The 115,343-nt window shown below is 33.8% G+C and carries 103 protein-coding genes, 1 pseudogene, 1 riboswitch and 1 other annotated feature (1 of these 106 only partly in view); of the genes and pseudogenes, 80 read left to right on the top strand and 24 right to left on the bottom strand.

Annotation, left to right across the window (positions count from 1 at the left end):
- Positions 1–8: 8 nt before the first annotated feature.
- On the top strand, positions 9–452 hold the full coding sequence (gene mscL, locus G7082_RS06745; RefSeq protein WP_166036035.1) for a large conductance mechanosensitive channel protein MscL: 444 nt from the start codon (positions 9–11) through the stop codon (positions 450–452).
- Positions 453–528: 76 nt separating this feature from the next.
- On the top strand, positions 529–615 hold the full coding sequence (locus tag G7082_RS06750) for a type I toxin-antitoxin system Fst family toxin (RefSeq protein WP_166036036.1): 87 nt from the start codon (positions 529–531) through the stop codon (positions 613–615).
- Positions 616–829: 214 nt separating this feature from the next.
- Here G7082_RS06750 and G7082_RS06755 read toward each other — a convergent pair whose 3' ends face one another.
- The 6 genes from G7082_RS06755 to G7082_RS06780 form a co-directional block, all read right to left on the bottom strand.
- On the bottom strand, positions 830–1,798 hold the full coding sequence (locus G7082_RS06755; RefSeq protein WP_166034356.1) for a ribose-phosphate diphosphokinase: 969 nt from the start codon (positions 1,796–1,798) through the stop codon (positions 830–832).
- Positions 1,799–1,892: 94 nt separating this feature from the next.
- On the bottom strand, positions 1,893–3,266 hold the full coding sequence (gene glmU, locus G7082_RS06760; RefSeq protein ID WP_166034357.1) for a bifunctional UDP-N-acetylglucosamine diphosphorylase/glucosamine-1-phosphate N-acetyltransferase GlmU: 1,374 nt from the start codon (positions 3,264–3,266) through the stop codon (positions 1,893–1,895).
- 111 nt (positions 3,267–3,377) lie between these two features.
- Complete coding sequence (gene purR / locus G7082_RS06765) at positions 3,378–4,208, bottom strand: pur operon repressor (protein ID WP_166034358.1); 831 nt, start codon at positions 4,206–4,208, stop codon at positions 3,378–3,380.
- Positions 4,209–4,391: 183 nt separating this feature from the next.
- Entirely contained in the window at positions 4,392–5,678 is a 1,287-nt protein-coding gene (locus G7082_RS06770; protein ID WP_166034359.1) for an anaerobic C4-dicarboxylate transporter family protein, read from the bottom strand.
- A 256-nt stretch (positions 5,679–5,934) separates the two neighbouring features.
- A complete protein-coding gene (locus tag G7082_RS06775; RefSeq protein WP_166034360.1) occupies positions 5,935–6,753 on the bottom strand; it encodes a metal ABC transporter permease in 819 nt (272 codons plus the stop codon).
- Positions 6,726–7,406 carry a metal ABC transporter ATP-binding protein gene (locus G7082_RS06780; protein ID WP_166034361.1) on the bottom strand — a complete coding sequence of 227 codons (681 nt, stop codon included), beginning with the start codon at positions 7,404–7,406 and terminating at the stop codon, positions 6,726–6,728. The genes G7082_RS06775 and G7082_RS06780 overlap by 28 nt, the downstream gene beginning before the upstream one ends.
- Before the next feature lie 418 nt (positions 7,407–7,824).
- Between G7082_RS06780 and G7082_RS06785 the strand changes: the two genes are divergently transcribed.
- From G7082_RS06785 to G7082_RS06865, 17 genes are all read left to right on the top strand, one after another.
- Positions 7,825–11,268, top strand: coding sequence for a pectate lyase-like adhesive domain-containing protein (locus G7082_RS06785; protein WP_166034362.1), 3,444 nt, complete (start codon positions 7,825–7,827; stop codon positions 11,266–11,268).
- Between the two features lie 20 nt (positions 11,269–11,288).
- Positions 11,289–11,621, top strand: coding sequence for an LPXTG cell wall anchor domain-containing protein (locus G7082_RS06790; RefSeq protein ID WP_166034363.1), 333 nt, complete (start codon positions 11,289–11,291; stop codon positions 11,619–11,621).
- Positions 11,614–12,426, top strand: a complete 813-nt coding sequence (locus tag G7082_RS06795; RefSeq protein WP_238842698.1) for a WxL domain-containing protein — start codon at positions 11,614–11,616, stop codon at positions 12,424–12,426. The genes G7082_RS06790 and G7082_RS06795 overlap by 8 nt, the downstream gene beginning before the upstream one ends.
- A gap of 26 nt (positions 12,427–12,452) precedes the next feature.
- Positions 12,453–13,265: a WxL domain-containing protein gene (locus G7082_RS06800; protein WP_166034364.1), complete on the top strand. Its 813-nt coding sequence runs from the start codon at positions 12,453–12,455 to the stop codon at positions 13,263–13,265.
- A 145-nt stretch (positions 13,266–13,410) separates the two neighbouring features.
- A complete protein-coding gene (locus tag G7082_RS06805; RefSeq protein ID WP_166034365.1) occupies positions 13,411–14,469 on the top strand; it encodes a WxLIP family cell surface protein in 1,059 nt (352 codons plus the stop codon).
- Between the two features lie 19 nt (positions 14,470–14,488).
- Positions 14,489–15,154 (top strand): hypothetical protein, encoded by a 666-nt coding sequence (locus G7082_RS06810; protein ID WP_166034366.1) that lies wholly within the window; start codon positions 14,489–14,491, stop codon positions 15,152–15,154.
- 18 nt (positions 15,155–15,172) lie between these two features.
- Positions 15,173–15,862, top strand: a complete 690-nt coding sequence (lepB, locus tag G7082_RS06815) for a signal peptidase I (RefSeq protein ID WP_166034367.1) — start codon at positions 15,173–15,175, stop codon at positions 15,860–15,862.
- A gap of 22 nt (positions 15,863–15,884) precedes the next feature.
- A complete protein-coding gene (locus G7082_RS06820; protein ID WP_166034368.1) occupies positions 15,885–16,898 on the top strand; it encodes a DUF916 domain-containing protein in 1,014 nt (337 codons plus the stop codon).
- An 849-nt stretch (positions 16,899–17,747) separates the two neighbouring features.
- Positions 17,748–20,651, top strand: coding sequence for a MucBP domain-containing protein (locus tag G7082_RS06825; protein WP_166034369.1), 2,904 nt, complete (start codon positions 17,748–17,750; stop codon positions 20,649–20,651).
- A gap of 92 nt (positions 20,652–20,743) precedes the next feature.
- A complete protein-coding gene (locus tag G7082_RS06830; RefSeq protein WP_166034370.1) occupies positions 20,744–21,076 on the top strand; it encodes an LPXTG cell wall anchor domain-containing protein in 333 nt (110 codons plus the stop codon).
- Positions 21,073–21,861: a WxL domain-containing protein gene (locus G7082_RS06835; protein ID WP_166034371.1), complete on the top strand. Its 789-nt coding sequence runs from the start codon at positions 21,073–21,075 to the stop codon at positions 21,859–21,861. Before G7082_RS06830 ends, G7082_RS06835 begins: the two co-directional genes overlap by 4 nt.
- A gap of 77 nt (positions 21,862–21,938) precedes the next feature.
- Positions 21,939–22,820 carry a WxL domain-containing protein gene (locus G7082_RS06840; protein WP_166034372.1) on the top strand — a complete coding sequence of 294 codons (882 nt, stop codon included), beginning with the start codon at positions 21,939–21,941 and terminating at the stop codon, positions 22,818–22,820.
- Between the two features lie 158 nt (positions 22,821–22,978).
- Complete coding sequence (locus G7082_RS06845) at positions 22,979–24,061, top strand: WxLIP family cell surface protein (protein WP_166034373.1); 1,083 nt, start codon at positions 22,979–22,981, stop codon at positions 24,059–24,061.
- 31 nt (positions 24,062–24,092) lie between these two features.
- The gene (locus G7082_RS06850) at positions 24,093–24,758 is read left to right on the top strand and encodes a hypothetical protein (RefSeq protein ID WP_166034374.1); all 666 of its coding nucleotides are present in this window, start codon (positions 24,093–24,095) and stop codon (positions 24,756–24,758) included.
- 16 nt (positions 24,759–24,774) lie between these two features.
- Complete coding sequence (gene lepB, locus G7082_RS06855) at positions 24,775–25,410, top strand: signal peptidase I (protein WP_166034375.1); 636 nt, start codon at positions 24,775–24,777, stop codon at positions 25,408–25,410.
- 222 nt (positions 25,411–25,632) lie between these two features.
- Positions 25,633–28,473: a carboxypeptidase-like regulatory domain-containing protein gene (locus G7082_RS06860; protein ID WP_166034376.1), complete on the top strand. Its 2,841-nt coding sequence runs from the start codon at positions 25,633–25,635 to the stop codon at positions 28,471–28,473.
- A gap of 252 nt (positions 28,474–28,725) precedes the next feature.
- A complete protein-coding gene (locus tag G7082_RS06865; protein ID WP_166034377.1) occupies positions 28,726–31,569 on the top strand; it encodes a hypothetical protein in 2,844 nt (947 codons plus the stop codon).
- A gap of 144 nt (positions 31,570–31,713) precedes the next feature.
- On the opposite strand, the gene G7082_RS06870 is transcribed toward G7082_RS06865, so the two are convergent.
- A complete protein-coding gene (locus G7082_RS06870; RefSeq protein WP_166034378.1) occupies positions 31,714–32,817 on the bottom strand; it encodes a WxLIP family cell surface protein in 1,104 nt (367 codons plus the stop codon).
- 234 nt (positions 32,818–33,051) lie between these two features.
- Between G7082_RS06870 and G7082_RS06875 the strand changes: the two genes are divergently transcribed.
- The 8 genes from G7082_RS06875 (at position 33,052) to G7082_RS06910 (ending at position 40,315) form a co-directional block, all read left to right on the top strand.
- The gene (locus G7082_RS06875) at positions 33,052–33,663 is read left to right on the top strand and encodes a WxL domain-containing protein (RefSeq protein ID WP_166034379.1); all 612 of its coding nucleotides are present in this window, start codon (positions 33,052–33,054) and stop codon (positions 33,661–33,663) included.
- Positions 33,664–33,770: 107 nt separating this feature from the next.
- Positions 33,771–34,424 (top strand): hypothetical protein, encoded by a 654-nt coding sequence (locus G7082_RS06880; protein ID WP_166034380.1) that lies wholly within the window; start codon positions 33,771–33,773, stop codon positions 34,422–34,424.
- Positions 34,411–35,472 (top strand): WxLIP family cell surface protein, encoded by a 1,062-nt coding sequence (locus G7082_RS06885; RefSeq protein ID WP_166034381.1) that lies wholly within the window; start codon positions 34,411–34,413, stop codon positions 35,470–35,472. The genes G7082_RS06880 and G7082_RS06885 overlap by 14 nt, the downstream gene beginning before the upstream one ends.
- Positions 35,473–35,496: 24 nt before the next feature.
- Positions 35,497–35,820: a hypothetical protein gene (locus tag G7082_RS06890; protein ID WP_166034382.1), complete on the top strand. Its 324-nt coding sequence runs from the start codon at positions 35,497–35,499 to the stop codon at positions 35,818–35,820.
- Positions 35,821–35,823: 3 nt separating this feature from the next.
- Entirely contained in the window at positions 35,824–36,054 is a 231-nt protein-coding gene (locus G7082_RS06895) for a hypothetical protein (protein WP_166034383.1), read from the top strand.
- Positions 36,055–36,573: 519 nt separating this feature from the next.
- Entirely contained in the window at positions 36,574–37,293 is a 720-nt protein-coding gene (locus tag G7082_RS06900) for a WxL domain-containing protein (RefSeq protein WP_166034384.1), read from the top strand.
- Between the two features lie 173 nt (positions 37,294–37,466).
- Positions 37,467–38,552 carry a hypothetical protein gene (locus G7082_RS06905; RefSeq protein WP_166034385.1) on the top strand — a complete coding sequence of 362 codons (1,086 nt, stop codon included), beginning with the start codon at positions 37,467–37,469 and terminating at the stop codon, positions 38,550–38,552.
- The gene (locus G7082_RS06910; protein ID WP_166034386.1) at positions 38,549–40,315 is read left to right on the top strand and encodes a carboxypeptidase-like regulatory domain-containing protein; all 1,767 of its coding nucleotides are present in this window, start codon (positions 38,549–38,551) and stop codon (positions 40,313–40,315) included. The genes G7082_RS06905 and G7082_RS06910 overlap by 4 nt, the downstream gene beginning before the upstream one ends.
- Before the next feature lie 41 nt (positions 40,316–40,356).
- Here the strand turns inward: G7082_RS06910 and ispE are convergent, their stop codons facing one another.
- From ispE to G7082_RS06940, 6 genes are all read right to left on the bottom strand, one after another.
- Complete coding sequence (gene ispE / locus G7082_RS06915; protein WP_166034387.1) at positions 40,357–41,214, bottom strand: 4-(cytidine 5'-diphospho)-2-C-methyl-D-erythritol kinase; 858 nt, start codon at positions 41,212–41,214, stop codon at positions 40,357–40,359.
- 366 nt (positions 41,215–41,580) lie between these two features.
- A complete protein-coding gene (locus G7082_RS06920; protein ID WP_166034388.1) occupies positions 41,581–42,654 on the bottom strand; it encodes an ABC transporter substrate-binding protein in 1,074 nt (357 codons plus the stop codon).
- An 11-nt stretch (positions 42,655–42,665) separates the two neighbouring features.
- Complete coding sequence (locus tag G7082_RS06925) at positions 42,666–43,487, bottom strand: ABC transporter permease (protein ID WP_166034389.1); 822 nt, start codon at positions 43,485–43,487, stop codon at positions 42,666–42,668.
- Positions 43,484–44,296: an ABC transporter permease gene (locus G7082_RS06930; protein WP_166034390.1), complete on the bottom strand. Its 813-nt coding sequence runs from the start codon at positions 44,294–44,296 to the stop codon at positions 43,484–43,486. The genes G7082_RS06925 and G7082_RS06930 overlap by 4 nt, the downstream gene beginning before the upstream one ends.
- Positions 44,297–44,309: 13 nt before the next feature.
- The gene (locus tag G7082_RS06935) at positions 44,310–45,398 is read right to left on the bottom strand and encodes an ABC transporter ATP-binding protein (protein WP_166034391.1); all 1,089 of its coding nucleotides are present in this window, start codon (positions 45,396–45,398) and stop codon (positions 44,310–44,312) included.
- A 13-nt stretch (positions 45,399–45,411) separates the two neighbouring features.
- Positions 45,412–45,954, bottom strand: a complete 543-nt coding sequence (locus G7082_RS06940) for a helix-turn-helix domain-containing protein (protein ID WP_166034392.1) — start codon at positions 45,952–45,954, stop codon at positions 45,412–45,414.
- 193 nt (positions 45,955–46,147) lie between these two features.
- Between G7082_RS06940 and G7082_RS06945 the strand changes: the two genes are divergently transcribed.
- From G7082_RS06945 to G7082_RS06955, 3 genes are all read left to right on the top strand, one after another.
- A complete protein-coding gene (locus G7082_RS06945) occupies positions 46,148–47,146 on the top strand; it encodes an acrylyl-CoA reductase family protein (RefSeq protein WP_166034393.1) in 999 nt (332 codons plus the stop codon).
- A gap of 112 nt (positions 47,147–47,258) precedes the next feature.
- Complete coding sequence (locus tag G7082_RS06950) at positions 47,259–47,462, top strand: hypothetical protein (protein ID WP_166034394.1); 204 nt, start codon at positions 47,259–47,261, stop codon at positions 47,460–47,462.
- Positions 47,459–49,075, top strand: coding sequence for a collagen-binding domain-containing protein (locus G7082_RS06955; protein ID WP_166034395.1), 1,617 nt, complete (start codon positions 47,459–47,461; stop codon positions 49,073–49,075). Before G7082_RS06950 ends, G7082_RS06955 begins: the two co-directional genes overlap by 4 nt.
- 219 nt (positions 49,076–49,294) lie before the next feature.
- Here the strand turns inward: G7082_RS06955 and G7082_RS06960 are convergent, their stop codons facing one another.
- A complete protein-coding gene (locus G7082_RS06960) occupies positions 49,295–50,737 on the bottom strand; it encodes a M20 family metallopeptidase (RefSeq protein WP_202983138.1) in 1,443 nt (480 codons plus the stop codon).
- A 24-nt stretch (positions 50,738–50,761) separates the two neighbouring features.
- Positions 50,762–52,048, bottom strand: coding sequence for an anaerobic C4-dicarboxylate transporter family protein (locus G7082_RS06965; RefSeq protein WP_166034396.1), 1,287 nt, complete (start codon positions 52,046–52,048; stop codon positions 50,762–50,764).
- 456 nt (positions 52,049–52,504) lie between these two features.
- Here G7082_RS06965 and G7082_RS06970 point away from each other — a divergent pair, with 456 nt between their 5' ends.
- On the top strand, positions 52,505–53,527 hold the full coding sequence (locus G7082_RS06970) for an NAD(P)/FAD-dependent oxidoreductase (protein ID WP_166034397.1): 1,023 nt from the start codon (positions 52,505–52,507) through the stop codon (positions 53,525–53,527).
- A 15-nt stretch (positions 53,528–53,542) separates the two neighbouring features.
- Positions 53,543–53,618, top strand: a riboswitch (Fluoride riboswitch).
- A gap of 46 nt (positions 53,619–53,664) precedes the next feature.
- Entirely contained in the window at positions 53,665–54,867 is a 1,203-nt protein-coding gene (locus G7082_RS06975) for a chloride channel protein (protein WP_166034398.1), read from the top strand.
- A gap of 26 nt (positions 54,868–54,893) precedes the next feature.
- Here G7082_RS06975 and murB read toward each other — a convergent pair whose 3' ends face one another.
- The gene (murB, locus tag G7082_RS06980; protein ID WP_166034399.1) at positions 54,894–55,796 is read right to left on the bottom strand and encodes a UDP-N-acetylmuramate dehydrogenase; all 903 of its coding nucleotides are present in this window, start codon (positions 55,794–55,796) and stop codon (positions 54,894–54,896) included.
- A 190-nt stretch (positions 55,797–55,986) separates the two neighbouring features.
- On the opposite strand from murB, the gene G7082_RS06985 reads away from it, so the two are divergent.
- From G7082_RS06985 to G7082_RS06995, 3 genes are read left to right on the top strand one after another with little or no spacing between them, the layout of a single operon-like run.
- Positions 55,987–56,742, top strand: a complete 756-nt coding sequence (locus tag G7082_RS06985; protein ID WP_166034400.1) for an exodeoxyribonuclease III — start codon at positions 55,987–55,989, stop codon at positions 56,740–56,742.
- Positions 56,743–56,755: 13 nt separating this feature from the next.
- On the top strand, positions 56,756–57,718 hold the full coding sequence (locus G7082_RS06990) for an Ig-like domain-containing protein (RefSeq protein ID WP_166034401.1): 963 nt from the start codon (positions 56,756–56,758) through the stop codon (positions 57,716–57,718).
- A 12-nt stretch (positions 57,719–57,730) separates the two neighbouring features.
- The gene (locus tag G7082_RS06995) at positions 57,731–58,264 is read left to right on the top strand and encodes a 3'-5' exonuclease (RefSeq protein ID WP_166034402.1); all 534 of its coding nucleotides are present in this window, start codon (positions 57,731–57,733) and stop codon (positions 58,262–58,264) included.
- Positions 58,265–58,306: 42 nt separating this feature from the next.
- On the opposite strand, the gene G7082_RS07000 is transcribed toward G7082_RS06995, so the two are convergent.
- The 4 genes from G7082_RS07000 to G7082_RS07015 form a co-directional block, all read right to left on the bottom strand.
- Positions 58,307–58,825 carry a GNAT family N-acetyltransferase gene (locus G7082_RS07000; RefSeq protein WP_166034403.1) on the bottom strand — a complete coding sequence of 173 codons (519 nt, stop codon included), beginning with the start codon at positions 58,823–58,825 and terminating at the stop codon, positions 58,307–58,309.
- Positions 58,822–59,304 (bottom strand): tRNA (adenosine(37)-N6)-threonylcarbamoyltransferase complex ATPase subunit type 1 TsaE, encoded by a 483-nt coding sequence (gene tsaE / locus G7082_RS07005; protein ID WP_166034404.1) that lies wholly within the window; start codon positions 59,302–59,304, stop codon positions 58,822–58,824. The genes G7082_RS07000 and tsaE overlap by 4 nt, the downstream gene beginning before the upstream one ends.
- A gap of 73 nt (positions 59,305–59,377) precedes the next feature.
- Positions 59,378–60,361 carry a phosphate acetyltransferase gene (gene pta / locus G7082_RS07010; RefSeq protein ID WP_166034405.1) on the bottom strand — a complete coding sequence of 328 codons (984 nt, stop codon included), beginning with the start codon at positions 60,359–60,361 and terminating at the stop codon, positions 59,378–59,380.
- 177 nt (positions 60,362–60,538) lie between these two features.
- Positions 60,539–61,222: a uracil-DNA glycosylase gene (locus tag G7082_RS07015; RefSeq protein WP_166034406.1), complete on the bottom strand. Its 684-nt coding sequence runs from the start codon at positions 61,220–61,222 to the stop codon at positions 60,539–60,541.
- Positions 61,223–61,321: 99 nt separating this feature from the next.
- Between G7082_RS07015 and G7082_RS07020 the strand changes: the two genes are divergently transcribed.
- The 19 genes from G7082_RS07020 to G7082_RS07105 all read left to right on the top strand — a co-directional run bounded on the left by G7082_RS07020 (position 61,322) and on the right by G7082_RS07105 (position 76,741).
- Positions 61,322–62,191: a Cof-type HAD-IIB family hydrolase gene (locus tag G7082_RS07020; protein WP_166034407.1), complete on the top strand. Its 870-nt coding sequence runs from the start codon at positions 61,322–61,324 to the stop codon at positions 62,189–62,191.
- A gap of 25 nt (positions 62,192–62,216) precedes the next feature.
- Positions 62,217–62,738, top strand: coding sequence for an LURP-one-related/scramblase family protein (locus tag G7082_RS07025; RefSeq protein ID WP_166034408.1), 522 nt, complete (start codon positions 62,217–62,219; stop codon positions 62,736–62,738).
- Between the two features lie 76 nt (positions 62,739–62,814).
- Positions 62,815–64,764, top strand: a complete 1,950-nt coding sequence (locus G7082_RS07030; RefSeq protein WP_166034409.1) for a cation:proton antiporter — start codon at positions 62,815–62,817, stop codon at positions 64,762–64,764.
- 129 nt (positions 64,765–64,893) lie between these two features.
- Positions 64,894–65,229: a hypothetical protein gene (locus G7082_RS07035; protein WP_166034410.1), complete on the top strand. Its 336-nt coding sequence runs from the start codon at positions 64,894–64,896 to the stop codon at positions 65,227–65,229.
- 148 nt (positions 65,230–65,377) lie between these two features.
- Positions 65,378–65,770 carry a hypothetical protein gene (locus tag G7082_RS07040; RefSeq protein ID WP_166034411.1) on the top strand — a complete coding sequence of 131 codons (393 nt, stop codon included), beginning with the start codon at positions 65,378–65,380 and terminating at the stop codon, positions 65,768–65,770.
- A 144-nt stretch (positions 65,771–65,914) separates the two neighbouring features.
- Complete coding sequence (locus G7082_RS07045) at positions 65,915–66,739, top strand: hypothetical protein (protein WP_166034412.1); 825 nt, start codon at positions 65,915–65,917, stop codon at positions 66,737–66,739.
- Positions 66,726–67,490 carry a hypothetical protein gene (locus G7082_RS07050; protein WP_166034413.1) on the top strand — a complete coding sequence of 255 codons (765 nt, stop codon included), beginning with the start codon at positions 66,726–66,728 and terminating at the stop codon, positions 67,488–67,490. The genes G7082_RS07045 and G7082_RS07050 overlap by 14 nt, the downstream gene beginning before the upstream one ends.
- Positions 67,483–68,109, top strand: a complete 627-nt coding sequence (locus G7082_RS07055) for an ATP-binding cassette domain-containing protein (protein WP_166034414.1) — start codon at positions 67,483–67,485, stop codon at positions 68,107–68,109. Before G7082_RS07050 ends, G7082_RS07055 begins: the two co-directional genes overlap by 8 nt.
- The gene (locus G7082_RS07060; protein WP_166034415.1) at positions 68,102–68,707 is read left to right on the top strand and encodes a hypothetical protein; all 606 of its coding nucleotides are present in this window, start codon (positions 68,102–68,104) and stop codon (positions 68,705–68,707) included. The genes G7082_RS07055 and G7082_RS07060 overlap by 8 nt, the downstream gene beginning before the upstream one ends.
- A 210-nt stretch (positions 68,708–68,917) precedes the next feature.
- Positions 68,918–69,622: a response regulator transcription factor gene (locus G7082_RS07065; protein WP_166034416.1), complete on the top strand. Its 705-nt coding sequence runs from the start codon at positions 68,918–68,920 to the stop codon at positions 69,620–69,622.
- A gap of 46 nt (positions 69,623–69,668) precedes the next feature.
- Entirely contained in the window at positions 69,669–69,857 is a 189-nt protein-coding gene (locus G7082_RS07070; RefSeq protein WP_166034417.1) for a hypothetical protein, read from the top strand.
- Positions 69,842–71,764: a histidine kinase dimerization/phospho-acceptor domain-containing protein gene (locus G7082_RS07075; protein ID WP_166034418.1), complete on the top strand. Its 1,923-nt coding sequence runs from the start codon at positions 69,842–69,844 to the stop codon at positions 71,762–71,764. The genes G7082_RS07070 and G7082_RS07075 overlap by 16 nt, the downstream gene beginning before the upstream one ends.
- Positions 71,765–72,071: 307 nt before the next feature.
- Positions 72,072–72,512, top strand: coding sequence for a LytTR family DNA-binding domain-containing protein (locus G7082_RS07080; RefSeq protein ID WP_166034419.1), 441 nt, complete (start codon positions 72,072–72,074; stop codon positions 72,510–72,512).
- A complete protein-coding gene (locus tag G7082_RS07085; protein ID WP_166034420.1) occupies positions 72,509–72,961 on the top strand; it encodes a DUF3021 domain-containing protein in 453 nt (150 codons plus the stop codon). Before G7082_RS07080 ends, G7082_RS07085 begins: the two co-directional genes overlap by 4 nt.
- A 5-nt stretch (positions 72,962–72,966) precedes the next feature.
- Positions 72,967–73,863, top strand: a complete 897-nt coding sequence (locus G7082_RS07090; protein WP_166034421.1) for an ABC transporter ATP-binding protein — start codon at positions 72,967–72,969, stop codon at positions 73,861–73,863.
- Positions 73,864–74,601 (top strand): ABC transporter permease, encoded by a 738-nt coding sequence (locus G7082_RS07095; protein ID WP_166034422.1) that lies wholly within the window; start codon positions 73,864–73,866, stop codon positions 74,599–74,601.
- Positions 74,602–74,667: 66 nt separating this feature from the next.
- A complete protein-coding gene (locus tag G7082_RS07100; protein WP_238842699.1) occupies positions 74,668–75,291 on the top strand; it encodes a Gfo/Idh/MocA family protein in 624 nt (207 codons plus the stop codon).
- 2 nt (positions 75,292–75,293) lie between these two features.
- Complete coding sequence (locus tag G7082_RS15010; RefSeq protein WP_238842700.1) at positions 75,294–75,566, top strand: hypothetical protein; 273 nt, start codon at positions 75,294–75,296, stop codon at positions 75,564–75,566.
- A gap of 125 nt (positions 75,567–75,691) precedes the next feature.
- Positions 75,692–76,741, top strand: coding sequence for an LPXTG cell wall anchor domain-containing protein (locus G7082_RS07105; RefSeq protein WP_166034423.1), 1,050 nt, complete (start codon positions 75,692–75,694; stop codon positions 76,739–76,741).
- Positions 76,742–76,802: 61 nt separating this feature from the next.
- On the opposite strand, the gene G7082_RS07110 is transcribed toward G7082_RS07105, so the two are convergent.
- Entirely contained in the window at positions 76,803–77,729 is a 927-nt protein-coding gene (locus G7082_RS07110; protein ID WP_166034424.1) for a helix-turn-helix transcriptional regulator, read from the bottom strand.
- An 84-nt stretch (positions 77,730–77,813) separates the two neighbouring features.
- Here G7082_RS07110 and G7082_RS07115 point away from each other — a divergent pair, with 84 nt between their 5' ends.
- The 3 genes and pseudogenes from G7082_RS07115 to G7082_RS07125 all read left to right on the top strand — a co-directional run bounded on the left by G7082_RS07115 (position 77,814) and on the right by G7082_RS07125 (position 80,355).
- The gene (locus G7082_RS07115) at positions 77,814–78,209 is read left to right on the top strand and encodes a GyrI-like domain-containing protein (protein WP_166034425.1); all 396 of its coding nucleotides are present in this window, start codon (positions 77,814–77,816) and stop codon (positions 78,207–78,209) included.
- A gap of 58 nt (positions 78,210–78,267) precedes the next feature.
- Positions 78,268–78,517 (top strand) — a binding site (T-box leader).
- Between the two features lie 50 nt (positions 78,518–78,567).
- Positions 78,568–79,757, top strand: a pseudogene (locus G7082_RS07120) (M20 family metallopeptidase).
- A gap of 256 nt (positions 79,758–80,013) precedes the next feature.
- Positions 80,014–80,355: a nucleotide pyrophosphohydrolase gene (locus G7082_RS07125; RefSeq protein ID WP_238842701.1), complete on the top strand. Its 342-nt coding sequence runs from the start codon at positions 80,014–80,016 to the stop codon at positions 80,353–80,355.
- A gap of 157 nt (positions 80,356–80,512) precedes the next feature.
- Here G7082_RS07125 and G7082_RS07130 read toward each other — a convergent pair whose 3' ends face one another.
- The gene (locus G7082_RS07130) at positions 80,513–81,151 is read right to left on the bottom strand and encodes a hypothetical protein (RefSeq protein ID WP_166034426.1); all 639 of its coding nucleotides are present in this window, start codon (positions 81,149–81,151) and stop codon (positions 80,513–80,515) included.
- A gap of 125 nt (positions 81,152–81,276) precedes the next feature.
- On the opposite strand from G7082_RS07130, the gene G7082_RS07135 reads away from it, so the two are divergent.
- From G7082_RS07135 to G7082_RS07145, 3 genes are all read left to right on the top strand, one after another.
- Positions 81,277–81,660: a GntR family transcriptional regulator gene (locus G7082_RS07135; RefSeq protein ID WP_166034427.1), complete on the top strand. Its 384-nt coding sequence runs from the start codon at positions 81,277–81,279 to the stop codon at positions 81,658–81,660.
- Complete coding sequence (locus G7082_RS07140) at positions 81,653–82,780, top strand: DUF1648 domain-containing protein (RefSeq protein WP_166034428.1); 1,128 nt, start codon at positions 81,653–81,655, stop codon at positions 82,778–82,780. Before G7082_RS07135 ends, G7082_RS07140 begins: the two co-directional genes overlap by 8 nt.
- A 158-nt stretch (positions 82,781–82,938) precedes the next feature.
- On the top strand, positions 82,939–84,465 hold the full coding sequence (locus tag G7082_RS07145; protein WP_166034429.1) for a BCCT family transporter: 1,527 nt from the start codon (positions 82,939–82,941) through the stop codon (positions 84,463–84,465).
- 124 nt (positions 84,466–84,589) lie between these two features.
- Here G7082_RS07145 and asnA read toward each other — a convergent pair whose 3' ends face one another.
- The gene (asnA, locus tag G7082_RS07150) at positions 84,590–85,594 is read right to left on the bottom strand and encodes an aspartate--ammonia ligase (protein WP_166034430.1); all 1,005 of its coding nucleotides are present in this window, start codon (positions 85,592–85,594) and stop codon (positions 84,590–84,592) included.
- 211 nt (positions 85,595–85,805) lie between these two features.
- Between asnA and G7082_RS07155 the strand changes: the two genes are divergently transcribed.
- From G7082_RS07155 to G7082_RS07185, 7 genes are read left to right on the top strand one after another with little or no spacing between them, the layout of a single operon-like run.
- Entirely contained in the window at positions 85,806–86,732 is a 927-nt protein-coding gene (locus G7082_RS07155; RefSeq protein ID WP_202983139.1) for an ABC transporter substrate-binding protein, read from the top strand.
- 59 nt (positions 86,733–86,791) lie between these two features.
- Entirely contained in the window at positions 86,792–87,808 is a 1,017-nt protein-coding gene (locus tag G7082_RS07160; protein ID WP_166034431.1) for a FecCD family ABC transporter permease, read from the top strand.
- Positions 87,808–88,806 (top strand): FecCD family ABC transporter permease, encoded by a 999-nt coding sequence (locus G7082_RS07165; RefSeq protein WP_166034432.1) that lies wholly within the window; start codon positions 87,808–87,810, stop codon positions 88,804–88,806. Before G7082_RS07160 ends, G7082_RS07165 begins: the two co-directional genes overlap by 1 nt.
- 9 nt (positions 88,807–88,815) lie before the next feature.
- A complete protein-coding gene (locus G7082_RS07170) occupies positions 88,816–89,604 on the top strand; it encodes an ABC transporter ATP-binding protein (RefSeq protein WP_166034433.1) in 789 nt (262 codons plus the stop codon).
- A 33-nt stretch (positions 89,605–89,637) separates the two neighbouring features.
- Positions 89,638–90,216 (top strand): NUDIX hydrolase, encoded by a 579-nt coding sequence (locus G7082_RS07175; RefSeq protein ID WP_166034434.1) that lies wholly within the window; start codon positions 89,638–89,640, stop codon positions 90,214–90,216.
- A gap of 27 nt (positions 90,217–90,243) precedes the next feature.
- Positions 90,244–91,437 carry an MFS transporter gene (locus G7082_RS07180; RefSeq protein WP_166034435.1) on the top strand — a complete coding sequence of 398 codons (1,194 nt, stop codon included), beginning with the start codon at positions 90,244–90,246 and terminating at the stop codon, positions 91,435–91,437.
- Between the two features lie 15 nt (positions 91,438–91,452).
- Positions 91,453–92,355 (top strand): cation diffusion facilitator family transporter, encoded by a 903-nt coding sequence (locus G7082_RS07185; RefSeq protein WP_166034436.1) that lies wholly within the window; start codon positions 91,453–91,455, stop codon positions 92,353–92,355.
- Positions 92,356–92,680: 325 nt separating this feature from the next.
- Here the strand turns inward: G7082_RS07185 and G7082_RS07190 are convergent, their stop codons facing one another.
- The gene (locus tag G7082_RS07190; RefSeq protein ID WP_104859673.1) at positions 92,681–93,850 is read right to left on the bottom strand and encodes an IS256 family transposase; all 1,170 of its coding nucleotides are present in this window, start codon (positions 93,848–93,850) and stop codon (positions 92,681–92,683) included.
- 282 nt (positions 93,851–94,132) lie between these two features.
- On the opposite strand from G7082_RS07190, the gene G7082_RS07195 reads away from it, so the two are divergent.
- From G7082_RS07195 to G7082_RS07260, 13 genes are all read left to right on the top strand, one after another.
- Positions 94,133–96,706: a DUF1542 domain-containing protein gene (locus tag G7082_RS07195; RefSeq protein ID WP_166034437.1), complete on the top strand. Its 2,574-nt coding sequence runs from the start codon at positions 94,133–94,135 to the stop codon at positions 96,704–96,706.
- Between the two features lie 182 nt (positions 96,707–96,888).
- On the top strand, positions 96,889–101,295 hold the full coding sequence (locus tag G7082_RS07205) for a DUF1542 domain-containing protein (RefSeq protein WP_166034438.1): 4,407 nt from the start codon (positions 96,889–96,891) through the stop codon (positions 101,293–101,295).
- A 283-nt stretch (positions 101,296–101,578) separates the two neighbouring features.
- The gene (gene gnd, locus G7082_RS07210) at positions 101,579–102,478 is read left to right on the top strand and encodes a phosphogluconate dehydrogenase (NAD(+)-dependent, decarboxylating) (protein ID WP_166034439.1); all 900 of its coding nucleotides are present in this window, start codon (positions 101,579–101,581) and stop codon (positions 102,476–102,478) included.
- 684 nt (positions 102,479–103,162) lie between these two features.
- Positions 103,163–103,468 (top strand): LPXTG cell wall anchor domain-containing protein, encoded by a 306-nt coding sequence (locus G7082_RS07215; protein WP_166034440.1) that lies wholly within the window; start codon positions 103,163–103,165, stop codon positions 103,466–103,468.
- Between the two features lie 41 nt (positions 103,469–103,509).
- A complete protein-coding gene (locus tag G7082_RS07220; RefSeq protein WP_166034441.1) occupies positions 103,510–104,328 on the top strand; it encodes a hypothetical protein in 819 nt (272 codons plus the stop codon).
- Between the two features lie 125 nt (positions 104,329–104,453).
- Positions 104,454–105,056, top strand: a complete 603-nt coding sequence (locus tag G7082_RS07225; protein WP_166034442.1) for a hypothetical protein — start codon at positions 104,454–104,456, stop codon at positions 105,054–105,056.
- A complete protein-coding gene (locus G7082_RS07230; RefSeq protein ID WP_166034443.1) occupies positions 105,046–106,104 on the top strand; it encodes a WxLIP family cell surface protein in 1,059 nt (352 codons plus the stop codon). The genes G7082_RS07225 and G7082_RS07230 overlap by 11 nt, the downstream gene beginning before the upstream one ends.
- A gap of 243 nt (positions 106,105–106,347) precedes the next feature.
- Positions 106,348–106,881, top strand: a complete 534-nt coding sequence (locus G7082_RS07235) for a hypothetical protein (protein WP_166034444.1) — start codon at positions 106,348–106,350, stop codon at positions 106,879–106,881.
- Entirely contained in the window at positions 106,882–111,249 is a 4,368-nt protein-coding gene (locus tag G7082_RS07240; RefSeq protein ID WP_166034445.1) for a lectin-like domain-containing protein, read from the top strand. It begins immediately after the preceding gene.
- 29 nt (positions 111,250–111,278) lie between these two features.
- Positions 111,279–112,640 (top strand): lytic polysaccharide monooxygenase, encoded by a 1,362-nt coding sequence (locus G7082_RS07245; protein WP_166034446.1) that lies wholly within the window; start codon positions 111,279–111,281, stop codon positions 112,638–112,640.
- A gap of 64 nt (positions 112,641–112,704) precedes the next feature.
- Positions 112,705–113,748: a DUF916 domain-containing protein gene (locus tag G7082_RS07250; RefSeq protein WP_166034447.1), complete on the top strand. Its 1,044-nt coding sequence runs from the start codon at positions 112,705–112,707 to the stop codon at positions 113,746–113,748.
- Positions 113,749–114,099: 351 nt separating this feature from the next.
- Positions 114,100–115,053, top strand: a complete 954-nt coding sequence (rsgA, locus tag G7082_RS07255; RefSeq protein ID WP_166034448.1) for a ribosome small subunit-dependent GTPase A — start codon at positions 114,100–114,102, stop codon at positions 115,051–115,053.
- A gap of 142 nt (positions 115,054–115,195) precedes the next feature.
- On the top strand, positions 115,196–115,343 hold the 5' portion of the coding sequence (locus G7082_RS07260) for an MgtC/SapB family protein (protein ID WP_166034449.1). 500 nt of this gene lie beyond the right edge of the window; only the first 148 of its 648 coding nucleotides appear in the window; its start codon is at positions 115,196–115,198; its stop codon lies beyond the right edge, outside the window.

The raw sequence follows: 115,343 nt of genomic DNA on the forward strand, positions 1-115,343 counted from the left end.
TGATGCGTATGTTAAAAGAGTTTAAAGAATTTATTTCACGAGGAAGTGTTCTAGATTTAGCAGTCGGGGTAATTATTGGGGGAGCGTTTACGAGTATCGTAACAGCGTTAACTGCCAATATAATTACACCTTTGATTAATTTAGTAATCAAATGGATTACTAAATCGAAGGATATGAAAGATGCAACAAAAGGTATGATTTTAGATGTTAACGGAGTAAAATTTGATTACGGTTCAGTGATTTCAGCAGTGATTACTTTCTTGATTACCGCATTTGTTTTATTTTTAATCATTAAAGCAGTGAACAAAGCTAACAAGATTGTTCCGAAAAAAGAAGAAGAGGTTGAAGAGGAAGAAGTGGAACCAGAAACGTCTGAAGCTATTCTAAATGATATTCGTGACTTATTAAAAGCTCAACAAGAAAACAACAACAAAAATACGCCAGACAAATAGTCTGACGTATTTTTTTAATGATATAATAAGGTTGTCGCCCATCCTATAGTTTTTGCGACTGAGGGAGGTGCTATAAATGTACGAATATCTAATCTGCCCCCTTCTTGTAGGTTTAATTGTGACTTTATTTGATTATTGGCTAAATAGTCTAAACAAGAAGTAAAGAAAATAGTGGCGACATTAGCCCACAAAAAATCCCCAAGAGAATCCTACCTCTCTTGGGGATTAGTGCTATAAATGTACTCTATCTGCAAATTCATTATATCATATTATCAATCATATGACTATTTGGAGTTAGCTAGTCATTAAAGAGTAGCGTCTCAAAAGAAAATAAAAAAATCACGAAAATTAAATAAATAATTTTCGTGACGTCATACTTATTTTTTTGATTCGAAAAGTGGACTTACTGGTTTGTTTTCGTGGATGCGTTTGATGGCATCTCCCATTAATTCACCAACACTTACGATTTCAATTTTATCTGATTTTTTATCTTCAGGTAAAAGAATTGAATCTGTGATGATTAATTTTTCGATTGAAGAATTATCAATTCGGTCAATCGCAGGACCTGAAAGGACAGGGTGAGTACAACATGCAACAACTTCAGTTGCGCCTTTTTCTTTTAATGCTTCGGCAGCAAGCGTAATTGTTCCAGCAGTATCAATCATGTCGTCAATCAAGACACATTTTTTACCTTTTACTTCCCCGATGATGTTCATTACTTCAGCAACATTTGCTTTTGGACGGCGTTTATCAATAATAGCAATCGGTGATTTCAAGCTTTCTGCTAATTTACGAGCGCGAGTTACTCCACCGTGATCAGGAGAAACAACAACAACGTCATCGCCTTCATAACCATGATCTTTAAAGTAATCAGCAAGTAATGGAGCAGCCATTAAGTGATCCACTGGGATATCAAAGAAACCTTGGATTTGAGACGCATGTAAATCAAGAGTTAACATACGAGTCGCTCCAGCTTTTTCTAGCATATTAGCTACTAATTTAGCTGTGATTGGTTCACGAGAACGAGCTTTACGATCTTGGCGTGCGTAACCGTAATACGGCATAACAACGTTGATTGTTTCAGCACTCGCGCGTTTAAGAGCATCAATCATAATTAGTAACTCCATTAAATGGTCATTTACTGGGTTGCTTGTTGATTGGATTAAGTACACGTGACCACCACGGATACTTTGTTCGATATTGATTTGAATCTCACCGTCGCTGAATTGTTTCACTTCAGACTTTCCTAATTCTACTCCAACCGCGTCTGCAATTTTAGCTGCAAGTGGTTTATTTGAGTTTAATGAAAATATTTTTAGTCTTGGATCAAAGTAATGATTAGACATGAGGACCTCCGCTTTCTATTTCTATAACTGTGATTATTCTTCCACCTAAATAGTAGTCATTTTTTACGAATAAATCAAGTGATTTCCTATCTTTTTATTCGTTATATGGCATTTTTTTAGAATAACCATCTAAATTTGATTGACGACTACGAGCAATTCCAAGGGCGTCATCAGGGACATCTTCAGTAATGGTCGAGCCGGCTGCAGTCGCGCTGTTAGTACCGATTGTGACTGGTCCAATTAAATTGGTACCACTGCCAATAAAGCTGTGATCGCCAATCGTTGTATGGAATTTATTTTTTCCGTCATAGTTAACAAAAACAGTGCCACAACCCACATTAATATCTTTTCCTAACGTCGCATCTCCCACATAAGTTAAATGTCCGACTTTAGAGCCTTCACCAACCGTTGCCTTTTTAATTTCTACAAAGTTCCCAATATGAGCATTTTCAGAAATAATCGCTTCTGGACGTAAGTGAGCATAAGGGCCCACGTCAGCGCCGTCTTTAACGATGGCATTTTTAAGCGTTGAAGAATAAATTTTAACGTTGTTGCCAAGGGTTGAATTTGAAATATCTGAGTTGGCACTAACAAGACAGTTATCACCAATGACCGTTTGACCGCGTAATACCACACCAGGTTCGATTAGAGTATCTTGTCCAATTACAACATCACTTTCGATATAAGTCGTACTTGGGTCAATAAACGTTACTCCATTGCGCATATGATCTTCGTTAATACGAGCCGTCATAATTTGGTTGGCTTTAGCAAGTGCTACACGGTCGTTGATTCCCATAGACTCATCTTCTGAATCCATCACGAAAGCTGTCACGATTTCACCTTGATTTTTCAAGATACTGATCACGTCAGGTAAGTAGTACTCGCCTTGAGCGTTGTCATTGCCAACATTATTTAAAGCTTCGAATAAAAATTCATTATCAAAACAATAAGTTCCCGTGTTAAATTCGTTAACTAACAATTCAGCTTCAGAAGCGTCTTTGTGCTCAACGATTTTCTCAACTAAGTTTTTATCGTTACGAATAATACGACCATAACCAGACGCATCTTTTGCTACAGCAGAAAGAATCGTTGCTTTAGCTTTTGTTTCTTCGTGATGTTGAACCAATTTGCTTAATGTATCAGAAGTTAAAAGAGGTGTGTCACCACAAATGACAAGGGTAGTTCCTTTTTTATCTTTTAATAAATCAGCCGTTGCAAGAACAGCGTGTCCTGTCCCTAATTGTTCTTTTTGTAAAGCGTATTCTGAACGGTTACCCACATGCTCTTTCACCATTTCAGCACCAAATCCGACAATAGTGACAATTTCATCTACGTTAATTGCTTCTACTTGCTCAATAACGTGCTCAACCATTGGTTTTCCTGCAACTGGATGAAGAACTTTATATAAAGAAGACTTCATACGTGACCCTTTACCAGCTGCTAAAATAATTGCATAACGATTTTCCACTTATTTAACACTCCTTATTTTCATTCAGACTAAACTAAAGTTTTCAGTTCATTGTACCAAAAAAAGAGCTTGAAAGACAAGCTCTTTGTGTATTTCTAGGACTAGACCAATTTATTTGTTGTCAGCCTCTTCAAAATAATTACCAGGAACAACTGTAATATTCTTCGTTCTAGTATCCACATCTTTCACACATAATAGTGATGTGTAATCTTCAATCATGCGACGACCGCTGAAAGTTGATTCAGCAAAAACAGTGATACCCACAAGTTCAGCTTCGAATTCTTCAATCAAAGCAGTCATTCCGTTAACTGTTCCGCCACCTTTCATGAAATCGTCCACTACAAGAACACGTGAACCACGTTTTAAGCTACGTTTTGATAATTCCATTTTTTCGATGCGCTCAGAACTACCTGAGACATAGTTGACACTAACGGTTGAGCCTTCCGTAATTTTAGAATCGCGACGTACGATAACGAAAGGAACATTTAAGTAATGTGACACAGCTTGCGCAATTGGTACACCTTTTGTCGCTACTGTCATAACAGCATCAATTTCTTTTCCTACATATTGAGAGGCAATAATTTGACCAATTTGTTTTAATAATTGTGGTTCACCAAGTAAATCAGAAAGATAAACATACCCACCAGGTAATAAACGATCTTGTTCTGATAAACGCTCACATAAACCATCCACCATTTCACGGGCAGTGTCAAAAGGAATTTCAGGGGTGAAAATAACCCCACCAGCAGCACCTGCCACTGTTTCTAGGGTTCCAAAACCACGGTCTTTAAAGGTTTTTTTAATAATTGTTAAGTCTTCACTAATAGATGATTTGGCTGACTCATATTTTTTTACAAAAAAAGTTAAAGGAGTCAGAGTGTGCGGGTGGCTTAAAATATAAGCGGTCATATCGATCAATCGTTCACTTCGTTTTATCTTCATAGTACAACTCCTTCATTAGATTAAGTATTATTAACCATTATAGTATGTTTGAAGTAAAAAACAAAGTATTTTTGAAAAATAAAAGAAAATGTTCGGTAAATAAAACAAAAATAAGGATGACCTTATCTTTTATTTTAGAAAAAGAGTAAGGCAATCCTTATTTATGTTTATTGTAATGGAGCGTTAAATAAACAATGTGAGTCCGTAAGATAGGATAATGGAGAAGGCAGTAATCGCGAAACCTGGAATAATGAAGCTAAATGGTTTCGTTCGTCCTGTTTTATCTAGCTCGCAGGCTAAAAGCAAGGTTGGTTGTGCTGGAATGATGAAATTAATATTCAAACATTGAACAATAATGATTAATGTAATCGGCGAGATATTTAAACTTAAAGCTAGTGGGAAAACAATTGCTGCAACAGCAGTTTGAGCTCCGACAATCATAGCGACAAACCCACAAATCAAAATAATTACCCAAGGGTTACTTGCTAAAATCTGACCAATCGTTGTTTGAAGAACGACTTGATTACCAGGAGAGCCAAAGACCGTTGCGCCGACCCAACCAAGACCAAGAACAATCAAAGCGGCACCGAGAGCGTTTCTAACTGCAGAGGTTGCTAAAATGGTTTTTGATTTCACACTGAAAACTAGAATATTAATCGCAGCAGATAGGTACATAAACATTTGAACTAAATCAGAAGCGGCAATTTTAACGACTTTATCATCTACTTTGTATTGAGGCAGTAAATCCGGCATTAAACCAAAGAGGATAATACAGAACACACAGCCAAGAAAAACAAAAGTAGAGTATTTTGCTGATTTAGAGTGAGATGTGGCAATCGTTGACGCTTCGTATTCGTCTAGGACACTTTCGTCGAAAGGCGTTTTTTTCTCTAATGCCATAAGAATCAGACTTAAAATAACAATTGCAGCTAAAGTCGAAGGTAAAACGATACCTAAGTAAGTCACAAGAGAAACACCAAACGGCATTAAAAGCATGATGACAAAAGCAGTAGAAGAAGAGGCCGGGCTACATAATAGCGCCATGTTGGAAGCTAAAACGGAACTGATTAGAGCACCTTTTGGATTTACTTTTGATTTTGTGGCAGTTTCAGCAATGATCGGCTCTAAAGATAAACTAATCATGGCAGTTCCCATACCAAAAACGAAAATAAAACAAACAAGAGGAGCGACTAAGGTGATAATTTTTGGAAATCGGCGAATAATTTTGGTGGCAATGGATATCATGTAATCCATTCCCCCAGAAGCTTGAAGCGCCCCACTAGCGATACCAATGGAGATAATGATGAGGACAGCCGTTACAGGGGGTGCTGAGGGTGGTAAATGGAAAACAAATAACATAATAAAAAGTGCAACAACAGAAGCTACCCCAGAACCAAGCGTTCCTCCTTTAACCAGACCTAAAATAATTGTACAGGACATAATCAATATTTCGATTAATAATAAAACCATAAAAATTCCTCCTTTTTATAATTAATTACTAGTCAATAATATTAGATATATGTCCTGTTACCAGAATGATAGGATGATATAAATAACAGAACATCATCTAATATAGTTAAACTTTAACACACTTAAAAGCGTTATCAAATAACAATAAGTATAATTAAATGAACGAAAACATAGACAACAGAAACCTGAATATATGTATAAAAAAACCTCTATGCGAGTTTTGGGTCGCATAGAGGTAATCTGTTAAAAAAGATATTTATTTTTTGGTGGATTTCTTTTTCAAAATTTCCATCACATTAACAAGAATGAAGATAAAAATAAAGACTAACGTAATCGTCGCCCCAGGTGGTGTATCCAGTTGATAAGAACCAATCAATCCGGAAATCATCCCAATAAAGCCAACAATAATACTAATAATAATCACCCAGTTAAATGTTCGACCAAGTTTCATAGAAATCGTCCCTGGTAAAATCATAATTGCGGAAACCAGTAAAGCACCAGCAATCGGAATCATTACCGTAATCGCGACACCTGTAATCACATTAAACAATGTCGAAAGTAAGCTAACAGGTAAACCGTCCACGTGTGCAGTATCTTCATCAAAGGTTAAAACGTACATTGGACGCTTTAAGAAGGTGAAGAGTACAAGGACAACCACCATTAAAATGCCTAATATCTTCACTTGATCCCAATTAATCGTAATGATCGAACCAAATAAATATTGTTGGATATTCATTTGAGACTCACCTTTGTTTAAATTCATTAAAACAAGAGCAACAGCCAAGCCACCAGACATTAAAACAGCAGTGGAAACTTCTGAATAAGAGCTATACAGCTTGCGAATATATTCTAACGCCAACGCCGAGATTACCACTACAATTAAAGTGGTGATGGTAGGGTTCATATTAATGAAGAAACCTAAAGCAATCCCTGCTAAGGAAACGTGAGACAAGGTATCTGCTAAAAGTGACTGACGACGAAGAACGAGAAAGACACCTAAAAGTGGGGCAATCACTGCCATGAATGAAGCGGCAATGAGGGCACGTATCATGAATTCATATGAAAACATCTCCATTCTGTGTCCTCCTTTCTAACTAACTGGATATGACGATCCATGTATTCTTTAATATCTTCGTGATCATGAGTAATCATTAAAATCGCTTTTTGATGCACATGAGAACTGTGACGCAGTAATTTATAGAAAGAGCGACGTGACGCCTCATCCATCCCAGTCGTTGGTTCATCTAAAATAAATAAATCCGGGTCAGATGCAAAAATCCGTGCTAAACAAATACGTTGTTTTTGTCCACCGGATAATTCGCCAATTCGTTTATGGCGCATCTCCCACATATTCACAGACTTTAAGGCTTTCTCCACATGCTCATGATCTGTTTGGTTCAAACGCTTGAACCACTTGCCACGACTAAAGCGACCAGACTCAACCATTTCTAAAACTGTACTGGGAAAACCAGCATTAAATGAGGCAATTTGTTGGGGGCTATAGCCAATTTTTAGTTTGTTTCCTTCTATATTAGTAGAAGAAATCGTAATATCACCTTTAGCAGGTGTTAAAAGGCCTAAAGTATTTCGAATCAAGGTGGATTTCGCCGCGCCGTTCTCACCAGTTAAGATGACAAACTCACCAGCATTCACATGATAAGAAATATCCTGAAGGACAGGTTCTTCACCGTAGTAAAAAGTTAATCCTTTAACATCAATATATTTCATAGGAAGATTCCTTTCTTTTTTAAATCGTAACCGTTACATTTTGAGGCAAGAGAAATTGTAACATGATATGGGGGAAAGGGCAAGAAGTTGATAATATTTCACAAAAAAATAAATCGACTTATATTTATTAGCTTTAAAAATTAAGTGATTTTTTCTAATCATAAAAGTTTAACAATGTGTAATTGTTTATTTTTTTCATATAAAGATCTTTTAATGTAAAAATAAAGAAGAAGAAAGTGGGTTTATGAAACAATCTATTGAAATATGTTTTTTTTGATGTAAAATGTATTTGTAAGTGACTATTAAAGATGGATGTAACTATTTGTAAAATAAAAATAAGTTATTATGTATATTTAAATAAAAAATGAATTCTAAAAGTAAAGTAAGAAGATAAAAAGGGAAAAGGAGATGTGGAGTAATGCGACAGTTTCTTAATAAAAAAAACGGTATATGTCTATTAGTAGTTTTAGGTATATTGTGGATACTACCTTTATCTGCTAAAGCAGAAAAGGTAGAAAGAATAGCTGGATCAATGACAAAAATTCAGTATCAATCTAAATATGATGACTTAAATAAGCAACAGAATGAGGCTTGGAATAATAAATATAATTTTAAACCAGAGACGAATGCGGTAACGGTTACCACATGGGATCAATTTAAAAATGCGTTTTCTAGTAATAACATCTCAAAAATAAGAATGAAAAATGATATTACAGCCCCAAGTGGTCAGCATTTATCTAGAACTGAGTCAATAGAGATAGACGGACAGGGAAACAAACTAACAATGTTACAAGGAACTTTAAATACAGAAGGTTTAGCTACTATGAATCAATTCACTAAAAATTTCTCAGATACTCCTTTATTTCACATACATGATATTGAAGTAGTCAATGGAGCAGATGGTGCTACATATGGAGGTAATTATTGGGCATTTATAAACGGAAATTCTGGATTAGAAGGCACAGGCGGACGTTTTAGTGGACGAAGAGGCATATGGCGGTACCGAATTGGAAATTTGATTACTCCAAAGGGAAGTAAAGGAGGAACGCAAGTCGGCGGTAGACTAATCAATGGTTGTTTAGCAGAAACAAGTATGTGGGGATATAATTATATCGTTACTGGAGCTGAGAATTTTTACACAGGTGGAATTACAATAGAACCTTATTCATATTATAGAGGTGAAAATACAATTAATAATTTCTCAACTGTATGGTTTAGAATTGGTCCTGACGGTGTGTCTAATTCTAATGCAAATAAAGCGTATTTGACAGGTACTCAAAATTTTGATATTGGGGAAGGTTCGTTTGTATATTTAAATAATACTAGAGATACAAGTAAAACGTTTCCAGCTGTTTTTGAATGGTATAAGGAATTAAGAGTAGGTAAAAATGCAACATATAATGCTAATATTCCAGGAACTGCAGTATCTTTTAATCTTGAGGGTGCAAAATTTATTGGCGAAACTGGCTCTAAAGTCAACCTTCTTTCGCGATCATCAGGAGAACCTACAGTGTCAATGAGTAATTCAGCCAATGTAACAGCCGGAAATTCACCTAAGAATACAAGTTTCCAAATGGCTAAAGGATCAGAGTTGTACGTTGTAGGAACTAATAGCAAAGCAAGTGGAAATGTAGATTATGGTAATAATCTTAATGGAACGTTTACTTTAGATAATCCAGATGCTTTTGATATTCGAAATCTGGTTAATAGTCCTTTCTTAGGGCAAGCGACTGGGACTAATGGATTTAACATCGTTAATTCAGATATATCTCTTTGGAAAAACGCAACACAAATTGATGGCATTCCAGATATAGATACGAATAATGTTACGCTGTTTTCTGTAGTACCTGTAGGAGCAAATGGACAAGTAACTAGTTCAGATCCCAAATTGAGCAATGGATACGTTCGAAATCAATTCAAGCGAATTTCTGGTTTTAATTCTGAACCTGAATTATTGTGGGAACCAGTGACAGATGCAGATGCTAGTCAAAAAGCTCGAATTTTATTAGGGTATGTCCCATTAGGAGGGTCAGATCCGTTTGATGAGAATGGAGATGCAAAAGTAATACCAGTGTATGCGGATGGAAATAGAATTGCAAAAGCTGATTTTACTGATACATTAGGTAATAAATATACAGCTAAAAGTGAAGCCGATAGTTATTTATATTGGACTGGTGCTAATCACGATAAAAAAGGTTTCCAAATAGCTGGACAAGAAGTATCGGGAGTTCCTTTTAGAGTAGATAGCAACAATCAACGATATAGAGACGGTGAAAAAGCATCAACAAAAGTTGTAGATGCAACGCCTCCTGAACCAGCAAAAGTAGATAATTCTGTGACAACAGTATCTAAAAATTTAACAGGTACAGGAGAACCAGGTAGTAAATTAACAGTTACAATTAATGATGTGAAACAAAATGATATCGCAACAACTGTTGGTGCCGATGGAAAGTGGTCTGTTTCTATTCCTGATAAACGATTGAAGAAAAACGATAAAGTACAAATATTCTTACAAGATAATGCACCGCAAATTGTATCAGATAAGAAACTTGCTGAAGAGAAAAATTTAGCGTACTTACCAGCAAATAGAATTCCAGCGACTAACTCTGCTACAGGAAATATTAATCCTAAAGATGATTCTAATTATAGTGATGCTAAATTCAAAGCGGCTACAATATTAGTTGTTAAAGAAGTAGAACCACCAATGCCTAAAATAAACAAAGTGGCAAGAGCATTAACAAAAGATGATAAAGGGAATCAAATCCCACAAAGTGATGGATCACCAATCACGCAAGCAGATTGGAAAGGTAAAATAACTAAAGTAAATAATACGTTATCTTATCGCGTTGCTGTGCAGATTCCTGGGAAATCAGGGGAAGAGTTAGAACGGATTTTATACAATGCTAAAATTACTGATAAAATACCAGATTATTTAACATTTAAAAAAGAAGATGTGAAAGTTTGGAAGTACACAACAGGTGATGCTCAAGGATGGCCACAGAGATATCCGGATAATATAGTAGGTAGTGATGGCAAGTTCACAGCAAACATGGGTGATATTGATTTAAGTAAATCTGGAGGAACACCTATCCAAAATCCGATAGTTGAATACGATCAGAATTCAAGACTCTTAACAGTAGGTGTCGGTGATAGAAGTAAAAATGATACTGAAAATAAATATAATAAATTTGGTTATGAAGGAAGTAATAAGTATGGATACGTACTTCCAGGAGACAAAGTTGTGATTGAATTCCCAACGAAAGTTACACCAGAGTCTGTAAAAAATACAATTAAAAACACCGGTAAAATTTCAGGATACAGTGCTGAACAAGATTCATCTAAACCAGGCGAATATTTAGAAGTTTCTGCTACATCAAATGAAGCTCTAAGTCCGGGTGGAGATGTCATCGGTGAACTATTAATCTCATCAGCACCTGAAAAAATCACCTTCTCTAACACTAAATTAATTGATTATCAGAAAACAATTGGTGTAGATGGTGGGGATAAGACAAGCATTGACAAACCGTTAATCGTTAAAGACACATTAAAAGATAAAAAATGGCAAGTGAATGTGACTCTAACAGAAGATATGACCTTCCGAAAAAATGGTAGAGCATACACATTACCAAACTCATTGAATATGAGATATCAAGATACAGATCATATTTTAAAAGTTGGGCAACCGGAAGTAGCTTATAAATCAAATGATAGTGATTTAGTTTCTCTTGATGAAGAGTTCAACATTTCAGATGGTTGGGAAAAAGCTGAAAATAAAGATGGTCTTAAAATGAAAGCTTCTAAAATTCCTCAAACAGGGACATATGTTGGTTCGGTTAGATGGAGCTTGGAAAATACGCAATAAAAGGTAGGAGAGTAAATAAAATGAGAAATAAAAAATTATTATGGAAATCCTGCCTACTATTGGTAATGTTGGTTGGATTAGTAGGAGTATCAACGAAAGCTTTTGCAGATAAAAAAGCAAATGAAGGTCAAAATACTGCTGATATTGAGTTTTATGAACCGACACCTGAAAAAGTTAAACCAGTTCTTCCAGAAACAAAAAAACCTGAAATCAAACCAACAGGCATCAAGCGTTTATTGCCTAAGACAGGAGAAACAACGTCTAATTTTAGTTATCTTTTAGGTTTGAGTATTCTTAGTTTGGTGTTTGTGGTAGGAGTTAAACGAAGAAAAGTAGGTGATGTGGATGAGTAAAAATAAAAAAATAGCAACAATCATCTCACTATCGTTACTAGGTATATCATTAACACCGTTCTACCAATCATTAGCAGCAGAAGATGCAAAAAACTTAACTGGGAAAGGCAATATCACCTATGAAACATCAGATATTGAAACACCGCCAGTTGATCCAGAACATCCAGAAAAAGTGGTTGATCCAGGGACAGAGTATACAAAAACAACTGGTTTACTAAGATTTGATATGATTCCTGCGTTCCACTTTGGAGCACAAGAAATATCTAAAAAAGATATGGTGTACAGTGTTAACGCCCAGCTATTTATGGATGATACACCAGCAAGACCTAATTACATTCAAATAACAGATAATCGAGGGACTTTGGATGGTTGGGAAGTGTCTGTGAAACAAGACACGCCTTTTGAAAGTCAAAAGGACAAAACGAAGATTTTAAAGGGTGCAGTATTATCCTTTGATAAACAGTGGTTAAATTCAACGATGCCAAAAGACACGCAGCCAACAGTTATGAAAGATGCCATTAAGATGGATGAAGTTGGCGCAAGTTACCCAATTGCCAAAGCCGAACAAGGCAAAGGTGCTGGAACGTGGGTAATTCCTTTTGGATCAACAGGGGAGGTGGAAGGTCAAGAAAAGACTCTAAGCCCATTATTGAATGCAGACGGTAAACCGGTCACTGATGCTTCATTCAATAATAAACCCATTTATAAAAATTCAGGGATACAATTATTTGTACCTGGAGCAATACAAAAGGACCCGGTAAAATATAAAACCGTGCTAACTTGGACGTTGTCTGAGCTATCATAGATAAAAAAATAGGAGGAAATAGTATAATGAAATCGACAAAATTAGTAACAACAGCAGCAGTAGCAACATTAGGTTTAACTTTATTAGCTCCATCTGTATTAGCAGCAGGAGTAGAAGAAGCAAAAGAATTAAATGGAAAAGGTACAATTGAATATGTGGAAGATAACGGCCCAGTAGATCCGATTGACCCTGAAATTGTTACTCCAATCGTTGACCCACCAGGTGAAAAAAATGATAAAGCTGGATCTTTACGTGTTGACTTTATTTCACAATTAAACTTTAAAGGCGATGGCGCAGACGGTAAAGCTAAAATCACTACAAATCAAGGTAAGTACAATGCGGCTGAAGCAACATACAAAAAAGATATTAATGGTGTAAGCACTGATGTAAAACGTGGTAACTGGGTACAAGTAACTGATAAACGTACTCTTAACGACGAAGGTATTGCAGCTGGTTGGACATTATCTGCTAAATTATCTAAACAATTTACAACAGGTAAATCAACATTAAATGGCGCTACAATCGCTTATAACAATCCTTACGTAAGTATGAAAACAGCAACTGGTATGGTTGAAAGTGATCAAGTAAAAACAGTAGCTGGTAACGTTTTAAAATTAGATGAATCAAAAGTAATGGCTAATGCTGAAAAAGGTAAAGGTTTTGGTACTTACACTGTTGAGTATGGTCGTCCTGCAGCGGATGCTGAAAATGCTAATGGTTTCACAGAAGATACTAAAACTTCTCACAAATCAGTAGAATTAACTGTACCTGCTAACACTCCATTACAAGCTGGTAAAAAGTATGAAGCTGAAATTACTTGGACAATGGCTGAACTTTAAGAAATAAATAAACGAACGAATTATAGAGAAAAGTGCTAAATAATCCTTTAGTACTTTTCTTTTTATATTGCAAGGTTTCTTTTAGTCAATTATAATGAGGATGTAGGATTTTTCAACATTATATAAAGAATAGCGGGGATTTTAAGTGAGAAAAATAGAGAAATTTAGTTTGTTTATTGGTTTTATCGCATTATTTATTAGTTATCCGATATTTGCTTCTGCTGATGCTGGAGGCTTCACCAAAAAAGTACAGCATCCGGAGAATCAAATAACATCTGGAGAACCATTAAATTTAATGATGAAACCAGGTCAAAAGCAAAAAGTAAACGTTGTTTTAGAAAATCTAGGCGAAAAAGAAACGACAATCGAAGTTAAACTATCAGGGGCAAGAACAAATGGTAGTGGTGGTTTAGAATATGGACCAAATACTTTTAAAAAAGATAAAAGTATGAAATATGATTTAGCTGACCTAGTAAAAGTACCAGCTGAAGTTAAGATTCCGGGAAAAAGTAAAGAAAATCTTGTCCTAGATATTACTATGCCAGAAACTAGTTACGACGGGGTTGTGACTGGTGGTATTCAGTTAATGGAAAAAGGAAAAGACATGGGGAAAACAGAAGAAAATGGCGCACTTGTTACGAATAAATTTGCTTTTTTATTCGGAGTGACATTACATATGACGGATAAAGAAGTGAAACCTGATTTTGATTTAAGAAGTGCTAAAGCAGGATTAGCCAATTATCGTAATGCTGTATTTTTAGATATTGGGAGTACACAAGCCTTTTTAGCTAAGGGGATGACTCTTAATGCTGAAATTACTGAAAAAGGAAAAAAAGAAGTCTTGTATCAAAAGAAAAGTGCCGATGTTTCTATCGCACCTAATTCATTATTATCGTTCCCAGTAACTATGGACGGAGACAGAATGAAGCCAGGTGATTTTACGGCTAATGTAGTTTTAAAAGGATATGACAAAGAGTGGAAGTGGAGCAAAAACTTCACGATTACCAAAGAAGAAGCTGACAAATTTAATCAACAAGATCCTTATCTAGTCCAAGAAAGAGGATTGAATTGGAAAATGATCGCTTTAATTGTCGGTGGCGTTATCTTATTAGTTGTGATTGTTGTGGTTATCTTAAAAGTGACGAAAAAGAAAACACCCCAAAAAGGAAAAAAAGCTAAGAAAAAATCATCAAAAGGAAAGTAATGAGAAAGTAGGAGAGTAGATGGATAAGTTTGAAATTATATTAATAGCGGGTATTGCCATTTCTATCTTACTTTTTATTTTGATGATTACTTCTATTATTCAATTTATTTTAGTAAAAAAAGAACTAAAAACCTTAGAGATTAATAAGCCAAAAGATCGCAAGAAAAGAAGAAGTTGGAAAAAACAGCGTCGCTTGCTTGAAAATAATAAATCTAAAAAGATGAGATATATCTTATTTAGTTTGTTGGGAACACTTATTATTGGTGGGGCTACAGGCTATGCCAAATACTACCAGTCAACAACAATTAGTGAGCAAGACACGGATAATATTGTTTATGGTTATTATTTACTTGAACAATTAGAACAACAAATTAAAAATATTGGTAAAGAAGACGACAAGAAAGTATCAGATAACATCCATACGCTAGCTGTTTCAACCTCTTCATTTGCTTCAAAAAGAGGTAGTGATAGAAGTGTTGAGGAAGCACAGATTCTTCTAAATCAATACTACGCTCGGATTGGACAATTAGGTGTTAATGTAAGTTCTCAGAATTTTTCGGAATTGAAAAAAGATAAAAAGAAACAAGATGAGTATTTAGACGACATTAAAACCGTTAGAAACGCACAGAAAAAAGTAATTACTTACTATAAAATTGACGAAGCCTCTTTGAAAGAGAAAAAATAGTGATAAGGATGACTAACTATGAGTGAACATCATAAAAAAAGTCATAAAAGAAAAACGAATAGTAGTTCTAAAAAATCAAAAAAAAAGCATCCACAGATTAAAAAAGTAAAAAAGAAAACAAAAAGTCATAGCACTAAAAAGCATAGAAACAGTAAAAAAAGAAAAATAAAGCAAAGAAAGAGTAAGGCCATAAAAATTGTATTAGCTATATTTTGTTCTGTTTTAATTTATATTACTGCCTTTTCTGTGTTTTTTACGCTTGGGAAAATGGATGGCTATTCGATGATATCTACATTGAATAACAAGGATGTAGTGGCGGTTAGTAGAAGGCAAAAAATAAGTAGATTTGATTTAGTCTATATGAAAAGTCCAACTAATGGTAAAGACAACTCTATTAGAAGAGTAATAGGTGTACCAGGAGATGTCATCGAGTTTAAAGGCGATGAACTATTCATTAATGGGGAAGGAAAAGCTGAAAAGTACCTTGCCTCAAAGAAAAAGATGATGAAATCTATGGTCTTAACAGATGACTTTACACTAGAGGATATCGCAGGTAAAAAAGAAGTACCAAAAGACACTTATTTTGTCTTAGGAGATAACAGGAAAAGTGCTACAGACAGTAGGTATTATGGCTTTGTCTCAAAAAAAAATGTTATAGGTAAAGTTCAATTTCGGATTTTTCCTATTGCAAAATTTAAGGTCTTTTAATAATTTTTAAGGATACGAGAGAATGGAAAATAAAAAAAATGTAAGATTCAGTTTGATATTATTTACCCTATGTAGCTTCTTTTTTGCAGTGACAGCTAATGAAGTTTCTGCTGAATCGAGTAAGGGATTAAACTTTTCGTATGAAAATGTTATTCCGAAAAATCAAATTAGTGACAATTCTTATTTTGAATTAAAAGTTAAACCAGGTGACAAGCAAACATTGGTGACTAAGCTAACTAATGAGTCTGATAAAGAAGTGGTTGTCCAAGTTAGCGTGAGTAATGCGACAACAAGTTCTTCTGGAATTATCAATTACGGAGCGAATAAAGAAAAGTTAGTAGGGAAAAACAACCTATCAATTAATGATATGATTGAGTTTCCAACACAAGTGAAGCTGAAAGCTCATGAGACGAAAGATTTGAAGTTTAAACTGAATATTCCCAAAAAAGAATTTGAAGGACTTATTCTAGGTGGGATTGAATTAAAAGAATTAGAAAAATCAGATGATAAAAAGGCAGAAACAGGTGCTTCACTGAAGAATGAATATTCGTATGTTTACTCAGTGTCCTTAAAAGAAAATGAAGAGGTAGTAACACCGGAATTTACGTCTTCTGGCACTGACTATGAACAAGGTGCTTTTACAACAATCAACAATGAAAAATCTTTGATTGCTTCAAAGGTTAAAATAGAAACAACATTGATGGGAAAAGAAACGGATAAGGTGATTAATACATTCAAAGTAGAAGATTACCGCTTCGCACCGAATAGTACGTTGGTGTTGCCCTTAAACGGCACAGAGGAACTTCCGATTGGTGATTATAGAACTAAGACTACTCTAACTATGAACGATCAAAATTGGACCTTTGAGGGTGCTTTTAAAGTGAGTAAGGAGAATCAAAAGAAAAAAGATGTATTCATTGATGAAACGCCAGAAGAAAAGAAGGTTAATTGGTTAATTATTGTATTGGTTGTGACATCATTCATTGGTTTAACCGTAGGAATATTTTATTTATTAAATAGGAAGAAAAGAGACTGATATTTTGTCAGTCTCTTATTTTTTTGAAAAAGTGCAAGGAAAATAGAGACGCAATGGAAACGAAAACACTGTTCGTTTCTTAGCGAAAAATTATAAAACAAAAAAGTTTTTTTCATCTTTTTTATTTCCATATAAAAAATGAAAAACAGAAATAAGATAACAAGGTAAAAATTAGAGAAAATTAAGAATATTGCTTTTTAAATAAATCAATTAGTATATTTTTTTATTACAAAAGTTATTTAATAATCTAATATATATATGTGTGTATCTTTAGTTGGTTTAAATTTAATTTATGTTTAAAGAACGAATAATATGTGTTTTGATATATTTTTTGTTATCTTATCATTAAAAAATAATAATAAAACTAAATAATAACTAAAAATAATATTTTTGTATAAAAATAGCCACAATTCCGCCTGCTGACTATTTTGTTCATAAAAGAACCGTTTATGTATCAATTTTAAAAAACGGGTTGAAAAAAATAACCTGTATAATATAATGGGATTTGTAAAGGAAATGTAAATTAGTGTCACAGTAATGACTAATAAGTATTTCCTTAATCTACTTAGTAACTTTTTTAGAAACTCTATGGATATATCATGTTAATCATGTGAATAGGGTAACTTTCTTGTAAATAAAAGTTTCTAAAGTAGATAGAACTATGAATAAATGTACGACAGTTTCTATATGGATCAAGTATAGGAAGTATCTCTTTTTTCACAAAAGAGATGTTTTTTATAAAGGTTAACTAGCTACAAAAGGAGTTAATCAGTCTAAAATGGTTCAACGTTCAACTAATGAATTAATGAGCAATTTAGATGATAAAAACTAGAGGAAAGGAGGATATAAATGAGAAAGAAAACAATAGCAAGAATAGGTTCGTTATTGCTGTTCTTTAGTGTAGCGGTTGTTGGAGTTAAGGCGGAGGCGGAGCCGTGGTTAAGAGATTATCCTGGAATTAATACTGTGAATAATGATACTGGTCTGACGACTGACGGAAAGCCAATTCCCGGAGAGTATTCTACGCTGTTAAGGTTAACAGATGATATGTATTATACCTTTAAAGGAACTACTAGCGATGAAAGAAATAATAGTCGATACAGACAAGCTACTGGGAAACCAACTGTAACTTTTAATAAAGATTATATGAAAAGTACACCAGAGGAAAGTAGTTCTGTTAGATTGAATAAAATTGCGATTTTTCAAGGAGAGTATATTGATTTACGAGTGAGCCTTGGGTCAGCAGATAGAAGTGGTAGCGTAGATTTATTTGTTCCTTCTTATAAAGGTAATAAAAAGGAACAAAAAGAATTTTTGTATTTTAGTAACAAAGGTGGAGGGAAAAACACAGACGTATTGTTTAAATATGAATTTCTCTATCATGGAACTGAACAAAAAGTGAAAAATTATAAAGGAACTTGGAATTACAAAAGGATCAATAGTTTTAAATCTATAACGCTAGATGTAGAAGATTCTAAAGCGATGTATGTTTATGATGATTCAACAATTCAATATAAAACTAATAGTAATATTAAGCAAATAGTGCCATTTGGGACTGTAAATTCAGAACCGTATACAACTAACCTTACGAACCTATTAGATTTAAAAAATGGTGAATTTAAGACAACGATGACTACTTTGAAGGGATCTGCAGCTTATCTGAAATATGAACTAAACCCTATTACAAAAATGGAGTTACCTTATCCTGAAGTGATGGGACTTACTACAGAAGATGGTGATTCTAGAAATATTGAATATATTGTTATTCAGGATATGCCTGAGCAATTGAAAACAGAATTTTATCCTAGATACTATAATTTGACAGTTCAATTTGATAATGAAGTAGATGTGAATACAGTCGGAATGAATGTTAAGGACGTTAATGGTGAAGATGCTACTTCTAATTTTAGAATTTCTCAAAGAATTCCAGAAAGTAACCAAATTAAGATTAGTGTGGATAGTTCAACTCTTTCTAGAGAATCATTTGTAGATAATTCATACAGAATAAAACTAAATGCCAAGCTAAAACCATCTTTCGAGGATACTAAAGGTAACTACTACGATAAAGCAACTGGCTACTATAAAGTACCTGCTAGTGCGTACTATCAAACTAATGACAACACATCAGCAGTTGCTAAAGCTGATGCAAAATTAAAAGCTGGTATATCCGCTACCCCAATCACCCAAACTGTAGCCAGAGGTTCTAACACTGACGGTTGGGATAAAAAAGCAATCACTGATTATTTCAACAACATCAAAGGGGCATACCCAGAGGATGTGCTGAAAATCAAATCAGTGGAAAACAAAGTCTTTAACCCAAGCGGTAATTCAGACACAGTGAAGATTACCTTAGTTGGAACAAAAACAGGCATTGAAAAAACATTTACAGTACCTGTCGTAGTTCTGAACGAACGTAAAGCCAATCTTCACTACGTTGATCAAAATGGCGTGAAAATTTCTGATCCTGAGTTGAGAAAAGGGTTTGAAACCAAAGCTTATGACTTTACAGAGGAGAAGAAACAAATTCCTAATTACAAATTTGTGAAGATGGATGATTCTGGTAAGTACGATCCGGTCAAAGGAACGTTCCCATCAACGGATAAAGAATTAAACATCTACTTCGTTTACGAATTAGATCAACATCCTGTGACGATTCAATACTTAGATATTAAAAATGCGAATCGCTCAATTTTAGACAACAAAACAGAAGAAGTTAAAGTTGGGGATAAACATAAAGTCAAAGTGGAGAAAGTCCCAGGTTACAAACTCGTTAATGTAACAGTTGACGGCAAAGAAGTCCCTGTTGTTAAAGACGAGATTGAGTTTGAAATGCCAACGAAACCAGCTGTGGTGAAATTCAACTACGAACCAAACCACATGGATGTCAGCATTAAAGCGGCTCAAAGTACAGCCACTCAAACAGACCCAGTCAACATCACAGCAAAAATTAATAGTTTAATGTCTTATGGCACGAATCAAAAAGTGAATGACTATTCAAGTGATTTCTTGATTACTATTCATACTAAAGATGCCAATCAGCATGCTGAAAAGCCTAAAAATATCAAACTCGTCACAGATGATAAAAAAGACGTGACAGGTGATGTTTCCGAATACTCTGATTTCTTTACAGTGAAACTGAAAAGTGGCACGAAACTAGCTGATACAGAAAACCTAACCCTGACTTTTGATACAAAAGTGAAGGCAGACGCAGTAACAGATAGTGAAATCAAGTACGGCACAGAAGTTAAAAATACTTACAAGCTCAATACAAGTAAGGCAAATGATTCTTACGAAAGTATTGTCAAAGCGAAAAAAGATAGTTTAACCAAAGTGACAGGTAGTTTGAGAATTGTAGAAGGACCAACTGAAATTGATTTTGGTAAAGTGGATTACTTAGCTAAAAATCAACGAGTGGAAGATCCTAAAATCAAAGGAAAACTAGAAGTAGCAGATACAAGACATGGTGCTAAAAAATGGACACTTCAAGCAACTTTAGAAGAACCATTAAAAGACGGCACAAAAGTATTACCATCTGAAGTTAAGTACAAAACAGATACAGACGATATTACTTTATCTTCAGCAGCTAAACCAATTTACGAAAATACCCAGCAAACTAACAATGTCGTGGTTTCAGATTCTTGGGGAACTAAACCAGGAAGTAACGGAATCAAACTAAACGTCAAATCGACAGATAAGTTAAGCAAAGGAACATACGTTGGGAAAATTCGTTGGACAGTGCTAGAAGCAGAGTAGCGTTTCTGTCATTGTAATTAAATGTGCAAAAGGTGTTGGAATGATGACAAAGACATGATTCATCCTTGTTGTATGTAGGTGGGAGGTAAATAGTGAGAGTGAAAAGAAAAATGGCGATTGTTGGTACGATATTATTAAGTTGTTTGATGATTTTTACCCTAAATAGCAAGCAAGTTTTTGCTAGCGACAATGGTGGTGGCAGTATCACAACACCAGGGAAAATCACCTTCGAAGTAGAAAAAACTGAACCATCTAAAGAAAAAGAGAAGGATGAACCAAAAATATTGCCGAAAACATTCGCAAAAATGTTACCTAAAACGGGAGAAAGTACTTCTCCTCTAGGTAGTTTGATGGGTGTCATGTTGATAGGTGGAAGTTTAGTCTATCTTGCTAAAAAAAGAAAACAGGGCGGTGAGCAATCGTGAAAAAAAAGGTAATGATTGTCCCACTTGCTATGCTTCTGTCACTAGGAGTAACTGCAACATCTGTTTCTGCTGATGGTGGAACAGACGCAGTAACTGATGGTCGAGTAACAGTGGAAGATTCTGGAAAAACGGGAATCGTTGATCCGGAGAATCCTGATAAGTTAGTTGATCCTGGGGAACTGAGAGCGACAGAAGGTTCTTTAAGATTTGATTATGTTTCAGCTCTTGATTTTGGAAAAGTGAAGATTGGACCGAAAAATCGTGAATTCGATAGCTTGGCTCAAAACTTCATGAATAAAGAAACAGATGCGAGAGGATTCTTTCTTCAAATATCTGATTTCAGAGAGAAAAAAAGTGGTTGGACATTACAAGTCAAACAAGAAGAACAATTCAAAACACCTGAATATGATGAGTTAACGGGTGGTGTACTATCCTTTGATAATGGTTGGGCAAACAACCAATCTAAAAAAGGCACACCAACGGTAACAAGAAACACCATCAAAATCAACAACATTGGGGAGAGTTACGACGTTGCCAGTGCAGCAACAGGTGAGGGAACAGGTATCTGGTCCATTGCCTTTGGTGCATCTGATAAAAATAGCAACAATCAGAAAGCAACGTTAAAAGCTGAAAAGGATGACAAAGGAAAACCGCTGATGGATGCGACGTATAATAAGCCGGTCTATCGTAACAGCGCAGTATCACTATCCATCCCCGAATCAACAAATGTTTTACCCAAGGAATACCAAACGAAAATCACTTGGATTCTTGGCGAATTACCATAAACCTGTTTTAACAATCTGACTCGAAAAGTTTAGATTTTAAAAAATAAAAAGAACATATTTATAGGAGGAAGAAAATAATGAAATTATCAACAAAAAGCGCAGCAGCATTAATCGCATTATTAGCAGCATCAACAGTTGGAGGAGTTTACGTATCAGCTGACGAGGCATCAGAAGCGGCAGAAGCAGAAGCAGCAAAAACAATCAAATCAGACGGAAGAGTAGAAATTGGTAATGCAAAAGATACTGGTGATGACCTTAAAAAAACTCTTGACCCTGAAACTAGTGGTTACTTAGTACAACCAGGAAAAACTAATGGATTAGATCAAATGGTTGTTAATACTAAAAAAGGTCCAATGAAAATTGAACGTGTACCAAACTTTGATTTTGGAAAAATTGAACCACAAGCCAATGATGTTTTCCAATATGCAAAAGATTATGATTACAAAAAAAATGTAGCAGCTAAAGATCAACCAGAAGATCTTAAAGATGTAAAACGTGGCGCTATTATCCAATTTGCAGACGTACGTAATGATCAATTTGGTTATACAGTTAAAGCAAGCATGTCAGAACAATTTAAAAATGCTGAAAACAAAATGTTAGCTGGATCTACAATCTTACTTAATCATGGTATTATGAAAGCAGAAGATACTAATGAAAATAAAGTACCTACAACCTTCAAAACTGGTGATTTAAAATTAGTTGAAGGTACAGATGGATTAAATGGTGCAGCAGTTGAAGTTGTGACTGCAGCAGCTACTGAAGGTAAAGGTCGTTTTGTAGTTGAATACGGACAAAGTGGAACGTTTGATAAAACTGATAAATTTGCAGGGATTGGTGCTGATGAAAAAGATTCAGCAGATAAATCTGTCCAATTAATGATTCCTAACAAAACAGCTTCAAACATGGCTAAAGGTAACTACACAGCTAAAATCACTTGGACTATTGGAGCAACTGAATAATATTTAATTATTCAACCGAGAGTAATTAAAATTAGTAAGTTATGTCGTTATTTATAACGCATAACTTACTAATTTGTTTTTATAAAGGTATATTTTCTGTGAAAAATATACGGATAACTTATGTTATAATAGTAAGAAAGACTTGAAGAGGTAGAAAAATGATCAATAAACCAAAAAAATCCATCGTAGTAATGATAGTTTCATTTTTGTTATGTGTGTTTTTTATCAGTAGTCCCAAACAAGCCTTCGCACAAGGAAAAACGGGATTTACTTATAACGTAGAATTTCCAGAGAATCAAATGCGTAAAGATGTGGGGTTCTTTCATTTAAAAATGAAACCTAGTCAAAAACAAACTTTAGTTATCAAAATGGGAAATGTGAGTACAGAAAAAACGACGGTCAATATTTCCTTAAATGGAGCTAAAACCAATACAAACGGGGTTATCGAATACGGTAACAACAGTATTAAAAATGATAAATCTTTAAAGTATGATTTTAAAGATGTGGTCAAAGGTCCTGATAAAGTTGAATTAAAACCAGGTGAAGAAAAAAACGTTGAGTTTAAAATAGCTATGCCTGAAACAAGTTATGAAGGTGTTATCTCTGGTGGGATTCAAATGATTGAAGCCGGTCAAGGTGAAGATCAGAAAAAAGCCGGCGGTTCAGTTGTTATTAACGAATATGCCTATGTGGTTGGGTTACAACTTCAAGAAGAAGATAAAGTGGTTGTCCCTGAGTTAAAACTAAATAGTGTGAAACCAGGACAATCTAACTTTAAAAACACGATTTTTGTAAACTATTCAAACGTCAAAGCGGCCTACTTGAATAATATGACCACAGAAGTTCAAATTGCTGAAAAAGGCAAAGACACAGTTATCTTTGAAAAGAAACAAGCTAAAATGCGTATGGCACCGAATACCATGATTGATTTTCCAATTGACATGAACGGGGAAGCCATGAAAGCGGGCGATTACACCGCCAAAATTTTAGTCACAGCAGATAATGATATCAGAGAAGAATGGACCAAAGATTTCAAAATCACACAAGAAGACGCAGATAAATTTAACGAGCGTGATGTCGGTTTAGTTCAAGAAAAAGGATTGAACTGGAAGATGATTATCCTCATCGTTGTTGGCTTCTTTGTAGTTGTTGTTCTAATCTTTATTGCAGTGCATCTTCTTAGAAAAAATAATAAGAAATCAAAATCAAGTAAGAAAAAATCAAAAAGTAAAAAGAAGTAACTAGATAGAGTATGTGATAGGGGTAAATAGAATGACAAATTTAGAATGGATCTTTTTAATAACTTTCATTGGTGCGCTGATAACTTTATTATCATCGGTGACATTTCTTGCTTTGTTTGTGGTATATAAGAAAAAGTATAAACACCTTGCATCAGAAAAAGTAAAAAGTAAATCCAAGAAAAGAGCAAGAAGAAAAGAATTAAAGCAGTTAGCAAAAGTGAAGAAAAGAAGTTTGATTGCTTTTATCACGTTCTTTATCCTAGCTTTAGGATTAGGCTCAGCGTCAGGCTATACCTCTTATTACCAAGCGGTCAATCTAAGTGATAAAGATAGTAAATCAGTGGTTTCTGCCTATTATTTATTAGAAGATTTTGATAAAGAACTTCAAAAGGCAGAAAAAGCAGAGAATAAAGAAAAAAGTGTTGATAATATTAGAAGTTTATCTGGTAAAATGGCGAGTTACGGTGTCTTAAAAGCCAGTCACCTTAACAAAGAAGAGGGACAAATCGTTCTTAACCGCTACTATAATGTGGTGAAAGAGTTAGGTGTCAATGGTAGCTCTCAAGCAAGTGAAATCGTTGAAAATAAAGAGATGTTGGAAACTTTCAGAAAAGATATTAAGAAGGCTAAAACCTATCAGGCGGAAGTCTTTAAATTCTACAAAGTGGACGAAAAATCTTTAGCCAAGGAAGTCTAACAGTAGGGTTGATCCTATGAAAAAAAAGAAGAAACAAAACCAGAAAAAGAAGAGCCATAAAAGAGTAGTCCATTCTAAAGGAAAGAAACGTAAAAAACGCAAGAAAAAGAATTCACGTGTGACTCTGGTGATAAAAGAATTGGCAATTTCTTTAATCGTAGGGACGCTTATTGGAGCCATGATATTCTTTTATGTTTATTCCTTCCAACGGATGACAGGAAACGGAATGGCACCAGTGATTGAGAAGAATGACATGCTTCTAGTGAATAAACGATTCAAAGAACTCAATCGATTTGATGTTGTCTTTTTAGAAGGTAGTAACAAAGACGGTGCTGTTCGTGTGATTGGCTTACCTGGTGAGAGTGTTCGCTATAAGGAAGATTATCTTTATGTGAACGAACAACCAGTGGACGAAAAATTTTTAATCAAGACAATCAATACATATAATAAAGATGGAAAAACATTTACTGAAGGAGAATCAAGTGATCAGCTCCTTCAAGTGGATAAGATACCAAAAGGCTATTATTTTGTCTTAGGGGATAATCGTCCTCATGCGACAGATAGTCGGTATTATGGATTGGTGAGTAAGGATGATATCAAAGGAAAAGTTCCGATGACCTTACTGCCGATTAAGAGAATTGATCATTATTAAGAGAGAATCATGTTAACGAAATTTGTTAACATGATTTTTTTGTTTTTTTAACGTTCATATACTCCTCTTATTAAAATACAAAAAGCTATAATTCATTGAATTAAACTTATATTTTGTATATACTTAACTGATAAGCAAAATCAGTATATATAGTACTGTGTTGTACTAAAATATATATGTTAAAAATGATAATTGCATTAAAAATATAAGGAGAAGATGAGAATGAAGAAACAACCAACTTTTTTATTGGTTCTGATTGCCCTATTTTCCATACTTATAATCACGATTAAGCCAGAGTGTACAGAAGCAGCGAATTATACAGCCTACTCTGAATCTGATTTGAAAAGGTATTTAGAATTACCCACTAGCGATACAGTTACATTAGGTGGACCAATTAGTTTAAATAGTAGAATTACGGTGAAATCAAATAAAGTATTGGATTTGAATAAGCAGGTGCTTACTGCAAATGAATCGTCATTTAGTAGGTCAGGCGGCTTTAATTTAACAAATACAACAGGTTTTACTAATTTTACAATCAAAAATGGACTTGTTACAGGAGGTCCAACTGAAGGTTTAGATGCAAAATTACAAGGGTTAATTTTTGCGGATGCTAGTGCGTATAATCTAACGGTTACGGCAGAAAATATGAAACATGATGGACCAGGATTTTTCTATGGTCGAAGCAGCGATATAGTCTTTAAAGGAAAAATAGATTTGCAGAACGAAGTGTTCAATGCACGGGCCTTAAATATGACAATGTATGGTAACCCACTTAATCCTAATGACGCCAATAACACTGATTTTTATGGTTATGTGGATGCTCCAGGTAGTGCTAATCCAGGTGCAACGGGAAAAGGAGGAGTAAATCTTTCTTTTGATGGATACAAAATTAATTCTGCTAGAAGCATAGGTAAGCCTACTAAAAATTTATATGTTTCTAAAAATGCAAAAGTTGAGTTAAAAAATGATAAACCAGATAAAGACTTAATTTATAGAAATAATGTAGGGAACTTTGCTGAGATGCGCATAGATGGAGAATTTATTGCTGAAGCGCAAGGGTCGTCTTTGAGAACAACCTCAGCATTTGATAGAAATGAAGTAGGGACTAAATCAGATCAATCAGAGATTAACGTAAATCCTGGTTCGATTTTTAAGATTTCAACAGTTAATGAGAAAAATACCCATGGAGTTGTTTATACTTATAATGTGGATATCAATGTAAATAATGCAGAAGTATTTGATATTCGAAATTTTGGTAGTGGCGTTTTTTTTCATGGGTGGAATAATAGACCGTACAATAATTTTAGGATATACAATAGCGATATAGGCGTTTGGACAGAGAGTTCTAAAGGAATTGGTAATCCGTTATATTTATGGCAAGATGTAAAATTTACAACTATTCTTGATTTTCACTATAAAATGAAAGGGAATAAGTTAACTGACAAAGTATCCTCAAGTAATCCAGATATTCCAGATAAATTTAACATCAATGAATTCAGCCGTATCTCAAACGATGTTGCCTTACCTCGTATCATTCCTGATAAAAAAACAGTAGGAAACAACGAGAAAAGTATTAGTGGTGGCACCAAATATGTTTTACCAGATGGACGAGTGATTGATAAACCAGCTGCCAATGCTAAAGTTACTTTAAAGATTGATGGTGGCGGAATATATAATACAACAACGGATGCTAATGGAAAGTGGTCACTTAATAATTTAGATTTAACAAGTGTTAAAGGCGGTTCTACTGGAACCTTTACAATGGTTGATGCCGATCAAAGGTACGGAGATGCTGCTTATATTACAATTGAAGATAGAATTCCTCCAAAAGTAGTACCTAAGCTAGTTAAAGAAAAGTTAAATATTTTTGATAATTTAAAAACAGTAACCAATGCATTAGCTTCATATTCAGACGAAACCAGTACTAAGTTTGATATCCAATTTCTGACTAGTCAAAAAGAACGTGAAGAGATGGTTAAAGCAGTCGGTAAATACGATGTAAAAGTTAAAGTGACAGATGAAGCAGGCAATTCAACAACTGTAACTGCGCCTGTTATTGTATATGAACCGACCAATCCACCAACGACAAATGGTTTTGCATCTGGAAAAGACTTCGAAGTTGACTATGATAAATGGACGAAGGGAACAGACGCTGAGAAACGTCAAATTATGATTGATGAAAAGTATGGTGCTACGAAAGGATATGAAATTTCTGGTGATAAAGTCACTGAAGTAACGGATAATCCAGATAAAATGACTATCGATTTTTCTGGTCATAAGTGGGAACCTAAGAAAACATATCCGATTACAGTGAAAGTAGGGACATTTAAAACAACAATTAATGTGAAGCTTGTTCCAGCTGCTGTAAAGATGAATGTAAAACAAGTGTATAAGGGAACGGATAAACCAATCTTTACTAATCTATCCGAGGATAAGCCGATTGATAATTCAAAAGAAATTGAAGTTAAAATTGGAGACTCGTTAGAAACAATTGTTGATGAGATGATCAAATCTGGGAAATTTCAATTGAATTATTCAGGATACAATAAAGTGAAAATAAAAGATTATAAAGTGAAAATTAATAATCAACTAATTGAAACAGATAAAGTTCCTGATCAAGGGTTTCAATTAATTTATGAATATGAAGGTCAAATGAAATTTGCTAAGGCTCCTACTCTTGACTTTGGTAACGTCGAAATCAGTAGTAAAGATAAAATAAGTAAGTTATCGAGTGAATCTCAGGATGAAGTGTCAATTATTAACACATTTTTAGATTATGGTTGGACACTGAAGGCATCTTTACCTAAAGGGATTACTAATAAACAAACAGGTGAAGAGTTCTTAGGGCAACTTCTCTATTTTGATAATGACGGAGAGAAACATGCGATTACTGATTCGGGTGCTAATTTGACTTCTCAGAAGAAGACCGATAAATCATTAAGTACCATTGATATTCGAGGGAATCAAAATTCAGGTATGCGTTTAGAACAGCATATAGGTAATACCAAGGATGAGTATAGTGGTGAACTTATTTGGAGTCTAGAAGATGGACCAAAAGAGTAATTTAATAAGTAAAAGTCATGAAACATTTACGTTTTGTGGCTTTTTTTGTTCTTTATTTTTGTTAAATAACAACAAAAGGAACTTCACCTAATGAATTTAAAAAATAAATAAAAAATATTTGTTTATTAAATGAGGAGTTTTAATTTTAATGAGTCATATTTGTTGTATGTGGAGAGTAAACGTTATATAATGAGTAATAAAAATTAAAAAGTTGAATGATAAAAATAAATAACCTAAGGAAGGGGAGTTAGAATGCGTATAAATGCTAAACGTGGCTTTATATTGTGTGCTTTTTTTTCTTTACTAATTATTATAGGGCTTCCAACAAGTACAAAAGCTGCCAATTATACAGCTTACAATGAGACTCAGTTAAAACAGTATTTAGAGTTACCAAGCAGTGACACAGTCACATTAGGTAGTACGATAATTTTAAACAGTCGAATTACGATAAAAGCAAATAAGGTTCTAGATTTGAATAATCAAATTCTTCTGGCAAAAACAGGAGCTTTCGCTAGCTCAGGAGGATTTAATTTAACAAACACACAAAATTTCACAGATTTTACGATTAAAAATGGTTCTATTCAAGGAGGACCAACGAATGGCTTAGGCGCTGATTCTAGCAATGCCGGTGTCATTTTTGCTGAAGATAAAGCCTATAATTTAAAAGTAACTGCGGAAAATATCCGGCATGATGGTGATGGCTTTTTTAAAGGTCATAGTACAGATTTAATTTTTAAGGGAAAGATGTATCTTCAAAATACTAAATTTAATGCAAGGGCTCTAAATATAACAATGTTTGGGAATCCTTTTAATGAAAATGATCCTGGAAATGTTGATTTTTATGGATATGTAGACTTTGAAGGTACAACAGATCCTTGGGCAATTGGGCAAGGTGGAGTCAACTTAAGTTTTGATGGTTATGACCATAATAACGCTACAGCAATAGGCAAAACAACTAAAAATTTAGAAGTTCCAAAGAATGCTAAAGTAAAGTTAGTTAATAAACAAAAAAAGTATAATTTGGAGTACTCTAATAATGTTGGTAATTTTGCTCAAATTAACGTAGATGGTGAATTTATAGCAGAAGCAGAAGGAACACCACTTAGAACAACAGCGGCTAGATATAACAATCAAGTGGGAACACCAAGCGATCAATCTGAAGTAAATGTTAAACCAGGTTCAATTTTTAAAATTTCTTCTTTTGATGTGAATTCTACTTATGGAACGATTTACACATATTCAGTGGATATTAATGTTAATAATCCAAAAATTTTTGATATTCGAGCTTTTGGTAATGGTCGTTTTTTCCATGGTTGGCCTGAGCGAAATAAAAATAATTTTAGGATTTACAATTCAGATGTAGGTGTTTGGGCTAAAAAAGAAAAAGGAATTGGAAACCCACTCTATTTATGGCAAAATGTAAAATTAATAGAAATTCTAAAATTTGATAATGGTGATAGTCAAGCAAGTTTACTAAAAAAAACAACAACTAACCCAGCAGAAATCGCGCCTAAGTTCTATATCAACGATTTCAGCCGTATCTCAAACGACGTTGCCCTACCTCAAATCGTTCCGGATAAAAAGGTAGTGGGAAACAACGAAACGAGTATCAGCGGTCGAACTGAGTATGTGTTACCTGATGGGACAGTAGTCGATAAAGTTGCAGCAGGAGCAAAAATGACCATGATTGTTGGTGGTAAAGACTACACAACAACAGCAGATCAGAACGGTAAATGGAGCTTTAATAATTTACCTCTCTCAACAGTTAGTGGTGGCTCAACGGCTACAATTACCTTAGTTGATGCAGATAAACGTTACGGTAATCCAGCCTATGTGGTGTTAGAAGATAAAACGCCGCCTAAAGCTGAACCAAAATTAATTAAAGCTAAGCTAAATGATATGAACAATTTAAATGATCCAAAGTTATCACTTGTTGATTATTCAGATGAAACGACAGCAAAAAGTCTCTTGAAAGTTGAGTATGTCACAACCTTAGAAGAACGCCAAAAAATGCTTAAAGAAGTTGGGAAATATGATGTAAAAATTAAGGTGACGGATGCTGCAGGGAACTTCACGATTGTTGATGCTCCTGTCATTGTCCATAACCCAACAGAAGTCATTACAAATGGCTTTGCATCTGCTAAGGATTTTGAAATAGATTATGATAAATGGGTATCAGCAACAGACGCTCAGAAACGCAGCATTATGTTGTCAGAAGAATACGGGAACTTAAAAGGGTATGAAATTCAAGGAAACACAGTAACGGATGTCTCAAATATCTTAGCAAAAATGACCATCGATTTTTCTGGTCGCACATGGGAACCTAAGAAAACTTATCCGATTCAAGTAAAAGTCATGTCATATACAAAAACAGTGAATGTCACGCTAATTCCTGCAGCTGTGAAAATGAACGTTAAGCAGATTTACTCAGGAACAGACAAACCAATTTATCAAGATTTATCTGCTAATCAACCAGTGGACAATGGGAAAGAATACGAAGTGAAAATTGGTGATTCTCTAGAAGAGGTTGTGAATAATCTAATTGCAACCGGAAAAATTAAATTAAATTATGCAGGTTATAATCAAGTGAGCGTGAAAGACTTTGTTGTTAAAGTGAATAATAATGTGGTTGCGACAACGAAAGTACCAGATCAAGCCTTTCAATTGATTTATCAATATCAAGGTCAGATGAAATTTGATAAAGCACCAGATCTTAATTTTGGTAAAATTGAAGTGAGTAAAGATGATCAAATTAGCAAGTTAGCAACGACGTCTCAAGATCAAGTGTCCATCATTAATACCTTCTTAGATTATGGTTGGACCCTAAAAGCGTCACTACCAAAAGGAATTACGAACAAACAATCTGGGGAAGAGTTCTTAGGTGAGTTACTTTATATCGACAGTGCGGGTGTCAGACATTCGATTAATAAGTCGGGTGCTGAATTAATTTCTCAAAAATCAACGGACAAATCTTTAAGTACGATTGATATTAGAGGAAACCAAACCTCAGGAATGCGCTTAGAACAACACATAGGGAACACAAGAAACGACTACAGCGGAGAATTAGTCTGGACATTAGAAGACGGTCCAAAATAAGGTTGTTACAAAAGCGTTTAGATTTATTTCCGAAGAAGCTGCTTTTGTAACACTGTTAATAAAGCGTGAGATAAAAGTCGTTATGCTTCAATAAAAAAGATAACCTGAAACGTCAATCAGCAAAATGACGTTTCAGGTTATCTTTTATTTTTTCTTTTTCTTAGATCCAGATTTTTTCTTACTTGAAGACTTTTTTGAAGAGCTACTTTTCTTTTTTTTCTTCTTCTTCGTTTTTTCTCTAACAATCACAAAGACTAAAATTAAAATAATAAGGACAAAGGCACCAGATAACACATACCAAAGAGTGTTATCTTTAGGCTCTTCTTTTAAATCCACTGCTTTATTATTAATATTATAGCTATCTTCTTTTGAAATAGTAAAATCTTCTTCAAATTTAAAGTCCTTTTTATTGGCAGTCACCGTCATTTTTAGGGTGTACTTACCAGCTTCAAGTGGTGTGTTGTCCCACATAATTGGAAAGTTGAAATTTGAATTAGGCGCAAATTCAACGTTATCTCGTTTTTCAGATTTTAAGACGTCTGTTGAACCCTTTTTAGTAATTTGTGCGTCTACATTGACTTTGCCTAAGAGAATAGGTGTTGTATTTTGAAGGTTAGCCACAACTGCTGTTCGGTAAGTGACAAGTGCTGGTTTGACATCATTAATTTTTAATACAGGTTCCACTTCTTTTTCAGAGCTTCTAAGAACCACTGCTTTGACTAATTGAAATTTATTAACAAAACTAATATTTTCTTCTTTTTTCTCTGTTTTACCTTCATCGTCCAAATCAGCAACAAAACCACCTAAGATAATCCCGTCAAAGCTTTCAGCTGGGGCTTCAAAATCAAAAATTAGGGTTTCTGTTTTACCAGGCTTCACTGTAATGCTTTGAGGGTTTGAAACCAATGAAGTGAATTGTATTTTTAGTGATTCATCGTATTTATAATCTTTCTTTTGCTTAGAATAATCTACCAATCCATTAGCGTTGGTAATGGCGTTAGTAGGGGTTACTCGGATTTTCTTTTCCGTTTTCCCGGTGTTACTAACATTCACTTCTAATTTCTGCTTTTCAGAAGGTTTGACCATCATATCAAAATAAGTCACATCTTTTTTGAACTGATTAGCTGGTGGTGTAACACTTATGGAAAAATTCATATTTTCTGAATCGGCGGAGACAGTTGTTGAGTGAAATTGTAATGTGATAAACATTAAAAGAGCAACGAGTATTATTTTTCTTAATTTACACATGTCTAGTCCTTTCTTGGTTCAGGAATGGTAATATACCTCTATAATATAGGACTGCTAGGTGAATATCAATGATTTAAAAAAGATAAGTTTTAGCTATAATAACTCAAATAGGTGCAATAAAAAAACAAGTAGAACTTAATGAGTCAAAGATGCCTAAAAATGGATGCTTCTTTTCAAAAATGAGACTTAATGATATAATGAATAGTGAATAAATATATAGTAAGGGGGAGTAAAATGAAAAAAGTAACATTTTTGATTGGAATGTTAAGTTTTTTAACCATTAGCGGTATGAGTGTTGATGCGGCACAACAAGATTCCAGCCAGAAAAAAGCTGAATTTCAAATAACAGAAAATGAAAATGGAACGATTAAAGTGGAAGCAGAACTTCTTAGATTTGGTGATCATACCCTACTACCATCCGATATCAATGCTAAAACTAAAGAGGATACAAGAGTCAAAGTGACCGAATTTAGTGGAAACCGCCCAGGATGGACCTTAAAAGTAAAATTAGACAAATTTAAATCTGGTACTGATGAAGCTAACGGAACCCGTTTGTTTTATCCGATTGTGACACCGACAACGACAACAGGTGGAGATGCGAGCACAAAGGCACCTGTGACAGTAGGAGCACAAGATTCATTCTTAGATGATTTAAAAGGGACGATTGTTAATGATGATAACGTTCCAACAAAAATTGCGGTAGCTGAAAAAGGTAAAGGCTACGGTGAATGGACGATGTCTTACTCAGGTAACAACCGTATCCAATTAAATGTACCTGCAGGACAAAAAGTTGGCGCCTATAGCGCGGAACTGATTTATATGATAGAAGATGCACCAACACCATAATAAAATGATTGAGGAGAAAAAATAGAAATAAGTGTTTTTCTGTTTTTTCTTTTTCTCATTAATTAAGTATTGTGGACTTTACTAAGAAGGGAAGCCGTGATTTTATTTTGAAAATAAAAAAAATAGGAAAAGAACTTGCGATAATAGTTGTTTTAGCTGTTATCTGGGGTGTGTACTACTATCAAGCTTATCCAATTTTTGCGGAAGTTACTGATTTAATAACACCAGGTAGTTCTTATATCGTGAAAATTTTAGAGTTTACAAATTACAGAGCAGAGCAATTATCCTTTATATTAATTGAATTCTTCTTATTAACATCAATTAGTAGTATTTTATCTCTATATATTTATAAAACAATAGAGTATACTAAAAATAAAGTGTTATTGGGTCTTATTGTCATTAATATTGTGTTTGTCGGGATCATCTGTGTGATAGCTAATATATTTTGGTCTGTTTATTTGATACTAACAGTTTTATCTTTACTCATTATTGCAGCGTCAGTTTATGTATCCAGTGTTCTTTTTGGATCAGCTGTAAAATTTGATGAAGGTGAAGTTGTTTATACGAGTAAAGCTTTTGAAACAGAAGATCTTGCTCAAGACAGTTTAAATAACCGAATAAATCAGTTAGATAAGAAAGCTAAGTCGAAGTTGGACGGTGAGGTTTTCGAAGATAATAAACAATATTTTTTTGAAATATATGCCAATGACAGAATAATTCTAGATAATAAAGGAGAATTTAACTTTCATGAAAAAATTTAATTATTTAATTAAACTATTTTTTGCGTTAGCTGTCATTTTTTCATTTTCAGTGACAAGTCAAGCAGCAGAAAAAGGGATTGGTTATGAGGTTCGACCGATTTTCCCAAGTACTCAAATTGAGCAAAATCGAGGCTACTACTACTTACAAACCGAACCAGGTGTGAAGCAGAAGTTAGAGATGTCACTTTTAAATACCAGTGACAAACCAGTGACTCTTGAGTTAGTCATTGAGAATGCTATTTCAACAACGAATGGTAATATTGACTATACGGATGATATCAAAAAAATCCATGAGTCTTTAGTTAATCCGATGACAGAAATACTACAACCAAAAACTAAAGAAGTTAAAGTGAAAGCTGGGGAAGAAAAAATTGTTAATTTTGAGTTAACACCGCCAGAAAAATCTTATGATGGATTAAAAATGGGTCGTATTCTTGTTAAGAAGAAAAAAGAAAAAGATGCCAAGGGGATTAACCAAGAGTATCAATATGCCGTGGGTGTCATTACTGCTGAGTCAGGAAAACCTTTTAATGACGGAGATAAATTAGAGTTAAACGGTGAAATCGAACCAAACGTGGTTAACGGAAGTAAGTTAGTTCAAGGTGAGATTGTTAATCCAACACCTAAAACCATTGAAAATTTAAAAGTTAGATCTTATGTGACTAAAAAGGGTGATAAGAAAAGAATTAAAGAAAAAAATATCGATAACTTTTCTTTTGCACCAAACTCTAAAGTAATGTATACCATTCCTTGGGGCTTGAGTAATTTTGAAACAGGCGAGTACACCTTCTACTTTACTGGAAGTAATGACTTTGAGAGTTTTGAGCTTAAAAAAGATTTTAAAATCCGTGGGGAAGATGCTAAGAAATTAAATAATGAAGCAGCCTTTTCTGTAGGAACACCAACTAAAATGATTATTTTAATCGTGGTATTAAATGCATTATTACTTGTTTTATGTGGTACTATTTTTGTCAGAAATAAAAAATGGGTTGAAGAACTAAAAACAAATAAAAAACGTAAAAGTAGAAAGAAAGTGAAAACAAAATAAAAAAAGAATAGGAGGTAGTGTTGTATGAAGCTTTTTAAGCTAAGTTGCCTTGTCCTTTTATTTATTTCCTTAAGTCTAGCAGTACCTAGTCTAGTATCTGCTAATGATGATCACAAAACTCAAGCAGAAGTTATCTTGAAGAAGACCAAAGACTCAGAACCAAAACCAACTAAGCCGAAAGAATCAATTTATACCCCTGAAAAAGCAAAACCAGTTAGATTTCTCCCTCAAACAGGAGAAATAGTAGCGTCGTTCATGTATATTATTATTGGCTTATGCTTTTTGATTTTTATACTAGGGATGTTGATGAATCGAGCGACTAAAATTGATGTTAGGTGGGATTATTAAGAAATGAAAGATTATTTATGGATTATTGTCGCAGGAACGTTTGCTTTAGTTGCTTTTATCTACTTTATTATGACAATTGCAACAAGTTCGACGTTAATTAAAAAATTAAAGAAGAAAAAAGCACATATTTTACTCAATGTGGCGGTCTTAATTATTGGATTAGCTAATATAGGTATTGGCTTTTATTTACTCCAAGATATCAGACATCAGATTGAAGTATTTAGTAAGTTATAAAAACAAAGTAGTCTAAAGCTAGAAATGAGGGGTTCAATTCATTTTTAGCTTTTTTTGTTATTTTAATTTTGATTAATGTAGTGTTAATGAATATAAAGATTAAAAAATGTGTTATTAATCAAAATGATGAAATTATGACTTTTATACTGTTAAAACAAAAGAAGGTAGGGTTTTTTATGCTTAGAATGTCTTTTTGTGTACAAAAAATAACAATTAATATGATTAATTAATATGTGAAAAAATTAAGCTAGTTATTTTAAAAAAAAGGATATTATATGAATTATTTTAACAAATATTATTAAAAAAATTAGATTTTAATACGAGAGTATGTTAATATGTATTTGTAGAGATTAGTACATACGTTTATCATGGGATTTGTAGTGATATAGTTATTATGTATTGGATCTCTAATGTTTTCTATTTAATTACAGTAGCTTGTTTGTATAAAACAACAGTTATGTACGGACTACTGGTTACTTTGGTTAAAAATAAATAATAAAAAAGAAGGGAAGTTTTAAAATGAAAAAAAATATTTTAGCCGCAGCTCTTTTATCAGGTTTAGTACTTTCAATCGCAGCACCAACAGCTTTAGCAGTAGAGGATAAAGATGGTAAATCAGTAGAAACTTCAAAAGTGGAAGTTAAATTAAATAAAGATGATGGTCACGAACCAGGAACAGGTCCTTTTAAAGATAAACTTGCAATTGTTCACAAACCAACAATCTTTAAGTTTGAAGGGGACACAACAACAGGTTCTTTAAACTTAAAAAACAAACACCCAGAAAAAGCAAAACAATTTATCTCAGTTAACGATGATCGTAAAAATGATAAAAAAGAAGCTATTTCTAGTCCATGGACTTTAACAGGTCAATTATCTGAAGTTAAAGAAGGAACTAAAACTTTAGCTGGAACAATGGATTTTAAAACATCTGAATTACAACAATATGATATTGGTGAATTAGTAACAAAACCTAATGGGGTTCAAGATTACGCTCCTGCTGCAATTAAAGCAGATGCAGCTAAAGCAGACGCAACTAAATATACATTACAACCAAAATTCTCTTTAGATGCAGCTGGAACAGCGGTTAAATTCTTAGAATCAACAAATACTGATGTAACAGATCCACATGGTGTATTCACTAATTTAGGTGATGTTGACTTTAACGTAGCTTCAGGTAACGCTAGCGAAGCTGGAACATACGATGGTACTATCACTTGGACTTTAGCAGCTCAAAAATAAGTTCGTTTATGAACGGTAAAACGTTCAAGTAGTTATGATGTCTAGTTAGTATAAAAGGTCTAGAAAACAACTTTTCTAGACCTTTTTCTATTTCTTTTTGTTCGTAAAAGGTGTATAATTAATATAACGAGAGGTTAAAAAATACTAATTTAAGTAGAGAGAGGTGTGGAACTATGAAAAGAGTCTTATATCCTTTAACTTTGTTGATTGGGTTCATTTTTTTAATGACAGCAACGTCAATCGATACTGACGCAGCTTCATGGGTAAGCACTAAAAATGATTTAGTCACAGCATTAACGAAAACGGCCGATGATGAAGTAATTCTTTCTAATGATATCTATTTAGATCAAAGAATTGATGTTGTTGGAAATAAAGAGTTGAATTTAAATGGTAAGAATTTAATGCTTGGAACAGGTGCAAGTGATTCAGGAAATGTAGGTAAATTTTACTTGAATCGTTCAGATAATCTACGTTTTGGGCTTAAAAATGGTGTCATCACCGGTGGAGATACGAGAGGGTTAGGTTCTCACGGTAGTATTATTGGTGTCATATCTGTTAATAATAGTGCCAATACTAATTTAGTCACAACGGTTCAGGATATATCTCATACCAGTCAGGGTGGCTTTTATAAAGGGAAACAAAGTAAAGTCGTTTTTAAAGGGAAAGTAACGTTGAATAACGATCAGTTTAACGTGAGAGCCAAAAACATGGATTTTTATGGAAACCCTTTAAATGAAGAGGACCCAGAAAATACTGATTTTTATGGCTACACCTCAGCCAATGGGGAACCGAATGATTGGAGTCAAGGAAATGGAGGGTTAAACCTCAGCTTTGATGGTTATGAGAATTTTAGAGGTCCAGGGCAACGGATACTAAATATAAATAAAAATGCCAAAGTAAAACTAAAAAATGATAACAATACAACCTCTAATAGTCGTGCTTACGCTAATAACATTGCAAACTTTGCTGTGATTAATTTGGATGGTAGTTTAGATACTGAGGCTATCGGAACAACTCTTAGAACGACAGCTTCAAGGTATGATTATGGGGCAGGAACAGCAAGTGGGCAAGCCGAAATTAATATTCGACCAGGTTCGACGTTTAAAACACTATCCACAGCGATAACTAATACGAATTACGGAACAATTTTTACGTATTCTTTAGATATTAATGTAGATAATCCCAAAATATTTGATATTCGCTTCTTTGGAACAGGTCAATTTTTCTATAGTTGGGCCAATCGTGGGGAAGTAATTTGAACATTAAGAATTCTAATATTGCGGTTTGGGATAAAAGTCGTAAGGGAATTGGAAACCCAAATGACATTTGGCAAGATGTGGATTGGATGATGATTCGAGGGTTTACCAATTCAGGGAATCCTAAAGCGATGTCTAGTAATAATGATTTAGCGAATCGTTTTACAATTAATAACTACAGTCGGATTTCTAATGATATAAAATTACCGATTATTATTCCAGATGAAGAGTTTCAGGTTGGAAATACGGTAGTTTTAAAAAATAATGCCACAAGTTTTTACGGGAGCACCGATTATTATTTACCAGATGGCTCTTTAGTTGGTCAAGCAGCACCAGGCGCGGCCGTTTTATTTGAATTAGCGGGTCGAAAATATACAACAGTAACAGACAGTAATGGTAATTGGCGATTTAATAATTTAGATATCACTTCAGTCAGTGGTGGTACATATGGGCAGTTGAGCATGATAGATCAGGATAAACGGATTAGTAAAATAGTTCCTGTCTTGATTGAAGACAAAGTTCCGCCAACAGGTGATCCTCGGTTGATTAAAGCTAAAAAAGGGGACATGACTAATTTAACTGATCCTAAGTATGCGGTTCTTAACTCTAAAGATGAAACCACACCGACCAATCAATTAATCTATGAATATGTGACAAGTTTAGAAGATCGTCAGAAAATGGTGTCAGAAGTGGGAACTTATGAAGTCGAAGTGAAACTTTCAGACTTAGCAGGTAACTACACCATTATTAAAGCACCAGTCATTGTTCATGAACCACCCGAAGTAATTACAGACGGTTTCATTACAGGGAAAGATTTTGAAATTGATTTTGATACCTGGGTTTCTGCGAATGATGCAGGAAAACGTCAATTAATGATTTCTGAGGAATATGGTAATTTGAGAGGTTTTGAGATTACAGGACAAAATTTAATCGATATCACGAATATTCCTTCTAAATTAGGAATTAATTTTTCAGGACATAACTGGGAACCTAAGAAGACCTATCCAATAACAGTTAAAGTGAAATCTTATACGAAAGTTATTCGTGTTACTTTAGTGCCAGCAGAAGTTGAGATGAATCCAAATCAAGTTTATAGTGGGACAATCACACCTATTTATATTGATTTAACGAATAATGCTAAAGTAGATAATTCGAAAATCGAAAAAGTTAAAATTGGTGATGATCTAGAAACGATTGTGAATCAGATGATAACGGATAAAAAAATGACGCTTAACTATACTGGATACGGGGAAGTAAAAGTAAAAGATTATAAGGTAATTGTGAATGGAAATGAGCTTAAGACCTCTGTCGTTCCTGATCAAAATTTTCAATTAGTCTATAATTACACGGGACAAATGAAATTTGCGAGTGCTCCGAATCTTGATTTTGGAAAAATTGAAACGAGTCAAAAACAAGAGTCTTACAAGTTAGTAAGTACTTCAGAATCAGACGTTTCAGTGATTAATACTCTTCTTAATGACAACTGGAATTTACAGGTTTCTTTACCACAAGGAATTAAAAACAAGAAGACTCAAGAAGAATTTATTGGGCAATTGGTTTACTTTGATTCAGCAGGAAAAGAAACAGTGATTGATAAGTATGGAAAAAAAATCATGGAACAAAAACCGGAGATGATGTCTTTAAGTAAAGTGGATGTTAGAGGGTCTGGTAAGAGTGGGATGACACTTAAACAAGAAATTGGTAATAGTAATGGTGATTACGAGGGTGAACTCATTTGGAGTTTAGAAGATAGTCCGAAGCCATAAAAAAATAGACTGTGATTTCATTTAGGAATCACAGTCTATTTCTATTTATTTAACGTTCTCACAACATAAACTTCCTGACAAAATCCTTTGAGGGAGTTTGCCACATGAAGAGCACGCGTTTTTTTGTCACATAAACCAATCACAGTTGGTCCACTTCCACTCATTACTGCAGCATCTGCACCAAATTGAATCATCTTGTCTTTAATATGTTGTACCACAGGAAATTTTCTAGTTGTATAATCTTCTAGAGAGTTACCTAAATGTTGTGTCATCGATTGATAATCGCCCATTTCAATGCTTGATTTGAGTGATGAAATATCTGGGTGGCTTAAAGAATCAACCTCAATTTTTGAGAAAACACGAGGAGTTGAGACGCTTATTTTAGGTTTAACTAGAACAACCCAACATTGTGGAATCGGGTTTTTTAAGGGTGTGACAATTTCGCCTAGACCTGTAACAAGGGCAGTTTCACCTTGTAAGCAAAAAGGGATATCAGTGCCGATTGGAATTGCTAGACGAGTTAAATCATCTAGATTGGCATTTAAATCGAATAAACGATTAACTCCTCTAAAAGTAGCAGCAGCATCACTACTACCACCACCTAAACCTGCGGCAACTGGAATGTTTTTTTGTAGAATAGCGTGAACGCCACCGTCGAATTGATACGTTTTTTGCATCGCTTCAATGGCTTGAAAAATATTGTTTTTACGGTCTGTTGGTAAAAAACCACTATTTGTTTCAATAATAATTTCGTTTTTTGGAAGTCGTTTAAAGGTTAAACGATCTGATAAATCGATACTGGCCATGACCATTTCAAGTTCGTGGTAACCATCGTCTCGTTTGTATAAAACATCTAAGCCGAGGTTGATTTTTGCAGGTGCTTTTTCGATGATTTCCATAGCGTCATCTCCTTATCTACGTAAATGAATAGTTACTCTAATTATACATTAAAAAAAAAGACTTTTAAATCATTGTTAACAAAAAGAAGAGACGAACACTAATTAAAATGTCTGTCTCTCTTTTTTAGTGTAGATAAGTGGGGTAAAAAAGGTAACTTCAGAAAGTAAAATTAATTCGAAAAGCGTGAATTATTTTTAAGTTCCTCCAGTTACTTGGAGCAGAAGGCCTTTTTTATCACCTATTGTAGTCGGGATAAAAAAGGCAGCTCTTTCGGTAACTTCACAACTTAAAATTAATTCGAAAAGCGTGAATTATTTTTAAGTTCCTCCAGTTACTCAGAGCTAAACGCCTTTTTTATCATCCTTTTATTTCCTATACATTTTAAATTCTAAAAAGCGGTCGTTGTAGATTTCTAGGTATTTTGAGCCTAGGTCTTCGTAGACTTCTAGGTTTTTCATTGTTTCTTCGTCAGGGTAGAACTGTTTATCTTCTGTTAATTCTTTTGGTAATATTTCTTTGGCTTTTTTGTTTGGTGTTGAGTAGCCGATGTATTCTGAGTTGGCGGCTGCGTTTTCGGGTTCTAGCATGAAGTTGATAAAATCGTAGGCGCCGTCTACATTTTTGGCGGTTTTTGGAATCACAATATTATCAAACCATAAATTAGAGCCTTCTTCTGGGATAACGTAGTGCAGATGCTCATTATTATCTAGCATTTCACGAGCTTCACCAGAAAAAGTAACGGCAGCAGCACTTTCTTCATTAATCATATACATTTTAATTTCATCTGCGACAATGGCTTTGACGTTGCCTGTTAAGGTAGTTAATTTTTTTGAAGTTTCTTCTAATTCAGCGTCTTTTTTACTGTTTAGAGAATGTCCGTTACTATTGAGAGAAAGTCCAATCACTTCACGAGCTCCATCAATTAACATGACATTGTTTTTTAGCTCAGGGCGCCATAAGTCATCCCAATGCTGCATATCTTCTTTTTTGACAAATTTATCGTTGTAGATAATTCCTAAAGTTCCCCAAAAATAGGGGATTGAATAGTGGTTTTTTTCATCAAACTCAAGATCTAAAAATTGTGAATCTATGTTATCCAATCCTTTAATTTTTGAATGATCTAGTTTAAGTAAGAGATTTTGTTTCATCATTTTTTGAATCATGTACTCACTAGGAATCGCAATGTCATAGGCGGTTCCACCTTGTTCAACTTTAGTAATCATGGCCTCATTCGAATCAAAGGTTTCATAAATCACTTTATAACCATACTCTTTTTCAAATTTCTTTAAAAGATCAGGGTCAATGTAATCGCCCCAGTTATAAATCGTTAAAACTTTTGCTCCAGATTTTCCAGATTTTTTTTCTAAATTAAAGGCTGTCAAAGCAAGGCAAGCAATGATTAAAATGATACCAATAACAAGTGAATTTAATTTTTTCATAACTAGCCTCCTTAATGTGTGGTTTTCTTACGATTTTTTTTCGGTGTATTTTCTTTACTAATAAAGTAATAACCAATGACTAAAATCATCGAGAATAGGAAGAGTAGAGTACTTAAGGCATTGATTTCTAAACTAATTCCTTGTCTTGCTCGGGAGTAAATCTCAAGAGAAAGAGTGCTGAAGCCATTTCCTGTGACAAAGAAGGTAACCGCAAAATCATCTAATGAATAGGTGAAAGCCATAAAATAACCAGCGATAATACCTGGTGTGATATAAGGTAAGATTACTTGGCGCAAGACTTGCCAACTATTAGCTCCTAAATCACGAGCGGCGTCAATTAAAGATTCATTCATCTCTTGAATTTTAGGTAACACCATCAGAACAACAATTGGAATACTAAAAGCGATATGTGAAAGTAAAACAGACATAAAGCCTAATTTAAAGCCAAACCACGTGCCTAAAAATGTGAAGAGAATCAAGAAACTTGCTCCGATAATTACATCAGGTGAAACCATTAAAATAGTATTCAAACTTAAAATCATGTTTCGCATGCCACGTTTTTTCGTGTAGTGAATCCCCATAGCTCCTAGTGTTCCAATGGTTGTGGCAATTAAAGCAGATAAGAAGGCAAGTAAAAACGTATTAACCACAATACCAATTAGACGGATATCCTCAAAGACAGCTTGATAATGTTCCAAGGTGAAGCCTGTAAATTTAGTCATGTTTCCACCAGCATTAAAAGAATAATAAATTAGATAGAAAATTGGGATATAAAGAAGGATAAAGACCGCCACTAAATAGAGATGTGACCATTTAAATTTATTGTTTGTCATTTTTTCTTTTTACCTCCTTTTTTCTTTTCTCCTGTTAAGAACATGATGATAAACATCGTAATAATCAAGATAACCCCAATCGTTGACCCCATGCCCCAGTTTTGAGTGACTAAGAAATGTTGCTCAATGGCAGTTCCTAGCGTAATTACGCGATTTCCACCAATTAAGCGAGTTAACATGAACAAACTTAAAGAGGGAATAAAGACCGCTTGAACCCCACTTTTTACCCCGTTAAGAGACAGTGGGAAAATGACACGTCTGAAGGTTTCAAACCCATTTGCCCCTAGATCTCGACTTGCTGAAAGAAGAGAAGGATTGATTTCTTCTAAGGCATTAAAAATAGGCATAATCATAAAAGGAATCTCAATATAAGTTGCCACAAAAATAAAACTAAAATCAGTAAACAGGATTTGTTTGGAACCAATCCCAATCATTTCTAAAAAGTGATTAATATTGCCATTAATACTGAAAATTCCAATAAAGGCATAAGCTTTCAGCAATAAATTAATCCATGTTGGTAAAATAATTAGCATTAGCCAAAGTTGTTTATGTTTCGTTTGATTTAATAAATAAGCCGTTGGATAACTAATTAAAAGGGTAAAGAACGTAATAATAAAAGCATAAAAAACCGAATTAAAGGTCATTCTTAAATAAGTGCCACTGGTTAAATATTGTTTGTAGTTACCTAATGTAAAGGCACCGCTGGCATCAAAGAAAGATTGATAAAAAATCAAAAGAACAGGAGCGATAACGAATAAAAGCAACCAGATAACATAAGGAATCGTATAGAATTTTTTATTAATAGCCATCTAACATTTCCCCCTAATCTTCGTCATAGCTTTCAAGTCTTGCGTCGAAATCTTCTTCAGATTCTCCAAAACGCATCACGTGAATATCTTCTGGTTCAAAATAAATCCCAATTTCTTGTCCTTCTTGACTGCGTTTGGTTGAGTGAACCGTCCACGCGTTTCCTTCTTTATCCACACAGAAAATTTCATAATGAACCCCTCTAAAGAGAATTGTGTCTACAGTGGCGACAAGTTTGCCTTTTTCAATAGGAACAATGCTTAAATCTTCCGGTCTAATCATGATTTCCACAGGTTCATTTTTGCGCATCCCGCTATCCACACATTCAAAGGATTTGCCCACAAATTCCACTAAGTTGTCTTCTCTCATGACGCCATCAACGATGTTACTTTCGCCAATGAAATTTGCCACAAAACGGTTAATTGGTTCATCATAAATATCCCCAGGAGTTCCACTTTGTTCGATATTACCTTCATTTAAAACGAAAATTTCATCACTCATAGCAAGAGCTTCTTCTTGATCATGAGTCACAAAAATAAAAGTAATTCCTAATCTTTTTTGTAAATCACGTAACTCTGATTGCATGGCTGTTCTAAGTTTTAAATCAAGAGCAGATAACGGTTCATCAAGAAGTAAAATATCTGGTTCATTGACTAAAGCGCGAGCAATGGCCACACGTTGTCGTTGCCCACCTGACATTTCACTAATTTGACGCTCTTCAAAGCCTGAAAGTTGCACCATACGAAGGGCATCTTTCACTTTAACTTCAATCTCTTGCTTAGGTAATTTTTTGATTTTTAAGCCAAATGCCACATTATCAAAGACATTCATGTGTGGGAATAAGGCGTAATCTTGAAAAACAGTGTTCACTTTTCGTTTATTGGCGGGAACCGTGTTAATTTTTTTACCATCAAAGTAGATATCCCCACTAGTTGGCTCAGAAAAACCTGCAATTAATCTTAAAATCGTTGTTTTCCCACATCCGGAAGGTCCGAGTAAGGTATAGAATTTCCCTTGTTCTATCTCAAAACTAACCTCTTTTAAAACCACTGTTTCATCATATTCTTTGACCACATTATCAAAACGAATAATTGTATGACTCATTGTTACACCCCTTTTATAAATATGAATTGGTTGCGACTAATAATAAACGACTAACGCCGTCATAATGATTGGTAATCTGATGTTTCTTTAAAGCTTGGTAATAAATGCTTTCTCCTTTGTTGGCATAGTAATGGTCATTCCCGATTTTGATACACACACTACCTTCTAAAACATAAGCAAATGTATCGGATAGGGAAGGTTCGAATTCTTTGTATTCTCCTGTTTCATCAAGAGACAAAATAATCGGTTCCATCTCCTGTTCATTAGAATCGGGAACGAGCCACTTAATCTCGTAACCTTTTTCTTCTTCATAATAAACGGTGTAATCCTCACTTTGGTAAACCACTTGCTGGATTTGTTCTTTCTCATCAAAAAAATCTTTTGGTGAGATGCCTAACACTTCTAAAATAGAAAAGAAAGTTTCCATTGAGGGGGAGCTTAAATTTCTTTCAAGCTGAGAGATATAACCTTTGCTTAAATCGGTACGTTCTCCCAGTTCTTCTTGAGTTAAACTCTTTTGAATTCTCAAATTTTTAATTTTATTTCCAATATTCATTATTTTCCTCGTTTCAAAGTTTATAATTACTAAACTTCAAAGCACAAAAGTTTAATATAATTAAACATGTAGTTTACTAACAACGGAATTATACAAGAATATTAAGGATATTTCAATTGTTTTGGTGTAAGAATTCCATTAAAAATAAGGTATAATTAGAGAAGTTAAAAAGTAGAAGAAAAGAGGAGATTAAATGACAGTTAACGGATTTAAAGCCTTAGTGGTGACAGAAGAAAATGAACATGTATCAGCTTGTATTACTGATTGTGATTTATCAAACTTATCAAGTGGAAATACCGTAATTAAGACCCTATACTCAGCAATTAATTTTAAAGATGGCCTAGCAACAATAAAAAATGGCGGAGTTGTTAGAAATTACCCCATGATTCCTGGTGTGGACGCTGTTGGAGAAGTAGTTTCTTGCGAAGACAGCACGTTTAAAGTAGGGGATCAGGTTGTTCTTACAGGGAATGCGTTTGGGGTGAGCCATACTGGTGGTTTTAGTGAATATCTACGTGTTCCAAGTGAGTGGCCAATTGCTTTGCCTAAGGAATTAAGTGCAAAAGAAGGCGCAGTAATAGGAACAGCAGGATTAACCGCGATGGAGGCAATCAACCAATTAGAACGTCACGGTTTATCAGATAAATCAGCCCATATTTTAGTAACAGGGGCAACTGGTGGGGTTGGTAGTTTAGCGATTGCCATGCTAAAAAGTTTGGGCTATAAAAATATTACGGCTCTTTCAAGAAAGAAAAATGAAGCGTTTTTACTAGAAATCGGGGCAACTTGTGTGATTGGTTTAGATGAATTTACTCAAGAAAAAATTAAGCCTCTTCAAAAACAAAACTTTGATTCTGTGATTGATACGATTGGAGGAGAAACTTTAGGTGCCATTTTACCTCAAATTAGTTATGGAGGTAGTATTGCTTTATGCGGAAATGCGAGTGGTATCAAATTTGAAACAACCGTTCTGCCCTTTATTTTAAGAGGTGTGACAATGATTGGAATTGATTCTGTACAATTAACTAATGACATCAAAGAAGCTATTTGGGAGAGAATGGCAAAATGTATAGATAAGGAGTTACTTAAAAAAATCGGAGCAAAAGAAGTTCTGTTTAAAGATAGTGAAAAAATAATTACCAAAGTATTGGAAGGAACTCATTCAGGTCGAACAGTGATTACCTTTTTATAAAAATTAACCCTCCTTTTTAATTATAAATTACTAAAAGTAAGTCGATTTGGTTGAATTTCAAGTATATACTAGTTAGAGTAGACTTTGTTACTTTTAAGGGGAGGGAACAAAGATGTTATTAGGTTTTAAAAAGGTAGTAAAAGGGATGACAGGCATTGTTGCGACAATGTTAATGGTTCAACCAGCTTTAGTTTTTGCAGAAGGTGAAGGAGAAGGGATTTCACAAAATTACAGAGACTATAACAGTATTATTTTTAATGATCATACCGTTTATACAGCGGATATTGAAGGGTCAGTTGCAGTTGGGGCAATGTGATTAGTTATGGTGGATTTACGTATGCAGGAGCAGACAGTCAAGCGCCAAATATAATTGGAACACCGGCACTTAATCCCAATACACCGGGATTACTTTTAGGAAAAACAATTGAGTATTATACAGATAGTCAAATTATCGTTGAAGGTGGCGATTTTGTTCATACGTCAGTTTTTGATGATTTTACTCAAATTGATGTTGATCCAGATTACGTGACTCAAAAATTATCAGAAGATAAAGTGAACAGTATATTTGCTTCATTTAAAGCGCAAGTCGATGGTCAAATGTCAGATTACGCGTCTTATTTAGAAGGGTCAGAGATTTTTCAAGGAGAAGAACACTTTAAATCAAGCTTTAACTTAATGTATTCAGCTAAAAATAAAAACGTTGTGTATGTGGATATTTCAGATTTAAATAATAATTTAAGTGATATCTTTTTACCTGATTTAAAAGATATTTCTCATGTGATTATTTACTCTGATCAACCATCTGTTTCTTTTTCAAGAGGAAGTATTCTATCTAATGGGCAAGTCGTAGATACTGGTATGCCGAATAATCCAATGTTGTTTGATTTAGCAGATAAAGTTACTTGGGTATTGCCGAATGCTGTGGAGATGAGTATTGAAGGATATGGAGTGATTGGTGATGTTTACGCACCTAATGCGACGTTAGATACAAAAGGTGGGTCGTTAAATGGCTCACTTTATGTGAATAATCTTATCTCACAAGCCGGATTTGAAGTACATAATTTTGGTAATAGACCAATTATTCCAGAAAAACCGGTAGATCCAGTGAAACCCGAGCCGTCTGAACCAAGTGAATCGACAACAGAACCAACAGAGCCAAGCGAGTCGACAACAGAACCAACGAAACCAAGTGAGTCGACAACGGAGCCGACAATTCCAAGCGAGTCGACAACGGAGCCGACAATTCCAAGTGAGTCGACAACGGAGCCGACAATTCCAAGTGAGTCGACAACGGAGCCGACAATTCCAAGTGAGCCGACAACGGAGCCGACAATTCCAAGCGAGTCGACAACAGAACCGACGAAACCAAGTGAGTCGACAACGGAGCCGACAATTCCAAGTGAGTCGACAACGGAGCCGACAATTCCAAGCGAGTCGACAACGGAGCCAACGATTCCAAGCGAGTCGACAACAGAACCGACGAAACCAAGTGAGTCGACAACGGAGCCGACAATTCCAAGCGAGTCGACAACAGAACCGACGAAACCAAGTGAGTCGACAACGGAGCCGACAATTCCAAGCGAGTCGACAACGGAGCCGACAATTCCAAGTGAGTCGACAACGGAGCCGACAATTCCAAGTGAGTCGACAACGGAGCCGACAATTCCAAGTGAGCCGACAACGGAGCCGACAATTCCAAGCGAGTCGACAACAGAACCGACGAAACCAAGTGAATCAACAACAGAGCCGAATAAACCGAATGATTTAAATAATGAGCCGAATAAAGATAACAGTCAATCTAGAACGACTAACAACAAAAAAATGTTACCTAGAACAGGTGAAATCAAATCAAATAGCTTATTCTTACTAAGTGGAATGATCCTATTAGTTGTTGTGTCAATCTTTAAAAATAGAAGAAAAAGTAAATAAAGAAAAAGACAATGTCGTAAGTGGTTAAACTTACAGCATTGTCTTTTTTATTAGCTCTCTTCCAGTTACTTGGAGCAAAGCGATTTTTTATTCACTCTTATTAATCCGGATTCAAAAGGCAGCTCTTTCGGTAACTTCAAAAATTAAAATTAATTCGAAAAGCGTGAATTATTTTTAATTTTCTCCAGTTACTCAGAGCTAAACGCCTTTTTCATCACTCTATAATCCCAAGCTATTTGGTTTTACATCAGCGGGGATTGGATTTACGTATGGTGTTTGTTTTGTTACTTCTGCTAGTTCTGCTTTTGCTTGTTTGATGTATTCTGGGTTTTCGATTGCTTTCATCGCTGTTGTTGCCATAACTTTGGCTGCTTGAAGCATACCTTTTTTAGCAATGTTTGTTTTTCCATTTGCTACCCATTGCCATGAATGTAGAGCTGTGTTAAGAACTTCGGTTGTCATAACACATTGTGCTGTTGGTACAACCCAACTTACGTCACCCACATCAGTTGATCCAGGCATAGTAAGGTTTGTTAGAGCTTCGTTGAATGGATAAATATAGTCAGCTAAAACTTTCCCTTGGTTAGCGCCTAAAACTTGTTTTTCAATGGCTGTTACAGGTGGAACCATCATGAATTTTTTCTCGTCTTCAGTTAAAGAAGCGTGCATTTCTTTGGCAAAGGCAATATCTTCTTCGTCAAATTGTGGTGCACCAACTTCAAACATACATTCAGACATTAATTTAGAATAAACTTTATTTGGCATATAGTTAGAACAAGCTTTGTCAAAATGGATTTCAACTTCCGTACCAGTCATAAGAGCAGCACCTTTTGCACAGTTACATAAGCGATCATAAATATCTTTTACTTGGAACGCTTTTGGTGCGCGAATTAAGTAAAGGGATTTCGCGTGAGCTTGAACCACGCTTGGTTGCATCCCACCACCATCTAAAACAGCGTAGTGATAACGAGCTTCTGGAGTTACGTGTTCACGTAAGTAGTTAGCACCAACGTTCATTAATTCCATAGCATCTAATGCGCTACGTCCCATGTCTGGTGAGTTTGCAGCGTGAGATGATTTTCCTTTAAATTCGAAAACAGCTTGAATGTTAGCTAAAGTAGGAGAAGCGATGATCGCATTATCCGTACCTGGGTGCCAGCAAAGTGCCATATCTAAGTCATCAAAAGCATGAGCACGAGCCATGTAAGTTTTACCAGAACCACCCTCTTCAGCCGGACAACCATAATATCTGATTTGAGCGTCAATGTTGTTTTCCTTGATGTAATCTCTTGTGGCAACAGCAGCTGCAAGAGAAGCTGTTCCTAGTAAGTTATGTCCACAACCATGACCGTTTGTCGTTCCTAAACTAGGATCAGTTTCTTTGTGAGTTGCACCTGCTTTTTGATTTAATTCAGGTAAAGCATCATATTCACCTAAGAAACCGATAATTGGGCCTTTTGATCCGTAAGTTGCAATAAAAGCAGTATCGATGTCAGCGATGTTTTCTTCAATGCTAAAACCTTCTTTTTCTAAAACAGCAATCACAGTTTTGGCAGATTCTTGTTCATGGAATTTTGTTTCTGCAATATCCCAAATACGGTCACTTAAAGTGAAATACTCTTCTTGTTTGCTTTCAATTAATTTCTCGATTTCTTTGAACATAATAATTCCTCCTAATAGGGTCTTTTAAATAAATAGTGTCATTCCGTAAGCAAGCGCCATAGAAAGCGCTGTGATAATAACACCAGGTATAATGAAACTAAAAGCTTTCGTACGACCAGTTCTATCTAATTCACAGGCTAATAATAGAGTTGGTTGTGCTGGAATAATAAAGTTAACATTTAAACATTGAACCATAATCACTAAGAAAATTGGTGAGATGTTCAAGCTTAAAGCTAACGGGAAGACAATCGCAGCAACGGCTGTCTGAGCCCCAATAATCATGGCAACAAAACTACAAATTAAGATAATAACCCATGGATAGTTGGCTAAAACTTCACCAATAGTTGTTTGTAATACAATTTGGTTACCAGGTGAGAAGAAGATAGTCATCCCAACCCATCCTAAACCAAGAACAACAAGTGAAGCTCCAAGTGCGTTGCTTGTTGCTGGTGCAGCTAAAATACTTTTAGATTTAATTCTAAAGATTAGAATATTAACAGCAGCTGATAAGTACATAAACATTTGTACGACGTCAGTTGACTTAATTTTAACACTTTTTCCATCCACTGTATATTGAGGAAGTAAGTCTGGGAAGAGTCCGAAAATGATGATAGCAACCACACAACCTAAGAAGACAAAAGTTGAGTATTTTGCTTTTTTATCATGAGTCACTTCTTCAGTGATTTCTTGTGTATGGTCTAAAATACTTTCATCAAATGGCACGCGTTTTTCAATAGCCATTAAGATTAAGCTTAGAATAACAATCGCAGCTAATGTTGATGGTAAAACAATGGTTAAATAAGTAATAAGTGATACACCAAATGGCATTAACATCATAATAACGTAAGCTGTTGATGAAGAGGCAGGACTACATAAAAGGGCCATATTAGAAGCTAAAACAGATCCGATTAAAGCGCCTTTTGGATTTACTTTTGATTTTGTAGCAGTTTCAGCAATGATTGGTTCTAAAGATAAACTAATCATTGCAGTTCCCATTCCGAATACAAATAAGAAACAAACAAGTGGTGCTACAAGTGTGATTGCTTTAGGGAAACGACGGATGATTTTTGTAGCAACAGAAATCATATAGTCCATACCGCCAGAAGCTTGTAGGGCTCCACTAGCAATTCCGATAGAGATGATAATTAAAACAGCTGTAACTGGTGGCTCTGAAGGTGGCAGTTTAAAAATAAATAACATAATAAAAAGTGCAACAATAGAAGATACCGCAGAACCTAGAGCTCCACCTTTAATCAAACCATAGACAATCATGGCAATCATAACGGTGATTTCGATTAATAATAACGTCATAAAATTCCTCCTGATTTATGTTTTTCAACATTCTTGTTCAAGCTAATACGGAATTTGAACAAGTTTGTTAAAAAAAACACCTGCCTGCGTTTTTTTAGCATAGCTGCATTCAAAATAGCCATATTTTACTTAAGGAAATTCTAACATAAAAAACAACAACAGAAAAGAAAAAAACGAGTTTTTTTTGAACAGTAACAAAATTTTAATGTTTTATTAACATTTGACATTCGCTTACAAAGCTTTTAAGTGTATGTTTTTGAACGTGGAATAAAAATTATGTTGGTTATTTAATTTTGGCTGAATAAATATTTAATAACTATATGTTCACGTTTTTATAATTAAGTTTGCTATTATTAAACAAGTATGTTAATTTATGAATGACATCACAAATTGTGATGTTTATTTTAAAAATTCTATTGAGAATGATTATCATTATCTTTGTTAGGAGAGAAAAAAATGTTAGATGTTATTATTGTTGGCGGAGGTCCCGCTGGTTTATATAGTGCTTTTTATTGTGGTCTTAGAGGTCTTGATGTCACAGTGGTTGAAGCACAAGAGTATTTAGGTGGTAAATTAAATGTTTACAAGGAAAAATTGATTTGGGATATTGGTGGGGTTACACCAATGAAAGCTGGAGAAATTATCGCTTCGTTAGAGGAACAAAGTCAGACATTTGAACCAAAGATAATAACAGGAAAATCAGTTGTTGAAATAAAAGAAAATCAAGACAGCGTCAGCGTGGTTACAGAAGATGATAAAGAATATGTAGCTAAAACAGTCATCCTTGCGACAGGAACTGGGATTGTTAAACCAAAGAGATTACCATTTAGTTATTCAACATCTTTTGAAAAAACTAATCTGCATTATGAAGTGAAAGATATCAAAAAATTTAAGAATAAGAAAGTGATGATTTCAGGCGGGAATGATAGTGCTGTTCAATGGGCAAAAACATTAAGTGATGTAGCTGAGCATGTCTATTTAGTTTACCGAAAAGATTTATTTAGAGGGTATGAAATCGAAGTTCAGGAAGTTTTATCACATGAGAAAATTACTTGTCTGACTGAGATGGAGATTACGGGATTACAAACAGAGGATAATTATTCGATTTCAGTTGTTGAAGTAACAGAGAATGTGACAGGTAAACAACAAGATTTCATAATTGATGAATTACTTGTTTGTCATGGTTTTGAAAAAAATAATCCATTAGTAAAAGCTGAAAATAATTCTCTAGCTTTAATAGATGATATTTTCTTTGAAGCAACTGAAAAGGGGCAGACTTCTGTTAAAAATATTTTTGTAGCAGGAGATGCGGCTTCTTATGAGGGTAAAGTGAAACTTATTGCCGGAGCTTTTCATGATGCAGTTAATGCATCAAATGGTGTCAAAGTTATGGTTGACCCGGCAGCTAGTGATCGAGGTCAAGTTTCCTCCCACCATGATGTTTTAAAAGAACGTCACCTTGAAAAAGTGAAGAAATAAGAGTAAAATTAATGCTATAAATTAGGGAATGATGATCTCCCTTAACGTGACGTTAAAACCGCTAGAAATAGTTGATGACTTCTACATACTTTATTTAGGTATGTAGATTTTTTTATGTTAAAAGGAGCTTAGAGAAAATGATAGAAAAGAAAAAAGTAGTTGGTTTAATTGTATTTAGTTTATGGATGGGGATACTAGTCGGTGGGATAGAAGTGGTCTTTGGAAAAGTGTTAATCCAAGTAACTGAATGGCGATTATCTTATTTTAGTTACTTAATATTCTTACTTCCCCTAGCTGGACTGCTGATTGAATTTATTTATACACGCTTTGGAGGAATATCAAGGCAAGGTATGGGCTTAATTTTTGATGTGGGTCACGGAGAACAAAAGGATATCCCGCTACGTTTGATTCCGATTGTTATGTTTTCTACGTGGTTGACTCATTTATTTGGTGGGAGTGCCGGTCGGGAAGGGGTTGCTGTGCAAATTGGTGGCGCCTTGTCACACTTTTTTAGTAAGGGAAAACTAGCTAAGTACCTTCCAACTGAAAACATGTCTAAAATAGCCTTAATTACAGGAATGGCAGCAGGTTTTTCAGGGTTATTTCAAACACCGATTGCAGCTATTCTTTTTGCTCTTGAAGTCTTAGTGGTAGGTCGTCTTGAAATGAAAGCCATGCTTTCTGCCAGTATTGCTTCTTTCACAGCTTTTTTTGTTTCTTCCTATTTAGGATTAGAAAAATTTAGTTTTCATGTTCAAGAAAAGATGTCCTTAGATCCTTTTTTAATAGCTAAATTAGTTGCGTTAGGTATTGTTTTTGGTTTGGTAGGAAGATTATTTTCGTTAACTTTAGCTAAAAGTAAGAAATTAATGCAAAAGGTTTGGCGCAATTCTTATTACCGAATTTTCTTTGGAGGAATTATAGTCGCACTGCTCATTTTTCTACTGCACGGTGGACGTTATGCCGGTCTTGGTACGAATTTAATTGTTGAGGGATTGACTGGTGAATCGATCTATCCTTATGATTTCATCTTGAAATTAATCTTAACTATTTTTACTTTGTCAATTGGTTTTCAAGGCGGAGAAGTGACGCCGTTATTTGCAATCGGCTGCTCACTTGGGGTGATTTTAGCGCCTGTTGTTGGCTTACCAATCGAGGTTGTAGGAGCTTTAGGTTATATTGCGGTTTTTGGTAGTGGTACGAATACCTTCTTGGCACCAATCTTAATTGGTGGGGAAGTTTTCGGATATCAATTACTTCCTCTATTTTTCATTACCATGAGTGTTGCCTATTGTTGCAATAATAATCAATCCATTTATGGTAAACAAAAAATCGCTTAGCTCCATTACGGAACTAAACGATTTTTTTATTTTTCGCGACCAATCACACGGACTTCTGGTTCTAATGTGACACCAAATTCTTTCAAGATAACTTCTTGAATATGTTGGATGAGTTCCACATAATCAGTGGCTGTTGCATGATCAATATTAACGATAAAACCAGCATGTTTCGTTGAAATTTGAGCACCGCCCCATTTCAATCCTTGTAGATTAGCATCTTGAATTAATTTACCAGTAAAATAACCTTCTGGACGTTTAAAGACACTCCCACAAGAAGGATATTCTAAAGGTTGTTTGCTTTCTCTTAGATGAGTCAATTCATCCATTTTAGCTTTGATTTCAGTATGATCGCCATGTTCTAAAGTAAAAGTAACATTTAAAACAATACCTTTCATACTCTGCAGGACACTATGACGATAAGAAAAATCCATGTCCTCTTTATGGTAAGTAACAATGTTTCCATCTTCTAAAATAATTTCTGCTGACTCAAAAACGTCTACTAATTCTCCGCCATAAGCCCCAGCGTTCATATAAGCTGCCCCGCCAATACTACCAGGAATACCACAAGCAAATTCAAGTCCTGATAAGTCCACGTTCAATGCTTCTTTAGTGACATCGATTAATTTAGCCCCAGCATCCGCAATAATCGTATTTTCAGTGATTGTTACTTGATTTAATTCACTGAGCATAATCACAAAACCAGCAATCCCACCGTCACTAACGATTAAGTTACTAGCATTTCCTAAACATAGCCATTCGATATTTTCTTCATTACAATAATCGATAATTTCTTTTACTTCTTCTGTTGATTTTGGGAAAAGTAAACAATCTGCCGGTCCACCTGTTTTTGTATAGGTAAACTGTGAGAGTGGTTCGTTAAAAGAAAGCTTGATTTGATGTAAGTCAGTTATTATTTTTTCAGTATTCATTTGTTTATCTCCTTAGTCCATCATTCGTCTTGCCTATTTTATCATAACTCGTCATAATAAGCTTTTCTTTTGAGGTTTATCTTAGAAAAAAGAATTCTGGGCTTTTTAAAGGATAATTTATTTTTGAAGAATGATTTCTGTGTTAGAATAAACAGTATGAGAAGAAACGTAAAGTAGGAGGATTTATTCAGTGAAACTTATTTCTTGGAATGTGAATGGCTTAAGAGCTGTCGTAAAAAAAGGCTTTATTGATATATTTAACGAAATAGATGCAGATGTTTTTTGCTTGCAAGAAACAAAATTACAAGAGGGTCAAATTGATTTAGAATTAGAAGGTTATCACCAATATTGGAATTATGCTGTGAAAAAAGGATACTCAGGAACAGCTGTTTTTAGTAAAAAAGAAGCACTAAGTGTGGCTTATGGTATCGGTATTGAAGAGCACGATCAAGAAGGTCGCGTGATTACTTGCGAGTATGATGATTTTTATTTAGTCACATGCTACACGCCGAATTCACAAGCTGAATTAAAAAGAATAGAATACCGTATGCAGTGGGAAGTAGACTTTTTAGCGTATTTAAAAACATTAGAAGAGTCAAAACCAGTTATCTTGTGTGGAGATTTAAATGTGGCGCATGAAAACATTGATTTGAAGAATTGGAAAACTAATCGTAAAAATCCAGGTTTCTCTGATGCTGAGCGTGAAGCGTTCACCAACTTTTTAGGCCATGGCTTTACCGATACGTTCCGTTATTTCTATCCAGAACTTGAAGGGGCTTATTCTTGGTGGAGTTACCGTTTTAATGCCCGTGCTAATAATGCAGGGTGGCGTATTGATTATTTCTGTACGTCAGAAAGTTTGAATGACAAACTAAAAGACGCAAAAATTTTAAAAGATGTTCACGGGAGCGATCATTGTCCTGTTGAATTAACCATAACGATATAGGAGCGAGGAACGTATGAAAAAAACATATAAGTGGCTAGCACCGATTTTATTAGTAATGATGTTCTTCTCAGCTTCAACACTGACGGGCGTAGCTGAGGATAAAAAAGACGATCAATTATTATATGATTTAAAATATGATAAAGATAAGAGTGTTTTATCAGGAAAAACGAAACCAAATGCGAATATTTATATTAAGGACGTGGCAGGGAGTGTTGTAGCCGATGATAAAGGTGGCTTTGAAATTCCGATTCCTAAGAATATGAAAAAATCACCCATCCTAATGTTAGATGCAGAAGGTAATAATTCAACGGATGTTCGTTATGATTTTGAAAAAAATACAATCGAAAAAGAAGAAAAAGAAGCAAGTACCAAAGATTCAACAAAAACTTCTGATAAAGAGGCAAGTAGCTCAAAAGACACAAAAAAAGATAAAGACAGTAAAGAAGGCAATGTAGCAATCTCTGATAATAAAGAGAGCCAATCGACGTCTGATTCAACCAAAGAATCTAAAGATAAGAAAGACGGAGAAAGTAATTCAAAAGAATTAACCGTGTCTTCTGAAAACTATAAAGGGGACAAAAAGGAAGAACCAAGAAGTTTGGTCTGGTTATGGACTCTTTTAGCGATTTTAGTTGTGGGAGGGGCTGCAGTTGGCGGTTACTTCTGGTATAAGAAAAAAGTTGAAAAAGAAGAAGCTGCAGAGAGAAAGCGTAAACGTAGCTCTAGTAGCAAAAAGAAAAAAAGCAAAGAATCACTAGATGCTGATTTTGAAGATGATCTTTATGAGGCTTTCAAAGATGGTAAAAAGACGAGTATAAAAGGCAAACATGCTAAATCAAGCCATTCTAAAAAGGATGTTAGTTTGGATCAATTGATCGATTCAGAATTAGAGAAACAAACAACTAAGCCATCTAAAAAACGCCGTTCATCAAGTTCTAGTAGTGGTAAAAAAAGAAAGAAAAGTTCTAAGAAATAAAGGAGGATGATCATGAATTTTATTGCTTATGATTTTGAGACAGCAAATGGACAACTCCATAGTGCCTGTTCTATTGCGTTAGTCATGGTAAAGGACAGTAAAATTGTAGGGGAATATTATTCATTGATCAATCCTCAAACAGAATTTCACTGGCGCAATATCCAGGTGCATGGGATTCATGAAAGAGATGTTCAAGACGCACCAACGTTTGATCAAGTTTGGGAAGAAATCGGTCAGTATTTTGAAGATAATCGTCTGATTGTGGCCCATAATGCTTCCTTTGATAACCGGGTGTTAGCGGGTTGTTTGGCACATTATGATTTACCAGAAGCGCACTTTTTGTCACTGTGTACAGTGAGAACCAGTCGGAAACTCTATCCAGAACTAGATAATCACCGTCTTAATACAGTCTGTGATTACTTATCAATTGGGTTGGATCATCATCACCATGCATTAGATGATAGCTTAGCTTGTGCCAATATTTTGTTGCAACAAGAAAATCAGTTTGGTGTAGATCCTTTAAAGAAATTGGTGAAACTTATATAAAAATGAGGTGATTGACGTAATTTGTCGATCACCTCATTTTTATTATAGAATATAGCTCATTAAAATAATGTCTAAATACTCGTTTTCTTCTGACAAGAACCCACATTTGATGGTTCCTTCAATCTCAAAATTTAATTTTTGGTAAAGAGCAAAGGCACGTTCATTTCTTTCTTGAACTTTGATTTCTAAGCGCTTGATTACCTGAGCTTCTTGTGCCCAATAAATAATTTCTTCCAACATGATAGAACCTAAACCGTAACCCCAATATTCTTTTAAAATACTAATGCCAATTTCTCCAATGTGTCTGACCGGCTGATCATTTTCACCTGTAACAGTCGCGACCCCGATTAATTCATCATGATTAAAAGCAAGCAAAATCAGTTGATTATCTGTTTCATAAATAAAATCAATTTGATCCGCCATAGCTTCTTCTTTTAATTTGAGAGAGTTTGGGTTAACAAGTAGGAAAGGTGTTTCTTTATCTAAGATATTCATGACGCGTAGTAGTTCTTTCGCGTCACTAGGTGTGGCTTCTCTTAAGGTGATATCTAGTTCGCTCATTGAAACTCCCATCCAAGAACAATCAATTGATTTTGAAGTTGATCCCTCTTTTCTTTTGCAACAGAGGATGTTCCTTCCATATAAAAAGAGCGTTCCTCATCTGATACTTTATCTAAAAAGAACTCGATGTAAGGTGTGTAGATATCTTCTTTAATCATGTGTCCCCACTCGATGACACAAACACCGTCACCTTCTAAATATTCATCTAAGCCAAGATCAGTAGCGCCTTCTGTTAGACGATAAACATCCATGTGGTATAAAGGAAGTCTGCCTGTATCATATTCACGAATTAATGTATAGGTCGGACTTTTAATCATTTGTTCAATGCCAAGACCTTTAGCGAATCCTTTTGTAAAGGTTGTTTTACCAGCGCCCAAGTCACCAGTTAAAAGATAGATATCTCCTGAGGTTGAAAGAGTTGCTAAATCAAAGGCTAATTTTTGTGTCTCTGCTTCATTTGTTAGTTGTATTTTTTTCATGTGCGCCTCCTTATCATCTGTAAGTATAAAGGGAAGATAAAAAAAAAGCCATGCTTAGCATGACTTTTTTAGATTATTTTTCTTGTAAAGCTTGTGAAGCAGTGATGATTGATAATTTGTAAACATCTTCTTCATTACAGCCACGAGAAAGGTCAGAGATTGGTTTGTTTAATCCTTGTAAGATTGGTCCAATCGCTTGGAAGCCACCTAAACGTTGAGCGATTTTGTAGCCAATGTTTCCTGATTGAATTTCAGGGAAGACAAAGACATTAGCACTACCTGCAACAGATGAACCTGGTGCTTTTTGTTGTGCAACGGAAGGCACGTAAGATGCATCAAATTGTAATTCTCCATCAATAGCATATTCAGGAGCTAATTCTTGAGCGATTTTAGTTGCTTCAGCGACTTTTGTTACTTCGTCTGATTTTGCAGAACCTTTCGTTGAGAAGCTTAACAATGAAACTTTAGGATCGATGCCAAAAATTTCAGCCGTTTTAGCACTTTCAACAGCGATTTCAGCTAAAGCTTGTGCATCTGGGTTAATGTTGATTGCGCAATCTGAGAAAATATATTTTTCAGAGTCACGGTTACCAACCATTAAGAAGGCACCGCTTGTACGGCTTACGCCTGGTTTTGTTTTGATGATTTGTAGAGCTGGACGAATTGTGTCACCTGTTGAGTGAACCGCGCCACTTACTAAACCATCTGCTAAGTCCATAAAGACTAACATTGTTCCAAAGTAATTTTCATCTTTTAAGATGGTACGCGCTTGATCTTCAGTTGCTTTACCTTTACGGCGATCGATGAATGAAGTAACCATGTCATCAAAGGCTGGGTAGTTTTCAGGGTCGATAATTTCTAAACTGTCCACAGATAATCCACGAGTGTTTGCAACTTCTTTAATTTTATCTACATTACCAATTAAGATTGGTTCTACTAGTCCATCAGATTTTAAACGTACAGCAGCGCCTAAAACTCTAATGTCTGTTGGTTCTGGAAAAACGATACGCACGTTTTTTCCGCCGATATTTTCTTTTAATCCATCAAATAGTTCCACAAAGAAACCCTCCACTTATTATACTTTTAAATCATAACTTCATCATACAACTAAATGAATAAAAAAGACAGTATTTTTTCCTGTTTTTAATAAAAAAGTGGCTAATTATTTAAGCTTAATAAAAAGTGGGTATAACAGAAAACCTACCTGTTTTAATACAGATAGATTTCCTGTTTTTTAGAACAATGAATCGCCCAATTGCCAGTCAATAGGTGTTTTATTTTGGTCTTTCAGTAATTGGTTGATACTTGAATAAGGCTTGCTACCAAAAAAGCCACGATAAGCTGATAAAGGACTTGGATGGGGGGCTTCAATAATAAAATGTTTGGATGGATCAATCATTTTTTTCTTTTGACTGGCAGGCTTTCCCCATAGGACAAAAATAATTGGATCTTCTCTTTTATTTAATTCTGTGATGACAGCATCGGTAAAAATCTCCCAACCTTTTCCTTGATGGGAGTTTGCCGCACCTTTTCTGACAGTTAAAACGGTGTTAAGGAGAAAAACACCTTGTGTAGCCCAAGGTAGTAAAAAGCCAGTTGTAGGCATAGAAATGCCTAAATCACTTTCCAATTCTTTGTACATATTTCTAAGAGAAGGTGGGATTTTTTCACCTGGTAAGACTGAAAAGCTTAAACCATGCGCCTGATTATCCCCGTGATAAGGGTCTTGTCCTAAAATGACGACTTGAACGTTTTTAAAAGAAGTCGCTTCAAAGGCTGTGAAAATAGTGCTTTTTTCTGGAAAAATTTTTTGTGTTTGATACTCTTCATCTAAAAAATTCGTTAAATCGGTAAAATAATTTTTTTTTATTTCTTTTTCTAATAAATTGTTCCAATCATTTGGAAGTTTTAATGTCATCGTGCTTCACCTCAAATAGTAGTTTATCACAAAGACATGCTTAACTAATCAAAAAATGGTAAACTATAATTACTAAATTAGAGGAGGCAACATACGTTTATGATTAAAATGATTGCATCTGATATGGATGGAACTTTATTAACATCACATCTGTCTATTTCTGAGAAAAACAAAGAAGCAGTATTCGCTGCACAAGCACAAGGAATTGAATTTATGGTAGCAACTGGTCGTGCTTACACAGAGGCGAAACCACCTTTAGAAGAAATGGGAATCCATTGCGGTATGGTAACAGGAAATGGTGCCCAAGCATTTGACGCAGAGGGAAACGTTATTTTTACCATTGATATTGATAAAAAAACGGCTAAAGAAGTTATCGCCATTTTTAGAGAAAATAATCTTTACTTTGAAATTATGACGTCAAAAGGGGTTTATTCAGATAATCAGCCCCAACGTTTAGAAAATTTTGCAACGATGTTAGCTGAAAATATTCCCCATATTACGTTTAAAATGGCGATTGCGATGGCGTCGACGCATATTAATATGTTGCCAGTTATTTACACAGAAACTTACGACACCTTAATTGAAGATCCTGAGATGGACATTTTAAAATTTATCACTTTTAGTGAAGGTGGACAAGAAGTCTTGCAACCTATTGCTCAAGAAATTAGTAAATTAGGTGAGGTTCATGTCACGTCTTCATTCCCTAACAACATTGAAGTCAATCATCGTGACGCTCAAAAAGGTGTCGCTGTAGCTAGACTAGCAAAAGAGCGTGGGATTGATTTAAAAGATGTGATGACAATTGGTGATAACTTTAATGACGTGTCTATGTTAGAAATTGCCGGTGTGAGTTTTGCAATGGGTAACGCTGAGGACGGCGTGAAGGAAATTGCTAAATATATAGCTGAAACCAATGTGAATGATGGCGTAGGTAAAGCCATTGAGAGAGCGATGTCAGAGAATCTTTAGTTTTTAATGAAAGAAGCTGATAACTATGACGATATATTATATTCAACAAAGCTTATTGTCTGCTAAGGTACGAACGGTTATCAAGGATGAAGAAGGACGTTCTGTCTTTTTATTAGTTGGTAGTTGGGGAACACGAGGAGATAGTATTTCTATTTATAATTTAGAGGGTGGTATCTTAGGGAGTGCAAAGCAAACTAAATTTGCGGTGAAATCTCAATTTGATATTTATCGTTTTCATGAAAAAGTGGGAAGTTTAAGTCGTATATTTTCAATCAATCGTGATTTTTATTATGTAAAAAAACTGAGATGGGTAGCTATTGGTGATATTCCTCATCAAGACTATCGGATTTATCGTTTCAATGAATTAATAATGTCCATGACAAAAGAAGTAAGTCATCAAGGTGATTTCTATAAGATTGTGATTCAAGATGATGATGAGGCGGCAATTTGTTTATGTATTGCAGCTGTTCTGGATTATTGGACGAGAAAGAGCAATAAGTTAGAAGAGTTAGCCACTCAAAAAATGGCAGATATACAATTAGGATAGATGAGGAAGGTTGTGGTAGAAACGTTCTACGACAACCTTTTTTATGTTAAATAAAGAATGGTTAGGTGGGTGTTTTATGGTTATATTTGAATCAGTGTTAGTGATGCTAGCGGTGGTGTTGATATCGAATGTTTTAAATCGATTTATGCCAACCATTGCAGTACCTTTAATTCAAGTTGGGTTAGGGATTATTTTAGCAATTTTTACCTCTCTAGAATTCTTTGAATTAAGTTCAGAATTTTTTATGTTATTATTTTTAGCACCGCTCTTGTTTAATGATGGTGTTACTGTGGATAAACATGCTTTATGGGAAGCAAGAAAAGCAATCGGCATGTTATCGATTGTCTTAGTTTTTGTAACGGTTGGGCTTTTAGGTAGTGTGATTCATTGGTTAATTCCAAGTATGCCTTGGGCGGGGAGTTTTGCTTTAGCAGCGGCTCTTGCCCCAACGGATGCCGTAGCAGTTTCAGCTTTAGCTCAAAAAGTGAAAATTCCGCATAAAATGATGCACACTTTAGAGGGTGAGTCCTTGATTAATGATGCGTCAGGTTTGGTTTCCTTCCAATTTGCAGCCGCAGCCCTTTTAACAGGGACTTTTTCATTAATTGATGCAAGTATTAGTTTTGTACTGATTTCATTAGGTGGTGTTCTAATCGGTGCCATTCTTAGTGTGATTGTGATTCAAGTGGTGAAATTATTAAGAAGTTTAGGGATTGAAAACTCGATTTCTTTTATCTTACTCGAGTTAATTTTGCCCTTTGGTATTTTCCTAGTGGCAGAAGAATTTCATGCTAATGGTATTTTAGCTGTTGTGAGTGCAGGGTTGATTTATTCATTTAGTTATAAAAAAGTCAATCCTGAAATTGCTCAGTTACATCTACTGTCTAAAAATACGTGGGCCGTTTTTACCTTTAGTTTAAATGGATTAGTTTTCGTATTGTTAGGACTACAATTACCTGCAGCGATTCAAACAGTGTGGGAAAACAATAATATTAGTAATTTAATGTTAATTTTTTACATTTTAGTGATTACGACCATTTTATTAGGCATTCGATTTATATGTTTCTCTGTCTTCAAAAATTTTGAAAAAGAAAATCAAGAGAATAAGAGAGAGAGTTTGAAACAAAGTGCGCTATATACTATTTCTGGTGTTCGTGGAACAATCACTCTAGTCAGTGCCTTGAGTTTACCAATGATTGTTAGTGATGGCTCGATGTTTCTAGAAAGAGAACTTCTCATCAGTATTGCCGGTGGGGTCATTATTTCAACCCTTCTTTTAGCTAACTTTGCGATGCCACTATTTGCTGAGAAGAATGAAAAAACAGAGAGTGCCATTGATAATCAGAAAGAAAAAGAGATTTTAAGAGATGTCATTAAAGAATTAGATAAGCACACGACCATTGAAAATCAAGGGGCGATTGCTAAAGTCATTGATATTTACAACGAACGTATTTTAAATTTAAGTCAAGAACAAGAAGATAGTGACCGACTAGATCATTTAAAAGAATTGATTTTAAAATGGCAGTTTGTGGATACCTTGAAACAGCTTCATGATAAACAAGTCAATCTACAAGTAGCGTTCAGACACATTCGACATCTGAATAAGTTACTGTATCACTTAACTAAAGATGAAACGTATAAATTTAATATCTTTTACGGAAAAATCATTAAGGAAAAGATTAAATTAAGAACGTTGGTTCCTTTAAGTTATGCTGAGAAACGTCAGCAACGTCGTTTCTTAAAAGAAAGTAACTGGAGTTATATCATGATAAAACTTGATGAGTTGGACCCAGAAGAATTTTCACCAGAGATGATTGCTTTTTATAAATCTCGTTATTCAAGAAAAAATCGTCACTTGAATAAGGAAAGTTTTGAAAGTACAGATGAATGGCTAGAGTACGCTATTCAAATTGAACGTGATAAAGTCCAAAAAGCCTTTGAAAGAGGTGACATGGATCGTAATGAAGTGAAAGAATATCGTGAGAATTTAGTTGCTATGGAAAGTACAATTCAGTATATAGACTAAGAAATAAGTAAGAGCTGAAAGATATGTCAGTTTCTTACTTATTTTTTTGTAGGTAAGATTAATATTAAAAATTCCTTTATTTCTGCCGATTTAAATTAAAAGAAAGAGTTTAAATTAGGGGGATAAAACATGCAGAAAATTTTATTAGGGTTTGCCGCGTTAGACTATTTGGTGGTTTTAGGTTGGGCAGGAATGGCGTTAAAAAATAAAACGTGTACTACACCAGATAAGGCAGTTCGCTCATTTCTATTTAACAAAGGGTTTTATTTGAAAAACTTAACCTGTAATGTGGAAGAAACAGATTACTTTTTTACCAAAGATAACGAATTAGAACTAGATGACAATCAAAACATTTACAAAATTACACCTGCTCTTTATGAGAAGAAAACAGATACTTATTTAGAGTATTTTTCTTTGAAGAAAGAAGAGAAAAAATATGTGGTTGAGGTGTTTGAGGGAATGTAAAGAGATGGAATGAAACTTAAGAAAAAGGTTTCATTCTTTTTTTGTATAGAAGTTCATAATTTTTTAAGAAATATATCAGAAATAGATTATATATAACTTTGGTTGTTATTGTAATCTAAGGGTGTACAAAAAAATAAAGGAAGGTTTGATGAAAATGGAGAAACAAAAATTTATTATTGTGTCATTGTTGTCATTAGGTATTATGGGAGGTGTAGCTAATACAGCGTTAGCTAGAGATGTAATTGAAATTAAAAATTTTAGAGTAACATCGAACGGGAGCTATACACCGGCAGCTAAAAAATATACTTCTTCTAATACAGTAATTAATTTGCAACAAACGAGTGGTGGAAAAAGAGTGGATGTTGATAATTATTCAACTGGGGGTAAGTGGGTAGGTAGTACAACGTGTTGGACAAATACTAGAAAATCATTTTCAGATAATTCAGCACCGGGCGGACGTTATAATTTGAAATTGTCTAATAAAAAATGGGGACAGGATAATTTTTCAGTAACAGGTTCATGGTCACCTGACTCATATTAATATCTAAAAAATTATTAAAATAGAATCTTGAAAATAAATTTAGAATAGAGAGTGACCAAAACGTCAGTCTCTTTCTTAATTTGTGGAAAGAGTTTTTATAGTTACAGAGGTGAAAAGTTATTTTTATTGAAAAGGAGGCGCCATATGTACCGACAAAGAGTAATTTTTAATTCTAAGTGGTTATTAGTTATGTTGTTAGTAGTGCTTGTTGTTTATGCAAGTTATGTGATAAATGTGATTCTACCACTTTGGAGCATTATAACAGGACCAGAAGATTACAATGTAGAGAAGAACTTTAGTTTAAGAAGTCATGCTATTGTGTCTGTCTTACAGTGGAGTAGAATAAACAGTGAGTGTTACTTACTACCAGTGTTATTTCCGATATGTATTACTATAGGATTGCTAAATTTTAAAGAAGATTTACAAACTTATTTTATTTTTGGAAAAAATCGTTTTGATTCATATGGAAAAGAATTAGTCAGAACAATGTTACTTTATTCGCTAACTATGTCGTTGATTTTTACATTAGGACATTGTTTAATCTATATTATTTTTTATCTGATAACGCCACTCACAACAGATATTTCATTAGAATCAACGAGCTACCTATTTAATTTTATGGTACCTAGTAATCTATTTGAGGGTTACCCTGTTTATTATTTTTTAACGACGGTCATATTGAATGATATACCGATTATTTTTTCTTATACGTTATTCTTTTGTGTTTCCACAGTATATTTAAAAAATAATTTATTTTTATTTGCTATTTTCCCTACTGTATTTTCCTTTATTTTACTATATGGAAGTAATAGTCTGAATTTTGAATATGGTGATTTGTCTGTTCCTTTTTTGGGCTATTATAGTAACGTATTTGAGATCTGGAAATATACAGTAATTCCTTTAATTGGTTTTGTAATAGGTTTAGCAGTTCATTTGATGCGAGTGGGTGAAAATGATGAATACAAGTAAAAAAAGCTATCTTCTAACTATCAGTGTATTTGTCGTACTATATCTTTTAACTAAAAATGTGCCAGATAATTTTTTTAGGGATTATGTTGTTAATCAAAAAGATCAAATAAACAGCTGGGATATACTGCATCTCTTTTTAGGCTATCCAATGTCTTTTGAAATTGGCAGTAAGAAAACCTATTTCAATATGTACGATCCAATTTTATTATTTACACCTTTAGTTTTTCAATTAACAGGCGTTTTTCTGTCAGTTTATTTCATAAAAATTCCGTTATCATTTCATTCATTGATAAAAAATAAGGCAATCAGTAAGAAACAATACTATCTTTTTTTTCTAAAAAAATCGATAAAGTTAATCTTAGCATATGCAATCTTTTTGTTTTTTTTGATGAAATTTAATGTCGCGGTATCTCAAATTATTACTCCAATCAGTAGCTTTAATAGTTCAGAAGGCGATTTTTCTTTTATCTTGATGTTGTATTGTGTGATGTATTTTTTTTTGTGTTTCACATGTACTTTGATTATCTTTTTAGGTTACTTAAATAATAAAGCTATTTTGTCTGTTGCAGGTGTTAGTGTCGGGATAACGCTATTAAATATTTTAGACAAGACAGTGAGTAGCATCAACTTTATTTTGTTTGATCCAACACACTATTTTCTAGATAGTTTGTTGTTTTGGGGATTTAGCTTACTTTTAATTTTAGGAATCTTAATGAAAAAAAATTGGGTACAGGAGGTGTACAATGATTAAATTAGAGAAAGTAAATATTAGTATAAAAAATGAACCTATATTAAAAGATGTTAACTTAAATTTAGAGAATGGTAGATGTTATGGATTTGTTGGAAGAAATGGTTCAGGAAAATCGGTGTTATTTAAAGCGATTAGTGGTTTGTTAAAAATTGAATCGGGAATGATTTCTATAGATGGTGTTGAAATAAATCCTAAAAATCCATTGAAGGATGTTGGTGTCATTATTGAATCACCTATGTTTATTGCTAGTTTATCAGGATTTGATAATTTAAAATGCTTGGCAGGAATAACTAAAAAAATTTCAGATGAAGAGATTAACAGTTGTTTAGAGAAAGTTGGATTAGAGGAGGCAAATAAGAAAAAATTTAAGAATTACAGTTTGGGAATGAAACAACGCTTAAGAATTGCCCAAGCTATTATGGAAGATCCGACTATTTATATTTTAGATGAACCATTTAACGGATTGGATGAAAAAGGAGTTCAAGATGTTCATGAGATTATTTTAGATCTAAAAGCAAGGAAGAAAATGATTTTATTAACTAGTCACGATGACCGAGATATTGAAAAATTAAATGATTATATTTTTAAAATAGAAAATAGGAGTGTTGTTAATGTATAAGAAAGCAATGGTGTTACTTTTACCTTTGTTACTGTTAACAAGTTGTGGAGTAAAAGAAAAAATAAGACAAGCTAGTGAAACAGTTAAAAAAGAAGATTCTAGTAATTTAAAGGAAAATCGAGTGAGTCAAGATATTATAGATGAAGAAACAGAAGGATTAAAACACCCGGAAAAACTAAGTGTTAATGTGGATGAATATATTAGTTTACAAAAAAAATTAGAGAAACTAGAAATAAAAAAAGAATTAATAAAGAATACTGACATAGATAATTATGAAGAGTATCAATTAACTTACGGGGAAGGAATGGTGGTCGAAAGAATTACAACTATTGAAAATGAAAAATTACCAATAGCCTATGATATTGAGGTTAAGAATAAAAACAAAAAATTTAATCAAGATATAACCAATAGCGACTTTGCTTTTGCTACGATGAGTAATATGTTAATGGACGCTAAAATCACGGATAAACCACTCGAATTAATTACTAAAATAGATAAGAAAAAAGAGAATTTTTCAATTGAGCTTGGGAATGGAGTAACACTTTTATATTCAGAACAAAAAGATATAGATGGTTTTTTATTGAATCTTAATTTTTAGTTTGGATTCAAAAGGCAACTCCTGCGGCAGCTTCAAAAATAAAAATTAATCGAAAAAAGCGCCGATTATTTTTTATTTCTTCCAGTTACTCGGAGCAAAGCGATTTTTTATTCACTCTGTATTTCTTCATAATTTTTTAAGAATTTTACTAGGAGAGTATTAAGAACTATAATCTATAGTAAGAGTGTAATTAAAGTGTGGGGTGAAGAGATGAATCAAAATGAAACGGTTATTTTAGTGGTTGATGATGATAAGGAAATTCGAGAAGGTATTAGAATTTATTTAGAACAAGAAGGCTATCAAGTGTTAGAAGCAACTGATGGGCAACATGCTTTAGATGTTCTGGGTAAGAATGTGATTCACTTAATTATTTTAGATATTATGATGCCGAATTTAGATGGAATTATGACAACGTATAAAATCAGACAAGATAACAACGTGCCAATTTTAATGTTAAGTGCAAAAAATGAGGATTTAGATAAAATTAAGGGTCTTCAAGTGGGAGCAGATGATTATTTAACGAAACCATTTAGTCCAATGGAACTTTTAGCACGGGTGAAATCTATGTTAAGACGCTACTTTACTTTAGGTGAATTTGAAAAAGAGCTTACTGGAGATGAGATTGTCTTAAGTGATCTGAGATTAGATTTAAGCACGAAAATGATTTACGTTAATGAGCGTGAAATTCGTTTAACTAAAACCGAGTTTGAAATTGTTAAACTGTTAATGTCTCATCCAGGACGCGTTTTTTCAACGGATAATATTTATGAATCTGTGTGGAATGAACCAAGCTTTAATTCTGATAATACGGTATCCGTTCATATTAGGAAGATTCGTGAAAAGATTGAATCAGATTCGAAAAAACCAAAATATTTAAAGGTGGTGTGGGGCATTGGCTACAAAATGGAAAAATAGTTTACTGCTGATAGCTTCGGTTATTCTCTGTTTAGGTGGATGGTTATTGACAACAGTTTCTTATAATCGTCAGATGTTTACAGAAGGTGACAGAAATTATGATGAATATGTAATGAGAGATGCCATTTACACCGAATATTTTCTGAAAAATGATTTGGCAACTGATAAAGAAGATATTACGAAAGAACAAATAGAGATGTATCGAACAAGATATGGGGAATGGGAACCCAGCTAACAGATATTCAAAATCAATATCAAACTAAAATTGATGAAGCAAAAGCAAGTAAGGACAATAAAAGAGTAGAGGAATTAAAAAAAGAAAAAGATAAAAAAATTCAGGCAATTATCGAAAACTTTACCGATGATAATGTTGTCAAAGATAAAATAATTAAAGAAGAAAAGGATTATGTGGAAAAAAACAAGAAAAAAATAGCTGAACGGATTAAGTTTCAGGTGGAAGATGTTAATAAGAATTATCGCTATTTTTATAAAGATGAGACAGGGGATGTTGTTTTAACGAATGTCTTAGGTCTAAATAAATATTCTACTAAGCAAGAAATATTAGATGGCTTATCTGAAGACAAAGGCAATAAAGTAATGGTAGATAAAGCCCGTGGTTCTATTCAGTCGTTTGGAGATGCAGATTCTAATTCACTAGGATTATTTTTAAATGAAGGCCGAGATTTTGAAGGCTATAGTGTGATAAAAAAAGACTCTGTTTATGATAAAAGAATTCAACAAGGAATACGTGATAAAGAACGCTTTAGTAAACTGATTTGGGTAGGTTTTCTCTTAATGATTATAGGTGTGATAACCTTATTCTTTTACCTCCAATCAGATATTATCTCAGGTAGTTTATTTGCTAAAGGTCAAAGAATTCCCATTGATTTGAAATTATTGATCTTTTTAGTAAGTGGGTTCTTTTCAGCAATGATTACAGAGGCAATTCATCCTTATAATTATGGGGGATTAGAAAATTTACAGATGTACGCTGTTCCAATAGTACTTAGTATCGGTTTAATGACATTGAGCTTTATGAGTTTAAAATTAATATGGTGGCAATTATTACCTAAGCATAAAACGCAAACAGGAAAAGAGTTAGTCAAAAGTAGCTTGATTTATCAAGTCTTAAACACTGTTGGCAATATTTTTGTGAAAAGTCCAATGGCGATTAAATTACTCTTAGTTTTATGTTTATTGGGAGTAAATGCTTTTGTTGTTTTGTTAATAATGACAAGTTTTAATTATCTTAATCCTATTTACTTAATATTAAATTTACTATTTTTAGCAACAGAAGCCTGGTTTTTATGGAAATATTCAAAAGTACTGATGAAACTAATAAAAAAACCAGCCGAAATTTTATTGAGCCAAGAACAAAAAGTAAATGCTGAATTAAGTCTAGCGGAGTTATCCCATCAATTAGAACAAATAGATGAGATGATTCAATCATCTAAAAAAGACAGTCGTCAAAGTGAACAACTGAAAACGGAACTGTTAACGAATGTGAGTCATGACTTAAGAACGCCATTAACCTCAATTATTACGTACGGCGAGCTTCTTAATCAACCGAAAACAACGACTGAAGATCAAAAGAAATACGTTGAGATTATTAATCAAAAAGCCAAACGAATGAAACATTTAATTGATGATTTGTTTGAGGTGACGAAGATGAATAACGGCGAGATTATTTTGGAAAAGTCTGAGGTCAATTTAAGCCAGTTATTACAACAATCTGTTTCTGAATACAGTGAAGAACTCAAAGAACATGATTTGAAAATGGTTTTTAATAAGCCAGAAAAAGATCTTTACGCAACTATTGATGGGGAAAGAATGTGGCGCGTTTTTGATAATTTACTTGTCAATGTGCTTAAATATGCGATGCCAAATACACGGGTTTATTTAAAAATTGAGGAACAACATAAGCAAGCTCGTATTGAGTTAAAGAATATTTCAGAGTATGAATTAAATGAAAATGCGAAAGATTTAGTTGAGAAATTTAAACGTGGTGACAGCTCTCGTCACACAGAAGGTTCTGGATTGGGACTTGCGATTGTCAATTCGATTGTGGTTTTACATAATGGACAAATGGCGATTGATGTGGATGGGGATATGTTTAAGATTGTTATACGATTACCACTATAAAGATTATTTTAGAGATTACGGTTGATGCCGTAGTCTTTTTTTCGTTTTATCCAACTACTTGAGATTAACTGCCTTTTTCATCACGTTGTGTAGTCCGGATTCAAAAGGCAACTCCCGCGACAACTTCAGGAACGAAAATTAATTCAAAGAGCGCGAATTATTTTTCGTTCCTTCCAGTTGCTTGGAGTAAAGCGCCTTTTTCATCACTCTGATTACCCACTTATCTTTAAAAAAGTACCGATTATCATTTTTTTATGACAAATATCCCTGAAAAGTCTAAAATAAAGATAAGTTAGGAGTTGAGGGGATGAAGGTGACTTTTAAGATTGATTCAAGTTACGATGAAGCGTTGGTCGAAATTTATGCCAGTCAGATGACTGAGCAGATTCAAGCGATTATTGATATTTGTTCTGAGGGTAATAAACAAGTATCTGCTTTATTTGGCTATATTGGTGAGCGGATTGTTCCCATTCAAGAGGAGAAGATTATTCGCTTTTATTCACAGGAAAAGAAAACCTATTGTGAGTTGGAAGATGAGACGGTCATTATTAAAGAGGTTCTTTATAAATTAGAAGAGAGATACAGTCAGTTAATCAGAATATCGAACAGTGAAATGATTAATCCAGATTATATAAAAAATCTAGAGTTGTCCTTAACAGGAACGATTAAAGTTAATTTTAAAAATGGTACTTGTAGTCACACGTCTAGAAGGTACATGAAAGAATTCAAAAGGAGGTTAGGGCTATGAGAAAGGTCATTCATCATTTATCATTTGGTGTTTTTTCAGGAACGTTTATCGGGCTGATGATTTCTTTTGTGATTTCATGGCGAGTTGGGTTAGGAAAGTATTACCCAGGAACGCCAACCTTTATGGCACAATTTGATACAGAATTAGAAGCTTTGGGATGGAGTATTATTCTTTGGAGTGTGATTGGGATGATGTTTTCTCTCGCCAGTTTAATTTACGAAAAGGATAACTGGTCAATTTTGAAACAAATGAGTATTCATTTTATCAGTACATATATCGGGCTACTTTCATTAAATTTAATGCTTAATTGGTTTTCATATACCTTAAGAGATTGGCTAGAATTTACGATTATTTTTATTATTATTTATGCAACGATTGCCTTTATTTCTATGATGCGAGTGAAGTTAAGCTTAGATAAAATCAATGAAAAGTTAAATAAAAAGGAGTGAGTCAAATGACACAAGTGATAACGTTAAACAATGTAACTAAAAAATTTAAAGAAAAAGAAGTCTTAAAAAATATTTCCTTAGAAATAAATCAAGGGGAGTGTGTGGCGCTTTTAGGTAAAAATGGTGCGGGGAAAAGTACGTTAATTAGTCTGATTTTGGGATTGTTTTATCCAAATGAAGGAGAAATTGAATTATACGATAAAAAAGAAGAAGTTGGATTTCTATCTCAAAAAACGCGTTTTCCTGATGATGTGACGATTCAAGAGATGCTGGGTTTTGTGGCTAGTTTTTCTAGTAATGCGTTAAATAAAGAGGAAATTGATCACATTCTAAAATTTGAAGAAAGTAAATACAAACAACTAATTCATACTTGTTCAGGTGGTGAACAGCGTTTGTTTGATATGTGTTTAGCAATTATCAACCGACCTAAATTTTTGATTGTGGACGAGCCAACAGCGGGAATGGATACGTCAACACGTAATCATTTTTGGCAGGTAATGGAGGAATTGAAAGAGCGGGGAACTACGATTTTATTTACCACTCATTATGTGGAAGAAGTCGATTATTGTGCGGATCGAGTTGTTTTGTTAGATGATGGTGTCATTAGGGCGGACAATACGCCCTATCATTTGCGAACATTGAACAAACGAAAAAGAGTAGCGATTGAAAAAGAAACGTATACTCTTTTTGAAAAAGAACTAAACGAAGTAGCGGACAGTTTTAAAATCACTGTTTCAGAGAAATCAGATATTATCATCTGGGAATTTAAGAATAATCTTTCAAATGAAGTCATTCAAAGTCTGTTACGAATAGGTCTGTCTTTTGAAAATATCGAAGTAACCAATACATCCTTACTTAATACTATTTTTGCCAATGAATTATCAGAAGAGGAGGAAATCTAAATGAACGCTTTAATGAAAATCGAAGCCAAACGAATGATGCGGGATAAGACGACGTTTATTATGAGTATTGGTATGCCAATCTTTATGTATTTTGTTTTTACCTCTTTAATTCAAGTACCTGAAGAATATCAGAGTACTTTTTATAGAGAGTATTTAATTTCTATGACAGCCTTTAGTTTATGTAGCTTTTCTTTATTCACTTTTCCTTTTGATATTATTCAAGATCGAAAAAATGGGTGGAGTATGCGGTTGAAACACGTTAATTTAAGTACTTTTGAAATTTATTTTGTCAAAATGATTAAGATGATTGTGATGTATATTGTGGCAATTGCGTCTGTCTTTTTAGTGGGTGGTTATTTTAAAGGTGTTGAGATGACAGCTAAACAGTGGGGTGTTTCAGGGTTGGTATTATTGTTAGGTGGCATTCTTTTCTTAGGAATCGGCGTCATCATGAGTTTATTTAAAGAAATCAAAACAGCCTCTGTTTTTTCAAATATTCTTTATTTAGGAATGGCAGCTTTAGGTGGTTTGTGGATGCCAACGAGTCAATTTCCAGAGTGGATTCAACCGTACTCAAAAGCGATGCCAACGTATCAATTTAGAGAACTCGCTGTGGGGTATATTAATGATGGAAAAGTACCAGTGAATTCAATTTTGATTTTAATTGGTTATAGTGTTGGCTTTATTTTACTAGCTGTGGTGATTAATAAGAAGATGAAGAAGGATGTGAGGGAGTAAGAGATTACTTCCTTTTCTTTTTGGGTTATACTTTAGCTATAAAAGCGTAAGGGAGACTCACTCAAAATGAAAATCGGGATTATCGGTTTAGGCAATATTTTTCAAAAAGCCTATCTACCAACTTTATCAGAAAATAGACAGTTACATACGTATTATTTTGCAAGTAAAAATGAAGAAACAAAAAATAGGTTGAAAAATAATTATGGTTTTACCAATTTTGTAGAGACTCTAGATGATTTACTAGATTTGGGAATTGAAGCGTGCATGATCCACTCAGCAACCGTTGCTCATTACGAAGTAGCGAAGAAATGTTTAAATTCAGGCATTCATGTTTTGATGGATAAACCTCTTAGTGAAGAGTATGAAGAAACAAAAGAGTTAATTGAGCTCGCAGAAGAAAAGAACGTCACATTAATGACCGGATTCAATCGCCGTTTTGCGCCAAATGTAGATGTTTTAAAAGGACTCTCAAACAAACGGGTGATCTACTTAGAAAAAAATCGAGTATTTTCTGAATACGACTCTAAATTTGCTGTGTACGATCTGTTTTTACATCTCGTTGATACAGCCGTTTATTTGCTAGATAGTTCAAATATAAAGATTATTTCTTCGCATATTGAAGAAACAGATACACTAGACTACGTTACATTAACACTCCAAGCAAACCAAACCAAACCACAGCGATTGTGACAATGGATATGAAGAGTGGCGCTAACACTGAATTGTATCGTGTAACAAGTGATGAGGGGATTGTGACAGTATCTAATTTAGCTAAAACAACTCATCAAAAAGGGACTGAGATAACTGAAAAATTAGTCTCTGATTGGGAGAAAACATTAGTTACAAGAGGATTCGAACCAATGTTGAAAGTTTTCTTAGAAAGAATGGCTGGAGAAGGTAGGAGTGATTTGCGTCAAAAGAATGTGTTGCGTAGTCATGAGGTTTGCTTTGAAATATTAAATTAATTAAGAAATGTTTAAGATTGAAGGATTTTTCTTCAATCTTTTTGTTTTGATTGTTTTTGTAATCTTTTTGTAATATAATCGTAATATAAAGAAATGAACGAAATAAAAAACAGGAGGAAGAGAAAATGAAAAATAAGTTAATGTTGGTATGTGGGTTGGTTATTCTAGGGAGTGCCCCATTGTTGGTATATGGAGCAGAAGAACAAGGAACAAAAGCAACTGTTGAAGAAGTTAAAAAGGAAGAATTGAAAGAAACATCCTCTGAAACTAAAGAAGAACCAAAAACAACAGAATCCTCTGTGAAAAAAGAAGAAGTTAAAAAAGATGAGACTAAAAAAGAAGAAACTAAAAAGGAAGAAACAAAGCCAGCTGCGATGACATTACCAAAAGAATTACATGGTAAGTGGGTGGCATACAATGAAGGACAAAAATTAGATTTAACAATCTCAGGAAATATGTATGTTGATGGTAAAGGAACAGAATATAATGTAGTATCTTATAACCTAAAAGATGGTTTCTATACAGTTGCTTGGGATGTGGATGCTTTTGCTGAAAAATATGGAAAAGAAGCTCTAGGTAACCCACAACCATTTATTTTTAGTTATGACGCTAATAAAGATATCATCACAACAAGTGGCGGATTAGTGTACACAAGAAACGACAGAGATACTAACGAAGAAGACTATGACAAATACGTTAAAAACCAAGATTTACCAGGATTCTTACAAGATAAATGGGTTGCAACAGTTGAAGGTCAAAAAATCGAGTGGACAATAGGAGCTCGTAGTTTAAATGTAAATGGCGTATTAGAGTATAAAATTGATGCTTATGGTATCAAAGGTATTAATTATTCATTAATGTGGGATGTGGATGATTATATTAACCGTTACGGAAAACCAGGTAATTTCAACCCACAACCAATCATGTTTGATTATAACGAAAAAGATGATACTTTAGTTTCTGGAGATGCGGTCTTCACTCGTGCTAATAAAAACACAAAAGAAGAAGGCAAAAAAGACGAAGGAACAGCTGTTACTAAAAAAGATGAAACAAAACCAACTAAGAAAACAGGTGCTCTTCCTCAAACAGGAGAAAACGCAACAATTGGCTTAAGTGTTGTCGGTGGTGTAATTGCTATTTTAGGAAGTGCAGTCTTAATCAAAAAAAATAACTAATAAAAAAATCTAAAAGTCACCTACAGATTGTACTTTTCTGTAGGTGGCTTTTTTCACCATGCTATTGATATTTCCTTTGTATCTGGTTTAAAAATTCTGAAAACTCTGTTATTAAAAAGTCTGGTGATAAAATAGTGATAGCATTCCCAAAAGTCAGTAAATAGTTCATTAGAAAAGTGAGCTCCTCTTTGTCAAAGGTTCCGACTAAAAAAGTTTGGTTCTTTTCAGTGAGGAGTTTTACTTGTGGATACTGACGATTTTTAAAAAGTGAGACAGAATCTTCTTTGATTAAACATTTAAAAGGAATTGATTTGGTTTGTTGATGATATTTTTCTAGTAAATCCCCAGTTGACTCATCTAAGCAAGGAAGATTAGATAAAGTGATGTTCTCAATTGAATCACAACGGAATTTTCGGAAATCTTTTTTATCCATATCCCAAGTCAGTAAGTACCATTCTCCGTAGTTCAAAATAAGCTGTAAAGGTTGTGAAATCCGGGTTTCTTGTGTGTATCTAGTGTAGTTAAAAGTAATGACTTTCTGCTCAACAATGACTTGAAATAAATCACTTAGTACAAAACAAGGCTCAGGTGTTTGGAATTGTTCAAATACAACGAGCTGATCTAAACGATGAGTCGAAGAATTGTGGGTGGAAGGAACAATGGACAGTAATTTATTTTTTAAATCTGTGTATGATTGGTCAAAAGGATTATCATTAAGATGCTTAAATAATTGTAAGGCTAAAAACAAGGAATACCATTCATTTTGATTAAAATAGACAGGAGGTAGGCTGCTATTTTTAAGAACTTGGTAACCACCGTATCTACCCTTATCAACGGTAATCGGGGCGCCGATTTCTTCTAAAGCCTCGATATCTCGCAATGCTGTTCGTTTAGAAATATCAAATTCTGTAGCTAAGTCATTGAGGTTGAATTGTTTCTTTTGATTAATAAAAAAGAGTTCTGCGATAAGTCGTTCATTTTTCTTCATATTTATTCTCCTAACGGTGACAGGTTTTGTCACTGATGGTGATTACAATCAAAGTATCACAAAAGTAAGAAAAGGGGAAATAAGATGAATGAAGTAAATTTTGCAGAAATGACAATACAAGGTGGAAAAATCAGAACGGATAACCAACATGTGGAAGAGATTGTTTCTTTATGGATGAAAGTACCACAATTGAATTTAGTGGGAGAAGTTTATGCTGTGTATTATAATTATGAATCAGATCATACAGGAAAATATGATTTACTCATTGGAAGTACTAACAATACATGTGAAGAGACAGTTCAATTGTTACCTGGTAAGTATCTAGTGGTGGATGTGGAAAAAGGAACACCGGAATTAATTGGCGCAGCGTGGCAAACTATCTGGTCTAATCAAGAAATTTACGAACAAAGAGCTTTTACAACAGATTTTGAACGTTACTTAGAAGATGGTAGTGCCAAGATATACTTAGCTATTAAATAAATAAAGTTGACAAATATGAGGAAATGATGAATAATACTCTTAATATATTTTAATAAATAAAAAAACGATGACGGGATAAGTAAAATAAGCAGCGATTTAAAGAGAGCTCATGTTGGTGTGAATTGAGTAATTGACGTTATTTGAAAATGGTCCTTGAGTTTCATTGAAGGTGAGTGTTAAACACAAGCTGACAACGGGTCCGCCCGATAAAGCGGTAGGAATCGGTTTTTGGTTCTGAGATTAGAGGTGGAGAATTTATTTTCCATAAACTAAGGTGGTAACACGAAGCTCAAGCTTTCGTCCTTTACAGGATGAAGGCTTTTTTTGTTTATTAAAATAAAAAAAGGAGGAAATAAACATGTCAAACATCACAAAAATTCAATCATATATTAAGGAGAGTTTACCAACTTACCAAGATTTAGCTTTAGATATTCACGATCATCCGGAGGTTAGTAATTATGAGTTTTATTCCTCAGAAGTTTTAGTAAAGCAACTAAAAGCAGAAGGATTTGAAGTTCAGTACGATGTAGCAGGGCACAGAACAGGATTTGATGCCCGTTATAAATCCGAAAAGATAGGACCAACCTTAGTATTTTTGGCAGAATATGACGCATTACCTGGTATTGGACATGCTTGTGGGCACAATTTATTTGGCACAACCTCGGTCCTAGCAGCTAGTGCCTTGAAACAAGTAGTCGATGAAATTGGTGGAGAAATTCGAGTGTATGGAACCCCTGGTGAGGAGGGGGAGAGAATGGGTCAGCCAAAGGAAGTTTTGTCAGAGAAGGCTTTTTTGAAGATGTGGATGCCGCATTATGTGTCCATCCTTCATATAAATACGGTAAAACAACGCCGTCTCTTGCCAATGATCCAGTGGATATTAAATTTTTCGGACGAGCTTCTCATGCTTCAGCTGCTCCTGAAAAAGGAATCAATGCCCTAGATGCAGTCATTCAAACGTACAATGCTATCAATGCTTTGAGAGAACATTTGCCAGCAGATGTTAGAATTCATGGTGTCATTACTGATGGTGGAGTGGCAGCGAATGTCGTACCAGAATTTGCCTCAGCAAGGTTTTATTTACGAGCAGCCACACGTACTACTTTAAATGAAGTCTATGAAAAAGTTGAGAATATCGTGAAAGGAGCCGCTCTTCAAACAGGCTGTACCTATGAATTTGGGTTATTTCAAAATTCAGTAGACGATACGATTGTAACACCAAGTTTTGATGAACTATTTTTCAAGCAAGTTGAAGCGTTAAATATACCAGAAATAGAGATTGAAACAGAAATCCCCATAAGTTTAGGGTCAACCGATGTAGGTAATGTGAGTCAAGTGATTCCAACGATTCAGCCAACTGTTTCTATTTCAGATACATACATAGCTGGGCATAGTATTGAGTTTAAAGCAGCGGCCCGCAGTGAAAAAGGCTTAGCATCCATTGGGATAGGAGCAGAGTTGTTAGCAAGAACAGCTTTAGAATTATTTATTAACCCAGAATTAGTTAAAGAGGTTAAAAATGAGCATCAAGCTGCGATAAAAAACTAAAAAAAAGACTAATAACAGGTGTTTTATCTGTTATTAGTCTTTTTAAAAGACAAAAACAAGAAAAAAGATAATGAAAAAATTAGTATACTATTAGTTGTAAGGGAAACAATATCGAGATAATCATTCTTTTTAAAGGGAATATGGGGGAAAAAGAATGAGACACTTAGATATTAAAAAAAGAATTCACACCGTCTATTAAGGAGACGGTGTCTTTTTTTTTGTTAAAAGTGGTATGATATACAGGAGTTGAAAGGAAATGATTTTAATGAGTATGAAGCAAACAATGGCAAAAATTAATGACTTTAGAGAAGAGCGAAATTGGCGTCAATTTCATAATGAGAAAGATTTAGCTCTGTCAATTTCTCTTGAAGCCAGTGAACTATTAGAAATATATCAGTGGAGAAGTGCCGAAGAGGGAAATCAAGATGTGGAACATTTAAAAGAAGAGATTGCAGATGTCCTCATTTACTCGTATATGATGGCAGATAACTTAGGATTTGATATTGATGAAATTATCGAAGAGAAGCTTGTAAAAAATGCCGTGAAATATCCTGTTGAAAAATGTTTGGCCAGAAGTCAAGAAAAGAGTATAAAATAAAGTAAACCACAGATTTAGTTATTCCAAATCGGAATAGCCAAATCTGTGGCTTTTTTGTAGAGTGCAGTGAAATCAAGGAAAAATAATCCAAAACAAGGGTATCATCGATAAAAAAATTTTTGCGAAAAATAATAAAAAAACTGTTAACCTATTTTTACTAAAGAGGATATGTTTTAACGGTTGGTTCATAATTTAGTGTTTTATCTTTTTCAGGTAAATGAATTTCAAAAATAGTGGGTCCGACTCGTGGATAAAAGCCGATCTCTTCAAAACTGGGCTCATTTAATACAGCAGATCTAAAATCAACCACCATCGCATCACCTGTTTGATCGAAGGAAACAAGTAATTTCTTTTTAGCTACATTGTAGATAAACTGTTCTCTTTCAAAAAAATAAAAATGGTCGTTCTGTCCTAAGTAAGTAAGCGGATCGATTTTTTCCTGTTTATAGTGATAAAAAGGAAGTTTAATCGTTTGTTCTAAATCAGTCGTTGTCAATCGGTCCTTTTTTTGCTGACTAATATCTTCATAGCCAAAAGTACGAGATTCAATCCCCCGATTGACACTAGACTCAAATACTTGTAGTTTTCGATAATCCTGGCTATATGAAAAACAGTAAAGAAGAAGACCGCTTTCGATGAAGATCAAAGTAAGAGAAACAATGAGGCTTATTTTTTTCCGTTTGGCATAAGGCAGAGCAACAAGGATAAAAAACAAAAGAACAAGAGCAATTAAAAGAGAAAGTGGAAATAAAGTATTCATTAACCATTCGGATTTTTGCCAATAGTAACTAGTCATATGTATCACCTCTGTGTATTTACTTAGTATTATACCTTATTAAAAACAATTAATAAAACAAATTTTGTTATAGTTGACATAGAACGAAATTTGTTATACTATGTATATAACAAAGAGGTGATGAAATGATTATAGAGATTGATATGACAAGCGAAACACCGATTTACACCCAGTTAGTTTATCAAATAAAACTAGGTTTGATTCAAGGGAAGATACATCCTGGAGATAGTTTACCAAGTGTTCGAAGCTTAGCAGGAGACATTGGGATTAATCTTCACACTGTGAATAAAGCGTACAAAGTTTTAGTTGGTGAGGGTGTCGTGACTCAAGTAAAAAAAGGGTACGAAATTTCCAAAGAAACACCACCAAAAATTAGTGAGTCATACAAGGAAGAGTTTAAAGAAAAACTATTCGATTTAATGATTGATGCAGCTGTTTTTGACATTGATGTGGATGGTTTACTTGAAGAGATGAAAGAAAATTTAAAAGGAGATGGGGCAGATGTTTGATTTAATACAATTAGTGATTCTGAATTTAATGATAGGTGTACTACTTGGGATTACTCCTTTTATTAGTCATGAAAGTTTACCGTTTGGAGTGGGGTTGTCACTAGATGATCACACAAGAGACATCGTTAAGCATCAAAAGAAAAGTTATTTAATGCTAAATATTGGCATCAGTTTACTTTTAACACTGATTATTTTAGTTGTAGGATTGACACAGAATGAACTTAAATTAGAGCAATTAGTTTATCTAAGTATAGGCGGTTTATTCATTCAAATTATTGTTTCCTTGGTTGTTTATGTGATAAAAAATAAACAACTTTTACAATTAAAAAAAGAGCTAGGACGTGATAATCACTCTTCTCAAAAAGTCGTTGTGGATTTATCTTTTAGAGATCAAAAATTAGTATTTCCAACGAGCTATTTGATCATTTTAAATCTTGTTTTTATTGCGGTGACTGTTCTTTATACAGTGTTTCATTATCAAGATATTCCAGCAACATTCGTTACTAAATGGGATACAAATATGAATCCTGTTCAGTGGAGTCAAAAAAGTTGGTTAACTGTTCTTGGCATACCGATGATGCAAGTATTTATTGCTAGTGTAATGGGCATTGCTAACCATTCGTTCCTTAAAGCAAAACAACGCTTAGATGTGAACAATCCAGAAGTTTCAGCAGCACAAAATAAAGCCTTTAGAAAAAAATCATCTTTAATGAACTTTATCATCTCAGTGATTGCCCAAATTTTACTGATGTTTGTCCAATTTTCCACAGTCTTTCAAATCATTGAGCCAGAAACAACCATGATTGCCTCAATTATTTTTACCGTTTTGTTAGTTGGAATGGTTATCTGGGTATCTGCTGTGTATGGTCAAGGTGGTAGCCGGTTGAAAAAAGTAAGACTTAATAATGAATCGATTGATTTAAAGGAAATCACTCAAACTTTTGAGGACGACACGCATTGGAAATGGGGCTTGTTTTATTACAACGCGGAAGATCCATCTGTTTGGGTTGAAAAAAGAATGGGCTTAGGAGTAACAACTAACTTTGCAAGATGGCAAACCTGGGTGTTTTTAGGATCGATTTTGATTATTCCGATTGTAGTAGTTTTGGTAATGAGCTAGAGAAAGCAACAAGGTTACATGAAGAAAAAAAGTATGTTATAATTTTTAATAGAGATTTTGTGAAAAAAGGATATGTGTAAGGCATTATGAATTCTTAAAAGAGTTTGTAACCACCTACATGTATCCTTTTTGTTTGAGAAACGTAAGGGAGAGGTTATTTGTTAAAAAAGAAGAATTATAAAGTTTACAATATTTCATTAATTATTTGCGTATTTTTCACTTTATGGGGGATCTTACCAGAAAGAATATTAGGAAAGGCAACTCTCGGGAATGTGACGGCAAAATCTCAAAGTTTTATATCGAATGAATTTGGTTGGTTATATACTTTGTTAATGCTATCATTTATTGTTATATGTTTTTATCTAATGTTTTCTAAATATGGGCAAATAAAATTAGGTAAACCCGAGGATAAGCCACAATTTAGTTATATTTCTTGGTTAGCCATGTTGTTTAGTGCAGGTATGGGAATCGGATTAATCTTTTGGGGTGTTTCGGAACCAATCATGCATTTACATGAGCCAGCAATAGCATCCACCGACACCATAAAAAATGCTAAAAATTCAATGAATTATACTTTTTTTCACTGGGGACTCCAACCATGGTCATTATATGCTTTTCTTGGATTGATTATTGCGTATCAAACGTTTCGACATGGTCGACCAGCACTGATAAGTGAAAGTGTGACGCCCTTATTTAAAGAAAAGCACCGTTCAAAAGTGGCGGACATAACTAACATTATAGCGATTATTGCAACTGTGTTTGGAGTAGCAACTTCACTAGGATTAGGGGCCCAACAAATTTCAGGTGGATTGAATTATTTAAATAAAGGAATTCCTAATGGCTTTATTACGCAGTTGATTGTCATTATCATTGTCACTATTTTATTCTTGATTAGTGCTACGTCAGGCTTAGATAAAGGTGTAAAAATACTGAGTAATGCGAATGTATTTTTTGCGATATTATTAATGCTAGTGGTGTTACTTATTGGTCCAACTTCATTTTTATTAGATTTATTTATTCAGAGTACAGGCCAGTACATCCAAAATCTACCTTCACTTAGTTTTAGAATGGCTCCATTTGATGTGGAAGCTAGGGAGTGGATTAATCGTTGGACCTTATTTTACTGGGCATGGTGGATTTCTTGGTCACCATACGTCTCTAGCTTTATAGCACGTATCTCAAAAGGAAGAACGATTAAAGAATTTATCGGTGGCGTTTTGATTATTCCAACGGTGTTTGCCTTTTTATGGTTTACCGTTTTTGGCGGATCAGCTATTTATCAAGAGCTATTTAATCAAGTGGATATCTTTAACGTGATCAATAGTGAAGGTGTCGAAATAGGTCTGTTCTCTCTCTTTGAAAATTACGGGGATTTTGGCAAAATATTAACAGGATTATCTATGCTGTTGATTTCTTCTTTCTTTATTACATCTGCTGATTCTGCCACTTTTGTGTTAGGGATGTTTAGTTCTGGAGGAGAGTTAGTACCTAGTAAGAGGATTCGGGTGACATGGGGATTGATCCAGTCTTCGATAGCGATTGTTTTATTATACGCAGGAGGACTAAAAGCACTTCAGGCTGTGTCTGTCTTAGCCTCATTTCCATTTATTTTCATTATCATTTTAATGAGCGTTAATTTCTTTAGATCACTTTCAAAAGATGATCGAGTGACTCTTGAAGATTAATTATAATAGAAGAGAGGTTGTGACAGAAGTGTTCGGCTTATTTCCGAAGAAGCTACTTATGTGACATCGTTTTGTTTGTAAAAAAAGAGACTGTGACGTACTTATCACAGTCTCTTTTATACGTTTATAGTAAGAAAATTTTGTCCTTACAAGCATCAATGGTTTCTTCATCCCATAGTGATACTTGAACTTCTCCGATGTGTGCTTTCCCTAAAAGAAGCATACACATGCGGCTTTGGCCGATTCCGCCACCCACTGTTAGTGGTAATTCGTGGTTAACGACTTGTTGATGGTAATCGTATTTCAAACGAGCATTGGCATTGGCTTTTTCTAATTGATCAAGCAAGGCTTTGTCGTCAACACGGATACCCATACTTGATAATTCCATAGCGCATTGTAATGGTTCGTGCCAAAAAAGTAAGTCACCGTTTAATGACCAATCATCGTAATCAGGTGAGCGGTTATCATGTGGTTGTCCGTTTTTTAGGATATCTCCAATTTGTAAAATAAAGGTTGTTGGGTGTTCTTTCACATAAGCATGTTCTCTTTCTTTTGAAGTTAAATCAGGGTACAGATCAGCTAATTCCTGACTTGTGACAAAAGAAATATTTGTATCAATAGAAGTATGGATACTTGGGTATTTAGTATGTAAACGACTAGCTGTTTCAGCCATGGCGTTAACTAAACCTTGAACCGTTTCTTTTAAATAGTCAATTGTTCGTTGTTCTTTTGTAATCACACGTTCCCAGTCCCATTGATCCACATAAATTGAATGCAAATTATCTAATTCTTCATCACGTCTGATGGCATTCATGTCTGCGTAAAGTCCGTTTCCTGAGTGGAAATCGTATTGTTTAAGTGCCACACGTTTCCATTTGGCTAATGAATGAACCACTTCCCCATTATCATCTAATGCTGGAACGTCAAAAGTAACCGGACGTTCGCTTCCACTTAAATTATCATTTAATCCCGAACGCTCATCGACAAATAAAGGTGCCGACACACGTTTTAATTTTAAACTACCAGTTAGAGCTTCTTCAAAACAACGTTTGATAAATCCAATCGCCGTTTGTGTATCATAGATGTTCAATGTAGATTCATATCCCGTTGGAATAATTGTTTTTCCCATAATTACTAACAACTCCTCTAATATTTTTACTGATTATTGTATCATACTATAAGTTATTCTAAAAATAAGATTTATTTTTTTAACTAATTAAGTTGATTTTAGATGGAATATCGATATAATTGATAGTGAGATTCATTATCAATTAGTGACAAGTTGTTTTTTTAGACAAACTTGTTAAAAATTGATCATGTTATTATAAGGGGGAGTTAGAGTGTGGAAAAAAATTCTATCATTGCTTAGTTTAAGTTTAGTAATGGTATTTTTAGTGAGTTGTAAGGGTTCAGAAGAAGGGGCTAAGGAAGCAACGACCAAAACAGTGGAAACTGAGATGGGAAAGGTTGAAATTCCAACAAAACCTAAAAAAGTATTGGTGAACTGGTACATTCATGATGTGGTGTCTTTAGGTGTGACACCAGTTGGCTATTTAGGTTGGGCTCAAGAAGCTATGCCGATGTATAAAGAGATGAAAGAAATTCCAGTCATTGAAAAGTGGGAAAAAGAAGAGTTACTTTCTTATGAACCAGATTTGATTATTACGTATGATAAAGAAGATTATAAAAAGTTTTCAAAAATTGCGCCAGTTGTGGTGATTTCAGAGAAGAAGACACCTGAAGAACGCTTGGAAATTTTAGGGGATGTTTTAGGTAAAGAGCAGGAAGCTGATAAATTAGTGACTGACTTTAATAAAAAACTAGAAGCTTCTAAAGAAAGTTTTAAAAAAGAAGCATTTAAAGACAAAACGTTTAGTATTTTTGAAGATTGGGGCAGTGGTTCTTATGGTGTTTATTATGAAACAGCTTCTCGTGGGGGGACTCTTTTATATGATTACATCGGATTAACTTATCCTGAAAAAATAAAAGAATTAGTAGAAAAAACGAACCAAACACGAGAAGGTTTATCATATGAGGTAGCTGCGGATTATTTTGGTGACTACGTGATTTGGTTCTTACAACCTGGTTTTAAAGAATCAGAATTTCAAAAAACAAAAATTTGGTCAACCATTCCAGCGGTGAAAGAAGACCGTGTCTTAATTGTTCCAGGTGAAATGAATGGCTTGTTTTACTATTCAGATGTTTTAAGTATGATTCAACAATTGGACTACTTTACGAATCAATTTGATAAATTAATTCAGAAATAATAGATTAGGTTGCTATCTTAATATAAAAAGAAGCAACCTATTTTTGAGAGGTCGGTTAGATGGAGGCAACAAAAGGTAATAAGGGATCAGTCAATTTTATGATGTATATGTTGGTCGGAATTTGTTTGCTTATATTGGTTTGTTTTTTATCTGTTTCATATGGAGCGGCTGATATATCAATGAAAACAGCGTGGCAAGCTATTTTTTCTTTTGATGGTAGATCCACAGAGCATCAAACAATATTAACGCTACGTTTACCACGAACGGTGGCGGATATAATAGTCGGTGCAAGTTTGGCTGTTTGCGGGGCAATCATGCAAGGAACAACGAAAAATCCTTTAGCAGACTCAGGTTTAATGGGAATTAGCTCAGGAGCAACTTTTTCCATGGCAGTTGTCTTAGCTCTTTTTCCTTATTTCAGTTATTTTCAGATGTTACTGATTTCTTTTGTAGGCGCTAGTTTGACTACTGGTTTAACTTATTTTGTGGCATCTTCTGGGAAAAGAGGAATGACCCCTCAACGATTAGTTTTGGCAGGAATCTCTATCTCTATGTTATTTGGCGCATTAAGTAGTTACTTATCGATTAAGTATAAGCTCGGTCATGCGTTGATGTATTTTACTGCTGGTGGAACGGCTGGGGCTAAGTGGAGTGAACTTTTAATCATCTTACCTTTTTGTTTAGTGGGTTTACTTTTATCTGTGATGTTATCTCCTTCGGTTACATTGTTAAGTTTAGGAGAAGAGGTAGCAGTTGGTTTAGGGCTAAATACGCAAAGAGTAAAACTTATCTCAACGATTATTGTTCTTATTCTAACGGGACTGTCAGTTGTCGTTATTGGTCCAGTTAGCTTTGTGGGATTAATTGTGCCGCACATCGTTCGCTTTTTTGTGGGTGTTGATTATCGTTATATTATTCCTGCAAGTATATTATATGGAGCGGTTTTAACGGTTACAGCAGATTTGATTGGACGAGTGATTAATCGTCCTTTCGAGACACCGATTGGCATTATTTTTTCATTAATTGGCGTGCCTTTCTTCCTATATTTAGTAAGAAAAGAAAGGTGTGAATTTTAATGAAAACCAGTAAAAAAATAATGGTATTAGGTATATTAGTAATATTTATGCTCGTCATTAGTGTGATTAGTATTAATTCAGGAAAAATGAGTGTCGCGCCATTTGATGTTTGGCAAGTGTTTTTAGGTAAAGGAACGCCTCAGCAACAATTGATTGTCTTTGAATTTCGGATTCCAAGAATTGTTTTAGCTATTTTTGTTGGTATTGGTATGGGAATTTCTGGGGTAATTATGCAAAGTTTACTTAAAAATGATATGGCAAGTCCTGGAACTTTAGGTATTAGTTCTGGATCTGGTTTATTTGTTTTAATTTATCTGGTTGTGTTTCATTCTGAAAGTGTTTTTGCATCGTACGCTTTGCCAATCTTGTCTTTTATTGGCGGAATTTTATCAGCATTACTTATTTTCTTTCTTTCCTATAAGCGTAATAAAGAGATGTCACCGACTACTTTGATTTTGACGGGTGTTGCTGTCGGTAGTGGTTACAGTGCTCTGACGACAATGTTAAGTCTACGGATGGATGAAAGACAAATGGAATTCATGCAGAAGTGGCAAGCAGGTAACCTATGGGGAGACGACTGGGTGTACCTAAAAGTCTTAATACCTTGGATTACGATTTTAGTGATTTATTCTATTTATAAATCACAAGTCTTAAATGCCATTCATTTAGGAGATGAGACGGCAAAAGGTTTAGGCGTTTCTGTTAAAAAAGAATTTATTGTATTAATGTTGGTTGCGGTTGCTTTATCGTCAGGTAGTGTTGCTCTTGGCGGAAATTTTTTCTTTGTGGGTATGATCGCTCCTCATATTGCTAGAAAAATTGTAGGAGCCAATCATTTTTATGTGTTGCCAGCAAGTGGTTTAATTGGCGCGATTATTATTCTTTTAGCAGATACTATCACACGTTCTTTGAGTTTAGGCAGTGATATTCCAACGGGAATTGTAATTACTGTCTTAAGCACCCCATACTTTTTATATTTACTATCAAAATCAGATTAGGAGAAAATCATGAACCGAATTGAAACTGAAAAATTAACCATTGCCTATGATGAACATGTGATTGTTGATTCTCTTGATTTAGCGATACCAGAGGGAAAAATCACCTCAATTATTGGACCAAATGGTTGCGGTAAATCAACTATTTTAAAGACCATTGGCCGCATATTGAAAAGAAAATCAGGACACGTCCTACTAGATGGAGCAGACATAGCGAAAATCACGACAAAAGAAATTGCCAAAAAAATGGCTATTTTACCTCAAACACCCACAGCACCTAGTGGGTTAACAGTGCAAGAATTAGTCTCCTATGGTCGATTTCCACATCAAAAAGGCTTCGGAAAGTTAAATGACGAAGATAAAAAAATAGTGGATTGGGCGATTGAAGTCACTAAACTAACGGACTATCGTTACCGAGAAATTGATAATTTATCAGGAGGACAGAGACAACGCGTGTGGATCGCTATGGCACTTGCTCAACAGACTGAACTAATTTTACTTGATGAACCGACGACTTACCTTGATATGGCTCATCAATTGGAAGTCTTAGAGTTATTAAAAGATTTGAATAAACAGCAAGGATGTACTATTGTGATGGTGTTGCATGATTTAAATTTAGCATCTCGATTTTCAGATTATCTTGTCGCTGTTAATGAGGGGGAAGTAAAGGCAAAAGGAAACGCCAAGGAAGTGATTAAAGCAGAGGTTCTTAAGAATGTATTTCAAATAGAAGCGACGATAGTTGAAGAACCAGTTAGCGAAAGACCAGTTTGCCTTACCTATCAATTGATTCAAGAATAGAGTAAACTGAAGTGATTCTTAGTATAAGAAAGGATGACTAAAGTGAGAAAAGAACTAATTAAAGAACTAGAAATGTACCGAGCATATAATGAACAAGAAGAAGCGGACCGACAAGTGATTTTAGATTCGTTATTGTCAGAAGAGCTGATATTTGAAAGAGCTGAATCAACCAAGCATATCACCGTGTCAGCTTGGGTTGTTAATCCTGAGAAAACAAAAGCACTAATGGCTTATCACAATATTTATGATTCTTGGGCTTGGCTAGGAGGGCACGCAGACGGTGATGAAAATTTACTGAGGGTGGCATTAAAAGAAGTGTCAGAAGAAAGTGGATTAAAACGTACCCATCCTGTCAGTGAATCAATTTTTTCTTTAGAAGTTTTAACAGTAGACGGTCATATTAAAAAAGGTAGCTACATATCATCACATTTACATTTGAATATAACGTACTTAATTGAAGCAGATGAACAAGAAGAATTAAGTACTAAAGAGGATGAAAATAGTGCTGTAGACTGGTTTACTTTAGATGAGGCAGTCGAAGCATCTAGTGAAATTTGGTTTAGAGAAAATATTTACCGAAAATTGAATGAGAAGTTACGAGAACTAAAGTAGTGAATCTCACTTACTTTAGTTTTTTCTGTGTATTTATTATTTAGTGGTGTTTTTTCATTATTATTTGGGAAGTTAGCAGATTGTTGGAGTAGGAAAGGCACGTTAGTATCAGGTTTGGTCATTTTTTCATTTTTCTCTTTGCTGTGTGGGACAGCGAATAATATGCTCCTATTAATTATTTTTAGAGCCTGTCAGGGAATCGGTGCTGGAGCAATTGTTCCTGTATCAAGAGCGATGGTTGGCCATTTATTTGAAACCAAAGAATCTCGAGCTAAAGCGCAAAGTATCGAAAGTTCCGTTTGGGGAATTGCAGGATTGCTAGGACCATTTTTAGGTGGTGTGATCTTACATTATTTTAGCTGGCGTTTTGTCTTCTTCCTGAATGTTCCATTAACGTTAACAGCTATTATTTTATTACTTATATTTGTGGATGAACCTAGTAAAAAACAAGTGATAACTTTAGATTACTTAGGTAGTTTTTATTTGTTATTAGCTTCAATGACGCTATTTGGTAGCTTGTATGTTAGTGATAATGCGTTGATTTTTATTTTAGGTTTAATCACATGTTTAAGTTTTTACTTATGGTTTCAACGTGAGAAAAAAGAAAGTGGTCATGGGTTAGTTGATATTCAAGTACTTAAAAATAAACATGTTTTAAGAATTAATTTACTAACATTAACCACTGGCATAATTGCTGCTGGAGTGAATGCCTACGTGCCACTTTGGGGGCAAGAACTGATGGAAATGACACCACTAAAAGCGGGGTCACTTTTAACACCATTTCTAATTTTTTGGACAGGTGGCACAGTAGCGAATACGTATTTAATTAAAAAATGGTCGATTAAAATGAATTTACTAGTGGGTACAACTTTTTTAATAGTAGGAACATTACTACTGAATATGGTGATGAATTTTCAAGAAAACATGATGTTTTTTGTCTTGGCATTAATTGGAATCGGAATGGGAATAACAGTCTCATCTATGATGATTTATTTACAATTTAATGCGCCAAAAAACTCACTAGGCAGTGTGATGGGAGTGAATTCTTTCGTACTTATGATGTCTAAATCAATTGGTGTTGCTTTTTTAGGTGCTATTTACGGGAAGGATTTAACCTTATTTAGTCATGGAAATAGTTTTAATTTGATTTTTGCATTAATTTTTATCTTAGGAATTCAAGCAAATTATTTGGTAAGAAAGTTACCAAAAAGTGTTGTGTAGACAAGGAGAGGTAACATGAAACCAACATTAATTAATCGAAAAAAATATGTGGATAACACAACAAAGAGTATTAAAATAGCATATCTGAATTTGATCATTTTAGTTGTAGTTTTTGTAGTTGAGTTGCTGATTGCTCAAATTAGTGAATCAAAAGCACTTCTAGCGGCTAGTTTTAATAACCTATCTAGTATTGTTATTGCTACTGGTATTATTTTAGGTCTGAAGGTTGCCTTAAAAGATCCTTCTCATTCTCATAGTAAAGGGTATCAGCAATTTGAAACGCTAGGAAATTTATTTAGTTCATTTGTGATGTTTCTCATGTCAGCTTACATTGTGATTGAAGGATTAAAATCTGTCTATGCTTCTTATTCAGGAGAAGCAGCCACGCCGTCTAAGTTGCCAATTTATATTGCGTTACTAGCAGGAAGTATTATGTTAGTAGTTTATTTATTTAATTCAAAGATATACAAAAAAATAAATAATACTTCGGTAAATACATTAAAGAAGGATTCTTTGAGTGATTTTTTAATGAATATCGGAACAGCAGTTGGTTTGTTTTTAACACTCAGAATTCATCCGGTTTTTGATGGATTAACAGCGGTTTTACTTGGAATTATATTGGTGCATATGTCTTACAAGATTGTTAAAGAAAATGTGTTTTACTTATCAGGTGGTTTTGATCCTGAGATGATTACAAATTATTACCATGTGATTGAGATGTTACCAGGTGTGGAAAAAATTGTGGATATTACTGGTCGCATGTTTGGTGATGCGATTGCTGTGGATATCACAATCGAAGTAGATAAAAAGTTAACCATTGAAGACGCAGCAGTCATTACCGAAAATATCGAATGTGAGTTAACGAGTCGATTTGATATTTTTGATGTGGATGTTCAAGTGAAACCTGAAAAGAGTTAGGAAATAAATTTGTTTCTTAACCCCTTTTTTATTTACAGAGCACTCAATCTAAAAGTGAAGAATGGGCTATTAACTTTCACAAAAAACATGCAAATCATTTTTTGATTAGTATGTTTTTTTATTATTTTTTAAAAGAGACTTAAATAAAACAAATGTGCAAAAAATATTTATTTAAAGAAACATAAAAAAAGGAGGGATTGGATAAAAATAACTATAAAAAAGACTTTTTATATAAAAATCATAAATTTTATTTGTTAGTGTTGTGAAAAAAGACGGTTGCGTCAAGAATTATGTGTAAATGGAAAAAACCATTCTGTCGGTTAAGTTAAAACATTGATTCTAATGTATCTTGTATTTCTTTAAAACCTTTATGAATCCGACACAAAAATTTCTGATTATAGTTGTTGAATTGAGAAACTAAGAATCTCTCTAGAGATTCTTCATTAGGGAATTGTTCTTTTCTTTTTGTATATTTCTTTAATTGTTTGTTAAAACCTTCAATCAAGTTAGTTGAATAAATGGTTCTTCTGATTGATGGAGGAAAATTATAAAAGGTTAATATAGCAGGATTCATGAGTAATTTAACTACTCGTGGATACTGCTTTTTCCATTTATCTATCATAAAACTTATTTGATTCATAGCTTCTTCTTTTGAAGCTGCTTGATAAACCAATTTAAAATCATTACAGACTTCTTGTCGATCACTAACACGAACCTTATGAGCAATATTTCTAGAGATATGGACACAACATTGTTGAAATTGAGCATTTGGATAAATACTATGGATACTATCGTCAATGCCGCTTAAACCATCAGTTACGACTAATAAAACCTCTTCTAAACCACGGTCTTTTAGGTCTTGAAGTATTTCTTTCCAAACATACGAAGACTCAGTTGGAGCAATACTAAACCCAAGAACCTCTTTGGTCCCATCCAGTCGGATACCTATGACAATATATACAGCTTCTTTTGAGACAGTTTGTCTTTTTAAAGGAATGTGAGTAGCATCCATAAAAATGATTGAGTATTGGGATTCTAAGGACCTTTCTTTAAAAGCAACAACATCTTCAGATACTATTTGAGTGATATTGGAAATGGTTTGTGGTGTATAGTAATGACCATACATTTTTTCAATCAACTCAGAGATTTCAGACATAGTGATTCCTTTTTGAAATAATTGGATAATGGTGGTTTCTAAAGAGTCGTTACTTCTTTTATAAGCAGGCAACGTTTGTTGAGAAAACTCTCCATTTCTATCTCTAGGAATTGCCAAATTTAATTCTCCATACTCTGTTTTAAATGAACGAGAATAATTCCCATTTCGGGAATTACCTGAATTAAAACCAGTGCGATCATATTTCTCATAATCAAGAAAAGCCGTTAATTCAGCTTGTAGCAGTGTATTGATAGCTAATTCTAGATGACGACGGAATAAGTCATCCAAATCACCTTTATTGATTAGTGTTTCCATAATTTCTGTAGTAAAATTAGTCATGAGAAAGTCCTCCTATAAAATTTCGGTTGTGGTAACTTTAATTTTACAGAATGGACTTTCTTTTTATCTACCTAAAATTTCTATTTACACAAAATATTTTACGCTATCAAAAAGACTTTAAGATATGTGTGTTTTTTAACTTAAAATGTAAGCATTGTATTAGTTTATAGTGTTTTTTTTATGTTACTATTCTTTTGAAATGACTATTGTATTAATCTTATTTATTACAAATCGGTTGTTTAGTTGTGTTAATGATTAATAATATTAAGGGAGTGTTTATAAATGGAGCAATGGAAACAGAAAGTTTTAAGAATGGAAACGGTTAATAAAAAGAAAATGAAGAAATCGAGGTTAGGTTGGGTTATTGCCTCTATGTCGATTTTAGGTTTATCAGGAGTTATTGCACCTGGAGTGGCATTAGCAACATTGCCAGAAAAAACAGTGGAAACTATAGCTGTAACTGAAACGGCAACCACTAATAGTACTGAAGAAATCAAACTGGTTGATTCTAATAATAAACAAGTAATTAATATAGAAACGATAAAAGAAACTGCTAAGAAAGACCTAACTGAACAGTTTAAAATAAAAGAGACAGAAATTAGTGAATTACAAGCTTTGACAGCAGAACAAAAAAATGAAGCAAAGACTTCTTTAAGTACAAAACAGACACAATTTACGAAAGATATTTTAACTTTATCAAGTGAACAAGAAATAACGGATAGAATTAAATTAGAAAAAGAACAATTGTCAGAATTATTAGTAACTTATCAAAATCTCAATGAAGAGAATCAAAAAATAGTAACAGAAACAACGAAGCCAACAACTGAACAATCAAAAGATGAAGTCAAAGAACCAGCCCAAACACTACAAAGTGAAGAAAAAGAAGTAACTAAAGAAGCTCCAAAAATGAGTGCCAGAGCAGCAAGTGCACCGGTTGCTACAGAAAGAGCAATTGATAATAGTTATAAATATCCAGAAAAAGAAACGTACAAACATACTGTATTACCACGAGGATCTAGATCTACAAGTTTAAATATACCAACTGTTGAAGGCTTTACAATTGGTTCAAAACAAGTGGCATTTAATCTTACTAATTCGTATCCAGAAACATTTACACCAAATAAAATGTATGCGATTGGTGTGACAATTAATGGGGTGACTGAATGGTATAACAACTATGGCAATAGCTATGACATTAAAATGACAGGAACTATGCAATACGCCATTACACCTAGAGGACAGCTAGAGAAAATTTTAGCTAGTAAAGATAGTTATAACCCAAACACTAAGATTAGTATTGTTTTACAATACCGTTCATCAGATGACATAAAATATATGTTTTCAGATCCAATCACACCTAAAATAGTAGATCCGTATATTACTACAGAACGTGAAAAAATGAAGGAAAGAGTTACCAATAGTGTTGATTTAACAGAAACAGAAAAAAAACAATTACTTGCTCAAATTGACGGTGAAACGCTAAATGATCGTGCTCAAACAGATCAATTTGTTAAAAAATATAATGACTTGATTGACAAATCAGAAGCTAAAAATAGATTAACAGAAAAATCAACAGAAATTAAAGCAAAGATTGATCAATTTGTAGGGATTTCTGCTGAAGAAAAAGAACAAGCTAAAGCTGAAATAGACAAATTATTAACAACTGGTTTAGAAAAAATTGAAGCAGCTGAGAATGCTACTGATGTAGAAACGCAAGAGAATTCTTATAAAGATCAAATGGATACAATTTATAAGGAGTTAGAAGCAAAAGATAAGAAAAATATGGAACAAGCAAAAGAAAAAGCTACAGCAGATTTAACGAAAAAAGCAGATGAAGCAAAAGCAATAATTGATGGACTATCTAACTTATCAACAGAAGAAAAAACGAAACAAAAATTAGCTGTGGATAAAGAATTAGAAGTAGGCACAAAAGCTATCAATGATGCAACAACACCAGAGGAAATTAAAACAGCTCAAACAACAGGTGAGGGTAACATTGACAAAGTAGTGACAGATAGTGAATTACAAGATGCAAAAAATAAAGCAAAAAAAGAGTTAGAAGAAAAAGCTACATTAACAAAAGCAGCCATTGATAAATTAACAGGTGTATCAGCAGAAGAGAAAGAAAAAGCAAAATCTGAAATTGAAAAAGTTTTAGAAGCAGGTAAAAAAGCAATTGATGATGCAGACAAAACAGATGCTGTGACAACACAAACGACTGAACATAAAGACCAAATGGACACAATCTATAATAATTTGTCAGCTGAAAATGATAAAAATATCGAACAAGCGAAAGAAAAGGCAACCGCTGAATTAACGAAAAAAGCTGAAGAAGCAAAAATAGCAATTGACGCACTACCAAACTTATCAACAGAAGAAAAAGCGAAACAAAAAGCTGAAGTAGATAAAGATTTAGAAGCAGGCACAAAAGCAATTAATGAAGCCACAACCCCAGAAGGAATTACAACAGCCCAAACAAAAGGCGAAAACAACATTGAAAAAGAAGTAAAAGATAGTGAATTACAAGACGCTAAAAACAAAGGGAAAAAAGAATTAGAAGATAAGGCTAAATCAACAAAAGATGCCATTGATAAATTAGTTGGTTTATCTGATGAAGAAAAAGCAAAAGGCAAAGCTGAAATCGATAAATTGTTAGAAACCGGCTTAACAAACATCCAAAAGTCAGAAAATGAAACAGATGCTGGAAAAGAATTGACAACAAGCAAAGGTCAAATGGATGATGTTTATAACGGTTTAGTAACAGATAGTAATAAGAACATCGAACAGGCTAAAGAAAAAGCAACGGCTGAATTAACTAAAAAAGCAGAAGAAGCGAAAAAAATATCGGTGATTTAACGAACTTATCTGATGAAGAAAAAGCCAAACAAAAAGCTGAAGTAGATAAAGATTTAGAAGCAGGTACAAAAGCCATCAGTGAGGCTACAACACCAGAAGGAATTACAACAGCCCAAACAAAAGGCGAAGGCAACATTGAAAAAGAAGTAAAAGATAGTGAGTTACAAGATACAAAAAATAAAATGAAAAAAGAGTTAGAAGAAAAAGCTAAATCAACAAAAGATGCCATTGATAAATTAGTTGGTTTATCAGATGAAGAAAAAGCAAAAGGCAAAGCTGAAATCGATAAATTATTAGAAACAGGCTTAACAAATATTCAAAAAGCAGAAAATGAAGCAGATGCTGGGAAAGAGTTAACAACAAGCAAAGGTCAAATGGATGATGTTTATAACGGTTTAGTAACAGATAGTAATAAGAACATCGAACAAGCCAAAGAAAAAGCAACGTCTGAATTAACGAAAAAGGCCGAAGAAGCGAAAAAAGCCATTGATGCTTTAACCAACTTATCTGATGAAGAAAAAGCGAAACAAAAAGCAAAAGTAGATAAAGATTTAGAAGCAGGCACAAAAGCTATCAATGATGCAAAAACCCCAGAAGCGATTACAACAGCTCAAACAAAAGGCGAAAACAACATTGAAAAAGAAGTAAAAGATAGTGAGTTACAAGATACAAAAAATAAAATGAAAAAAGAGTTAGAAGAAAAAGCTAAATCAACAAAAGATGCCATTGATAAATTAGTTGGTTTATCTGATGAAGAAAAAGTAAAAGGCAAAGCTGAAATCGATAAATTGTTAGAAACCGGCTTAACAAACATCCAAAAAGCAGAAAATGAAACAGATGCTGGGAAAGAATTGACAACAAGTAAAGGTCAAATGGACGATGTTTACAATGGTTTAGTAACAGATAGTAATAAAAACATTGAACAGGCCAAAGAAAAAGCAACGGCTGAATTAACGAAAAAGGCCGAAGAAGCGAAAAAAGCCATTGATGCTTTAACGAACTTATCAGATGAAGAAAAAGCGAAACAAATCGCTGAAGTGGATAAAGATTTAGAGACTGGAACTAAAGCCATCAATGACGCAACAACCCCAGAAGGAATTACAACAGCCCAAACAAAAGGCGAAAACAACATTGAAAAAGAAGTAAAAGATAGTGAATTACAAGACGCTAAAAATAAAGCGAAAAAAGAGTTAGTAGAAAAAGCTAAATCAACAAAAGATGCCATTGATAAATTAGTTGGTTTATCTGATGAAGAAAAAGTAAAAGGCAAAGCTGAAATCGATAAATTATTAGAAACAGGCTTAACAAATATTCAAAAAGCAGAAAATGAAGCAGATGCTTGGAAAGAGTTAACAACAAGCAAAGGTCAAATGGATGATGTTTATAACGGCTTAGTAACAGATAGCAATAAAAATATCGAACAAGCGAAAGAAAAAGCAACTGCTGAATTAAAAACAAAAGCAGAAGAAGCGAAAAAAGCCATTGATGCTTTAATGAACTTATCAGAAGAAGAAAAAGCGAAACAAAAAGCAAAAGTAGATAAAGATTTAGAAGCAGGCACAAAAGCTATCAATGAAGCAACAACGCCAGAAGGCATTACAACAGCTCAAAAAACAGGTGAAAGTAACATTGAAAAAGAAGTAACAGATAGTGAGTTACAAGATGCAAAAAACAAAGCGAAAAAAGAGTTAGAAGACAAAGCTAAATCAACAAAAGATGCCATTGATAAATTAGTTGGTTTATCTGATGAAGAAAAAGTAAAAGGTAAAGCTGAAATCGATAAATTGTTAGAAACCGGCTTAACAAACATCCAAAAAGCAGAAAATGAAACAGATGCTGGAAAAGAATTAACAACAAGCAAAGGTCAAATGGATGATGTTTATAACGGTTTAGTAACAGATAGTAATAAGAACATCGAACAAGCCAAAGAAAAAGCAACGTCTGAATTAACGAAAAAGGCCGAAGAAGCGAAAAAAGCCATTGATGCTTTAACGAACTTATCAGATGAAGAAAAAGCGAAACAAATCGCTGAAGTGGATAAAGATTTAGAGACTGGAACTAAAGCCATCAATGACGCAACAACCCCAGAAGGAATTACAACAGCCCAAGCAACAGGTGAAGGTAACATTGAAAAAGAAGTGACAGATAGTAAACTACAAAACACTAAAAACGCTGCAAAAAAAGAATTAGAAGAAAAAGCTAAATCAACAAAAGTAGCGATTGATAAATTAACAGGTGTATCTGCAGAAGAGAAAGAAAAAGCTAAATCAGAAATTGAAAAAGTCTTAGAAGCAGGCTTAAAAGCAATCACTGATGCCAATTCATCAGAAGATGTAGCTACACAAACAACTGATCATAAAGGTCAAATGGACACAATCTATAATAATTTAGTTGCTGAAAATGATAAAAACATCGAACAGGCCAAAGAAAAAGCCATCGCTGAATTAACGAAAAAGTCCGAAGAAGCGAAAAAAGCCATTGATGCTTTAACGAACTTGTCAGATGAAGAAAAAGCGAAACAAAAAGCTGAAGTCGATAAAGAGTTAGAAGCAGGTAAAAAAGCGATCAATGAGGCTGTGACCCCAGAAGCCATTACGACTGCTCAAACAACAGGTGAAGGTAATATTAATAAAGAAGTAACCGATAGCAAATTACAAGACACTAAAAACAAAGGGAAAAAAGAGTTAGAAGACAAAGCTAAATCGACAAAAGATGCCATTGATAAATTAGTTGGTTTATCTGATGAAGAAAAAGAAAAAGGCAAAGCTGAAATCGATAAATTGTTAGAAACCGGCTTAACAAATATCGATAAGGCAGAAAATGCTGATGCTGTTACTACTCAAGTAACAACGAGTAAAGGTCAAATGGATGATGTTTATAACGGTTTAGTAACAGATAGCAATAAAAATATCGAACAAGCGAAAGAAAAAGCAACTGCTGAATTAAAAACAAAGGCCGAAGAAGCGAAAAAAGCCATTGATGCTTTAACGAACTTATCAGATGAAGAAAAAGCAAAACAAAAAGCAGAAGTGGATAAAGATTTAGAGGCTGGAACTAAAGCGATCAATGAAGCCACAACTCCAGAAGGAATTACAACGGCCCAAGCAACAGGTGAAGGTAACATTGAAAAAGAAGTGACAGATAGTAAATTACAAGACGCTAAAAATAAAGCGAAAAAAGAGTTAGAGGACAAAGCAACATCAACAAAAGCCGCAATAGATAAATTAACAGGGATTTCAACAGCAGAGAAAGAAAAAGCCAAAGCTGAAATCGACAAGTTATTAGCAACAGGTTTAGCAGGGATTGACAAAGCTAAAGATGCTACTGAAGTAACAGCTCAAGTAACGACAAGTAAAGGTCAAATGGATGATATTTACAACGGATTAGTAGCAGAAAGTAATAAAAATATCGAACAGGCCAAAGAAAAAGCAACAGCTGAGTTAACTAAAAAGGCCGAAGAAGCGAAAAAAGCGATCGATGCTTTAACTAACTTATCAGATGAAGAAAAAGCGAAACAAAAGGCTGAAGTCGATAAAGAATTAGAAGCAGGTAAAAAAGCAATCAATGAAGCCACAACCCTAGAAGGCATTACAACAGCCCAAACAAAAGGTGAGGGTAATATTGATAAAGAAGTAACAGATAGCAAATTACAAGACGCTAAAAACAAAGGGAAAAAAGAGTTAAAAGAAAAAGCAACATCAACAAAAGATGCCATTGATAAATTAGTTGGTTTATCAGAGGAAGAGAAAGCAAAAGCAAAAACCGAAATCGATAAATTATTAGAAACAGGCTTAACAAATATCGATAAGGCAGAAAATGCTGATGCTGTTACTACTCAAGTAACAACGAGTAAAGGTCAAATGGATGATGTTTATAACGGCTTAGTAACAGATAGCAATAAAAATATTGAACAAGCTAAAGAAAAAGCAACGTCTGAATTAACGAAAAAAGCCGAAGAAGCGAAAAAAGTGATTGATGCTTTAACGAACTTATCAGATGAAGAAAAAGCGAAACAAAAAGCTGAAGTAGATAAAGAATTAGAAGCAGGTAAAAAAGCGATCAATGAAGCCACAACTCCAGAAGGCATTACAACAGCGCAAACAAAAGGTGAAGCTAACATTGAAAAAGTAGTGACGAATAGTAAACTACAAGACGCTAAAAATGCTGCTAAAAAAGAATTAAAAGAAAAAGCAGAATTAACGAAAAAAGCAATTGATAAATTAACAAACCTTTCTGACAAAGAAAAAGAAGCTGCTAAGTCAGAAATTGACAAGCTGTTAGAACAAGGACTTAAGGCAATTGAAGAAAGTGTTAAATTAGAAGACATTGCTAAAGAATTGAAAGATAGCAAAAAACAAATGGATACTGTTTACAACAAACTCTTAAATAAAGGAACAACAGGAGGCAAAGGTCAAGGGACAACAAATGTTGTGGGATCTTCAAATGGAAACCAAAAAACACCAGGAAGTAAATCAAGACTTCCAAGAACCAATGAAGTGACCAATCCAAACCTAGCTATTTTAGGTAGTTTATTGTTAACAACATCAATTATATTTTCACTTGCTAAAAGAAATAAAGAAGTAGAATAGACTTTTCAAAAGAAGAAATTGATTAATTTTAGTCAGTTTCTTCTTTTTTTGGTATTTTTTATTAAAAGTCAGAAATATCAGAAAACGTTATCAAAATGAATGATTTGAAAGATGTTCGCCATAATAATAAAGGTTGTTTAAACTTAAAAAGAATAATAAAAGTAATAAAAACTTAATTATAAGATATAATTGAGTTTTTTATCTATTAGTGTTAGAATTCTTTTTTGTAAGGAACAAACAAAAATCCAATACATAAAATGTATTGATCTTATCGGGGGAAGAAATGAAGATTAAAATTATCGGTTTAGGAAAAATGGGCTTAAATTTAGTGAGTAACCTTGTCGGAAACAAACATGAAGTTATTTGTTACGATATCAATGAATCTTCACGAGAGGCAGCAAAAGAATTAGGCGCGCACCCAACAGAAGATTTAACATCTTTCTTTAACACCAATAAAGAAGAACAAAATATTTATTGGATGATGTTGCCATCAGGTAAAATTACAGAAGAGATGATTTTAACTTGCCAAGATAACTTAAACAAGGACGATATCTTAATTGATGGCGGTAACTCAAAATTTGCTGATAGCATTTATCATTATCACTTATTAAAAGAAAAAGGCATTCATTTCTTAGACGTAGGAACATCAGGTGGTATGAGTGGTGCTCGTGATGGGGCTTGTATGATGGTTGGTGGTAATCAGGAAATCTTCAAAAAAATTGAACAACTTTTCAAAGATTTATGTGTGGATAATGGCTATCTATATTGCGGAGAAGCTGGTAGTGGTCACTACTTAAAAATGGTTCACAATGGGATTGAGTACGGGATGATGCAAGCAATCGGAGAAGGATTCAACTTGTTACATCATTCTCGCTATGATTACGATTTAGAGCAAGTTGCTCGTGTTTTCAATAACGGCTCAGTCGTTCGTAGTTGGTTAATGGAATTAACAGAGAAAGCATTAATGGAAAACCCAACAATGGAAGGCATCAGCGGTCAAGTGCCATCATCAGGTGAAGGTAAGTGGACAGTGGAAGAAATGTTAGAACTAGGACAATCTGCTCCAGTGATTACGCAATCTTTATTAACGCGTTATGCTTCCATGGATGAAGAAAAATACGGCGAAAAAATAATAGCATCACTTAGAAATCAATTTGGTGGACATGTGATACCTAAAGATTAAAAAAAGATGAGATCGCCTAAAAAAATAGGTATCTCATCTTTTTTTTGAAAAATTAAGTCTGTGTGTTTAAATAACGAGTGAAAAAAAATCAGCTGTTTTTTCTATTTATACTAATATTTTGATACAAGGGTTTATTTTTTACATGTATATACTAGCTTAAAGGTAGCAAATAAATTTAAAATAACACTAAAAATAAAAAAATGATTCTAAAACAAATGTTTTTATTCATAAAAATTAAAAACAATCAGAAAAAATAATTGAAAAAATAAAAAATATATGATTTAATCAAAATATAAACAAAGTTATATCGAAACAAATTTATTTTTGTACCAATAAATAAAGAAGCAACATAACGTTATTTATCTAACTAGGAGATTGGCGTCTCTTAGCTAGCATAGCAATAATGTTATGCACCAACAATCAGCTGTAATCTGAAGGTTAGTGACGCTTCTTTAAAATATTGTAGAAATCTCTACAATACATAGAATTATAACAAATTCTTTCAAGAATTTCGACTTTTTTGACTGCTTTTTTATTTTCGGTCTGATTAGTTGAGTTATTAATCTATGTAGCTTATTTGTGGAGCAATCTGGATATTTTAAAGGAGGGAAACAACTTTAGCTAGTTGTTTCCCTTCTTTTTTATTTTATGTGGTCATACATTCAAAAAAGGGGAGTTAATTTTATGAGAAAGGGAAAATTTTTTTTTAGTATGGTATTAGTATTATTTTGCTTTCTTAATTTTTTTTATCCACAAGTGACGGTAAATGGTACCAATGTAGGGATTACATTTGATGAGGGGACACAAGAATCTACAGTAAAAAAAGAGGAACCTCAAAAAAAAATAAAGAAAAGACAGGATTTACCACAAACTGGTGAGATTATCGCATCCTTAATTATGATTCTACTTGGAATGATGCTTGTTATGACAACCATTGGAATTTATTTGTTTAATTTAATTTTTTATGAGAATTACTTACAAGAGATATAAATGAAATATTTATATAGATAAAAATTTGGAGGTTTTGGAAAATGAAAAAATATTTATTTTCAACAGTATTATTAGCAGGAGTAGTGGTAAGTTTAGCACCTAGTGTGACGGAAGCTGCATCAACAGTAGAAAGAAAGCAAACAACGGATGTAGAAATTAAGTTCAAGGATAAAGATAACGGTTTTGATGATAAAGCTGAAAACAACTTAATTATGGGGGCAACACCAACAGAAATCAGTTTTACTGATGGTCGTGGTGATCAAAAAGGAAAAGGTTTTACAGCGCCTCAAGCTGGATCAAATGCGATTTTTAAGGCAGACATGTTTGATGAATCTCGTTACATTGTTGTCAACGATGATCGTCCTGATGAAAGACAAAGTACTTGGAAAGTAGATGCTAACTTAAGTAAATTCATGGATACAAAAAGTAATCAAGAAAGTAATTTAGTAGCGGATTTAATTTTAGATACAAAAGGCTTACAAGAATATCATATTGGTGCATACAGTGAGGCTTTAGGCGATTATGAAATTCTTAATCCAAATTATTTAGAGGGAGCAGCTTTAAGTAATGTAGTGAAACCTTATACACCGAATCCAGATTCACCAGTTATTACTTCAGCATCTGGGCCAGTTACTTTAGTAGCCGGTGGATCGTCAGTTAACATGATTAACAAAAAGGTTAAGGGACTAGATCCAGATCATACTAAAACTGACGGATTTGGAGTAAAAAAAGGTGGACAAGGATATGTCACTGAGTTTACTTCTCCAAAATTAGTAGTAAAAAGTGGGGCTACAAAAGGGTCTACTCATATTGCAAACTTAACTTGGACAATGACTTTTGATGATGTTGTCAGACCATAGAAAAAATAAGTAGTAAGTAAAATAGGAAGAGCTTGTTGAATGAATCAAATTCTTCCTATTTTTATCTTGATGTTTAGTAATAGAAAGCTAATTAAATAAAGTAAAAGGAATAGGTAAATAGGAGTATGAATAAACAGCTAAAAAGATTTTGTTTCTTAGAATCAGTGGTTACAAGTATGTGGGTTTTGTATTTTCATCATTTTTATATTTTTTATAAAGATGCTCTAGAATTTGGGGCAGAAGAATCAAGTAAAGCAATCAAACTTTCTTTTATACTTATCTATCGGAGTCAAGAAACCTTTTCTTTTTTGAGTTTTGCCTTTGTATTATTAGTGATTAATGTGTTTGTAATTGTGGTAATCAAAAGCATTGCGAATAGAAAAATAATAATAGCTGTTTCCTTTATACAATTATTTATTAGTTTGTTGTTACTAAATATCAATGTACTTTATGTTTTAACGATTCCTATTTCAGTTATCTCAATCTTGATTGTTTATATGAGTTATATCATTAGTAAACATAGATTTAGGCAAAGATTAGTTTTGAAAGAAGAAGTGGTCGGTTGTCATGGTCCATTTAATAGTCAGAAAGAAGTAGATAGATATGAAGATAAGTTAGTTGAGACGTATGATATCAGTCAATTAGTAAAAAGAACAACTATTGAAAAAAATAAATATTTTCTTGAATTTGATGAAAAAGAAAAGACAGGTGGTTGGAATGAAGAATAAAGCACTGATTATTCTTTTTATAGTACTAGGAATTTGTGGTATGAAGGAAAAACAAGTGGTAGCAACAGAAAACCAAAACGATGTTGGTTTTTATGTGACACCTGTCACACCAGCAACACAACTTGATTTAAGTAGAAGTTTTTTTTATGTTAAGACGGAACCTGAAAAAGAACAAATTTTAAAAGTTAATGTAACAAATACAACCAAGGAAGAAAAAACAATTGAAATTAATATTGCTAATGCGATGTCTACAGAAAATGGACAAATTGATTTTCAAGAGGTTTTGGTTAAAGAGACGTCACTTAAAAATTCAGTAGAAGAATTAATTACAACAAAAGACAAGGAAATAACTTTAAAATCTGATGAAACCAAAACAGTTGAATTCTCTATGAAACCTTCAAAAGACCACTATGAAGGCGTTAAAATGGGTGCTATTACATTTAAGAACAAATCTGGAGAAGAAGCTAATGGTATGGTTTCAGTATACAATTCTTATAAAATTGATGTTGTTTTGTCCGAAAATGGTGATGATTTTAGAAATGGTGAAGTTTTAAAATTAAAAAAAGTAGGACCTGAATTGAATAAGGGGCGAAAAGTGATTCAAGCGGAAATTCAAAATCCTGAATCCAAGCTCGTTAGAAATTTAGAAATAAAAGCTAAACTTATTGATAAAAAGAATAACAAAGAAATAAAAAATATCCATACCATTGATTATGGATTAGCTCCCAATTCAGTTCTACCTTTTATCTTTGATTTAGGTCTTAGTAATATAAAGCCTGGTGAATATAAAGTGAAAATGACCATTACTAATGTCGATAATCAATGGGATTTAGAGAAAGATTTTAAAATTAATAACGAACAAGCTAAAAAGTTAAATGATGAGAGTCCATTTAGAATTAATACACCTCAGTGGGTAAAATTTCTAAGTATCTTACTTGGAATTAGTGTAGTAGTCATTATTATAATTTTAATAAAACGTAAAAATAAGTGGCAAAAGGAATCGAAACATCGAAAAAGTAGAAGGAAGAAAGGAAAAAAAAGAAAATGATTTATTATCTATGGGTATTTATATTGAGTAGTATAGCGATAATATCAGTCTTTTTCTTTTTACTGACGTTCAATAGGGACTTATCATTTTGTAGAAAGTTAAAAAAAGATAAAAAGCAGTTGATATTAAATTTTAGTTTACTATTTATTTCAATGATTAGTACAGGGTTGATTATTTATTTGTTTATGATATTGAAAAAACAAATAGAGATTTTTTCTTAAAATATGTTAGGAGGAAAACAAGATGGAATATGGCTATTTGAAATCAATTGACGGTCAAGTGATGAATATGAGTTTACTATTTACAAGATATTCTGAATGTGATGTGGTGGTTGATCCATTAGATTCCACTGAAAATTTGGATATTTTGCTAGGAAAGTTAGAAGAAAAGGATACTGTGATTATCTATGATTTAGTTCCTTTAGTAATTGGTATGAATAATTTAGAAAAAACAGTCCGACTATTTAAAGAAATGTCGATTCGATTGATTGTTATAGATTCCGAGATAGACACAGCAAAAGAGGAACATTGTCATTTTTATGATAATTTAACGTGCTACATTAATAGTCGCAGACAAGCTCATAGTTTAGTAAATAAATCTATTTTGAGAAAAAGAAAAGAACAAGGCTTAGTTAATGGAAGACCAGTTGTTGATGATGAAGTTGTTGCAAAAATCAATTATTTAAGACAAGCAAAAAAAATGAAATATCGTGAAATTGCAGAGGCTTGTCAAGTGTCGATCGGGACAGTGTGTAAGTATTTGGAACGAGGTAGTTAAATGAAAAAAATATTGATATTAGTCGCAGTATTTTTTGTTCTATTGTTTATACACCCAGATACTTCAGAAGCTAGAGTTGATGTTAATTCCAATGGATCCGTAACAGTCACAGGACGAGATATAGGAGAAAGAATCAATAAAACGGGAGTTGCTACAGGTCCAGACTATGATGTTTTTTCTAATCCTACCTATACGTTGACCCAATATACTCAATATAATAAGACAGGCGCTATTTGGATGACTGACCGATTATCAACAAGAGATCCCTTTGAATTTTATGGGAGCATAGAAATTAGTAATCCTAAAGCTATGAATATTTTGTATCTTGAAAGATTAGGTGATGGAATGAGTTTAATATTTCATAATGATGATGAAAAAATGGTAGGATATTATGGTTCTAGTTTAGGTGTTTTAGGATTATCTAATGCTCATGGATTAGTAATTGATACTTATGCCAATAATAACGCTGGTGATACGTATCCAGGGAATGCTTGGGTTAATAATTCACATAAAAGAGATCCAATTACAGCAGGAGAATACTATTATCAAGTATGGTCAACGAATAGCAGAGGTCAAGGTGAGAGAGAAACAACAGGATCTAAGTTTAAGGTTTTAGAAAGTCTGAGGAATTCTAAAAGTATTGAAGTGAGTTATAATCCTGTCACCAGGTATATTACTTACAAAATTGATGATGGGGGGAAACGTAAAGAACATAAAAGTTACGTGCCACCTTCACAAGAATATTTCTATTTTGCTAGTACAGCTTCCACAGGTGGATCGACGGGAACTCATAAAATAACCATAAAAAGTATAAGCTACACTCCAAAGCGTTTTAAACGTCTAGTCTATAAAGATGTCAATACAAATCAAGAGGTCAAGAGTCGTGATATTGAAACAGGAGTCATAGGAGAGAGCTATAACTTTTCACCCAGTCCGCCAAAAGGGTATGATGTAGTTTCAATAGAAGGAAAATTATCAGGTAAATATGAGTATGATGATACTTTTGATAATGAAAATATCATCATGTATGTAAGAAAACAACCAACATCAAACGTCTATGAATTAAAAACAAAAAATATGCTTTCAAGAAACGATAATACTAATCAATTATTTTTTGAAAAAAATTATATTGATTTTATTTCTCTGAGTAAACCTGTGTCTAAAATCACTTTTACGACGCCAAAATATATCACTTGGGATTTAGATGCTATTGGTGAGTATAATGGGTGGCAAAAAATTGATTATACAACTAAAACTAAAAATGTTTATCAAATTTATAATATGAATTCTAAAAACAATCCATTACCTAACGGAATTCTTTCGAACGCAGAGATGCAAGAATTAATATCAAGATATGGAAAATTTAAATTTAACCCTGATATGAAGGATCAAATGGAAATAGATGTCATCCAGCTTGAATTATCCAATGATGCCGTAGTTTTATATGAAGATTCTGATGAATATGGTCTGACAGGTTATTTTATGCCTTATCTGTATGATCAGAATTTCGTTAAAATAAATACTAGAGAAAATGGCGTAGTAAATTCCTTAGTAGACTATACTTCAAATAAATATGTCTATAAAAATACGAATAGTTTGAAAACTAAAAAAGATCAAGATGCAGGAAGTTTTGTTAAACGAATGTTAGGTTCAAACTATATAGCTACAAGTGATGGGTATATAAAAGGTGACGAAGCAGCAAGTTCAGTACCAAATGTGATGGACAAATATTTAATTAAATTTAATTTAACAAATAAAGATTTAGGCGTTCCAGAAACTAAAAATCCAAAATTATCTATTCCCCAACCTACGTTTTTGACAATTAAAGATACCATGGGAAATATCGTTCAAGAGAGATATCAAGTTGGGCCTGAGTTTTATCATTTAGGAGATATGATATATCAAGATGCTACCAAGCTACCAGTAATTGAAAAACATACTTTTATAAAATTAGAAGATGAAACACAAGCATTTCCAATAAAAGTAACAACTGAAACTAAGGACATAGTTGCTATTTATGAGAGTGATTATAATTACTGGGGAAATGTACCATGGACATTTAATGAAGCTTCCGGTACTTTGAATTTACATGGAGATAAAGTACCGGAAGCGAAATTAGGAACGGTTTTTGAATCTCCATGGAATCGAGGAGACAATCAAAAAATAGACCATAAAAAGATTAAAGTAATTGATTTAGTAGGTAACATAAAAACACCAGTGAATGCTCAGTATTTATTTGCAGACACGTATTTTGAAGGGGCTGAGCAAGGGAATTATTTAGTGAACTTAGAAGAAATAAAAAATATAGAGTCTTTGGATGTTTCTCAAACCAGAGATATCCGAGGAATGTTTTTCCATGCTAAAAAGATAACAGAATTAAATTTATCAAACTGGGACACAACTCAAGTAATCGGTGATTATGAAATGATTAACACATTTTCTGGGATGACGAGTTTAAAGTCAATTTCATTAGGTGAAAAAACTAAATTATTAGATAATACTGGTTTAGTCGCTAAGAAAACAGGTAATTATTCTGGTAAATGGCAAACAGTAGGATCTGGCTCTAAGAATCGACCTCGTGGAAATTGGCAAGGGTCGACATCTCAATTAGAAAAACACACACGAGAAGAAAATGTTTCAGCAGATACTTATGTGTGGCAACCCCTCTTAACTTGGGGGAACGTTCCTTGGAGTTTTAATGATTCTGGAGAATTAATGTTACATGGTGATGAAGTAACAAGTCCCGTATTAGGTGATTTTACAACGTCACCGTGGAATATCAGACAAGACTATGTATTGCAAGCTACAGAAATAAAAAAAATAAATTTACAAGGAAAAATTACCTCTAGTAACGATTCTAATTATTTATTTTCAGATGGTAAGACGAATGGAAACTATCTCACAAATTTAGAGGAAATTAAAAATTTAGATACGTTAGAAATGGGCAGCGTTACTCGAACAGATCATATGTTTTATAAGGTGTCTAATTTATCAAGATTAGATTTATCCACATGGAACACATCTAAAGTTAAAACGATGGATAGTATGTTTGATGGTATGGAGTCATTAAGAGAACTTCATTTAGGTATTCAGACTAAATTAAAAACAGGGACCAAGTTAACCTCCCCTAAAGGCTCTAATTATTCTAAAAAATGGCGAACCGTAGGAACTAGTGGAAGCGTAGCTAAACCTAAGGGAGATTGGCGTGGAAGTGCTTTAGAACTTGAGACTAGAACACAAGAAAAATTAACAAGGGCAGAGATTTATGTTTGGGAACCTTTAGTGGTATGGGGAAGCGTCCCATGGAGTTATTTTGAGTCAGGAGAATTAGTTCTTCATGGTGATGAAGTGAACGATGCCTATTTAAGTGATTATTTAGAATCGCCGTGGAATCGAAATGATGGTTATGAGATTAAAGGAAACTTAATAAAAGAATTAACTATTAATGGGAATACCTTAACATCATATAATTCAGAATATTTATTCTCGTCAGCAGATCCTAATAAGTATCTGTTAAATTTAGAAAAAATAACTGGCTTGGATAGTTTAAATACATTATACATAGCAAATTATGAAAATATGTTTTTAAATGCATCGAAATTAAAACAATTAGATTTATCGACATGGAATACGTCTCAAGCTTCGAACATGAACAATATGTTCGGGAAAATGTCTAATTTAAGAGAACTTCATCTAGGCAAGCAGACGAAATTACTATCTAGAACAGGATTAACTAGTCCACAAGGAAATAATTATACAGACAAATGGCAGACAGTAGGACGTGGGACGACTGAAAATCCTAAAGGAACTTGGTCAGGAACATCCATAGAATTAGAAAAAAGAACACAAGAAAGCCTCAAACAGACAGATATCTATGTGTGGCAACCTTTAGTAGGTGACATTTATTTATCTCAGTATCCAGAGGTTTATAAATTTGAAACAAGAATTAAAGATAAATGGCAACCCGTTGTATTAGAACCTAAGGATAAAGAAGACAAATTTATTAGTGTTAGTGATGAAAGACGTGTGACTTCCGCTTGGTCATTGAATGTTTCAGCGAAACCTTTAACGAGTAAAAGAAATGGTCGTGAAATTGAAGAAGCAATGTTTGATTTTAAAACATCTGAAATGATGTTTAAAGATAATAAAAAACAACGTCCTAATTTTAATTCACACATTGAACTTTATACAGATAACGCTAGTATATCAGTCATGAATTTAGGAGCATTAGGTGAAGAGCCATTAAAAGGTGAGTACGGATTAAAAATTTCAGACATGAAATTAAAAGTACCACGAAATAAAGTAGTGAGTGATGAAGAGTTTTTAAGCCATTTACGATGGACATTAGACGCGGTTCCAGAATTTTAAAAAATTTTTATATAAAAAGGAGAAAGAAAATGAGAAAAAAATTATTAGGATCAATGTTTATTGCAACATGTTTATTAGGAGGAAGTTTATTATTAAATGAAACAAAAGTTTCCGCACATGGTTATGTTGAAACGCCAGCTGCTCGTGGTTATCAAGGGCAATTAGATCGAAATACTTTAGGTTGGTCAGGCGCTTTAAATTTATACGGCAATGTTATTACCAACCCACAGTCTCTTGAAGCACCTAAAGGATTTCCAAAAGGTGGACCAGAGGATGGTCGTATCGCTTCTGCTAATGGTGGATTTGGACAAATTGGAGATTTTGTCTTAGATAATCAAACAAGTGATCGTTGGAAAAAAACAGCTGTGAACACAGGTGAAAATATCTTTACTTGGCACTACACAGCGCCTCACAAAACAGCCAAATGGCATTACTACATGACAAAGTCTGGTTGGAATCAAAACAAACCATTAAATAGAGATGAACTAGAATTAATTGGAACAGTCAACCATGATGGAACAATGTCTACAAATAATTTAAGTCACGCAATTTCGATTCCAGAAGATCGAACAGGTTACCATGTGATTTTATCTGTTTGGGATGTAGCAGATACATCTAATGCTTTCTATAATGTTATTGATGTAAATGTTAAAAATGATACAATACCAAATATTCCAAATAAACCAACGAATCTTCAATCAAAAAATACAACTAAAAAATCAACAATGTTAACATGGGACTCTCAAGTTTCTGCTAAATCTTTTAATGTTTATCGTGATAACCAGTTAATATCTACCGTTTCAAGTAATCAGTTTGAGGATAAAAATTTGGAAGCTGGTAAAGAGTATACATATGAAGTTGAAGCCATTTCAACTTCAGGAAGTAAATCTCCTAAGAGCGAGAAGTTAAAAATAACAACGATAGCTGAAGATATTAAAGAGAAACCAACAGCCCCACAAAATTTACATTCAATGGGCGTTGATAAAAACACAGCTTCGTTAATGTGGCGTGCATCAACACATACAGAAGGAATTAAAGAATATGAAGTTTATCGTGATGGTAAATTAATAAAAACAACAGGACAATTAAGTTATCAAGATAGTGGTTTAAAAGCAGATACTTCTTATAAATATACTGTGAGAGCGATTAGTAATGATGGGATTCAATCAGAATTAAGTAATGAGCTTTTAATAACAACTAAAAAAGAAGTAACCGAACCAATTGAAGGTCGAACATGGAAAGTTGGAACATTTTCAAAACCTGAAAATTATCAAAGAGGAGAAATGATTCAATATCAAGGGAATTCTTATATGGCTCTAGTTACTCATAATAATTATGGTGATACTAATTGGAATCCTGTTTCAGCGCCAAGTTTGTGGATAAAAAAATAGAATAGAATAAAAAAACGATGAAAGTCGTTTTTTTATTTTTTAGAAAGAAGGAAATATGAGGGATTTGAATAGAATTCTTAAGTTGGTTTTCTTATTAGTGAATGTACCAATTCTATTTTTGTATGAAATGAAGACGGTTCATGCTGAAGAGATAAGTAAAGTAGATTTTACGGTAGAACCTATTTTTCCAGACAATCAAGTGAATAAAAATTTAGCCTATTATGACTTAATGATTAAACCAAATACAGAACAAAAAATTTTACTGAGAGTAAAAAATTTAACAAAAGAACCTATTGTGGTTGATGTAGGAATAACAGAAGCCACAACGAATCGATATGGAAAGATTGATTATGGTCAAGAAAAACCAATGGAGCTTGACCCACGTAATCTATCTATAACAGATCTAATAATGGTGGATGAAGAATTTAAACAGGTAAAACTGAAAGGATTTGAAGAAAAAGAAGTGTCAGTAACAATTAAGTCGCCTGAAAAAGAATTTTCCGGGATTAAATTAGGCGCTGTTACCTTTATTAAATCTGGAGAAGATAAAATTGGAGAAAATGATTACGGTTATCGAATTGGTGTATTGTTAAATGAAGATCGAAAAAATTACGATGAAACAGGTAGTTTAAAACTACGTTCAGTGAGTGCAGGGCTTGATAATGGATTTGAAGCAATAAATTTATTGTTTTCAAATCAAGAACCTCAAGTTATTAAACAAGTAGATATAAACATTGAAATTAGAAAAAAAGGAAAGAAGAAGGTGATTACAGAGTACTTCTTAGAATCATGCTCTATTGCCCCAGAGTCTAAATTTCAATTAAGCATACCTTGGGATATTCAGAAGATGAATTTGGGATATTATGACGTGAAAATAGTAGCTAAAAATAGCACTAAAGAGTGGGTTTGGAATGAAGCTTTGGAAGTAAAAATGACTAAAGAATTAGAGAATCAAGGAATTGTTTTGAAAAACAAAAATTTGGGGAATCATGAACTATTATATCTAATTATTTTTTTCATTGCGGTTTTAAATGTAGTTGTAATCATTAAAAGATTAAGAAGAAGTATACATCAGAAACTACCAAAGGAGGAATACAAATCATGTTGATTATTTGGTTTATTATTATATTAGTAATGTGCGTATGTGTTCTAACATTAGGTGGTTATCACTTGGTGAAAGATTTAAAAAGTAATGATGTAGGTTATAAGATTGTTCCCTTAAACAAATTATTAATTTTTGTTGGGATTATAGATATCTGCTTATTAGTATATATGAGTATTTTAATGAAATATAATATTTAATCGAAATGTAAAAAAACATGATATAATAAAATCACGCAAGAAATTGCGACAAACTTTTGTAAAGGAGAGATGTTTTATGAAAAAAGTAAAAGACGCAGTAAAAAATAATGGAGGTTTCTCTTTTTAGTGTAAACCTCTGAACATAACGGAGGATTTCATGGAAAAAACAAAAGGTATTGTCGTATTTCAAGGACAAGATATCTCAAAAATTAAACAAGTAGATGGGACAATGATTACAGGTCGCGTCTCAGGTAAATTCAGAAAACAAGTAATGCAACCAAGCGATTATCCTGTAGTGGGAGATGAAGTAGTTGGTCACATGTCTGATGTAGATCAGATGATTATTCAAGAAGTGACAACTAGAAAAAGCTTTCTACAAAGAAAAGTAGCGGGAAATAGACAAGATGAACAAGGCATCGCAGCAAATGTTTCAACTGTTTTTATCACAACCAGTGCCAATGAAGATTTTAATCTATCACGCTTAGAACGATTTACTACGATTGTTTGGGACAGTGGAGCAACGCCGGTTTTAGTCTTAACGAAAACAGATTTGGTGTCAGCAGATAAATTAAGTTCTTTAGTCGATGAGTTAGAAACTTACTTTTATGGAATTTCAGTGTGCCAAACAAATTGTTACACTGAAATTAATGAAGATTTAAAATCTTTCTTAAACAAAGGAGAGATTGTAGCGTTTATTGGGTCATCTGGTGTTGGCAAGTCGACTCTTTTAAACCAGTTACTTCAAGAAGAAGTTCAGACAACAAAAGAAATTAGAGAAGATGACGCAAGAGGAAAACACACTACAACCAGTCGCCATCTGTTTACATTGCCAAATGGTGCTATGGTGATTGATACCCCAGGAATGAGAGAAGTGGGCTTAGAAACTGTTTCTACCAGTGCCTTCGATCATCAGTATCAAGTGATATATGATTTAGCTGAAACGTGTCGTTTTTCAGATTGTCAGCATCAGACAGAACCGGGTTGCGGGGTAAAAAAGGCAATTGAATCTGGTGAACTAGATGAGATGATTTTTAAAAGCTACTTAAAAATGGAACGGGAATTAGCTTTTTTAAAAGCCAAAGAAGATAAGAAACAGCGAAAAATAAAATAATTTTTGAAGGGATGGCATATTGCTGTCCCTTCTTTCTTTTTAGTGAAGTTAGCCTTATAATTAAGGGGAGTAAAATACAGGAAGGGGATGTATTTCTATCGATTATTTAGAAATTAGTCAACGTTTATTATTAGCCGTTTTAATGGCTGGTGCGATTGGATATGATCGAGAATTCAAAAGCCGTCCAGCTGGTATGCGGACACATATTTTAGTCTGTGTGGGAGCAACTATGATAGCTTTATTACAAACAGAACTATATATAGATGCAATCAATCAGATTTCAAAAAATG

It is taken from the genome of Vagococcus hydrophili, from assembly GCF_011304195.1.
Lineage (GTDB): Bacteria > Bacillota > Bacilli > Lactobacillales > Vagococcaceae > Vagococcus > Vagococcus hydrophili.

Excerpts from the sequence above, each read along its gene's own strand:
- mscL (WP_166036035.1), top strand. The coding sequence starts at position 9 with ATGTTAAAAGAGTTTAAAGAATTTATTTCACGAGGAAGTGTTCTAGAT.
- G7082_RS06750 (WP_166036036.1), top strand. The coding sequence starts at position 529 with ATGTACGAATATCTAATCTGCCCCCTTCTTGTAGGTTTAATTGTGACT.
- G7082_RS06755 (WP_166034356.1), bottom strand. The coding sequence starts at position 1,798 with ATGTCTAATCATTACTTTGATCCAAGACTAAAAATATTTTCATTAAAC.
- purR (WP_166034358.1), bottom strand. The coding sequence starts at position 4,208 with ATGAAGATAAAACGAAGTGAACGATTGATCGATATGACCGCTTATATT.
- G7082_RS06770 (WP_166034359.1), bottom strand. The coding sequence starts at position 5,678 with ATGGTTTTATTATTAATCGAAATATTGATTATGTCCTGTACAATTATT.
- G7082_RS06775 (WP_166034360.1), bottom strand. The coding sequence starts at position 6,753 with ATGGAGATGTTTTCATATGAATTCATGATACGTGCCCTCATTGCCGCT.
- G7082_RS06780 (WP_166034361.1), bottom strand. The coding sequence starts at position 7,406 with ATGAAATATATTGATGTTAAAGGATTAACTTTTTACTACGGTGAAGAA.
- G7082_RS06785 (WP_166034362.1), top strand. The coding sequence starts at position 7,825 with ATGCGACAGTTTCTTAATAAAAAAAACGGTATATGTCTATTAGTAGTT.
- G7082_RS06790 (WP_166034363.1), top strand. The coding sequence starts at position 11,289 with ATGAGAAATAAAAAATTATTATGGAAATCCTGCCTACTATTGGTAATG.
- G7082_RS06795 (WP_238842698.1), top strand. The coding sequence starts at position 11,614 with ATGAGTAAAAATAAAAAAATAGCAACAATCATCTCACTATCGTTACTA.
- G7082_RS06800 (WP_166034364.1), top strand. The coding sequence starts at position 12,453 with ATGAAATCGACAAAATTAGTAACAACAGCAGCAGTAGCAACATTAGGT.
- G7082_RS06810 (WP_166034366.1), top strand. The coding sequence starts at position 14,489 with ATGGATAAGTTTGAAATTATATTAATAGCGGGTATTGCCATTTCTATC.
- lepB (WP_166034367.1), top strand. The coding sequence starts at position 15,173 with ATGAGTGAACATCATAAAAAAAGTCATAAAAGAAAAACGAATAGTAGT.
- G7082_RS06820 (WP_166034368.1), top strand. The coding sequence starts at position 15,885 with ATGGAAAATAAAAAAAATGTAAGATTCAGTTTGATATTATTTACCCTA.
- G7082_RS06825 (WP_166034369.1), top strand. The coding sequence starts at position 17,748 with ATGAGAAAGAAAACAATAGCAAGAATAGGTTCGTTATTGCTGTTCTTT.
- G7082_RS06840 (WP_166034372.1), top strand. The coding sequence starts at position 21,939 with ATGAAATTATCAACAAAAAGCGCAGCAGCATTAATCGCATTATTAGCA.
- G7082_RS06845 (WP_166034373.1), top strand. The coding sequence starts at position 22,979 with ATGATCAATAAACCAAAAAAATCCATCGTAGTAATGATAGTTTCATTT.
- G7082_RS06850 (WP_166034374.1), top strand. The coding sequence starts at position 24,093 with ATGACAAATTTAGAATGGATCTTTTTAATAACTTTCATTGGTGCGCTG.
- lepB (WP_166034375.1), top strand. The coding sequence starts at position 24,775 with ATGAAAAAAAAGAAGAAACAAAACCAGAAAAAGAAGAGCCATAAAAGA.
- G7082_RS06860 (WP_166034376.1), top strand. The coding sequence starts at position 25,633 with ATGAAGAAACAACCAACTTTTTTATTGGTTCTGATTGCCCTATTTTCC.
- G7082_RS06865 (WP_166034377.1), top strand. The coding sequence starts at position 28,726 with ATGCGTATAAATGCTAAACGTGGCTTTATATTGTGTGCTTTTTTTTCT.
- G7082_RS06870 (WP_166034378.1), bottom strand. The coding sequence starts at position 32,817 with ATGTGTAAATTAAGAAAAATAATACTCGTTGCTCTTTTAATGTTTATC.
- G7082_RS06875 (WP_166034379.1), top strand. The coding sequence starts at position 33,052 with ATGAAAAAAGTAACATTTTTGATTGGAATGTTAAGTTTTTTAACCATT.
- G7082_RS06885 (WP_166034381.1), top strand. The coding sequence starts at position 34,411 with ATGAAAAAATTTAATTATTTAATTAAACTATTTTTTGCGTTAGCTGTC.
- G7082_RS06890 (WP_166034382.1), top strand. The coding sequence starts at position 35,497 with ATGAAGCTTTTTAAGCTAAGTTGCCTTGTCCTTTTATTTATTTCCTTA.
- G7082_RS06895 (WP_166034383.1), top strand. The coding sequence starts at position 35,824 with ATGAAAGATTATTTATGGATTATTGTCGCAGGAACGTTTGCTTTAGTT.
- G7082_RS06900 (WP_166034384.1), top strand. The coding sequence starts at position 36,574 with ATGAAAAAAAATATTTTAGCCGCAGCTCTTTTATCAGGTTTAGTACTT.
- G7082_RS06905 (WP_166034385.1), top strand. The coding sequence starts at position 37,467 with ATGAAAAGAGTCTTATATCCTTTAACTTTGTTGATTGGGTTCATTTTT.
- ispE (WP_166034387.1), bottom strand. The coding sequence starts at position 41,214 with ATGGAAATCATCGAAAAAGCACCTGCAAAAATCAACCTCGGCTTAGAT.
- G7082_RS06920 (WP_166034388.1), bottom strand. The coding sequence starts at position 42,654 with ATGAAAAAATTAAATTCACTTGTTATTGGTATCATTTTAATCATTGCT.
- G7082_RS06925 (WP_166034389.1), bottom strand. The coding sequence starts at position 43,487 with ATGACAAACAATAAATTTAAATGGTCACATCTCTATTTAGTGGCGGTC.
- G7082_RS06930 (WP_166034390.1), bottom strand. The coding sequence starts at position 44,296 with ATGGCTATTAATAAAAAATTCTATACGATTCCTTATGTTATCTGGTTG.
- G7082_RS06935 (WP_166034391.1), bottom strand. The coding sequence starts at position 45,398 with ATGAGTCATACAATTATTCGTTTTGATAATGTGGTCAAAGAATATGAT.
- G7082_RS06940 (WP_166034392.1), bottom strand. The coding sequence starts at position 45,954 with ATGAATATTGGAAATAAAATTAAAAATTTGAGAATTCAAAAGAGTTTA.
- G7082_RS06945 (WP_166034393.1), top strand. The coding sequence starts at position 46,148 with ATGACAGTTAACGGATTTAAAGCCTTAGTGGTGACAGAAGAAAATGAA.
- G7082_RS06950 (WP_166034394.1), top strand. The coding sequence starts at position 47,259 with ATGTTATTAGGTTTTAAAAAGGTAGTAAAAGGGATGACAGGCATTGTT.
- G7082_RS06960 (WP_202983138.1), bottom strand. The coding sequence starts at position 50,737 with ATGTTCAAAGAAATCGAGAAATTAATTGAAAGCAAACAAGAAGAGTAT.
- G7082_RS06965 (WP_166034396.1), bottom strand. The coding sequence starts at position 52,048 with ATGACGTTATTATTAATCGAAATCACCGTTATGATTGCCATGATTGTC.
- G7082_RS06970 (WP_166034397.1), top strand. The coding sequence starts at position 52,505 with ATGTTAGATGTTATTATTGTTGGCGGAGGTCCCGCTGGTTTATATAGT.
- G7082_RS06975 (WP_166034398.1), top strand. The coding sequence starts at position 53,665 with ATGATAGAAAAGAAAAAAGTAGTTGGTTTAATTGTATTTAGTTTATGG.
- murB (WP_166034399.1), bottom strand. The coding sequence starts at position 55,796 with ATGAATACTGAAAAAATAATAACTGACTTACATCAAATCAAGCTTTCT.
- G7082_RS06990 (WP_166034401.1), top strand. The coding sequence starts at position 56,756 with ATGAAAAAAACATATAAGTGGCTAGCACCGATTTTATTAGTAATGATG.
- G7082_RS06995 (WP_166034402.1), top strand. The coding sequence starts at position 57,731 with ATGAATTTTATTGCTTATGATTTTGAGACAGCAAATGGACAACTCCAT.
- G7082_RS07000 (WP_166034403.1), bottom strand. The coding sequence starts at position 58,825 with ATGAGCGAACTAGATATCACCTTAAGAGAAGCCACACCTAGTGACGCG.
- tsaE (WP_166034404.1), bottom strand. The coding sequence starts at position 59,304 with ATGAAAAAAATACAACTAACAAATGAAGCAGAGACACAAAAATTAGCC.
- G7082_RS07015 (WP_166034406.1), bottom strand. The coding sequence starts at position 61,222 with ATGACATTAAAACTTCCAAATGATTGGAACAATTTATTAGAAAAAGAA.
- G7082_RS07020 (WP_166034407.1), top strand. The coding sequence starts at position 61,322 with ATGATTAAAATGATTGCATCTGATATGGATGGAACTTTATTAACATCA.
- G7082_RS07025 (WP_166034408.1), top strand. The coding sequence starts at position 62,217 with ATGACGATATATTATATTCAACAAAGCTTATTGTCTGCTAAGGTACGA.
- G7082_RS07030 (WP_166034409.1), top strand. The coding sequence starts at position 62,815 with ATGGTTATATTTGAATCAGTGTTAGTGATGCTAGCGGTGGTGTTGATA.
- G7082_RS07035 (WP_166034410.1), top strand. The coding sequence starts at position 64,894 with ATGCAGAAAATTTTATTAGGGTTTGCCGCGTTAGACTATTTGGTGGTT.
- G7082_RS07040 (WP_166034411.1), top strand. The coding sequence starts at position 65,378 with ATGAAAATGGAGAAACAAAAATTTATTATTGTGTCATTGTTGTCATTA.
- G7082_RS07045 (WP_166034412.1), top strand. The coding sequence starts at position 65,915 with ATGTACCGACAAAGAGTAATTTTTAATTCTAAGTGGTTATTAGTTATG.
- G7082_RS07050 (WP_166034413.1), top strand. The coding sequence starts at position 66,726 with ATGAATACAAGTAAAAAAAGCTATCTTCTAACTATCAGTGTATTTGTC.
- G7082_RS07055 (WP_166034414.1), top strand. The coding sequence starts at position 67,483 with ATGATTAAATTAGAGAAAGTAAATATTAGTATAAAAAATGAACCTATA.
- G7082_RS07060 (WP_166034415.1), top strand. The coding sequence starts at position 68,102 with ATGTATAAGAAAGCAATGGTGTTACTTTTACCTTTGTTACTGTTAACA.
- G7082_RS07065 (WP_166034416.1), top strand. The coding sequence starts at position 68,918 with ATGAATCAAAATGAAACGGTTATTTTAGTGGTTGATGATGATAAGGAA.
- G7082_RS07075 (WP_166034418.1), top strand. The coding sequence starts at position 69,842 with ATGGGAACCCAGCTAACAGATATTCAAAATCAATATCAAACTAAAATT.
- G7082_RS07080 (WP_166034419.1), top strand. The coding sequence starts at position 72,072 with ATGAAGGTGACTTTTAAGATTGATTCAAGTTACGATGAAGCGTTGGTC.
- G7082_RS07085 (WP_166034420.1), top strand. The coding sequence starts at position 72,509 with ATGAGAAAGGTCATTCATCATTTATCATTTGGTGTTTTTTCAGGAACG.
- G7082_RS07090 (WP_166034421.1), top strand. The coding sequence starts at position 72,967 with ATGACACAAGTGATAACGTTAAACAATGTAACTAAAAAATTTAAAGAA.
- G7082_RS07095 (WP_166034422.1), top strand. The coding sequence starts at position 73,864 with ATGAACGCTTTAATGAAAATCGAAGCCAAACGAATGATGCGGGATAAG.
- G7082_RS07100 (WP_238842699.1), top strand. The coding sequence starts at position 74,668 with ATGAAAATCGGGATTATCGGTTTAGGCAATATTTTTCAAAAAGCCTAT.
- G7082_RS15010 (WP_238842700.1), top strand. The coding sequence starts at position 75,294 with ATGGATATGAAGAGTGGCGCTAACACTGAATTGTATCGTGTAACAAGT.
- G7082_RS07105 (WP_166034423.1), top strand. The coding sequence starts at position 75,692 with ATGAAAAATAAGTTAATGTTGGTATGTGGGTTGGTTATTCTAGGGAGT.
- G7082_RS07110 (WP_166034424.1), bottom strand. The coding sequence starts at position 77,729 with ATGAAGAAAAATGAACGACTTATCGCAGAACTCTTTTTTATTAATCAA.
- G7082_RS07115 (WP_166034425.1), top strand. The coding sequence starts at position 77,814 with ATGAATGAAGTAAATTTTGCAGAAATGACAATACAAGGTGGAAAAATC.
- G7082_RS07125 (WP_238842701.1), top strand. The coding sequence starts at position 80,014 with ATGATTTTAATGAGTATGAAGCAAACAATGGCAAAAATTAATGACTTT.
- G7082_RS07130 (WP_166034426.1), bottom strand. The coding sequence starts at position 81,151 with ATGACTAGTTACTATTGGCAAAAATCCGAATGGTTAATGAATACTTTA.
- G7082_RS07135 (WP_166034427.1), top strand. The coding sequence starts at position 81,277 with ATGATTATAGAGATTGATATGACAAGCGAAACACCGATTTACACCCAG.
- G7082_RS07140 (WP_166034428.1), top strand. The coding sequence starts at position 81,653 with ATGTTTGATTTAATACAATTAGTGATTCTGAATTTAATGATAGGTGTA.
- asnA (WP_166034430.1), bottom strand. The coding sequence starts at position 85,594 with ATGGGAAAAACAATTATTCCAACGGGATATGAATCTACATTGAACATC.
- G7082_RS07160 (WP_166034431.1), top strand. The coding sequence starts at position 86,792 with ATGGAGGCAACAAAAGGTAATAAGGGATCAGTCAATTTTATGATGTAT.
- G7082_RS07165 (WP_166034432.1), top strand. The coding sequence starts at position 87,808 with ATGAAAACCAGTAAAAAAATAATGGTATTAGGTATATTAGTAATATTT.
- G7082_RS07170 (WP_166034433.1), top strand. The coding sequence starts at position 88,816 with ATGAACCGAATTGAAACTGAAAAATTAACCATTGCCTATGATGAACAT.
- G7082_RS07175 (WP_166034434.1), top strand. The coding sequence starts at position 89,638 with ATGACTAAAGTGAGAAAAGAACTAATTAAAGAACTAGAAATGTACCGA.
- G7082_RS07185 (WP_166034436.1), top strand. The coding sequence starts at position 91,453 with ATGAAACCAACATTAATTAATCGAAAAAAATATGTGGATAACACAACA.
- G7082_RS07190 (WP_104859673.1), bottom strand. The coding sequence starts at position 93,850 with ATGACTAATTTTACTACAGAAATTATGGAAACACTAATCAATAAAGGT.
- G7082_RS07195 (WP_166034437.1), top strand. The coding sequence starts at position 94,133 with ATGGAGCAATGGAAACAGAAAGTTTTAAGAATGGAAACGGTTAATAAA.
- G7082_RS07205 (WP_166034438.1), top strand. The coding sequence starts at position 96,889 with ATGAAAAAAGAGTTAGAAGAAAAAGCTAAATCAACAAAAGATGCCATT.
- gnd (WP_166034439.1), top strand. The coding sequence starts at position 101,579 with ATGAAGATTAAAATTATCGGTTTAGGAAAAATGGGCTTAAATTTAGTG.
- G7082_RS07215 (WP_166034440.1), top strand. The coding sequence starts at position 103,163 with ATGAGAAAGGGAAAATTTTTTTTTAGTATGGTATTAGTATTATTTTGC.
- G7082_RS07220 (WP_166034441.1), top strand. The coding sequence starts at position 103,510 with ATGAAAAAATATTTATTTTCAACAGTATTATTAGCAGGAGTAGTGGTA.
- G7082_RS07225 (WP_166034442.1), top strand. The coding sequence starts at position 104,454 with ATGAATAAACAGCTAAAAAGATTTTGTTTCTTAGAATCAGTGGTTACA.
- G7082_RS07230 (WP_166034443.1), top strand. The coding sequence starts at position 105,046 with ATGAAGAATAAAGCACTGATTATTCTTTTTATAGTACTAGGAATTTGT.
- G7082_RS07235 (WP_166034444.1), top strand. The coding sequence starts at position 106,348 with ATGGAATATGGCTATTTGAAATCAATTGACGGTCAAGTGATGAATATG.
- G7082_RS07240 (WP_166034445.1), top strand. The coding sequence starts at position 106,882 with ATGAAAAAAATATTGATATTAGTCGCAGTATTTTTTGTTCTATTGTTT.
- G7082_RS07245 (WP_166034446.1), top strand. The coding sequence starts at position 111,279 with ATGAGAAAAAAATTATTAGGATCAATGTTTATTGCAACATGTTTATTA.
- rsgA (WP_166034448.1), top strand. The coding sequence starts at position 114,100 with ATGGAAAAAACAAAAGGTATTGTCGTATTTCAAGGACAAGATATCTCA.